Here is a 115,343-nt window from a genome sequence, read left to right as displayed (position 1 = left end):
CCCATCCCCACCGCTCGCCGCCCGTCAACGCCGTGACCAGACGCTGCCCCATCTTGACGAGCGTGCCCGTCATGTAGGTGAGACTGATGCTCACCTCCCCCTCACGCTCGAACGTGGAATTCTCCGCGCCCATCGCGAGCACCATGAGCGCGATCGCCACCGCGGTGACACCCACGAGGTGGGCCACCGCAGCGAGAGCGAGGAGGATCGTGACGAGCACGAGCACCGCCGGACGGTGTCTGCGCGCGGCCGTCCGTCCGGTGAAGGACCCGGCCATCACGCCGATCACGAACAACACGACGATGCCCGCGCCGGTGAGCGCAGTGCCGACCAGGCCATCGCCGAGCGAGACGGCCAGCTTGGTGGAGTTCCCGCTCATGAAGGACACGAAGTATCCACCGAGCGTGATGAACCCCATCGCGTCCACGAATCCCGCGAGGCCGGAGAGGAACACCGCGACGACCGCGACGCCACGGGGATAGTGCAACACCATGGGTGGAACATAGCCCCGTGCGCCCCGCCCGCCGGCACACGCCGGCCGCCGGGCGGGGCATCAGGTCAGGCCGCGGCGTCCTCGTCCAGGCCGCACGCGCCGCGCAGTTCCCGCGAGATCTCGCCCCACACCGTGGCGTACGACGCGATCTCCGGTGCGGCGATCCACGCCGGCTCGCCGGCCTTCACCTTCCGCAGCGCCTCCGCGAACAGATCCTGGTAACGCGAGAGCCGCGGCACGAAGGCAGAGACGTCGTCGAGGACGTCCTGCGCCTTTCGGTCCAGCGCGGCGAGCTCCTCGACGTCCGTGTCGCCCTCGACGAGTTCGCGCAGCGGACCGTCGAGTTCGAGGAAGCGCTCGTGGATCTCGGCGATCGAATCCTCGTCGATCGACACGCGCTCGGCGTCGAGCTGGTCGCCGAGCTCGGCCACACCCGCATCGGTCAGCGCGAACGAACCGTCACCGGCCTCCTCCGCCTTGCCCTGCGCGAGGAGGGCGTCCCGGGCCGCCTCCGCGGATGCCGGTGCGACGCCGAGTTGTGCGGCGAGGACGGCGGCCGTCACCTGCCCCTTCAGCCGGATCGTCTGCAACAGTGCCAGTTCGTCGACGTTGCCCGCGAAGGCCATCGTGTTCTCCTCGTGTGTGCGGAAGTTCCGACAGGAAACCTACCGCCCGAGGGTCGGCGCCGGGTCATCCACGGTGGCCCGGCACCGGGCAGGCATCGGCCGCCTCCGCCACCACGAGCGGGCTCGACGCCGGCCCGGGACGCGCGCCGCGTTCCCAGTCGGCACCGAGCAGCGGCACCTCGCTCTCGAGAGCGGCGAGTTCGGCGGCGTCGAACACCCGCCCCCGGCTGAGCAGCCGCACCCCCTCCGGCGCCTCGAGGCTGAACCCCGCCCCGCGGCCGGGGACGACGTCGAGCACCAGCTGCGTGTGTTTCCAGGCGTCGAACTGCGGGCCCGAGATCCACAGCGGCACGGCATCGTCGTCCTGCGGGGCGATCGTGCCGCGCTCGCCGACCCCCAGACTCAGATCGAACACCCCGAGCAGGACGTCGCGATCGCCGACGGCGAACTCTCCCAACGGGAAACACATCGGAGCCGAGCCGTCGCAGCAACCTCCGGACTGGTGCAGCATGAGCGGGCCGTGGACGTCCGCGAGGTGGCGCAGCAACGACGCCGCCGCGCCCGTGACGACCGCGCGGGCCGGGGCCGCGCTCATGCGAAGTCCAGGACGATGCGGCCGTCGATCATGCCGCGGTCGAGTTCGTCGAAGACGGCGTCGATGTCCTCGAGTCTGCGCGTGTGGACGGTGGGGCGGATCGAGCCGCGCGCGTAGTAGTCGAGCGCCTCGACCATGTCCTGGCGGGTGCCGACGATCGAGCCGCGCAGCGTCAGTCCCTTCAGGACGGTGTCGAAGATCGGAGTCGGGAAGTCGCCGGGCGGCAGTCCCATGAACGTGACGGTCCCGCCCCGCCGGGCCATGCCGATCGCCTGCCCGAACGCGGCGGGGTTGACCGCGGTCACCAGTACCGCGTCGGTGCCCCCGGTAGCCCGCTGGATCTTCTCGACGGGGTTCTCCTCGTGCGCGTTGACGAGCAGTTCGGCGCCGTAGCGGGCCGCGAGCGCAAGCTTGGAGTCGGCGACGTCGACCGCGGCGACGCGCAGTCCCATCGCGGTGGCGTACTGCACCGCGACGTGACCGAGTCCGCCGATCCCGGAGATCGTCACCCACTGGCCCGGGATGACGTCACTGACCTTGAGCCCCTTGTAGACCGTGATGCCCGCGCAGAGGACCGGTGCCACCTCTATCGGATCGGCTCCCGCCGGTACCCGGGCGGCGAACCGGGAGTCGACGAGCATGTACTCGGCGAACGAGCCGTCGACGGTGTAGCCGCCGTTGATCTGCCGCTCGCACAGCGTCTCCCAGCCGGTGCGGCAGTACCGGCACTCGAGACACGTCGACCACAGCCACGCGTTGCCCACGTGATCGCCCACCGCGAGTTCGGTGACACCCTCCCCCACCTCGACGACCTCGCCGTAGCCCTCGTGCCCCGGAACGAACGGCAGCGTCGGCCTGACGGGCCAATCGCCCTTGGCGGCATGCAGATCGGTGTGGCAGACGCCGCTCGAGCGCACCTTCACGAGCGCCTGATCGCGCCCCGGCCTCGGAACGGGGACCTCCTCGATCGACAGCGGCTTGCCGAACTCGCGAACCACCGCGGCCTTCATCGTCTCGGTCATACGGAACCTCCGGACTCGGGGATGGGGGAGCGCGGTGCCCGCCGAGGGGCACGTGCGGGCACCGCGCAGTTCCGGCCGGCTCGCGCCGGGGTCGGTCGGTCGGTCGATCAGAAGAAGCCCTGCGCCTCGGGTGCGTAGCTGACGAGCAGGTTCTTCGTCTGCTGGTAGTGGTCCAGCATCATGTGGTGGTTCTCGCGGCCGATGCCGGACTGCTTGTAGCCACCGAACGCCGCGTGTGCGGGGTACTGGTGGTACGTGTTGGTCCACACCCGGCCGGCCTGGATGTCGCGTCCGGCCCGGTACGCGACGCTGCCGTCCCGCGACCACACCCCGGCGCCCAGTCCGTAGAGGGTGTCGTTCGCGATCGCGATGGCCTCGTCGTAGTCGGCGAACGACGTCACGGACACGACCGGGCCGAAGATCTCCTCCTGGAAGATCCGCATGTCGTTGGTGCCGGTGAAGATCGTCGGCTGGACGAAGTACCCCTCCGACAGGTCGCCACCGAGTTCGGCACGCTCGCCTCCCGTGATGACCCGCGCGCCCTCGTTCTTCCCGATCTCGATGTACGACAGGATCTTCTCGAGCTGGTCGTTCGACGCCTGTGCACCGATCATCGTGTCGGTGTCGAGCGGGTCGCCCTGCCGAACGGCCTTGGTGCGCACCGCGGCCAACGCGAGGAAGTCGTCGAAGATGTCCCGCTGGATCAGCGCACGAGACGGGCACGTGCACACCTCACCCTGGTTGAGCGCGAACATCGTGAAGCCCTCGAGCGCCTTGTCCTGGAAACCGTCGTCGGCGGCGAGGACGTCGGAGAAGAACACGTTGGGGCTCTTGCCGCCGAGCTCGAGCGTGACCGGGATGAGGTTCTGCGACGCGTACTGCATGATCAGCCGGCCGGTCGTGGTCTCACCGGTGAACGCGATCTTCTTGATCCGCGGGCTCGACGCGAGCGGCTTGCCCGCCTCGGTGCCGAACCCGTTGACGATGTTGACCACCCCCGGTGGCAGCAGGTCACCGATGATCGAGAACAGGTACAGCACCGACGCCGGCGTCTGCTCGGCCGGCTTGAGCACGACGGCGTTGCCGGCCGCGAGCGCGGGCGCGAGCTTCCACGTCGCCATGAGGATCGGGAAGTTCCACGGAATGATCTGTCCGACCACGCCGAGCGGCTCGTGGAAGTGGTAGGCGACGGTGTCGGCGTTGATCTCGGACAACGCGCCCTCCTGCGCCCGGATCGCCCCCGCGAAGTAGCGGAAGTGGTCGACCGCGAGCGGGATGTCCGCGTTCAGGGTCTCCCGGATCGGCTTGCCGTTGTCCCACGACTCGGCGAGCGCGATCTTCTCGAGATTCGCCTCGATCCGGTCGGCGATCTTGTTGAGGACGATCGCCCGTTCGGCGACCGGCGTCTTCCCCCACGCGGGTGCCGCGGCGTGCGCGGCGTCGAGCGCCAGTTCGATGTCCGCTGCCGTCGATCGCGCGACCTCGCAGAACGGCTGTCCGGTGATGGGCGTCGGGTTCTCGAAGTACCGCCCCTCGACCGGCGCCACCCACTCGCCGCCGATCCAGTTGTCGTAGCGAGATTCGAAGGACATCAGGGCATCGGGCGAACCGGGACGGGCGTACACGCTCATGAAGACTCCTACTCCGTCGGGACGAACACCCCGTTCGGGGTGTGACACAGGACACTAAGCAGGTGAACATCGCGATTACGTTGCAGAAGTGGTCACAACTGGGCGACGGCGGCGCGCGGGGCCGACAGCACACTACGCACGGTGCGGTTCGCGGATGTGCGAAATCGTCACGAAACCGGCATGCGACTGGCTAGTGTGCGACTCGGAGGTGGAACACGTTCCACCGTATGAGTCGTTGCTCTGGAAGGAATGCCGATGCAGTTCAACCTGGCCGATATCTTCGAGACCGTCGCGGGGGCCGTGCCCGACCGCATCGCGCTGACGTACGAGGGACAGCACCTGTCGTATGCGAGCCTGAACGCGGAGGCGAACAAGGTTGCACACTTCCTGTCCGAGGCCGGGGTGGCGCCGGGCGAGCACGTGGCACTCTTCCTGAAGAACAGCATCGAGCACGTGACGTCGCTCCTGGGCATTCTCAAGATCCGCGCGGTCCCGATCAACGTGAACTACCGGTACACCCCGTCCGAACTCGAGTACATCTTCACCAACTCGGACTCGACCGCGGTGATCGTCGAACTCCCCGAGCACCAGCGCACCCTGGCCGGTCTTCTCGGCAACTGTCCGCTGGTCCGCACGGTGATCGTCGTCGGAGAACCGGAACAGGAACTGCTCGACGCCGCCGAGGCACGATCGGTGACCGTACTGCCGTTCGCCGATTCCCGGAGTCACTCGGACGCCACCGATTTCCCCGCCCGATCCGGCGACGACCTGTACGTGCTGTACACGGGCGGTACCACCGGCTACCCGAAGGGCGTCATGTGGCGCCACGACGACTTCTTCCACAAGCCGCTGTCGGGCGGCAACCCCTACGGCGCGGATGCCCGCAAGGATCTCGCGGAGATCGCGGCCGCGGCCAAGGAATTCCCCGACATGACGTTCCTGATCGCGGCACCGCTCATGCACGGCGCCGCGTCGTACTCGCTGTTCACCTTCTTCACGCTCGGTGCCCGCCTGGTGGTGATGCGCGACTTCGATCCTGTGAAGGTGGTCGAGGGCATCGAGAAGGACAAGCTCCAGGTGATCCTGATCGTCGGTGACGGTATGGGACTGCCGCTGGTCGACGAGATGGAACGCCGCAAGGGCGAGGTCGATCTCAGTTCGCTGTTCTCGATCACCTCCGGCGGCGCGATCTGGTCGCTGAGCGTGCGCGAGCGGATGCTGGCCGTCAAGCCGGAGCTGTTGCTGCGCGACAACTTCGGTGCGTCGGAGTCCGGTAACGACGGCGCCTTCACGATCGACGACAACGGCAACCTGCGCATGCCCCCGTCGCCGAACCTCATCCTGGTGAACGAACGGCTCGAGCAGATCCCGGCGGGCTCCGACGAGATCGGCTACATCGCGCGCATCGGCAACGTCCCGCTCGGTTACTACAAGGACGAGGAGAAGACCGCCCGCACCTTCCCCACCCGCGCCGACGGCACCCGCATCTCCGTGCTCGGCGACATGGGCACGATCGAGGAGGACGGCACCATCGTCTTCCTCGGCCGCGGCTCTCAGTGCATCAACACCGGCGGCGAGAAGGTCTTCGCGGAAGAGGTCGAGGCGGCACTGCACGCACACCCGTCGATCTCGGACGCGCTCGTCGTACCGGTGCCCGACGAGCGGATGGGACAGCGCGTCGCGGCCGTCGTCGCGGTGTACCCGGGGTCCGACGAACTGACCCTCGACGTCGTCCAGGATCACTGCCGCAAGACACTCGCCGGCTACAAGGTGCCGCGCGCGTTCGTGGTCGTCGACGAGGTCCGGCGCACGCCGGCCGGTAAGGCGGACTACCGCTGGGCCACCGACATCGCCGCATCGGACGCCGTCACGAGCTGAGCTGCAGGAGGGTGCTCGCACGCTCCGCCACCATCACGGCGGTGGCGTGCGGGCCCCGGCTGGGGATCGCCGGGAATATCGACGTGTCGACGATGAACAGTCCGTCGACGCCGTGGACGCGGCAACGGTCGTCCACCACCGACGTCGCGGTATCGGACCCCATCCGGCAACTGCCGGACAGGTGCAACGACGTGCCCAGGTGTTCCGACAGCCACTCGTCCGACGTGTCTACGCCGTCGGGGTCCACCAGATCGCTCATCGCACCGGTGCGCATCAGGTCGGCCGCATGCGTCACCGCGGACCGCAGCACGTCGCGGTCGTCGGCGGACTCGAGGTAGCGGTACGACACCGACGGCGGATCCCCCGGATCGGCAGAGACGAGCCGGATCTCACCGCGGCTGTGCGGCTTCATGAGCACCACTCCCAGACACGGCCGGCCGATCCCGGATCCCGGGACGAGATCACCGAACGACGCCGTGTACGGACGCATCTCGATGTCGTCGGTGTTGAGGGTCACCTGCAGCGCCGGCATCCTCGACGTCCGGGAGACCGGGCGGCGGTAGCGGTACGGCAGCACCACCTCCGGATGGTCGCTGAAGTCCGATCCCACCGCGGGCAGGTCCGCGACCACCTCGATGCCCAGACCGCGCAGGTGCCGCGCGTCACCGACCCCGGACAGCATGAGCAGGTGCGGGGTCGCCACCGCGCCCGCGGTGAGGACCACCGTCGACGCCCTGATGGTGTGCCGCCCCGAATCCGTCACGATGTCGAGCCCGGTGACCCGGGTGCCGTCGAACAGCACCCGCGTGACCGTCGCGCCGGAGCGCACCGTGAGGTTGGGGCGCCCCAGATTCGGCAGCAGGTACGCCGATGCCGGACCCACCCGCACACCGTTGCGAATGTTGAGAGGGACCGGCCCGACGCCGTGCGATCCGGGTGCGTTCTTGTCCCGGTCCTCGGGATGTCCGGCGGCGAGCGCGACCTCTGCGAATGCCGTGGTCACCGGATGCCAGCGGTCGCGGGGCTCGCGGTGGACCGGGATCGGGCCGTCCGTCCCGTGCCACGGGCCGGAGAAGTCCGCGTCGGATTCGATGCTCCGGTACGACGGCAGCACGTCGTCGAACGACCACGACGCCGGCCAGTGCTCGAAGTCGTCCACCTGCGCCCGCACGAAGTAGCCGCCGTTGACCGCCCCGGAGCCTCCGAGCACCCTGCCGCGCGCAATCCACCCCGACCGTTCACTGGTCAGGTTCACCGGGTACGGCCACACCCAGCGGCTGTCCGGCCCCACCGGAAGCACGCCGGCATCGACGAGCTCGGGTGGGTACTCCGACGGAATCCGATGTCCCGGACCGGATTCGACGAGCAGCACCCGCCGGTTCGGATCCTCGCTGAGCCGGCCGGCGAGGACGCTCCCGCACGAGCCCGCGCCGACGACGACGACGTCGGCGGACTCGTCCGAGTGCGGGCCGTCCGGTTCCACCGTCAGCTGCCGATACGGGGGGCGAGCGCCCGCAGATCACGGGCGCGGACGGCGCCCTGCCACAGGCCCGCGCCGTACGCGATATCGTCCAGGCGCTTGAATGCCGTGTGCCGCACCGGATCCAGACCACCGGGCTGCCGGTGCTTCACCCAGTCCACGACGCCCTCGGTGACGGCCACCGCCAGCGCCAGCCGCCGGATGCGTCGCGAGCACAGAACCGCCAGGAGCGTCACCGGCCAGTAGTGGCGGCACATCGCGGACGCGAGTTGCCACGCACCGCCCGCGAAACCGCGGGCCGCGAGGATCGCCGCGATCCGTGTCGGCTGGTCGAGCTCACGGAAGGTGCGCCGCAAGCGCGTCATCGTCACGACCGTCGTCACAAGGCTGCCGAGCAGACCGATGCGGGTACAGGTCGCCGCCGCGAGCACGGCGAACAACGTCCACTTCGACATCGCGACGGGGGGAACCATGCCGTCGTGCCGCGCCGCGAGCGGGGCGGCGCCGGTGCCGTAGAAGCGTTTGCGGGTGAACCACTTCCCGAACGTGACGCGGTGGTCGTGCGCGACCTGCGACACCGGTTCGTAGCGCAACCGCCACCCGGATTCCTGCAGGCGCCAGCACAGGTCGACGTCCTCCGCGACGTGCATGTTCTCGTCGAATCCACCGGCGTCCACCAGGACGTCGCGGCGCACGAGCATCGCGGCGCTCGGCACGTACGCCACCGGACTGCCCGAACGTACCGCCGCCTCCTTGCGGCCCAGGTCGAGCGACGAGCGCGTGTGTTCGTACCGCGCCAGCATCGACCCCTCGGGTTCGAGCGCCACGATCCGCGGCGCCACCAGAGCCACCGCGGGATCACTGAAGTGGCCCAGCATGAGCTCGAGCCAGCCCGTCGTGGGCACCACGTCCGAGTCGAGGAACGCCACGAAAGGTGTTCGTGCCGACCGTAGTCCCGTGTTCCGGGCGGCGGCCGGCCCCCGCGAGGAGTCGTGCCGCAGCAGCGTCACCTGTGCGGTGCACTCGGACAGGTCGGGTAGCTCGAGTGGGGTCGCGGAGCCGTCGTCGACGACGATGACGTTCAGCCCCCGCAGCGCCGGGACGAGACGGGCGAGGCCGTCGACGTTGTCGCGGATCGGCACGACGATCGTCACGTCGCTCGGCGACGGCGTGCTCATGGGGCGCGGATTTCCGACACCGGAGTCCAGGAGGCGTCTCGCGACGACCGCGGTCTGCGAGTCGACGACCTCGAGGTAGCCGTCACCGATCATCTCGGCCGCCGCGGGCGCCAACTTGAGCATCCGCATCGGCGACCCGCCGATCAGGACCCGACCTCCCGAGTAGGCGCGCACCTGGGGGTCGAGGCGGACCCCGAATCCGTCGGGCAGACGAGCATTGCGCATCAGACGATGTTAAGGGTCCGTGCGGTCACAGGCAGAACTAGTGGCCAAAAACCGGGACAAAACGCCACACCAGTCACACCAGTCTCCCGTCGGCCCGTGGCGCCCAGCGCTCGACCGCCTCGACGGCCCTGCGGACGAGGTCCGCGAACAGCCGCTCCCCCTCCTCCGCCGACGCGCCGACGGGATCGCCGAGGATGCCGTTGGGGGTCGCCGCGAGCATGCCGCCCGACCGCAGTTGCGGCATCAGATCCGCGATGGACGCGGTGTTGCCGGGCTCGGCGCGGTCCATCGCGACGTCACCTGGCGAAAGATGCAGCAGCAGGGATGTTTCGGTGCGTCCGGCGTGCGCGTCGGCACCCGGTACGGCGCACGGCAGCCAGGTGGCGTCGCGTCCCTCGTATCGAAGGAGTTCGACGGCCTTCACCAGCGCGGGCCCGTTCCCGCCGTGGCCGTTGACGAACACGACACGCCGAGCCCACCGACACGCCGATCGTCCGTATTCGATGAGCAGCATCGCGAGTGCGTCGGTTCCGATCGAGATCGTTCCGGCGAAGCCCTCGTGCTCGCCGCTCGCCCCGTACGTGATGGCGGGCGCCTGCGCGACGCCGGTGAGTGCGCCGGTCAGAGCGGTCGCGATGCGGGTGTCCGTGTCCAGCGGCAGGTGCGGACCGTGCTGCTCGAACGAGCCGACCGGGACCGCGACGGTGAGTTCGTCGCGCGGCACATCAGGCCACGGGGTGCGGGCGAGGTCCATCGGTCGATGGTAGAGCGGGCACGCCGCTCACGGCTTCTGCACCTCGACGACTTCGCCGGCGAAGGTCGCCGTTACGTTCCCCTTGGCGACATCGGCGTCCACGACGTAGACCGTGACCCGCGACTCGGCGACCCCCGACGGCGGGCGCAAAGCGCGAATCGCGACCCGATCGACGTGGCCACTCGGCAGACCCACGAGGCCGGTGGCGCGACCGATCAGATCGGCAATGGACTCGCTGTCGAGTCGGGCGAGGTCGACCGTGTCTTGATCCTCGCCCCGCGACGTGGGCGGCGTCCACGGCTCGAATCCGGCAGCGCCCGTGAACATCCACCGCTGCATCTGGGTCGGCTGCCGGGGGATCATCTTCGCAACCACCGCGTCATCGCTGTACAGATCGACATCGTCGGCGACCAGATCGCCGAACTTCGACTCGAAGCGGCGCACGAACTCGCGCATGCCGTCTGCGGTGAACAGGGCGATCGGCTCGGCCGACTGTTCGTCGGCGCTCGATTCGGAGGAGGCGGCACGACCGTTGGAGCCCCCGACAGACATCATCTGGGCCAGACCGACCACGATCAACGCCACGACGCCCACCGCGGCGAGAACGAGAACGAGATGACGCGACCGCGGCGACCCGGACCCGGATCCCGCCCCGGATTCGCGGTCGGTCCCATCACCGACGAGATGATCGGGTATCTGCAAGTCCTTGGTCAACGCCCGCAGAGCGCCCAGCGTCGTCGCGCGCATCGCTGTCGCAGTGCGGGACTCGTGCTCTTCGACGCCCAACTGACCGTCCGCATATGCGGCGTCGAGCAAGCTGCACGTCTGCGCGCGGTCGATGTCGCGCGCTCGGGTCTTGTCAGATCTCGCATCCGGCACGCCCAGACCCTACTGGGTGCCGGACTCGATACCCATTGACTCGAACATCAGTTCGAACTAAACTAGCTTCATGAATCCGGGGGGACTCAACAATTCGAGCATCGCAGTAACCGCACCGCGGCCCGAGGACATAGGCGCGCTGCCCGAAATCGCACTGCTGCAGACCGCGCTCGATATCTTCCACGCAATGGAACAACTCGACACCCTGAGGGTGGTTGCCGTCGCTGAAATCGACGCGCGCGCAGTCTCGTTCGACACCCTCGGTTTCCGCAGCGTCAAGCAGTGGCTGGCTGCGAACACGTTGTTGGAAGTACCGGCCGCGGCACGGATCCTCGCGTTGGGCAAAATGCTGAGCCGGCAACCCGAGATTGCCGACGCCTTCAACGAGGGCGCCGTCTCGGCGGAGCATGCCGCGTTGATCGGTAGATTCTGCGAAACCCCGCCGCGCGGCATGCCTGTAGAGGCGTTGGGTGCGTGCCGGAAAGTGTTGCTGGACGCCGCTTCCGGACCCGCCGCGACCACCATGACCGTGCGCACCTGCATCGCGAGGCTCGAGCGAATCTTCGAGTCCGACGAACTCCCGCCCAGTGAAGACGTCGAACGGAACGAATTCCACGCTTCGAAAACCCTGAACGGACGCGTCGCCGTGAAGGGCGATCTCGATGCCGTCACCGGCGAGACGCTGTTGACCGCACTGTCTGCGTTGACCAAGCCGGGGAATCCGGTCGACGACCCCGCCGGCTCGCGCAACCCCGCGCAGAAGCGGGCCGACGCGTTCGCCGAGATCCTGCGCCGCTACCTCGACAGCGGCGAGGCGCCGGTCGAGGGCGGCGAACGACCCCACCTGTCACTGCATGTGAACGCCGCCGACCTTGCGTGCAGCGAAGCGGATCACGAGTCGACTCATCCGGATGGTGAGCCGGACCTGTTCGGCGAGAGGGATGTTGCGCGCATGCCGCACTTGGGGCCGCTCACCATCGCCACCGCCCGCAGACTCGCGTGCGACTGCCACCTCACCCCGATCGTGATGCACGACGGCGTCCCCATCGACCTCGGCCGCACCAGCCGAACCGTCTCCAAGAAGCAGCGCAGGGCGTTGGTCGCGCGCGACCACGGCTGCGCATTCCCCGGCTGTGGAGCACCGCCCGCCCACTGCGAAGGCCACCACGTCAAGCACTGGGCCGACGGCGGACCCACCGACCTCGACAACCTTGTCCTACTCTGCCGCTACCACCACCGACTCCTCCACCACAGCCACTGGCAAGTGAAAATCGGCGCCGACCGAAAGCCGTGGTTCACCCCACCCAGTTCGGTCGATCCGTACAAGAAGCCGATCCCCGCCCACGGCCGAGCAGGACCCCGCGCGGCGTAGGTGGCTGTGTCGGAGACCGAGAGACGGGTTTACAACGACACCGCTACCCGATGCCCTTCGAGCACGGCAGCGTGCGAGCGGCGCGGCGTCACGGCATCCCCGACCCGATACACCTCGAACGGAGTAGAGCCGCTGTGCGTCAACGCCTTCCACAGCTCGTCGCAGGGTTCCTGGTGGATGGCACACACTACCCAGTCGAACTCCTCGGTCCGAGTGACGCCTTCGAGGTGGTTGTCCAGTGCGACCCGGAGCCTCCCCGAGAATTCTGCGACACCGCTCACCGCCACATCGGTCCACTGCTCGATGCCGGCGCGATGCGCACGCTGCTGCCACCGCTCCAGGTCGAGCGTGACCCCCAGGTCCTGCCCCACGATCATCCCGGGGGTACAGATCGCGACGGTGCATCCACGCGCCGCCAACGTCTCGGCCACGGACGGCCCCTGCTGGAATCCCAGTTCGTCCACCACGAGAACACGGCCGCCCGGGGCGACACTTCCGTCGAGGACGCTCCGGGCATGAACGACACGCGCGCACTCCCCCGCCCACCACGGGCGCACCGGACGCGCCCCCGTCGCCACCACCACGACGTCCGGCGACTTCTCCCGCAACAGTTCCGCGCCCACCTCGACGCCCGTCTCGATCCGAACACCGCGACGGACGCACTCGCGCTCCAGATTCCGCACCAGATCACCGAGTTCGCCGCGACCGGGAGCAGACGCCGCCACCCGGATCTGGCCACCCACGGCGGACGAGCGTTCGAACAGTGTCACCCGATGCCCCCGCTCCGCCGCGGTCGCCGCAGCCGACAGCCCTGCCGGACCGCCACCGACCACCACCACACGTCTGCCCGGCAGGCGCGGATCGGGCAACGGCACCGACTCCCGGCCGGCACGCGGATTCTCGACGCAACCCAGCCACCGGCCGAGGCCCATGCGTCCCACGCACTCCTGATTGCACGACAGACAGGTGCGGATCTCGTCGACGGCGCCGCGCAGCGCCTTCGCTGCGAAATCCGGGTCGGCGATCTGCCCGCGCGCGATGCCGACGAGATCACACCGGCCGTCGGCGAGGGCGCGTTCCGCCTCCGCGGGCTCCTTCAGCCGGCCGACCCCGATCACCGGCACCGCCACCGCTCCGCGAATCGCCTCCGAGATGTGCAGCGCGTAACCGCGGGGAGTCGCCATCGACGGTTCGACCAGATACAGCGTCTCGGTCGCCACACCCATCGTGGTGTTGATGTAGTCGACGGCGCCCGATGCCGCGACGATCCGGGCAACGGCCACGGCCTCGTCGAGCACGATCCCGCCGGTCACCTGCTCGTCACCCGAAAGACGCACACCCAGAATCAGGTCCGGGCCGAGCACAGCGCGCACCGCGCGGATCACCTGGACGAGAAACCGGGCCCGGTTCTCGAGCGAACCGCCGTAGCGATCGCTTCGCCGATTCGTGGCCGACGACAGGAACCCGCGAATGAGCGACGACTGCGAAGCCTGCAGTTCGACGCCGTCGAATCCCCCGTCACGGCAGTGCCCGGCGACGGCGGCGTACGCGTCGACCAGTTCCTCGATCTCCGCCGCGTCGAGCGGCTTCGGCACCTCGCGGAACAGCGGATCCGGGACGGGGCTCGGCGCCCACAGCGGTCGGCGCGAATACAGCCCCGACCCCTGGCCGCCGTTGTGGTTGAGCTGCGCGAGGATCACCGCGCCGTGGTCGTGCACGGCGTCGGTGATCCTGCGGTAGCCGTCGACCACCGCCGGGCGATAGCCGTGAATCACCTTCTCGTACGGCCAGTCCGACGGGTGGACGCACTGCTCCTCGGTGATGATCATCCCCGCCCCGCCCGCCGCACGGGCCGCGTAGTACGCGGCGTGCTGCTCGGTGGGCAGACCCTCCTGCGCGTAGTTGGTCAGGTGCGCGGTGAACACGACCCGATTGCGCAGGGTCCACCCGCCGACGCGGAGCGGGGACGACAACCGTGGATACAACATGGATCGGTCGCGTCAGACCTTCGTGTTGCCCTGATCCAGCGCGACCTGACTGGCCGTGACCGTCTTGGCGCCGTCACCGGCGAGCCACAGCACGGCATCCGAGATGTCGTCGGGATCGGCGATGGGCTTCTCGGTGAGGATCGGTGCGAAGTTCGGCCCGTAGTGCGGGTACTGCTGCAGGATCACGAGGCTGCCCTGATCGGTGCCCATGTGGGTGTTGACGCCGTACGGGTGGATGGAGTTGACGCGGATCTTGTACTCGCCCAGTTCCTTCGCCGCGGCCTGCGTCAGACCCACCAGACCGAACTTCGACGCGGCGTAGTGCGCCTGGCCGGGCAGCGCCTTGATACCGGCCACCGAGCTGACCACGATGATGGAGCCCCCGTTGCCCGCCTCGATCATGGCCGGCACCGCGGCCTTGAGGGTCTTGAACGCACCGGTGAGATTGATGTCGATGAGCGTCTCCCACTGGTCGTCCGACATCTCCCAGAAGCGGTTCCAGTTGCAGATGCCGGCGTTCGCGATCACGACGTCGAGTCGGCCGAACTGCTCCACGCCCGCATCGACGACCGCCTTCAGCGCAGCACTGTCCCGGACATCCGCCTCGCGGGCGTAGATCTTCGCGCCCTCGGCCTCGACGAGGCGCACGGTCTCCGCGAAGTCGTCGGCCGTCGCGGCGTCGTACGTGTTGTGATCGGTGACGCTCTTGCAGACGTCCACCGCGATGATCGCGGCGCCCTCACGCGCCAACCGCACCGCGTGCGTGCGGCCCTGACCGCGCGCCGCGCCCGTGATGAAGGCGACCTTGCCGTCGAACTGTCCCACCGTGATCTCCTAACCCGTGACTACCTCGTACTGCGACATGGACATGGCCGCGAATCTTCCCTCGCGGACGGCTTCGAGGACGGTTCGGGGTGCGACACAGTCACCGGCCCTCACCGTGCCCTCTCCTACGGCCAACTGTTCGTTCGGAAGCGGAAGCGAACAGTCCACCAGTACCGAGCACGGTACGCCGAAGCGGACACCCGTGAAGCGGTTCTGCAGCAACACTTCTCCCGATGTCCCGGCCACCGGGAGAACTGCGAGATGCGACGCGACACCGGCCTCCCGCAGACGCCGGCTCGCTCCCACCAGATCCCCCGTCGGCCCGAGCCGCGAACCGATCAACTGGTCCGGTGTCGCGAGCGCGACATCGTCGCCCCGATCGGCCAGCAGCAGCGCGACCGACACGGCGACCGGCCCGCCGACCGGGTCGAACACGACGACCGGCCCCGCATCCGACCGCGCTCCGGACAGCACGTCGGCCGCGGTGAGCACCTGCACACCGGACTCCACCGGACACGGCGGCGGACGCGACATGCTCCCGATCGCGACGACCACAGCGGTGCCGGCTCGGCGCGCGGACGCCACATCGTCCGGTCCGATGTCGGTACCGGTGCGAATCTCGACGCCCAGTCGGCGGCACTCCGCCTCGAGCCAGTCGGCCAGCCCCGACAAACGCTCGCGTCCCGATCCGTCGGCGGCGGTACGGAGCATGCCGCCGAGCCGAGTGGTGCGCTCCGCCAACGTCACCCGGAACCCCCGCAGCGCGAGCACCCGGGAGGCCTCGAGTCCGGCAGGCCCTCCGCCCACCACCAGCGCGGAGGACCGGCCGGACACCGCGGCGGGCTCCGGATCGATCGTCTCGAATCCTGCCGTCGGGTTGCCGATGCACGTCACCACCGGGTTTCGAGGATCACGAACCAGGCAGGTCTGGTTGCACAGCACACACGGTCGTGGGGCCGCACCGCCGCGCACCCGCGACACGAGGTCCGGCTCGGCGATCTGGGCGCGGGTCATCTCCACGAGATCCGCGACGCCGTCGTCGAGTGCCAGCTGAGCCTGCGCCGCGTCGACGACGCTGCCCTGCAGCACGACCGGGACTCGTCTGCCGGCGGCGTCGCGCATCGAGCGACACAGGTCGAGGTTGAACCCGGGCGCGGTGTGGCCGTCCGGCCGATAGGCGGCGGTGGAGTACGGCCCGCCCCGCACCACGACGAGCAGATCCAGCGCATCCGCCAGCGCACCGACCTGATCCGCCGCGTCCTCCGGTGTGACACCCGCCCACGGTGCCTGCTCGTCGCAACTCAGTCGCAACGACAGGATGCGCTCTCCCAGTTCGGCGCGCACCGCGGCGATCACCTCGCGGGTGAGTCGAAGCCGATCGGCCCCGTACGTGTCCGTGCGACGGTTCGTCAGGCCGGAATGGAACTGGCGCAGAAGAGAGGACGGGCCGGCGTCGAGCTCGACACCGTCTACGCCCGCGGCCACCGCGAGCCGGGCAGCCCGACCGAAACCCTCGACGAGCGCGGCGATCTCGCCGGGCTCCATCTCCATCGGCAGCTCGCGCGAGACCGGGTCCGGGAACCGGGACGGCGCCCACAGCGCCGATTGCGACCACGCGCTCGACCCCTGCAGCCCGGTGTGGCCGAGGCCCGCGAGCACCAGGGACCCGTGTGGACGGCACGCGTCCACCACCGCACGCCAACCCGGCTCGCAGTCCGCGGCGAGCGGGGCCCGTTCGTACGGCCAGTCACTCGGATGCACCGACGCGGTCTCGGTGACGATCAGCCCGGCGCCGCCGCGGGCACGGCGTTCGTAGTACGCGATGTGCCGAGCGGACAGCGCGCGGCAGTCACCCAGGTTGGTCTCGTGCGGACCGAAGAGCACCCTGGCCGGGGCGGTGCGCCCGGCGAGGGTGAACTGCTCGGTGAGACTGCCGCGCACGTGCGCGGTTTTCTAGCCGACGCCCAGGTCGCGGCGGAAGCCCTCCGGGACCACCAGGTCGCTTGCACTGAGATCGTGAATCGACTTGTGTCCCAGACCCAGGACGGCCGAGTCGATGCCACCGCGGAGGATGTCGAGGACGTTCTCGACACCGGCCTGGCCGTTGGCCGACAGGCCCCACAGGTACGCGCGGCCGATCATGACGGCGCGGGCGCCGAGCGCGAGCGCCTTGACGACGTCGCTGCCGCGGCGGATGCCGCCGTCGAGCACGACCTCGAGCTGATCTCCCACGGCCCCGGCGATCGCGGGCAGGGCCCGGATCGGTGCCGGGGTGCCGTCGAGGTTGTTGCCACCGTGATTCGACACCGAGATCGCGGAGCAACCGGCGTCGAGCGCCCGCTTGGCGTCGTCGACACGCATGACGCCCTTGAGCATGAACGGTCCGCCCCACTGCTCACGCAGCCAGGCGACGTCCTCCCACGTGGGCAGCGGCGTGCCCATCCACTGGCCGTACGCACCGAAGAAGGTGGGTGGCTGCTGGCCCGGCGCCGCCAGGTTCGGCGTCGTGAGATCCGGAACCTTGCCGGTCTTGGCGAACTCCCACAGCCACTTCGGCCGGGTGATGCCCTCCGGGGCGAACTGGAACATCGCCTTGAGGTCCATCTTCTCGGGGATCGACGGGCTGCCCCAGTCACGGCCGTTGGAGAACGACCAGTCGAGCGTAATGATCAGACCGGTGGCCCCGGCTGCGCGGGCCCGCTCCATGCGCTGGAGGAGGGTGTCACGATCGCCCACCCAGTACATCTGGAAGAACGTCTGCGGGTTGGCCGCCGCCACCTCCTCGATCGACTTGCTCGCGAACGAGCTGAGCCCGATCGCGGTGCCCCGGGCCGCCGCGGCGCGGGCGACCGCGACCTCGCCGTCCGGGTGCACGGCCTGCACGCCGGTCGGCGAGATCATCACGGGCATCGAAATGGGCTGGCCCATCACGGTGGTCGACAGATCGCGCTCTCCGGACAGGCCGGCCACGTGCGGGGCGAAGCCGAGCTCGGAGAAGGCCGCGATGTTGTCGTCGACGGTCAGCCCCTTCTCGGAGCCCGCGACCAGTGCCGCATACACCGACTTGGGCAGGCGCTTCTTCGCGCGACGCTGCGCCTCGGCAACCGTCTCGAACCACGTGTTCTTGGCCATCACAAAACCTCTCGTACTGCTTGTGAACTACTTCTATTCCATTCCGGCAAGCGGATTTTCGTCGCAGATCTTCGCCGGCGGTCGGGTCAGCAGGGTCAGCGGAACCGGCGCCTGCGGTGTACGCCGCTCGGCACGCTTCCCGGTCCGCGAATGGTCCTGGCTCGACTTCGGAACGGTGCGGTCCGCCTCGAGTGCGGACGTGCCGTAGCCCTGGACGCACTCGGGGTCCGGGCCGTCCATCGGCAGGCCGGTGAAGAACTTGGCAGCCATGCACCCGCCGCGGCACGAGTCGTAGTGGTCGCACTTGCTGCACGCGCCTCCGGTCTGCGGCGAGCGCAGGTCCTGGAACAGCTCCGAGTGCTGCCACACCTGCTGGAAACCGCCGTCCGAGACGATGTTTCCGGCCAGGAACTGGTCGTGGATCGCGAACGGGCAGGCATACACGTCGCCGATCGGGTCGATCAGGCACACCACGCGGCCGGCGCCGCACAGGTTCAGGCCCGGCAGCGCATCGCCGTAGGCGGACAGGTGGAAGAACGAGTCGCCCGTCAGCACACCCTCGCCGTTGGCGACCAGCCAGTCGTACAGCTCACGCTGCTGCTCCTGCGTGGGGTGCAGTTCGTCCCACACGTCGGCGCCGCGACCCGACGGACGCAGGCGCGTGATGCGCAGCGTCGCACCGAACTTGTCGGCGAGCGCCTTGAACTCGTCGAGCTGGCTCACGTTCTCGCGGGTGACGACGACGGAGATCTTGGCATCCTTGAACCCCGCCTCGGCGAGATTCTCGAGCGCACGCACGGCCATCGCGAACGAACCCGGCCCGCGCACAGCGTCGTTCACCTCGGCGGTCGCGCCGTCGAGCGAAATCTGGACGTCGACGTAGTCGCTGGCCGCGAGGCGCTCGGCGACCTTCTTGTCGATCTTGACGCCGTTGGTGGAGAACTTGACGCCGACCTGGTGCTCGGTCGCGTAGTCGACCAGTTCCCAGAAATCGGAGCGGACGGTGGGCTCACCGCCGCCGATGTTGACGTAGAAGACCTGCATGCGCTGCAGCTCGTCGATGATCGACTTGCACTGCTCGGTGCTGAGTTCGCGCGGATCCCGGCGTCCCGAGGACGACAGGCAGTGCACGCAGGACAGGTTGCACGCGTAGGTGAGTTCCCACGTGAGGCAGATCGGGGCGTCGAGACCGAGTTCGAACTGGTCTACGAGACGTCCGACCTTCGGGACGAGCGGAGCGGCGGGAGACGACATGGTCGCGGGCGGCTCGAGAACTGAGGTCATGGGCTGAGTCCTCAAATCTGGAAAGTCTGGTTGGGTACAGAACGTGAAGAAGAGGCTGGGTTCAGGACGGCACGATCATGTGCGAGTCGGCCAGGGTGTCGAGGGCACGCAGATACGGCCGCGCCGCATCCTCCTCGATGCCGTGTGCTCGCAGAGCTGCCCGGACGTCCGGGTGCTCGGGCAGCGATTCGACGATCTCGACGATGGTGCGGTTCTTCAGGAACGACAGCTTGCGCGTCCCGAAGTGGTAGAGCAGCGCCCCGAAAGGTTCGGGGCGCAGCGCCACCTGCGGATGAAGCTTCCACGCCGCGTCGAGATCGATCGTGCCGGCCGACGAGCCGGAGCCGAGGGCCTGTTCGGACACGATCAGTACACGCCGCACATGCCGTCGATGGAAACCTCTTCCACGAGGGACTCCTCGACGAGGGAGCTCTCGTTGGCAGAGATGACACTGTCGCGATCGGACATCGATTCCTCCTCCAAATCGGACCCCAGCAGCGGGATCTGCGGTCATAGTGACTTCTTCACTGTGACTCGGTTCACCACTGTAATGGCATCGGGTGCACAATGACTAGTGAAGGAGGTCACAGGAGTGCGCAGTCGTAGAAACCCGTCGTCGCGGATCGGCCGGAGGCCGACCACCACACGCGACCGCATCGCGGCGGTGGGCATCGACCTGTTCGCCACGCGCGGGTTCGACGACACCAGCGTCGACGACATCGCGGAGGCCGCGGGAATCGCGCGCCGCACGTTCTTCCGCTACTTCCCGTCGAAGAACGCGGTGCCGTGGGGAGACTTCGACGCACATCTGGCCGAGATGCGCACACTGCTCGCCGAGATGCCCGACGACGAGCCGATCCTGGACAACCTCGTCGCGGCGGTCCTCGAGTTCAACACCTTCCCACCCGAGGTCACGGACGGCCATCGCCGGCGCATGGAACTGATCTTCGTGGTTCCCGCACTCCAGGCGTACTCCGTCGTGATGTACGAGGGGTGGCGCAAGGTGATCGCCGAGTACGTAGCCCGTCGACTTCACCTCCAGCCCACCGATCAGCTGCCCCGCACCGTCGGCTATCTGATGCTCGGCGTCGCGATGGGCGCGTACGAGACATGGCTGGCCGACGACTCGGCCGACCTGATCGAGCTGCTCACGAAAGGCAGCCGGATGCTCTACACCGGACTCTCCGAACTGCACGAGCCACTACTGAACGGAACCGCTCCATGACGCTCGACTCGCTCGCCCCCTGCGCCCCGGGCCTGTGGTCGCACGACCACGTCACCGTCGAACGCGTCCCGGGCGGGCCGATCACTCTCACCCGGAGCGGGCAGTCCCTGCACGTCCGGCACGCACTGGGCCCCGAGGCGCTGAGCGAGCGACTGGTCGCCGAGGTGACCGCGTCCATCGGCGACGCCGACTTCGGACAGACGGAGTTCGAGCTCACGATGGTCGGGCTGGTCCGCTCCACCGTGCCGGACGCCCTCGAGTCGTGGACCGTCTACTACCGCAACTCGCTCGAGGAACTCCTCGACGGCACCGCGGACTTCGCACCCATCCACGACAAGGCCGCCGAACTGGTGCGCGGATCGGTGCTCGACCTGGGTTCGTGCTTCGGATTCCTGCCGCTGCGCCTGGCCCGCGCCGGCGTCCCGGTCACCGCCACCGACATCCTGCCGGGCACCATGACACTGCTCGACGCCGTCGCGCCCCGCCTCGACATCCCCGTCTCCACCCTGGTGTGCGACGCCGCGAACGTCCCGGTGCCCGACGACAGCGCCGACACCGTGACCGCGGTCCACCTTCTCGAGCACGTCGACCCCGACACCGGCGCCGCAGTCGTCGCCGAGGCCCTGCGCATCGCCCGCGAACGCGTCGTCGTCGCGGTGCCGTACGAGGACGAGGCCACCGCCTGCCACGGACACGTCCGCACCTTCGACGCCGACGCGCTGCGGGAGCTCGGGGAATCGACCGGACGACCCTTCGACGTCTTCGACCACCACGGCGGATGGCTCGTCCTCGAGGCGTGACGACTCGAGGATTCACGCGCACCCTCGAGAATGCTCCCGATCAGCGGGAGCCGGAAGCGGCGAATTACCATCGCCCCGGTAGCGTCGCTACGCTGCTACGCTGAAACTAGAACACGTTCTAAACGTTCTACACTGATCCACGAGAGGACCAGAGTTCGCATGACCACTATCGACGTGCCGCACAGCTCTCGATCCGCGGTGCTCACCGTGTCCGGGGTAATCGAGGAAACCCCCGACTCGCGGTCGCTGGTCTTCGACGTCCCCGCGGACATGAAGAGCAAGTTCCAGTACAAGCCCGGCCAGTTCCTCACGCTGCGCATTCCGAGCGATCAGACCGGCTCCGTCGCCCGCTGCTACTCGCTGGCGAGCTCGCCGTTCACCGACGACGCCCCCAAGGTCACCGTCAAGCGCACCGCGGCGGGCTACGGCTCGAACTGGCTGTGCGACAACCTGAAGGTGGGCGACCAGCTCGAGGTCCTGCCCCCGGCCGGCGTCTTCACCCCCAAGTCGCTCGACCACGACTTCCTGCTCTTCGGCGGCGGCAGCGGCATCACGCCCGTCATGTCGATCCTGAAGTCGGCGCTCACGCAGGGCGGCGGCAAGGTCGTCCTGCTGTACGGCAACCGCGACGTCGAGTCGGTGATCTTCGCAGCCGAGCTGCGCGAGCTGGCCGCCAAGTATCCCGACCGCCTGACGATCATCCACTGGATCGAGACGGTTCAGGGTCTGCCCAGCGTCACCCAGCTCGCGACGCTGCTGTCTCCGTACACCTCGTACGAGGCGTTCATGTGTGGCCCCGGCCCGTTCATGGACACCATCCACGAGGCCCTGGCCCAGTCCGGGATGCCGCGCTCGCAGGTCCACGCCGAGGTTTTCAACTCCCTGAGTGGTGACCCGTTCCAGGACGTCGAGCTCGAGGAGGTCACCGCGGAGGAGGCCGCCGACGCCGCCACCGTCGAGATCGAACTGGACGGCGAGACCCACAAGCTCAGCTGGCCGCGGAAGCAGACGCTCGTCGACATCATGCTGTCGAAGGGCCTGGACGTGCCCTACTCCTGCCAGGAAGGCGAGTGCGGCTCGTGCGCCTGCACCGTCCTCGAGGGCGAGGTCTCCATGGAGCACGCCGGCGTCCTCGACGAGGAGGACATCGCCAACGGCTACATCCTCGGCTGCCAGGCCAAGCCGGTGACCGATCATCTCAAGATCGAGTTCTGACACTCGGTACCCGTTCGCAGAAGGGCCCGATTCCACCGTTCGGTGGGGTCGGGCCCTTCTCGCATCCGCGCCGGGTCGCCCGCATCCGGGTGCCGGCGCGACGACCGAACGTGACATCGGTTCGGTCCATCGGGACGCGTGTGACATTCGGCCACGAGAAAGAGGCCCGAACTGCACGAATCCGTGATGCGAGTGCAATCCGGACAACATTGATCGGCCGGTCAGTCAGCGTGACACTGAGGGTGTGAGGACACGATCCTTTCCCCGAGGAGGCTGGTCATGAAGGCATCAACTCGTTGGCAGGACTACGCGGCCGTCATCATCGGCGCCTACGCGGCCCTCTCACCCCTGTGGCTCGACACCAACACCGGTGCCCGCTGGTCGCTGATCGTGCTCGGCGTGCTGGTCGCGCTGGCCGGACTGGTCCACATGGCCCGGCCCGAGATGGTCGCGGCCGACTACGCGATGGGCGTGCTCGGCGTGCTGATGTTCATCTCCCCGTGGGTGATGAACTTCCACGGCATGGCCGGGGCATCCTGGACCGCGTGGGTCGTCGGCGCGCTCGCAGTCGTGGTGTCCGTCGTCGGTATGCCGGCGATGAGCGCCCGGATGCACGGGCACGGAGGGGTGGCTGCCCACTGATCAATCCGAACGATCCGATCCGACCGGAGGCACCCCATGCCCCCGCGCTCACGTCGGCGACGGAGCGCGAAGATCGACGGCGACGCGCGCGAGATGATCCTCGACGCGGCCGAGTCGCTCTTCGCCGCCCACGGCTTCGACGCCACGTCCACCGCCGCCGTCGCGGGGGCCGCGGGGGTGCCGAAGGGCCTGATCTTCTACTACTTCCCCACCAAGGCCGACATTCTGACGGCGCTGCTCGCGGAACGGCTGCCCGCCGAACCGCTCGACGACCTCGCGCCGCTCGTCGCGCCCGGCGACCCCGCGACGAGCCTGGTGAACCTCGACAACGCGCTCAACCTGCGCGATCACCACTCCTCGGTGATGCGGGTGATCATCTGGCGCGAGGCAGAGTCACACCCCGACGTCCGCGAGTACCTGCGCCGCTTCCGCTCGTATCTGCACGACGCGACGGTGCGGGTCCTCGAGGCCAGCGCCGCGGCACCGGTCCGGCCGGGGACGCTGCGCGCGTGCGCCAACGCGTGGGTCGCGGCCATGTTCTCCGCCGCCAGCAACGACCGGATGCGCGACCTCGACGACATCCCCCGGCGGCACCGCGACGAGCTCGACCCCGTGGCCCAGGTCGTGGCCGCGGGCATGGCCCGACTCGGCTGACCCGTACCCCGTTTCCTCCGTCAGCGAGACGGTGCGGCGAGCAGCAGCCGTCCGGCGTCGAAACTCGCAGCACTGATCGGCAGCTCGCCGCGAGTCCCACTGAGTAGGACCTCGACGGTCCCCTGCCCGGTCGTGTCCCGGCCGAGCGCGTCGATGCGGCGCAGCGTCTGCGCGGCCACGGCCTCGGCGCTGTCGAACAACGTCACGCCCTCCGGCAGGTGGGCCGCGATCTCGTCGGCGACGAGCGGGTAGTGCGTGCACCCCAGCACGACGCCGGTGACGTCGCCCGGGGTGTGGGCGGCGGCCGCCGCGATCGCCGCACGCGCGGCCTCGACGTCACCGAGGTCGATCGCGTCCGCCAGGCCGTGGCATGCGACGCCCACCACCGAGCTGCCGTTCGCGAACTGCTTCACGAGGTTCGCCTGATAGTCGCTCGCCGTGGTCGCGGCCGTGGCCCAGATGGCCACCGAATCGCACACCGCCGCGGCGGGCTTGATCGCGGGGACGGTGCCGATCACGGGAATCGCGTCCCCGAGATCTGCGCGGACGTGGTCGAGCGCCGTGACGCTCGCGGTGTTGCACGGCAGCACCACGACCTCGGCGCCGCGGTCCACCGCCCGGCGCGCGGTGCCGACCACCCGGTCGATCACCCACTGCTCGTCGCGCGGACCCCACGGCGCACCCTCGGGATCGAGCGAGAGCATCAGATCGAGATCCGGCCGCAACCGACGCAGCCAGGCAGACGTCGGCAGCAGTCCCAGACCCGAGTCGATGAGCGCAACGATCACCCGACAAATCTAGCCCGGTCAGGCAGGGGCGGACTCGAGCAGTTCCCCGATCGGCGCCCCGGCCGCGATCTTCGCCCGCATCTTCATGACGGCGCCGGCCGATCCCGCACCGACGACGGCGGTGAGCGTGCCGCCGCGGGAGTAGTACACGACGAACTTGCGTCCGTCGTCCTTGATCACGTGGACGTCGTCGGTGGCCGATACGGTGCCGAGCGCCTGGATCTTGAGGTCGTACTGGTCGCTCCAGAAGTACGGGACCTGCGTGGGCGCGTCCGGGTCACCCGTGCCGGTGAGGGCGCCGGCGAGAATCTTCGCCTGGTCGCCGGCATTGCTCCAGTGCTCGACGCGCCGGCGCTCGCCCGTACCCAGGCTCCACGCCGCGACGTCGCCGATCGCCCACACGTGGGGGTCACCGGTGCGGCCCACCGCGTCACACACCACACCGTTGTCCAGTTCGATCCCGGACTCCTCGAGCCAGCCGGTGACGGGCGTCGAGCCGATACCGATGGCGACGACGTCCACCTCGAGTTCGGTGCCGTCGGACAGGACCGCGCCGCTCACGTGCCCGTCACCGGTGAGCGCTGCCAGACCGACACCGGCGCGGACATCGACTCCGGCCTCGACGTGCAACCGTCCCACGAGCGCACCGACCTGCGCACCGAGCACCGACGCGAGGGGCGCGGGCTGCGGCTCGACGAGGACGACCTCCATGCCGAGGCGCCGCATGCTCGCCGCCAGCTCGCAGCCGATGAACCCGGCGCCGACGACCAGCGCGCGCTTGCCCTCGCCGAGATCGGCTCGCAGCGCACGGCTTTCGTCGATCGAACGCAGCACGTGCACACCCGCGAGATCGGGGAGACCGGAGATCCTGCGCGGGGCCAGCCCGGTCGCGACGATCAGTTCGCCGTACGCGACCTCGCTGCCGTCGGCGAGGGTCAACCGCCGCGCCTCACGATCGAGACCGGTCGCGGCGGAACCCAGACGCAGCTCGATCCGCTGCTCGTCGAAGAACTCCCGTGGGCGCAGGGTCGTGTCGTCGTTCTCGCCGCGGACGACGTCCTTCGACAGCGGCGGCCGGTCGTACGGCAGGTGCGGCTCGTCGCCGACGAGGACCAGCTCGCCGTCGTACCCGGACTGGCGCAGCTCCTCCGCCGCGCGGACGGCGGCCAGGCCGGCCCCGACGATCACGACCGGACCGTCGACCTTCTCGGTGCTGCTCATCCCTGCCATCCCCTCGGACTGCTCCGACCACTCGAACACAACTGGAACATGTTCTACCAAATCGGCGGGGTGCGCGACACCCCGCCGCCAGGCGCGCCCTCATCTCCGGCGGCGCCCCACCCCAGTCACTACAGTTGATTTCGACCGGCACCGCATCGGGAGGGCGCCGGAAGAGGAGCGACGATGACCACTGATCCGGGTTCGTACAGTTCGGGAGCGGGCCACGCTCCGGTGCACTTCGGGGCCGGACCCTCGTCCGACCTCGTCAGCTCGCAGGGACGGACGATCATCGCGGACGCCGTCGTCGCGAAGATCGCCGGCATCGCGACCCGCGAGATCGACGGCGTCTACGACGTCGGCGGCGGCACCGCGCGCGTCGTCGGCGCACTCCGCGACCGAATCCCCGGCGCGCGGGTCAACCACGGCCAGGGGGTCGCCGTCGAGGTCGGCGAGAAGCAGGCGGCGATCGACATCGGCATCGTCGCCGAGTACGGCGTCGCGCTGCACGAACTCGCCGCCGGGATCCGCCGCAACGTCATCGCCGCCGTCGAGAACATGACGGGACTCGAGGTCACCGAGGTGAACATCACCGTCTTCGACGTGATGCTGTTCGACGAGAACGATCCCGCCGCCGAGTTGGACGCCAAGCCGAGGGTCCAGTGACCGAGGCCGGTGTCCGAGCACCCGAGACCGCGGACCTCGCCGCCGCGGCCGCGCTCGCGGTGCCCGGGGTGTCGGGCCTGCACGGCGGCGAATTCGGCACGGTCGCGACCTATCTCCCGGGGCGGCGGATCACCGGGATCAGCATCCGCGACGACGCGTGCGCGGTCCACGTGACGCTGCGCTACCCGGCAGACCTGATCGCGACCGCCGATCGCGTGCGCGACGCCGTCCGCGCGGTCGTCGGCGTCCCCGTGGACGTGACCATCGAGGACCTGACGGACGCACTCCCCCACGACGAGACAGGACCACGGACATGAGCAGCACGGGCATGGGGCTGATCGCAGGCCTACTCCTCGCCCTCGCCGGAATCCTCGGCGGCTTCAGCGGATTCGTCTTCGCGGTGCTGCTCGGCGCCGTCGGGATGGCGATCGGCGCACACCGCGACGGGCACCTCGATCTCGGCGCTCTGCTCCGGTCCCGTGGCCGTGGCTGAGAGCCCCGACACCGATCCCGGGACGCGTGGGCGACTCGTCATCAAGGACCGGGCCTACGAGAAGATTGCGACCACCGCGGCGCTGCAGGTACCCGGCGTCGTCACGCAGGGCGGCGGGCTCACACGCTTCACCGGACGCGACCTCCCGCGCGCCGACGTCACGCCCGGATCCACGTCCGTGGCCCTGAACCTGTACCTCGGGGTCCGCTGGCCGTGCGACGTCGCGGAACTGACCCGTCGGGTGCACCGCGAGGTCGGCAAGCAGATCGAGGACCTGACCGGCCGCCCACTGCACCGGCTCGAGGTGCTCGTCGCGGGCACCGAGGCCACACCCGCCGACGACTCCGACGTCGGGTCCTGCCCGACACCGGCGCCCGCCGACACCGTGACGCCGCCGCGTCCACCGACCGCCGCCCCCGCCGCCGTCCCCGCCGCCGTCGTGATCGCGATCGGTCTCCTCGGGCTGGCTGCCGTCGCGGCCCGGGAACTGCTGATCGCCCGCGACGTGATCGGCGGCGCCCCCTGGCTGCGGAACACGTTCGAGTGGATCGGACGCCTGCACTGGCAGCAGTGGCTCGTCCCCGCCGCGATCGTGGCACTCGCTGTCGGGATCCTGTGCGTCCTGTTGGCACTGGCTCCGCGGACCCGCACCCATGTCGCGCTCCGCACGACCACCGGCGCCCCGACGACCTGGATGCGGCCGGTCGACATCGCCCGCATGTGCAGTGCGCGGGCCGGCACCGTCCCCGGCGTGGCCGTCGCGCACACGACGGTCGACCGGCGCCGGTCGACCGTCCACGTGCGACCGGACGATGCCGTCACCGGGCCGGCGGTGCCGGCGCTCGAGCAGGCCGTCGCCGACGCCGTGCGTTCGAGTCTCGACATCCTCGACCGCCCGCTGAAGCTCCGGGTGAAAGTGCGCACGCGGGACCGGCGGCGGGCATGAAGCGCGGACCCGCGGCACTCAACCGCCTCCTCGTGCTCCTGATCGGCCTCGTCCTCGCGGCCGTCGGCGCGACGGCCCTCGCGTGGGATCGCGGCGTCCCGACCGCACGCGACGCCGTCGCCCGTATCGACCGCGATCGTGTGGTAGCCGTCCCCGACGAGCCGTGGTGGCACTGGGCGCTCGGCGCGACGGTCGGCGTCTGCCTCGTGCTCGGGATCGTTGTCCTGGTCGTCGATCTGAGCCGTCGCCGGGCCGCGCCCACCGGGATGCTCGAGACCGTCACCGACACCCCCGTCTCGATCGATCTCGCTCCTATCGCGACCGGCGTCGCGGCGGAACTGGCCCGCCACACCGGGGTGCGACGGGCCCGCGGGCGAGCGCTGTCCGACCGTGGGCTGGCGACGATCCAGGTCACCGTCGAGGCCGACCCGCGCACCGACATCGCGGCCCTGACCGACGCGGCGGATCGGGTCGCCGCGACCACGACGGCCGCCCTCGGCGGATCCGCAATCGCGGACGTAGCGGTGCGAGTGCTGCTGCACCTCGATCGGACGGACCAACCTCCCGCACCGGCCACGCGAACGCAGCCCGACCTCGACCCTGGTGGAGACTGACACCATGCGCGACACGGAATCCGAACTCCCGACCGACGATGTCTCCTTCGAGGGGGACGACTTCTCCGACGCGGATTTCGCGGGCGAGAGCTGGCAGCACCGCTCCTACGTGAACTGTCTGTTCCGCGACACCGACCTGTCGGGTCTGGTGACCGAATCGGTGACCTTCACCGACTGCGATTTCACCGGCGCCGATCTCACCGGCTCGCAGCACAGCGGCTCCGCGTTCCGGAACTGCCACTTCGAGTACACCCGGATGTGGGACAGCACGTTCCGCCACTCGAGCTTCCTCGGATCGGTCATCCGAGACTCCCGGATCCGTCCGCTGACCCTCGAAGAAGTCGATTTCACGCTCGCCTCGCTCGGGGAGATCGACCTGCGTGGTGTCGACCTGTCGGGGTGCCGCCTGCGGGAGGCGAACCTCGTCAAGGCCGATCTCCGCAAGGCCGTGCTGCGCGGCGCGGACCTGACCGGCGCCCGTACGGGCGACCTCCGACTCGACGACGCCGATCTCGAAGGCGCCCGCGTCGACCCCGCGCTGTGGACGTCGGCGCGGCTCACCGGTGCCCGCATCGAGATGAACCAGGCCGTGAGCTACGCGGCGGCGCAGGGATTGCGCGTGGCCGGCTACTGACCCGGTCGGACGAACTCCGGCTGATCGAGGACCCGCAACCAACTCCCGTCGGGCTGACGTCGGACGACCTGCGCGCGAGCGCCGGCCCCGTCCCGTGGCGGCGTGGACGTCAGTGCGAGGTCGCCACTGACGAGCGTCGGCAGGGGCGGCTCCGGCTCGAAGCGCGGCGCATGCTCGAGCACCTGCGCCCACAGGTCCCGGATCGCCGCGCGACCCACCGTGAACGACCCCGGCGGATAGGCCATGACGGCGTTCTCCTCGTACAGTGCCGCGACGCCGTCCGCGTCCCCGGCGTTGGAGCGCTCGACGAACAACCGGGTGAGGTCCTCGGGGGTCATCGCCTGCTCGACATGTGCCTTCGTCATCGTGGTGTCCTCTCGTGTGCGTCCGATCCGTCACTACGAGCTTCGGCCATACCGAACAAGAAATCCAACAGATAGTTCTGCTCGAAACTAGAATCTCCAGTTATGGAACTTCGTCAGCTGGAGTACTTCGTGACGGTCGCCGAGGAAGCCAACTTCACCCGGGCCGCCGCGCGTGTACACGTCAGCCAGTCGGGCATCAGTGCGCAGATCCGCCAGCTCGAGAGCGAACTGGGCGCTCCCCTGTTCGACCGCTCGACCCGCATCGCCACACTCACGGTGGCCGGCGAGGCCGCCCTGACGCACGCCCGCGCCACGCTGGCCGCGGCCCGCGCCGTTCGAGACGCGGTGGACGACGTCAACCAACTGGTGCGGGGGCGAATCGAGGTCGGCATGGTCACGGCCTGCACCGTGACGCCACTGTTCGACGCCCTGTCCTCTTTTCATCGAGCGCACCCGGGGATCGATGTGACCCTGAAGGAGGACAACTCCGATCGACTCGTCGACGGGGTCCGCGGCGGCACCGTCGACCTGGCGCTCGTCGGCGTCGCCGGCGACGCGCCCGCCGATCTCGGCTCGTTCACGGTGGTGCGCGAGCGTCTCGTCGCCGCGGCTCCTGCCGGGCATCCGCTGACCCGACTGCCATCGGCGATGCTGGCCGACGTGTGCGGGCATCCCCTGATTGCGCTGCCGCCGGGGACCGGTATCCGCACGGTCCTCGAACGGGGTTGCGCGGAACTGGGCCGGCGGCCCGACATCGCGCTGCAGGCCAGCGCCCCCGATGCGGTAGCCGACCTCGCGGCCCGCGGACTGGGTGTCGCGATCCTGAGCGAGTCCATGGCCGCGGCGTACCCGGATCTGGAATCGCGGGTGATCATCGACATCGACGTCGAGGCCGTGCTGGCGCTCGTGTGGAAGGAAGACCCCTCGCCCGCACTGCGCGAGCTCCTGGCGCACACGCGCAGTGCCTTCGGGGTACACCCACGATCCCCGGAGACGCCGAAGGGCGCCCACTCCCGAAGGAGTGAGCGCCCCAGGCGTCAGTGAGAACTAGCTCACTTGATGATCTTCGTGACGCGACCGGCGCCCACGGTGCGGCCACCCTCGCGGATCGCGAAGCGCAGGCCCTCGTCCATGGCGACCGGCTGGATCAGCACGACGGACATCTCGGTGTTGTCACCGGGCATGACCATCTCGGTGCCCTCGGGGAGGGTCACAACGCCCGTCACGTCAGTCGTACGGAAGTAGAACTGCGGACGGTAGTTGTTGAAGAACGGGGTGTGGCGGCCACCCTCGTCCTTCGACAGGATGTACGCCTGGCCCTCGAACTCCGTGTGGGGAGTCGTGGTGCCCGGCTTGACGACGACCTGGCCGCGCTCGACATCCTCGCGCTTGATGCCACGAACCAGCAGACCGACGTTGTCGCCCGCCTGGCCCTGGTCGAGCAGCTTGCGGAACATCTCGATGCCGGTGACCGTGGTCTTGGTCGAGGTCGGGCGGATGCCGACGATCTCGACCTCTTCGTTGACGTTGACAACGCCACGCTCGATACGACCGGTGACGACGGTGCCACGACCGGTGATCGTGAAGACGTCCTCGACGGGCATCAGGAACGGCTTGTCGGTCTCACGGACCGGGTCCGGGATCGACTCGTCGACCGCGTCCATCAGATCCTCGATGGACTTGACCCACTTGGCGTCGCCCTCGAGAGCCTTCAGCGCCGAGATCGGGATGACCGGTGCGTCCTCGTCGAACTCCTGGCCGGCCAGCAGTTCGCGGACCTCCATCTCGACGAGCTCGAGGATTTCCTCGTCGTCGACCATGTCGGCCTTGTTCAGCGCGACGAGGATGTAGGGAACGCCGACCTGGCGAGCGAGCAGCACGTGCTCACGCGTCTGCGGCATCGGGCCGTCGGTGGCGGCCACGACCAGGATCGCGCCGTCCATCTGGGCTGCGCCGGTGATCATGTTCTTGATGTAGTCGGCGTGACCCGGGGCATCGACGTGAGCGTAGTGACGCTTCTCCGTCTGGTACTCAACATGCGAGATGTTGATCGTGATGCCGCGAGCCTTCTCCTCGGGAGCCTTGTCGATCTGGTCGAACGCGAAGCTCTCGTTGAGGTCCGGGTACTTGTCAGCGAGCACCTTGGTGATGGCCGCGGTCGTCGTGGTCTTGCCGTGGTCGACGTGACCGATGGTGCCGATGTTCACGTGCGGCTTGGTCCGCTCGAACTTCGCCTTCGCCACTGGATGTCCTCCTGGACTGATTGTGCTTGCGGTATGCAGCAGTGCGGTTGGTTATTACTTTGGTCGTGCTTCGGCCGACGAAACCGAGGTTACTCGCCGGTCGCCTTGGCGATGATTTCCTTCGAGACGTTCGAGGGAACCTCTGCGTAGGAATCGAACACCATGGAGAAGTTCGCGCGACCCTGGGTCTTCGACCGCAGATCACCGATGTAACCGAACATCTCCGAGAGCGGAACCAGCGCCTTCACGACACGGGCACCACTGCGTTCCTCCATGGCCTGGATCTGGCCACGGCGGGAGTTGAGGTCGCCGATCACTTCACCCATGTAATCCTCGGGCGTAGTGACCTCGACAGCCATGAGGGGCTCGAGAATGACCGGGCCGGCCTTGCGGGCGGCTTCCTTCAGCGCCTGCGAACCGGCGACCTTGAAGGCCATTTCCGAGGAGTCGACGTCGTGGTAAGCGCCGTCGAGCAGGGTCAGCTTGAGGTTCACGAGCGGGTAGCCGGCGAGAACACCGTACTGCATCGCGTCCTGCGCACCGGCGTCGACCGAAGGGATGTACTCGCGCGGAACGCGGCCACCGGAGACCTTGTTCTCGAACTCGTAGCTCGCGCCGTCCTCGCCGACGAAGGGCTCGAGGGCGATGATGACCTTTGCGAACTGGCCCGAGCCACCCGTCTGCTTCTTGTGGGTGAACTCGTGCTTCTCGACCGGACGGGTGATCGTCTCGCGGTACGCGACCTGCGGCTTGCCGACGTTGGCCTCGACCTTGAACTCGCGACGCATGCGGTCGACGAGGATGTCGAGGTGGAGCTCGCCCATGCCGCCGATGACGGTCTGGCCGGTCTCCTCGTCGAGCTCGACCGAGAAGGTCGGATCCTCTTCGGCGAGCTTCTGGATCGCGGTGCCCAGCTTCTCCTGGTCGGACTTGGTCTTGGGCTCGATGGAGACCTGGATGACCGGGTCCGGGAACGTCATCGACTCGAGGACGATCGGGTTGTCCTGCGCGCACAGGGTGTCACCGGTCGTGGTGTCCTTCAGGCCGATCATCGCGTAGATGTGGCCCGCGACCGCCTCGTCGACCGGGTTCTCCTTGTTGGCGTGCATCTGGAAGAGCTTGCCGATGCGCTCCTTCTTGCCCTTGGTCGCGTTGAGGACCTGGGCACCCGGCTCGATACGACCCGAGTAGACGCGCACGAAGGTGAGCTTGCCGAAGAACGGGTGCGCAGCGATCTTGAAGGCCAGAGCCGAGAACGGCTCTTCCTTGCTGGGCTTACGCGTGAGGATGGTCTCCTCGTCGTTCAGCTTGTGGCCCTCGACCTCACCGATGTCCAGCGGGTTCGGGAGGTAGTCGATGACCGCGTCGAGCATGGGCTGAACGCCCTTGTTCTTGAACGCGGAGCCACACAGAACCGGGTACAGCTCGGAGGCGACCGTCATCTTGCGGATGGCGCCCTTGATCTCCTCGACCGTGAGCTCCTCGCCGCCGAAGTACTTCTCCATGAGAGCTTCGTCGGACTCGGCAACGGTCTCGAGCAGCTTCTCGCGGTACTCGGCAGCCTTGTCGACCAGATCCGCGGGGATCTCCTCGATGGTCGGCTCGGTGCCGGTCGGCACGACGCCGCGCCACGTGATGGCCTTCATCTCGACGAGGTCGACGACGCCGTCGAAGTCGTCCTCGGCGCCGATCGGCAGCTGCAGGACGAGCGGCTTCGCGCCCAGGCGATCGATGATGGTCTGCACGGTGAAGTAGAAGTCCGCGCCCATCTTGTCCATCTTGTTGACGAAGCAGATGCGCGGAACGTCGTACTTGGCAGCCTGGCGCCAGACCTGCTCGGACTGGGGCTCGACGCCCTCCTTGCCGTCGAACACGGCAACGGCGCCGTCGAGCACGCGCAGCGAACGCTCGACCTCGACCGTGAAGTCGACGTGGCCGGGGGTATCGATGATATTGATCTGGTTCTTGTTCCAGAAACAGGTGACAGCAGCGGAGGTGATGGTGATACCACGCTCCTTCTCCTGCTCCATCCAGTCGGTCGTCGACGCACCGTCGTGGGTCTCACCGATCTTGTAGTTCACACCGGTGTAGAAGAGGATGCGCTCGGTCGTGGTGGTCTTGCCGGCATCGATGTGCGCCATGATGCCGATGTTGCGGACCTTGTTCAGGTCGGTCAGCACTTCCTGTGCCACAGGATTCTTCCCCGCTCGTTGATCGTGTCGGCCCTTCTGGGGCCACGTCTCTTTTTCTTGTCAGCCGGCCCGGTGACGGAACCGACACAGTAGTGACAACGCCAGGCCGAGGGATTTCGTGCCGGTGAGGCTCCCTCGGCCTGGCGTGGTATCACCAGCGGTAGTGCGCGAACGCCTTGTTGGCTTCAGCCATCTTGTGGGTGTCCTCGCGACGCTTCACGGAAGCGCCCAGGCCGTTGCTCGCATCCAGGAGCTCGTTGGCGAGACGCTCGACCATGGTCTTCTCACGACGGGCGCGCGAGAAGGTCACCAGCCAGCGCAGGGCCAGCGTGGTGGAACGGCCCGGACGAACCTCGACCGGAACCTGGTAGGTGGCGCCACCGACACGACGGCTGCGGACCTCGAGGGCGGGCTTGACGTTGTCGAGCGCGCGCTTGAGGGTGACGACCGGATCGGTGCCGGTCTTCTCGCGAGCCTGCTCGAGGGCGCCGTAGACGATGCGCTCCGCAGTGGACTTCTTGCCGTCCAGCAGGATCTTGTTGACGAGCTGGGTGACCAGCGGCGAACCGTAGACCGGATCCGCGACGAGCGGCCGCTTGGGAGCGGGACCCTTACGAGGCATCAGCCCTTCTCCTTCTTCGCGCCGTAGCGGCTACGCGCCTGCTTGCGGTTCTTGACACCCTGGGTGTCCAGCGAGCCACGGATGATCTTGTAGCGCACACCCGGAAGGTCCTTCACACGACCGCCGCGGACGAGCACCATCGAGTGCTCCTGCAGGTTGTGGCCCTCACCCGGGATGTAAGCGGTGACCTCGACAGAGCTGGTCAGGCGCACACGGGCGACCTTCCGCAGCGCGGAGTTCGGCTTCTTCGGGGTGGTGGTGTACACGCGAGTGCACACGCCACGACGCTGCGGGCTGCCCTTCAGGGCCGCGGTCTTGACCTTGGCGGCCTTGTCGCGGCGGCCCTTGCGGACCAGCTGGTTGATGGTTGGCATGTACCGGCTTTCTTTCTTCGGTTCCAGACTGCTCAGTCGAGCAACACTGGCTGTTCTGAAATTAGGGATCCATCGGTTGGGGCAAGGAAGCAACTGCCCCGCACCCATCCTCGTGCACACGAGGTCGGGCGTGTCGCGTACCCCCACACAGGCAGCCGGATGCTCGCACCCTGCAGAAACCGCAGAATTGCGTGCACGGCAATGCCCCGCATAGGCACACAGATCGGCCCGATCACGCCGGAGAGGAGCCTGCGGAGCGACCCCAGCGGTCGGACACGACCCCCAACGATACCCGGCGGCGACGTTGGAGGTCAAAGCGGGTCGGGCATGCTATGCCGCGAGGTCGAGTGTGGACTCGACCAGCACCGATGCCGCCTCGCACGGATCGGCCCCGCCCCCGGCGCGGTACTGCACCCACCATCCGACCACGCCACCCGCAGGGAATCCCGCCGTGATGCCGCAGCTGCCCGGATCGGCGGGGGGCTGCGCGAGCACGGCACGCCGGCCGCCGACGGTTACGTCCTCGACCTCGTACCCGAGCCGTTCGGACGTTCGCTTCTCGACCGCGAGGGTCCCCGTCTCGAACCAGTCGAACGTCACGCGGACCGGGCCGCCGGCGCCGTGCACGGTCCAGCGGCAGATCGCGCCCAGGAACCCCCGCTCGATCGTGCCCCCTCCGACGATCTCGGCGATCCGCTCGGGAGCGACGACGTCACACTCGGTGAGCAGGGACGCGTAGTCCGACGAGTGGGCGGCGCCGAACCCCTGCGGCACAGGCGTGCCCGTCACGGACTCGCCGCAGCCACCCAGGAGGAGCGCGAGCGCCACCGCCGCGACGCCCACTGTCCGCACGAGGAGCCCGGATCGCGACATCTCACTGCCCCCTTGCCACGGTCAGTTCGGCGAGATGACGGGCCGCGACACACGGATCGGCGGTGGGGTCGGTCTTGCCGTACGAGATCGACCAGTGCACGAAGTCGTCGCCGAACTCCACTCCCAGCTCGCACAGCCGACTCGAGAGCGAGGATTCGAATCCGGGATGCCCGCCGATCTCGATGTCGGCGGCGGGGCGTCCGATCATTTCGCTACCGGCCCGCTCGCGCCCGATCGGGCTGCCCCGGTACCACGAGAACGAGAAGTGAGGAGCGTTCCGGTCCTGGTCCGGCGACGTCTGCCACTCGCAACCGACGGAGTTTCGGACCACACCCGCGAAGTTCGGGACGCCGACCGCCTCGGCGACTTCCTCGTCCGTGATCGACCCGCACTCGCCGAAGAAGGGGCCGGCACCGGGCGCGCCGGACTCCACCGCGCCGGGTTCCTCGCTCGAACCTCCCCGGCCACACCCCGCGACCAGCAACGCGGCGGTCACGAGAACTGCAACCGGACACCCCAGCCTTCTCGCCGCCATGACGCGGAACTGTACCGCCCGCACCCCGCCCGGGGCAGGCGTCACACCACGGTGTTCGCCGCCCCCACCGGGGCGAGCGCGGCGTCGAGCTGCGCGGCCCAGCTCTTGACGATGTCGGCGCGGCGGCGCGAGTCGTCCGTGAGCACGTCGGCCAGCCCGAGCCCGCGGGCGAGGTCGAGTGTCGCCTGCACGAGTCGCCGCACCGCGGGATCCGAGTCGTCCACGCCGAGGCTCTCGACGGCGGTCCGGTGCGCGATGCGCCCGAACCGTTCCTCGAGGGGGAGCACGCGGGCCCGCAGCTCCGGATCCGCGGCCGCCGCGGTCCACACCTGGAGCGCTGCCTTGAACAGCGTGCCGGTGTAGTAGTCGACGAGACGCGCCACCACCGCCTCCGTGCGGCCCTCCCCCGCCGGCAACTCGGTGACCTCGCGGCGCGCCTGCTCCATCCGGCTGTCGAACATGAACTCGAGCGCCGCCGTGATGAGGTCCTCACGCGTCGGGAAGTGATGCTGCGCGGCGCCGCGCGACACCCCCGCGCGCTGCGCGACGACCGCGACCGTGGTGGCAGACCAGCCGAACTCGGCCAGACAGTCGACCGTGGCGTCCAACAGCCGATGTCGTGTCAGCCGGCTTCGATCCTGTTGTGGTGCGCGCATCGGCGTAGTCCTCTCCGGTGTCTTCCGGTGCCGTTCGGGTGCGAACTCCGCCTTGTGGGTGGTGGTTCGCGGATATTCCAGTAAACACTGCGCTAGTAAGGGTAACCTTCGTCACATTCGCATTGCGGAAGGGTCTCGGGCACGTTACTAATTCTCCTTAGGGAAGGTTTACCTACCTTCCGAATCGCATCGATCACAAGGAGACCTCATGTCCTCTGCCGAGCTCATTCCCGTTGCCGACTTCCTCGTCGATTTCGTCGGTGCCGCCGGTGACTTCTTCTCCGGCCTCAGCTTCTTCCTGGGCTCGCTCGACGCGGTCTCGGCGCTCTTCCCGGCTGCCTGATCCGACCTGCCGGACGGCGCCCGCTCCCGCCAGGGAACGGGCGCCGTCCGCGTCTCAGCCTCCGGCCGCCCACGACGGTTGCCGCTTCTGCAGGAAGGCCGTCACACCCTCGACGGCCTCGGGACTGCCGAAGAGCCGAGCAGACTGCGCCGCAAGGGATTCCCCGAAGGTGTCGAAGTCGGCGAGCATCTTCGCCGTGGTGAGTTTCTTGGACTCCGCCAGCCCCTGCGGCGAGCATTTCCGCAACGTCTCGATCAGGTCCTGCACCGCCTCCCCCGAATCCTGAACCGCCTCGCTGATCAACCCGATCGCCTCGGCCTCGTGGGGGCCGAACTTCTCCCCGGTCAGGAAGTACCGACCGGCGGCGCGCGAGGTCAGCCTGGGGAGCACCGTCAGCGAGATGATCGACGCGGCGAGACCCAGCCGCGCCTCGGTCAGGGCGAAGGTGCTGTCCGGCCCCGCGACGACGATGTCGCACGCCCCCACCAGCCCCATACCGCCGGCACGCACGTGCCCGTCCACCCGCGCGATCACCGGCTTCGGTAGCCGGACGATCGCCCGCAGCAGCTCCGTCATCTGCTGCGTCCGTTCCGCGGCGAGATCCGCGGGACTCGCGTCGGCCCCCGCGGCGCTCGCCTCCGACAGGTCCGCGCCCGCGCAGAACGTGCCGCCGGTGTGCGTCAGCACCACGGTGCGCACCCGGTCGTCGGCGGCAGCGTCGTCCAGCCCGCGTCGCAACTGCTCGACCAGGCCGCTCGAGATCGCATTGCGGTTGTGCGGCGAATCGAGTGTCAGCGTGGCGATTCCGTCAGCGGCTTCGAAGCGCACTCGACGATCCGTCATCTTCACAGCTCCTAGTAGGACTTGGGTAGGCCCAGCGAGTGCTGGGCGACGAAGTTGAGGATCATCTCGCGACTCACCGGAGCCACCCGCCCGATACGCGCGGCGCCCAGCATCGCCGACAGTCCGTACTCCTTGGTGAGCCCGCCACCACCGTGAGTCTGGATGGCCTGGTCGAGCGTCTTGATGGCAGCCTCGGCGGCCGCGTACTTGGCCATGTTGGCGGCCTCGGCCGCACCGAAGTCGTCACCGCTGTCGTACAGCGTCGCGGCCTTCTGCATCATGAGCTTCGCCAGTTCGAGTTCGATCTTGCACTGCGCGAGCGGATGGGCCAGCCCCTGGTGAGCGCCGATCGGCGTCTTCCAGACCGTACGTTCCTTCGCGAACTTCACGCCCGCCTCGAGCGCCCAGCGCCCCATCCCGATCGCCATCGCAGCACCCAGGATGCGTTCCGGATTGAGGCCCGCGAACAACTGCATCAGCGCCGCGTCCTCCGAGCCGACCAGCGCGTCCGCCGGCAGCCGGACGTCGTCGAGGAACAGCGTGAACTGGTGATCGGGTTCGATGATGTCCATCTCCATCGGCTGCGCGACGAAGTTCTCGGCGTCCGTGGGCACGATGAACAGCGCCGGCTTCAGCTTGCCGGTCCTGTGGTCCTCGGTCCGCGCGACGATCAGCACCGCGTCGGCCTGATCGACCCCGGAGATGTAGATCTTGCTGCCCCGCAGAACCCACTCCTCCCCGTCCCGGCGCGCGGTGGTGGTGATCTGGTGGGAATTGGAGCCGGCGTCGGGCTCGGTGATGCCGAACGCCATGATCTTGGAGCCGTCGGCGAGCGCGGTGAGCCACTGCTGTTTCTGCGCGTCGGTGCCGTACTTGCCGATGATGGTGCCGCAGATGGCGGGTGAGACGACCACCAGCAGCAGTCCGGCGCCCTGCGCGGCGAGCTCCTCCTGCACCAGCGCCAGTTCGTAGATGCCCGCTCCCCCGCCGCCGTACTCCTCGGGCAGGTTGACACCCAGGAAGCCGAGCTTGCCGGCCTCGGTCCACAGTTCGGTGAGCGGTTCGCCCTTGCGCGCCTTCGGCAGCACGTAGTCGACGTAGTTGAAGCGCTGCGCGAGCTTCGACACCGCCGCTCGCAGCTCCCTCTGCTCGTCCGTCTCGATGAAGCTGCTCATGCGCTCTCTCCTTCTGCCCCGGCCTCGTTCGACGCCGGTGCTTCCACGATTGCCAGAACGGATCCGACGTCGACCTGCTGGCCGACGACGACGGGGAGTTCGGTGAGCACACCGGAGGTGGGCGCCTTGACGGTGTGCTCCATCTTCATGGCCTCGAGCCACAGGATCGGCTGTCCGGCCTCCACGTGATCGCCCTCCGCCGCCCCGAGGCGGATCACCGCACCCGGCATCGGTGCGAGCAGAGAGCCCTCGGCGACGACAGAGGACGGATCGACGAACCGCGGGACGGCCGTGAGAGCCACCGGTCCGAGCGGCGAGTCGACGCAGACCGTGTCGCCGTAGCGCGCGACGTCGAAACGGCGCTGCAGGCCCGCCACGTCGAGGACGACGTGATCGGGCGTCGACGACACCAGCGACACGTCGTCGAATCCCTCGGCGCGCAGACCCGAGCGGGTGAGCAGGTAGCGGACGTCGTGGTCGCCGTGGATTCCGCTGTACCGCTTGACCTGCGGCTGCGACGGAAGATTTCGCCAGCCGCTCGGCAGGGCGCCGACCACGGGTGCCGCAGCCCGGTTCACCGCGGCGTCGGCCAGGGCGGCGGCGAGCGCGGACAGCTTCTCCGCGTCCGCGTCGGCCAGCGGTCGGGCGAGGACGTCCAGTCCGTGCGTGTCGAAGAAGGCGGTGTCGGTGTCGCCCGCCAGGAACGCCGGATGCCGCAGGACGTTCACGAGCAGATCGCGGTTGGTCCGCAGTCCGTGCAGACGGGTACGGGCCAGTGCCGACGCGAGTACCTGTGCCGCCTGCGCGCGGGTGGGCGCGAACGAGATCACCTTGGCGAGCATCGGATCGTAGAAGACGCTCACCACCGAGCCGTTCTCGACGCCCGAGTCCAGGCGCACGCCGGTCCGATCGAGGAGATCGAACTCGACCGTGTCGCCGGGAAGTTCGATTCGTTCGACCGTGCCACTCTGCGGCCGCCAATTGTGTGCGGGGTCCTCGGCGTACAGCCGGACCTCGATCGAGTGGCCCCGGATCGCCGGTGGCTCGGCCGGCAGTTCGGCACCGGACGCCACCTGCAGCTGCAACTCGACGAGGTCGAGTCCCGTGGTGCACTCGGTTACCGGATGCTCCACCTGCAGACGCGTGTTCATCTCCAGGAAGAAGAAGTCGCCGCGTTCGTCCGCCAAGAACTCGACGGTGCCCGCGCCCTCGTAGCCGATCGCGTTCGCGGCGAGCCTGGCCGCGTCGAACAGCCTGTTGCGCATGGACGGAAGGCGTTCGACGAGCGGGGACGGCGCCTCCTCGACCACCTTCTGGTGACGACGCTGGATGGAGCACTCCCGCTCCCCGATCGCCCAGACGGTGCCGTGCCGGTCGGCCATCACCTGGACCTCGATGTGGCGGCCGGTCTCGAGGTAGCGCTCGCAGAACACCGTCGGATCACCGAACGCGGACTGTGCCTCGCGCTGCGCCGCCTCGATCTCGCGGGGCAGCGCCGACAACTCGCGTACGACGCGCATGCCGCGACCGCCGCCACCGGCGGAGGCCTTGACCAGCACCGGTAGGTCCGCTTCGGTAACCGCAGCCGGATCGAGTTCGGCGAGGACCGGTACCCCGGCCTCGGCCATGATGCGCTTGGACTCGACCTTCGAACCCATGAGCTCGATCGACTTGACGGGTGGACCGATCCAGGTGAGGCCGGACGCCTCGACGGCCTGCGCGAAATCGGCATTCTCCGAGAGGAATCCGTATCCGGGGTGGACCGCGTCGGCTCCGGCCGCATGTGCCGCAGCGATCAACGCGTCGGTGCGCAGGTACGTCTCGGCCGGGGTGGCGCCCGGCAGTCGCACCGCGGCGTCGGCCTCGGCGACATGCGGACTCGCGGCGTCCGGGTCGGAGAAGACGGCAACCGTGCCGACGCCGGTGCGCCGACACGTCGCGAACACCCGACGGGCGATCTCGCCCCGGTTCGCGACCAGCACGGAAGTGATGTCGGAAGTAGTCACAGTCGGCCTCACATCCGGAAGACGCCGAAGTTCTCGGTGCCCTCGATCGGGGCGGTGGCGATGGCCGACAGGCACATCCCCACCACCGTGCGGGTGTCACGGGGGTCGATGACGCCGTCGTCGTACAGGCGCCCGGACAGGAACATCGGCAGCGACTCGGCCTCGATCTGGTTCTCGATCATCGCCCGCATCCCGGCGTCGGCCTCGGCGTCGAACGCCTGCCCACGCGCCTCGGCGGCCGCCCGGCCGACGATCGAGATGACACCCGCGAGCTGGGCGCCGCCCATCACCGCGGACTTGGAACTGGGCCACGCGAACAGGAATCGGGGATCGAACGCGCGCCCGCACATGCCGTAGTGACCGGCGCCGTACGACGCCCCGAGCAGGATCGAGATGTGCGGCACGGTCGAGTTGGCGACCGCGTTGATCATCATCGAGCCGTGCTTGATCATCCCGCCCTCCTCGTACTCCCGCCCCACCATGTACCCGGTGGTGTTGTGCAGGAACAGGAGTGGCGTGTTCGACCGGTTCGCGAGCTGGATGAACTGGGTGGCCTTCTGCGACTCCTCGCTGAACAGGACACCGCGCGCGTTGGCGAGGATGCCGATCGGATAGCCGTGCAGTTCGGCCCAGCCCGTCACGAGCGACGATCCGTACATCGGTTTGAACTCGTCGAAATCGGAGCCGTCGACGATCCGGGCGATCACCTCGCGCGGATCGAACGGAATCTTCAGATCCGACGGGACGATGCCGATCAGTTCCTCGGGATCTTCGAGCGGTTCGATCACCTCCGCTCGCGGCGCCGGGCCCTCCTTGCGCCAGTTGAGCCGGCGGACGATGCTGCGGCCGATACGGATCGCGTCCTGCTCGTCGAGGGCGAAATAGTCGGCCAGACCCGATGTGCGGGCGTGCATCTCGGCGCCGCCGAGGGACTCGTCGTCGGACTCCTCACCGGTCGCCATCTTCACCAGCGGTGGTCCGGCCAGGAACACCTTGGACCGTTCCTTGATCATCACGACGTGATCGGACATGCCCGGGATGTAGGCGCCGCCGGCGGTGGAGTTGCCGAACACGAGCGCGATGGTGGGGATCCCGGCCGCCGACAGCTTCGTCAGGTCGCGGAACATCCGCCCGCCCGGGATGAACACCTCCTTCTGCGTCGGCAGGTCGGCGCCGCCGGACTCGACGAGCGAGATGACGGGCAGCCGGTTCTGGACGGCGATGTCGTTGGCGCGGAAGCCCTTCTTGAGTGTCCACGGATTGGACGTGCCACCGCGGACGGTGGGGTCGTTCGCGACGATGAGGCATTCGACACCGCTGACGACGCCGATACCGACGATCGTCGACGCACCCACCGGGAACTCGGTGCCCCACGCGGCGAGCGGGGACAGTTCGAGGAACGGCGAGTCCGGGTCGATCAGCAACTCGATGCGCTCGCGCGCCAGCAGCTTGCCCCGCTTGTGATGTCGCTCGACGTACTTCTCGCCGCCCCCGGCCAGGGCCTTCGCGTGCTCGACCTCGAGTTCGGCGAGCTTGGCGGTCATCGACTCGGCCGCCGCCGCATACTCGGCCGACTTCGTATCCAGAACCGACTTCAGAATCGTCACGACTGATACCCCAATCGCTTGGCCGCCAACGAGGTCAGGATCTCCGTCGTCCCGCCCCCGATACCCAGAATGCGCATGTCCCGGTACTGCCTCTCCACTTCGCTCTCCGCCATGTAGCCCATGCCGCCGAACAACTGCACGGCCTGGTTCGCCACCCATTCACCGGCCTCGACGGCGGTGTTCTTCGCGAAACACACCTCGGCGACGAAGTCCTCGTTCGAGACGAGCGAACGTTCGACGAGGGTGCGCGTGTAGACGCGGGCGACGTCGATGCGCCGCGTCATCTCGGTGACCGTGTTCTGTACCGCCTGCCGGGAGATCAGCGGACGTCCGAACGTCTCCCGGTCGCGGCACCATTGCAGCGTCAGATCCAGGCAGCGCTGCGCGCTCGCATACGCCTGCGCGGCGAGCGCGATGCGCTCCGTGAGGAACGCCTGCGCGATCTGCGCGAACCCCGAATTCTCCTTGCCCACCAGGTTGTCCACCGGGACCCGGGCGTCGACGAACGACAGCTCGGCGGTGTCCGACGCCCGCCAGCCCATCTTGTCGAGCTTGCGGGCCACCTCGAATCCCGGTGTGCCCTTCTCGATCACGAGCAGCGACACCCCGCCGGCGCCGGGGCCGCCGGTCCGCACCGCGGTGACGACGAAGTCGGCGCGAACGGCCGACGTGATGAACGTCTTGGCGCCGTTGACGACGTAGTGGTCGCCGTCGCGCACCGCGGTGGTCCGCAGGTGGCCGACGTCGGAGCCGCCGCCCGGTTCGGTGATCGCGAGGGATCCGATCTTCTCGCCCGCGAGGGTGGGGCGCACCCACCGGTCGATCTGTCGAGAGTCACCGGCCGCGACCAGATGCGGGAGGGCGATGCCGCACGTGAACAGCGACGCGAACAGTCCGCCGGACGCACCGGCCTGGTGCATCTCCTCGCAGATCACGACCGCGTCGACCAGGTCGCCGCCCTCGCCCCCGACCGCCTCGGGGAAGCCGGCGCCGAGCAGCCCCAGCGCCGCGGCCTCACGGTGCAGCTCGCGGGGGATCTCGCCGTCGCGCTCCCAGTCGCCCAGGTGCGGGAGGATCTCCTGTTCCACGAATCCGCGGACCGTCTTGCGGAGCTGTTGCCGCTCCGGTGTGTCCCACACGGTCATGCGTGTCCTTCCTCGAGCTGGTCTCCATAGCTCGGTACGAGCCCTACCGGGATCTCGATGTGCCGCGAGCGCAGCCACTCACCGAGTCCCTTGGCCTGTGGATCGAAACGGGCCTGCGACGCGACACCGCGGCCGAGGATGCCCTCGATCACGAAGTTCACGGCCCGCAGGTGCGGCAGGACGTGGCGAGTCACGTCGAGGCTCTTCGCTTCCGGCAGCATTCGCTTCACCTCGTCGACGGTGAGCGCGTGCACGAGCCAGCGCCATTGCTCGTCCGTGCGCACCCACACACCGACGTTGGCATTGCCGCCCTTGTCGCCGCTACGAGCCGCCGCGACCGCGCCGAGGGGAACGGTGACCGTGTCGTCCCGGTCCCACGGATCGGGCAGCGTCGGTTCCGGCACGTCCTCGAGTGCTCGGGTATGCGTGCTCGGCGCGATGTCGACGCGTGTGCCGTCGGGCAGCACGGCGACATGCGGGACCTCGGCGGCATCGACGTAGCCGGGTGTGAACACCGCGTACGGCTGACCGTGTGAGGGCGGTGCGGTCAGTGTGAACCCCGGGTAGCTGGCGAGCGCCAGTTCGACGGCCACCGACGAAAACGCGCGGCCCACGACGTCCGGGTCGGTGTCGCGCACCGTGCAGCGCAGCAGCGCGCTCGCCGCCTCCTCGGTGTCGGCGTCGGGATGATCGGTACGCGCGAGTGTCCAGTCGAGCTCCTGCGGCCTCACCTGCAGCCACGAATCCATCTGGCGCCGAACCAGTTCGGCCTTGGCCTCGATGTCGAGCCCGGTGAGCACGAACGTCGCCTCGTTCCGGAATCCGGCGAGCGCGTTGAGCGACACCTTGTACTGCGGCGGCGGGGCCTCACCGGTCACGCCGGAGAGGCGAACGCGATCGGGGCCGTCGCCGGTGAGGAGCACCGAATCCATGCGGGCGGTGACGTCGGGATTCGCGTAGCGGGCGCCGGTGATCTCGTACAGCAACTGCGCAGTGACGGTGTCGACGGTCACCGCTCCCCCGGTCCCCGCGTGCTTGGTGACGACCGACGAGCCGTCGTCGTGGATCTCGGCGATCGGGAAGCCGGGACGGGTGAGGTCGGGAATCTCGGTGAACCACGAGAAGTTTCCACCCGTGGCCTGGGTCCCGCACTCGATCACGTGACCGGCGACGACGGCGCCCGCGAGCTTGTCGAAATCGTCTCGTGCCCAGCCGAAGTGCGCTGCCGCCGGCCCGACGATCACCGACGCGTCGGTGACCCGCCCGGTGACGACGACGTCGGCGCCTGCATCCAGGCACTCCACGATCCCCCAGGCCCCGAGATAGGCGTTCGCGGTGAGCGGCGCGGTCTCCCGATCGAGCCCCAGCTCGGCGACCCGGGCGATGAGGTCGTCGCCCTCCACGTGCGCGATTCTCGCGTTCAGTCCCAGCCTGTCGTTCACCTCGCGTAGCGCGCCGGCGAGACCGGCGGGGTTCAGCCCTCCGGCGTTGGCGACGATCTTCACGCCGCGATCGAGCGCGAGCCCGAGACAGTCCTCGGCCTGACGCAGGAAGGTCTTGGCGTAGCCGCGCGACGGATCCTTCATCCGGTCCCGCCCGAGGATCAGCATCGTGAGTTCGGCGAGGTAATCACCGGTCAGATAGTCGAGCTCACCGCCCTCGAGCATCTCGCGCATCGCCGAGATGCGGTCGCCGTAGAAGCCGGAGCAGTTGCCGATGCGCACCGCGGTCCCGGTCATCGGGTCGCCTCCGTCCGGCCCCGGTCCCTGCCCGCGCCCGGCGGACCCGCGAACGCCTGCGCGATCCCGAGCCAGCGCTCGGCGTCGTCGCCCGTCGTCCGCAGGGCGGTGTCGCGGCGGTGCACCCGCTGGGTGACGAGTAGGCAGAAGTCCTCGGCCGGCCCCGTCACCCGCTGGGCCGCATCCTCCGGACCCCACGCCCAGACTCCGCCGTCCGGCGCGGTGAGTTCCACCCGGAACTCCTCTGCGGGCGGCGTGATCTCGTTGACGCTGTACGCGAAGTCGCGGGTTCGCACCCCCAGGCGGGCAATGTGCTCGAGGCGTTCGGACACCTCCGGCGCCGCACCCAGTGCCTCGGCGACGTCGCGGCCGTGCGCCCACGTCTCCATCAGCCGGGCCGTCGCCATCGAGGCTGCACTCATCGGCGGTCCGTACCACGGAAGTTTGGTCCCGACGGGAACGTCGCGCAGTGCCTGTGCGAGCCGGGCGCGACACTCCCGCCAGTCGGCCAGAAGTTCCCGGGGCGGACGCTGCGCCTCGATCTCGGCGCCCTCGTCGACGAAGCCGTACGGGTTCTTCCACGCCTCGGCGAGTTGGGCGGTGAAGCCATCCTCATCGGTCGCGGCCAGCAGCGCCGCGCGGTCGGTCCACGCGAGGTGACCGATCTGGTGCGCGACGGTCCAGCCCTCCGCCGGAGTCGGCATCGCCCACTTCTCTTCGGGCAGGTCGGCGACCAGCACATCGAGTGCCGCACCTTCCGCACACAGGTCGTCGACGATCTTGTTCAGGTCAGCCACATACCCTCCTCGGATGCCGAGATCAGCATCACACCGGAGGGATTAAAAATCAAGCATGACTGATTGTTTAGCAACGAACAGCCACCACACGACCCCGCCCCGGACCGGTCACGCGGTCAGATGAGCCGCCGCGCCCCACACCCGCCGGCCACCACTGAGGGACCACTCCGCGTCGGGTGCGCGCGTGACGGGATGCTGCCGTTCGACCGTGAAGTTGGTGATGGGCAGGCGCTCCACCATCGCCGGCTCGGCCAGAGTGTTCCCGACGATCCCCTGCTCGAACATCGAGTACGCCGTGTGATTGACCGAGTGGACGGCGACCTGCAGCGCCGAGAGTGCGGTGTGGTGTGGGCCGAACTCGGCGAGCGTGTGACCGCCGCCGATCGTGGTGCCGACCACCGCGTAGTAGTGCCAATGCGAAGGATTGTCCGGGTTGTACGTGACGCCAGGCTCTTCAGCCATGATGCGCCCCTTCCCTGCTCGAGGCTCCTGTCGTGACGATAGAACCGACCCCCGACAGCCTCGGGGCGACGCGCCGACGCGAACTCGGACAACGCGAAGAGCCCCCGAGCGACGAATCGCTCGGGGGCTCTTTCGAATGCGGATGTCAGTGCATCATCACGGGCTGGACGTCCTCGGTCGTCGCGACCGTACGCTTGCGCGGCAGGAAGAACGCCGGGATGAGCGTGACCAGCACCAGGACGAACGCGACCATGAACGTCGCGCCGAACGAGTCGGCCGAATCGTTGAGCATCTGCGCGACGCTGCTCGGGTCGGTCGGCGGGGCCGCATCCTTGCTCAGGCCGTGCGAGGTCATCTGATTCGTCAGCACCACCGACATCGTGGCGGTACCGATCGAGCCCGCCGTCTGCTGGACGATGTTCATCAGCGTCGAGCCACGGGCGATCATGTCGTGCTTGAGCGTGACCATCGCGGCGGTCATCAGCGGCATCATCGTGCAGCCCATGCCGAGGCCCATCACGAACAACGAACCCATCAGCAGCGGGTACGACGACGTCGCGGTCAGCTGCGTGAACGTGAACATGCCCAGCGCGATCAGCGGCAGACCCGTCAGGACGATCTTGCCCGGGCCGATCTTGTCGACCAGTCGGCCGGCGATCGGCATCGTCACCATGGCGCCGATGCCCTGCGGCGCGAGCAACAGGCCGGCGGCCATCGCGGACTCACCACGCACCTGGATGAAGTAGCTCGGGAAGAGCAGGCCCGCACCCATGAACGCGATGATGAACATCGTGGTCGTGAGCACCGCGACCGTGAGCTGACGATTCTGGAACAGGTGCAGGTCGATCAGCGGGTGATCCTTGCGGAGCGCATGGAAGACGAAGCCGACGATCAGGACCAGGCCGACACCGATCGGGATCAGGACCTCCGGGGACAGCCCCTTGCCGTGCTCCGGGATCGACGAGACGCCGTACAGGAACAGCGCCAGGCCGGGCGAGAGCAGCAGCATGCCGACGAAGTCGAACGACTGCGACGGGCTCGGCTCGTCCTTCGGCAGCAGCTTGAACGCCGCGACGAGCGCGATGATGCCGATCGGCAGGTTGATCAGGAAGATCCAGTGCCAGCTGGCAGCGTCGATCAGCCATCCGCCGACGATGGGGCCGGCGATCGGGCCGAGCAGCATCGGGATGCCGAGGACGGCCATGACGCGACCGACACGCTCCGGTCCGGCCGCACGGGTCATGATCGTCATACCCAGCGGCATCAGCATGCCGCCACCGAGGCCCTGGATCACGCGGAACACGATCAGCGACGTGATGTCCCATGCGAAGGCACACAGGACCGAACCGATGACGAACAGCACCAGCGCGCCGATGTAGAGGCGTTTGGTGCCGAAACGGTCAGCGGCCCAACCCGTCACGGGGATGACGGTGGCGAGGGCGAGCGTGTAGGCGGTCATCGTCCAGGCGACGACCGCGTAGCTGGTCTCGAACGTCTCCGCGAACGTCGGCAGCGCGACACTGACGACGGTGACGTCGAGGATGGACATGATGGCGCCGAGCACCACCACGGAGGCGATCTTGAGAACCGCGCCGTCGATCTTGTCCGACTCCGGTGCCCCCGGTTGGGGTCCGGCCGTCGAGTTTGGCGTCGTCATGTACAGAATTCCTGACTTCGGGCCCGCAGGGCATCGCCCGCGAGTATGGGTTGAAGGGCCTCGAGCAACCGCCTGCGGTCCGGCTGGTCCAACCGGCCCGCGAACGCTCGGAGCTCGTCACGCTTGTCCTCGAGGTGACGGGAGACCAGGCTTCGCCCGGACTCCGTCAGCGAGACCCGTTTGATCCGACGATCCCCCGGGTCCTCACGGCGCAACACAAGTTCCTGACACACCAACTGGTCGATGTTGCGACCCGCGGCAGCCACCGACATCCGCAGACACTCCGCGACCTCGTTGATCGCGATCGGCTCGCCGTGCTGCGCCAGCACGAAGAGCGCACGGACCTGCGAGAACGACAGATCCATCGCGATGAGGGTGTCCATCGACTCGGACTCCCCCATACCCAGGAGACGCATGATGAACTCCTCGAGCACGGTGTACACGTCGTCCGGAGTCACATCAGCCACGGGCTCGAATAGTAGCGATCATGCAACTATTGCGGAAACGCAATTACCCCCACGGCCACGTGAATCCGCGGCCTCTCAACGACACCACGAGGCGACTACCTGCGGCAACAGATTTTCCGGGCAGGGAGGGGTCAGGTGACGAGGAACACAGTCAGTCCTGGACCAATACGGCCTTTCCGAGCACCCGGCCTGCCTCCAGATCCACGAGAGCCTCCGCGGCCGACGAGAGCGGGTACCGCGCCTTCACGAGGGGACGCAGCCCCGCCCGCACGTGCTCGACGAGCGCAGCATGCGTCTCTGCCAGCGCCGACGGCTCGTGTCGCAGGAACTCGCCCCACGCCGCGCCCACGATGCTGATGTTGCGGAACAGGACCCGATTGACCTTGACCGACGGGATACCGCCGCCGGCGAAGCCGATCACCACCAGACGCCCCTCGGGCGCGAGTGCGCGGACCGCGTCGTCGAACGCGTCGCCCCCGACCGGATCCACGACGACATCGGCGCCGCGCCCGTCGGTGAGCTCACGGACCCGAGCGGCCCACCCGTCGGCGAGCCGGACCACGTCGTCCGCGCCGATCTCGCGCAGGAAGTCATCCGCGCCGTCCCGTCGCACCACCGCGATCACCCGGGCCCCGTGCGCCTTCGCCAACTGGATCGCGGACGTCCCGACGCCGCCGGCCGCACCGAGGATCACGACGTTCTCCCCCGGCTGCAACCGTGCCCGCCGGGCGAAGGCGAACTCCATCGTCTGATAGTTGATGATCAGCGACGCCGCCTCCTCGAACGAGAGCTCGTCCGGGATCGGCAGCACCAGATTCGGGTGGACGGCGACGCGTTCCGCGTAGCCGCCGAGGCTCGACACCGCGAGCACCCGCTGTCCGGGCTCGAACCCGCTGCCCTCGGGTGCACCGATCACGACGCCCGCCACCTCGGTGCCGGGCACGAAGGGCGGCTCGGGCCGGATCTGGTACTTGCCGTAGCTGATCAGCAGATCGGGAAAGCACACGCCGCTGGCCTTGACGTCGATCAGCACCAGCCCCGCGGAGTCCGGTTCCGGGACCTCTCGAACCACGATCGCCGACGGCCCTGCCAGATCCGTGACCACCACTGCGCGCACTTTCCACCTCCGAAATCCGCAGGGCGGCATCTCCGGTGGACGCTGCACCCTGTGCGTGACGCTACCCCGGGTTCATCCGCCGAACAGCGCGCGACGCTTGCGTCCGACCGCCACCATCTCCGCGGTGTCCGTCATCTTGACCCGCGGCCGTCCGCTCGACAGTCCTCGGCTCCGCTCCGCCTGGTCGATCGCTTCCCAGCCTCGCCGTGAGATCCGCTCGGGCTGTCGATGCGCCAGCAGCTTGCCGAGGTCCTTCCGCCCACCGGTCGGCGTTGCCAGGCGCCGGGCTTCGAAATCCTCGACGAGCCGGGCGACGGTCTCCTTGGCGCACGTCTTGTTCGTCCCGATCACTCCGCTCGGGCCCCGCTTGATCCATCCGGTGACGTACACACCGCCGACCGGTTCCCCGGCTCCGACGACGACGCGGCCGCGGTCGTTCGGGATCACCCCGCGCCGATCGTCGAAAGGCACCCCCGCGACCGGACGCCCCCGGTAGCCGATCGAGCGCAGCACCAGCGAGGTGTCGATTCGCTCGGTGCGGCCGGTGGGATGCGCCGCTAGTCCACCGGCGGCGTCCTCGACCAACTCGTTCGCGACGACGCCGAGCCCCTCGACGTGCTCGGTGCCGACGATCTCCGTGGGCGACGTCAGGTATCGGAACACGATTCGCCGGTTGCCCGGAGCGGGAGTCCGCTCGGCGAACTCCTGCGCGAGGCGCACCTTCATCGCGACGGCCGGTTCGGTCGTGTCGGCGTCGACCAGCGCGCGGGAGTGCGGATCGAGCTCCACCTCTGCGGGGTCGATCACGACGTCCACCCCGGACAGGTCGCCGAGGGCGAGGAACTCGGGGTTGGAGTAGGCGGCCTGCGCGGGACCTCGCCGACCCAACAGCACGACCTCGCGGATGTTGCTGTCGCGGAGCGCCTTCAGTGCGTGATCGGCGATGTCGGTCTTCGCCAGTTCGTCGGGGTCCATCGTCAGGATGCGCGCGACGTCGAGCGCCACGTTGCCGTTGCCGACGATCACCGCCCGCTCCCCGGAGAGGTCGAACGTGCGGTCCGCGTAGTCCGGGTGCCCGTTGTACCAGGCGACGAACTCGGTGGCGGCATGGCTTCCCGGAAGCTCCTCGCCCGGCACGCCCAACGCCCGATCGCTCGATGCGCCCACCGCATAGATCACCGCGTGGTGATGGGCCAGCAGGTCGGCATGGCTGACGTGCTTGCCGACCTCGACGTTCAGGTGGAACTGGAACGCGTCGCGGCCGAGCGACCACTCGAACATCTCGGTCACCGACTTGGTGCCCGGATGGTCGGGCGCGACGCCGGCACGGACGAGGCCCCACGGCGTCGGCAGCTTCTCGAACATCTCGACCTCGACGTCGGAGCGTTTGAGCAGTTCCTCCGCCGCGTAGCAGGCCGCGGGCCCCGCCCCGACGATCGCGACCCGCAGGGTGCCGAGGTCCCGCACCGGCGGTGTCGCGGGGGTGAGCGGAATCCAGTCCGGCTGCAGCGGGTGCCGCGTGTAGTAGTCGGCGTTGATCTCGCGGTACCGCTGCAGCGACTCGGTCAGTTGGTCCTCGGGGAAGATCGCGTCCACCGGGCAGGCATCGACACACGCGCCGCAGTCGATGCAGGCCTCGGGTTCGATGTAGAGCATCTCCGTGGTCGCGAATTCCGCTTCCTCCGGCGTCGGATGGATGCAGTTCACCGGACACGCCGACACACAACTCGCATCGTTGCAGCACGCCTGGGTGATGACGTAGGCCATGTTCGATTTCCCGTCTCGAGCGCCACACGGGACGTGACGCACGCCCGACGCAGTCACCGATGTGACAGCCTTCATGTGACTATGAGTTACAGTTATGAGACTGTACTCGGCCCCGGGCGATCGAACAAGCACTCACGGCAGAGTCCGCGGCTCACCGAATCCGGTGACGACAGCGCCGCCAACTGTCACAATCGCTGGCGACAACCGCCGAACCGAGGGAACACCGTGGCTTCCGAGCAGATCGCCCCCGCAACGCAGAGCGTCACTCCGGCCGGATCGCCGGCGCCGGCGCCCCCGCCCGAGCAGTGTTTCGAGACCTCGCGCCCGATTCGCACCGGAGACGTCGACACCGAGAATCGACTGCGCCTCGACGGGATCGCCCGCTACCTCCAGGACATCGGCTCGGACAATCTGGCAGCGTTCGGCTTCGACAAGTCCGATCCCCTGTGGATCGTCCGGCGCACCGTCATCGAGGTCCACCGCCCGGCCGTGTGGCCCGACCGGATGCACCTGCGCCGCTGGTGCGCGGCGCATTCGACGCGATGGTCGGCGATGCGCGTCCGACTGACGAGCACCGCGGGCGCACTGATCGAGACCGAGGGCTTCTGGATCGACATCGGCGCCGACACCGGAATGCCCACCCGGATCAGCGACGGCCTGCTCGAGAGCCTGGGCCGGACCACCGACGAGCACCGTCTCCGCTGGAAGCCGTGGCTGACGGCGACACCGCCCGACATCGACGACTGGGAAGACCACGAGCGGACGTTCCACCTGCGGACCACCGACATCGACCCGTTCAACCACGTCAACAACGCAACGTACTGGCACGCGGTGGAGGACTGCCTCGCCGACCGGACGGACCTGCGAGAGACGCCCTACCGCGCGGTAGTCGAGCACCTGAGCCCGATCTTCGCGCGCGATCACGTGCGACTCCGCACCGACGGCGACGACACCTCGCTCTCGGTGTGGTTCCTCGTCGAGGGCGAGGTGCGCGCCGTCGCGCGCGTCGAGAAACTCCCCCGCGAAAAGGTCTGAGTCAGAACACCTTCTTCGCGACCACCGCGATACCCGCGATCAGCAGGGTCACCAGCAGCGCCGTGCCGAATCCGGTGAGCCACCACAGCACACCGAAGACGACCACGGCCGGAGCCGCGACGATCGCCACGATGGCCGGGCTCTCCTTGACGACCTCGAGCGCAGACTCCGCCTTCACCCGATCGATGTTCTTACCGGCCATGATGCCCTCCGCCTGTCCAATTAGTCCGATTACAGGAACATTCTTCCTGCTCCCCAGAATGCCCGAAGGCCCCGCCCCCTGGTGGGGACGGGACCTTCGAGTCGAACTTTCTACGGGTTAGCGGTAGTCGCTACCGAATCCGTAGTCGTCCAGCGGAACCGCAGCACCGGTGCCGGTGCCGAAGCCCTCCGGGCTGTAGTACTGGTCGTCGTAGGACGGAACCGCGTACGCAGCCGCGCGAGCCTCCTCGGTGGGCTGAACCTGGATGTTCCGGTACCGGTTGATGCCGGTGCCGGCCGGGATCAGCTTGCCGATGATCACGTTCTCCTTGAGACCGATCAGCTTGTCCGAACGGCAGTTGATCGCCGCGTCGGTCAGCACGCGAGTGGTCTCCTGGAACGACGCCGCCGACAGCCACGAGTCGGTCGCCAGCGACGCCTTCGTGATACCCATCAGCACCGGACGTCCGGCCGCAGGCTCGCCGCCCTCGGCGACGACGCGACGGTTGGACGCCTCGAACTCCGCACGCTCGACCAGCGAGCCGGGCAGGAACTCCGTCGAGCCCGAATCGATGATCGTGACGCGGCGCAGCATCTGGCGCACGATGACCTCGATGTGCTTGTCGTGGATCGACACACCCTGGCTCCGGTACACCTCCTGGACCTCGTTGACGAGGTGGATCTGCACCTGACGCGGGCCCATGACACGCAGCACGTCGTGCGGGTCGGCAGCGCCCTCGAGCAGCTGCTGACCGACGTCCACGTGGTCACCGTCCGACAGCAGTCGCTCCGAGCCGTCGTCGTGCTTGAACACGCGCAGACGCTGACGCTTCGACAGCTTGTCGTACACGACCTCTTCGCCACCGTCGTCCGGGACGACCGTGATCTTGTAGAAGCGGTCGTCGTCGTCGAGCTGCACCCGGCCGGAGACCTCGGTGATCGGGGCCTTGCCCTTGGGGACGCGGGCCTCGAACAGCTCCTGGACACGCGGCAGACCACCGGTGATGTCGGCCGCGCCGGCCGCACCACCCTGGTGGAAGGTACGCATCGTCAGCTGGGTACCGGGCTCACCGATCGACTGAGCGGCGACGATACCGACGGCCTCACCGATGTCGACGAGCTTGCCGGTCGCCATCGAGCGGCCGTAGCAGGTCGCACACACACCCGTGGCGGTGGTGCAGGTGAGGACCGAGCGGACCTTGACCTGCGTGACACCGGCCGCGAGCAGCGCGTCGATGGCCGGATCGCCCAGGTCGTGTCCACGCTCGACGATCACGTTGCCGTTCTCGTCGACCGCGTCCGCGGCCAGGGTGCGGGCGTACGTCGAGGTCTCGACGTGCGCGTCGCGGATCATCGTGCCGTCCGCTGCCTTCTCCGCGATCGTGGTGAGAATGCCACGCTCGGTGCCACAGTCGACCTCACGGACGATGACGTCCTGCGAGACGTCCACCAGACGACGGGTCAGGTAACCCGAGTCGGCGGTACGCAGAGCGGTATCGGCCAGACCCTTACGAGCACCGTGCGTGTTGATGAAGTACTCGAGAACCGTCAGGCCCTCCTTGAAGGAGGACTTGATGGGACGCGGGATGAACTCACCCTTCGGGTTCGTCACCAGGCCCTTCATACCGGCGAGCGAGCGAACCTGAGTCATGTTGCCGGCCGCGCCGGACTTCACGATCATCGGGATCGGGTTGTCATCGGGGAAGTGGGCCTCCATGGCCTTGCCGACCTCGTCGGTGGCCTCGGACCAGATCTTCACCAGGGCGCTGTTGCGCTCGGCATGGTTGAGAGCACCGCGCTGGTACTTCTTCTCGATCTGATCGGCCTGCGCCTCGAACTGCTCCATGATCTGAGCCTTCTCCGGCGGCACGAGGACGTCGGAGATCGAGACCGTCACGCCGGACCGGGTGGCCCAGTGGAAGCCGGTGTCCTTCATCTTGTCCACCGTCTGCGCGACCACGATCATCGGGTAACGCTCGGCCAGATCGTTGATGATCGTCGCCTGACGCTTCTTCGGCATCTGCTCGTTGATGAACGGGTAGTCCGCCGGGAGCAGATCGTTGAACATCACGCGGCCGAGAGTCGTCTCGACGATCCAGCCGTCACCGAAGTTCCAGCCCTCGGGGAACAGCTCCGCCTCGATCTCACGCGGCGGGCGCTGGTGCGTCAGACGCACCTTGATGTTCGCCTGCACCGACAGCACGCCACGGTCGACGGCCATCTGCGCCTCGGCCGGCGAGCTGTAGACACCCTGCTCCGGCTGGCCGTCGGTGGCCGGCTGGTAGGCACCGATCGCACCCTCGACCTCGCGGGTCAGGTGGAACAGACCCGTGACCATGTCCAGACGCGGCATGGCGAGCGGACGACCCGACGCCGGCGACAGGATGTTGTTCGACGACAGCATCAGGATGCGGGCCTCGGCCTGCGCCTCCGCCGACAGCGGCAGGTGCACGGCCATCTGGTCACCGTCGAAGTCGGCGTTGAACGCCTCACACACGAGCGGGTGCAGCTGGATGGCCTTGCCCTCGACGAGCTGCGGCTCGAAGGCCTGGATGCCGAGGCGGTGCAGCGTAGGTGCACGGTTCAGCAGCACCGGGTGCTCGTTGATGACCTCTTCGAGGACGTCCCACACCTGCGGACGCTGACGCTCGACCATGCGCTTCGCCGACTTGATGTTCTGCGCGTGGTTGAGGTCGACCAGACGCTTCATCACGAACGGCTTGAACAGTTCGAGCGCCATGAGCTTCGGCAGACCGCACTGGTGCAGCTTGAGCTGCGGGCCGACGACGATGACCGAACGGCCCGAGTAGTCGACGCGCTTGCCGAGCAGGTTCTGACGGAAGCGACCCTGCTTGCCCTTGAGCAGATCGGACAGCGACTTCAGCGGACGGTTGCCCGGACCCGTGACGGGCCGGCCACGACGACCGTTGTCGAACAGCGCATCCACGGACTCCTGCAGCATCCGCTTCTCGTTGTTGACGATGATCTCGGGCGCACCCAGATCGATCAGTCGCTTGAGGCGGTTGTTGCGGTTGATGACGCGGCGGTACAGGTCGTTCAGGTCGGACGTCGCGAAACGACCACCGTCGAGCTGGACCATCGGGCGCAGCTCCGGCGGGATCACCGGAACGGCGTCGAGAACCATGCCCATCGGCGAGTTGCCCGACTGCTGGAACGCAGCGACGACCTTGAGGCGCTTGAGAGCACGCAGCTTCTTCTGCCCCTTGCCGCTGCGGATGGTCTCGCGCAGCGACTCGGCCTCGGCCTCGATGTCGAAGTTCCGCATGAGGATCTGGATGGACTCCGCGCCCATCGCACCGGTGAAGTACTCGCCGTAGCGGTCGACGAGCTCGCGGTACAGGCCCTCGTCCACGATGAGCTGCTTGACGCTCAGCTTGGTGAACGTGGTCCAGATCTCGTCGAGGCGATCCAGCTCGCGCTGCGCACGGTCACGGAGCTGACGCATCTCGCGCTCGCCGCCGTCCTTGACCTTGCGGCGGACGTCGGACTTGGCGCCCTCGGCCTCGAGCTCGGCGATGTCGGCTTCGAGCTTCTGCGCGCGGGCCTCGAGATCGGCGTCACGCTGATCGGCGACGGTCTTCTTCTCGACCTCCATCTCGGCCTCGAGCGTGGAGAGCTCGTTGTGACGCAGCTCCTCGTCGACACCGACGATGACGTAGGCGGCGAAGTAGATGATCTTCTCGAGATCCTTCGGAGCCAGGTCCAGCAGGTAGCCGAGACGGCTCGGCACACCCTTGAAGTACCAGATGTGGGTGACCGGAGCGGCGAGCTCGATGTGGCCCATACGCTCACGACGCACCTTCGCGCGGGTCACCTCGACGCCGCAGCGCTCGCAGATGATGCCCTTGAAGCGGACGCGCTTGTACTTACCGCAGTAGCACTCCCAGTCCCGGGTGGGGCCGAAGATCTTCTCGCAGAAGAGGCCGTCCTTCTCGGGCTTGAGCGTGCGGTAGTTGATGGTCTCCGGCTTCTTGACCTCGCCGTAGGACCAGTTGCGGATGTCCTCCGCGGTCGCGAGACCGATGCGGAGTTCATCGAAGAAGTTGACGTCGAGCACGTAACTTCCTTTCCCCAGAGGGATTGTGGATCAGCGGGTGAGATCCGCTTTTCCTGACTGCCAATTCAAATGTGCTCTAGCGCCCCCGGGCCGTGTCACCACGGACTGCGTCACAGGCCGTATTCCACGGCCCGGGGACCGAAAACTAATTCGCGAGATCGTCCACGGTCGCGGCCTCGTTCCGGGACAGGTTGATGCCCAGGTTCGCGGCGGCACGCTCGAGGTCCTCGTCGTCGCCGTCGGCCATCGCGATGGCTGCGCCGTCCGAGGACAGCACCTCCACGTTGAGGCACAGCGACTGGAGCTCCTTGAGGAGCACCTTGAAGGACTCGGGGATGCCCGGCTCGGGGATGTTCTCGCCCTTGACGATGGCCTCGTACACCTTCACGCGACCGACCACGTCGTCCGACTTGATGGTCAGCAGCTCCTGCAGGGTGTAGGCGGCGCCGTACGCCTGCATCGCCCAGCACTCCATCTCACCGAAGCGCTGGCCACCGAACTGGGCCTTACCGCCGAGCGGCTGCTGGGTGATCATCGAGTACGGGCCGGTCGAACGCGCGTGGATCTTGTCGTCGACCAGGTGGTGCAGCTTGATGATGTACATGTAGCCGACCGACACCGGGTACGGGAACGGCTCGCCGGAGCGACCGTCGAACAACGTCGCCTTGCCGTCCGGGCCCACCATGCGCTCGCCGTCACGGTTCGGCAGGGTCGACCCCAGCAGACCCGTGAGCTCGTCCTCCTTGGCACCGTCGAACACCGGGGTGGCGATGTTCGAGTCGGCCGGTGCGGACAGCATCTCCTCGGGCAGCGTCGCCGCCCAGTCGGGACGCGAACCGTCACCCGCGATCTGCACGTTCCAGCCGGTCTTGCCGATCCAGCCGAGGTGCGTCTCGAGAACCTGACCGATGTTCATACGACGCGGAACACCGTGGGTGTTCAGGATGATGTCGACCGGAGTGCCGTCGGGCAGGAACGGCATGTCCTCCTGCGGGAGGATCTTGCCGATGACGCCCTTGTTGCCGTGGCGGCCGGCGAGCTTGTCGCCGTCCTGGATCTTGCGCTTCTGGGCAACGTAGACGCGGACCAGCTCGTTGACGCCCGGAGGCAGATCGTCGTCGTCCTCGCGCGAGAACACGCGGATACCGATGACCTTGCCGGACTCACCGTGGGGCACCTTGAGCGACGTGTCGCGGACCTCGCGGGCCTTCTCGCCGAAGATCGCGCGCAGCAGGCGCTCCTCCGGGGTCAGCTCGGTCTCGCCCTTCGGGGTGACCTTGCCGACCAGGACGTCGCCGTCGCGGACCTCGGCACCGATACGGATGATGCCGCGCTCGTCGAGATCGGCGAGGACCTCGTCCGAGACGTTCGGGATGTCCCGGGTGATCTCCTCGGCACCGAGCTTGGTGTCGCGGGCGTCGATCTCGTGCTCCTCGATGTGGATCGAGGTGAGAACGTCCTCCTCCACGAGGCGCTGCGACAGGATGATCGCGTCCTCGTAGTTGTGGCCCTCCCACGGCATGATCGCCACGAGCAGGTTCTTTCCGAGCGCCATCTCACCGTTCTCGGTGCAGGGGCCGTCGGCCAGGACCTGGCCCGACTCGACCCGCTGGCCCTCGTCCACGATCGGACGCTGGTTGGCGCACGTGCCCTGGTTGGAGCGCGCGAACTTGCGCAGGCGGTACGTGGTGCGGCTGCCGTCGTCGGCCATGACCGTGACGTAGTCCGAGGAGACCTCTTCGACCACGCCGGTCTTCTCGGTGACGATGACGTCGCCGGCGTCGACCGCGGCGCGCAGCTCCATACCGGTACCGACCAGCGGCGACTCACTGCGCACCAGCGGAACCGCCTGACGCTGCATGTTCGCGCCCATGAGGGCACGGTTGGCGTCGTCGTGCTCGAGGAACGGAATCATCGCGGTCGCGACCGAGACCATCTGGCGCGGCGAGACGTCCATGTAGTCGACGTCCGAGGACGAGACGAACTCGACCTCGCCACCCTTACGACGGACCAGAACGCGGTCCTCGGCGAAGCGGCCCGACGTGTCGACCGGCGAGTTGGCCTGCGCCACGACGTGGCGGTCCTCCTCGTCCGCGGTCAGGTAGTCGACCTGGTCGGTGACCTGGCCGTTCTCGACCTTGCGGTACGGGGTCTCGATGAAACCGAACGGGTTGACCCGTGCGTACACCGAGAGCGAACCGATCAGACCGATGTTCGGGCCCTCGGGGGTCTCGATCGGGCACATACGGCCGTAGTGCGACGGGTGGACGTCGCGGACCTCGAGGCCCGCGCGCTCACGGGACAGACCGCCGGGGCCCAGCGCCGACAGGCGACGCTTGTGGGTCAGACCCGACAGCGGGTTGTTCTGGTCCATGAACTGCGACAGCTGGGAGGTTCCGAAGAACTCCTTGATCGCGGCGACGACCGGGCGGATGTTGATCAGGGTCTGCGGCGTGATCGCCTCGACGTCCTGAGTCGTCATGCGCTCACGGACGACACGCTCCATGCGGGACAGGCCCACGCGGATCTGGTTCTGGATGAGCTCGCCCACCGTGCGCAGACGACGGTTGCCGAAGTGGTCGATGTCGTCGACCTCGACGGGCACCTCGACGCCGCCGGGAGCGGTCATCACGGTGTCACCGGCGTGCAGGTGCACGAGGTACTCGATCGTCGCGACGATGTCTTCCTCGGTGAGGGTCGACGCCTCGATCGGCAGGCCCGTGTTCAGACCCAGCTTCTTGTTGATCTTGTAGCGGCCCACGCGAGCGAGGTCGTAGCGCTTGTCCTTGAAGAACAGGTTCTCCAGGAGCGTCTGCGCGCTCTCCTTGGTCGGCGGCTCGCCCGGACGCAGCTTGCGGTAGATGTCGAGCAGGGCCTCGTCGGTGTTCTTGGCCGGATCCTTCTCCAGGGTGGCCATCATGATCTCCGAGAAACCGAACCGCTCGCGGATCTCCTCGTCGGTCATGCCGAGCGCCTTGAGCAGCGTCGTGACCGGCTGGCGGCGCTTGCGGTCGATGCGGACACCGACGGTGTCGCGCTTGTCGACGTCGAACTCGAGCCACGCGCCACGGCCCGGGATGACCTTGACGCTGTGCAGGGTCTTCTCGGTGCTCTTGTCGATGGACTCGTCGAAGTACACGCCCGGCGAACGGACCAGCTGCGACACGACGACACGCTCGGTGCCGTTGATGATGAATGTGCCCTTGTCGGTCATCATCGGGAAATCACCCATGAAGACCGTCTGGCTCTTGATCTCACCGGTGTTGTTGTTGATGAACTCCGCGGTGACGAACAACGGCGCCGCGTAGGTCATGTCCTTGTCTTTGCACTCGTCGACCGAGGCCTTCACCTCGTCGAAGCGCGGGTCCGAGAAGGACAGCGACATCGACCCGGAGAAGTCCTCGATGGGCGAGAGCTCGGCCAGGATCTCTTCGAGACCACCCGTTACCGCTCCGTCGCGGCGTGCGGCCGCACGCTCGCGCCAACTCGGCGAGCCGACCAACCACTCGAACGAATCAGTCTGTAGATCGAGGAGCCCTGGGACCTCGAGGGGTTCGCGAATCTTCGCGAACGAAACCCTTCGGGGGGCTCCGGGGATTCCGGCAACTGCCTTGGTCTGGCTAGAGACTGCCAAGATGCGTCCTTCCAGCACCTCACGCGGGCCGCTCTTGCTGGTGCGACCGCCGCTGTATCTGCTTCTTCATGTGGGGCGAATTCGCTGGTCACAACCCGAACGAAGCCTCGCCACAGGAGCAGGAAGCGAATCACTTCGCCGCAGTGAGGTCGAGAGGTGGACAGGAGGCAGCCAGCGCAACGTCCAAAAGTACACCCAAACCCAATAGATGTCGAGTCGGGCAGCAGAAAGGACACCCGTCGGGGTGCTGCGCGCGTGTGAGACGCGTGAATGTTCACGGATAGAGTGACGCGAGATCATCGCCGCGTCAAGCCTGAGTCCCGGCGATTCGATCACGGACCGTCCGCGCGGGTGGTGCGTGCGAATCGCCGGCCACAGCAGGCGCTGACCGAGGCTGTGGAGGCCGGACTACTGATCCGCGATATCAGACAATAGCCACACGCCGCCCACTTTTTCCATCCGAACGATCAACGGGCCCGACGCACTGTCCTGTGCGACCCCGTTGGACTCCGCACTGACCGTCACGTTCGTGATCAGTTCGGCCCGGTCACCGTCCAGAACCTTCACACCGACGTCGGTCACCTGAACGGTCGTGGCCGTCCCGCCCTGCTTCACCGCCGCCACGGTGGGATCGATCGTCTTGTCGAACTCGCCGCGCATGGTGTCGGTGAGCACGCCGCGGGCCCGGTCCGGATACTCGTCGATCGTGTCGGGGCTGTAGGTGTACAGCGTGTTCAGGGCGGACCGCGCCGCCTCCGTCACCTCAGCGGTGCCACCGCCGTCGACGTACGCGGTGTTCGCGACATCCGCACCGGGCCTGAACGCGGCGATCACGGCGAACACGGCCAGCACGACCGCCACCGCCCCGAGAACCGCCACGAGCCGCGCACGTGGGCCGCCGAATCGCGACGCACCGGCGCTGGTGCCGGGCTCCTCGGCCCCCGGAGCCGAGATCGGCGCGGTAGGGCGCGCCTCGTCGACGAGCGCCACCCCGACCGCCGTCGGACCGTCGGCGTCCGAGACGGCGTCGACGGTGGCCGGTCGAACGTCGCTACCCGGCCGCCCGCTGCCCGTACCGGCGACCTTGGGGCGCCGAGCGGACGACGCGGGCTTGGTGGTGCGGCGAATGGGAGGCATGACGGGGAACTCCTTCCGCCGGGCGGTGCGATCGATACCGCCCGGGATGTGCATGAGACTGGGGGCGGCTACCGGCCGCCGGCGTCCGACTCGGGAGCGGGCGCCGCGGGATCCGGCGCGGGTGCCGCGGGGTCCTGGGCGGGGGCCGCGGGGTCCTGGGCGGGGGCCGCGGGCGACTCCTCGAGCACGGCCGCATTGCCGAGATTGACGGACTTGGACGCCCGCCAGATGCCGTCGTCGCCCTCCTCCATCGTCAGCCGCATCGTGACACGCACCTTGCGCGACGTCTCGTTGGGCCACGACGTCGTGGTGGCGAGCACGACGATCGCGTCGGCGATGCCGTCGTCGGTGTTGAGCGAGGTCAGCGACGCTCCCAGCACCTCGGACTCACTGCGCGCGCCCGTCTGCCGAGTCTGCTGCGCCAGCTGGTCGCGCGTCGTGTTCAGGTCGTCGACCAGACCACCGGTGATGGACGACTCGATGTCGGCGAACGACTTGTCCAGGTTCGCGGCGTCGAACGAGTTGAGACTGATCGCGGCCTGCCGGGCGTCGGCGAGTGCCGACTCGCGGGCATCGGCGGCCGGTTTCTCCGACAGCGCGGCATGCGCCCATCCGTAGCCGAACCACACCGCAGCCGCGAGCGCACCGACGAGGAGCACACACACCGCGACCGTGGCCGCGACGAGCGTGTTGTTGTTCTTGGTGGTGTCCGTCACACGGCAACCTTACTCTCGGGTAACGAATGCTTGCCGAAGGCTACCGGACCGGCACGACGCCCATCAGGGTGGCGATCTGGGTGGCGATCGGGTTGAGGTTCAGCTTGTCCGGGTCGGTCTTGGGCGTGCTGTCCCACGGCTGCGGCGTCTCCGGGTCGGCGTAGACGATCCGCTCGGCGCTGCGCACACCCGTCGGGTTGCCCTGCTCGACGGTGCACCGGGCGTTCGCGTTGAACGGGAAGTTGTCCACGGTGTCGTCGAAGTTCGGATTCTCGGCCTTCATCTGCGCGAGGATCTCCTGCGTGCCCTCGTAGCCCTGCGTGCACGGCACCGGGTTGTTGGTCTCGAGCACCAGGCCGAAGTGGATGGTGCCGTCGCCCGGTGCGACCGCCGACGCGCCCGCGGACAGCGCCGGCAGGAACTGGAAGAACGGTTGCAGCGCGATGAACGTCGGCGAGATCCGCGTCAGGGTCGTCGTGAGGTTGGTGAGATTCGCCGTGAGGGCGTCACCGCTGTTGGCGACGAGCTTGCCGACCGTGTCCGTGGTGTCCTTGCCGGTGCCGATCAGCCGGCGAACGTCCGGATCGCTGGACTTCAACTGGGCGGTGATCTGGTCGAGCCCGTCACTGAACGTGCGGATCGCATCCGCCTGATCGGCCTGGGTGTCGAACACCGTCCGGCCGTCGCTGATCAACGCCAGCGTCTCGGGAAGCGCCTCGTTCGCCGTTTCGGTGAACCGGCCCAGCGAATCGACGAGGACCTGCAGGTCCCCGCCCTTACCGGTGAACGCCTTGCCGAGTTCCACGACGGCTGTGTGCAGCGAGTCCGTCGGCACCGACCGGGCCAGCCGGTCGACGCTGCCGATCAGGTCCTCGACCGGAATCGGCGTCGCCGTGTTCTTTTCGAGGATCACCGAGCCGTCGGTGAGGAACGGGCCCTGGTCGGTGTCGGGCTGCAGATCGACGTACTGCTCACCGATCGCCGAACGATTCGCCACGACGGCCTTCGCCGACGCCGGAATCTGCGGAGCTCCGTCGTCGATCATGAGCGCCACGGATACGCCGTCCTCGGTCAACGTGAGGTCGCCGACCCGCCCCACCGGAACGCCGCGGTAGGTGACCTCGGCGTTGGTGAAGATGCCACCGGAGTGCGCGAACTTGGCATCGACCTGGTATTCGCCGAATCCCAGCAGTGTGTCGAGCCGGACGTACTTGGCGCCGACGTACCCGATACCGAGCACCGCCACGACGATGAACGCCACCAACTGCCACTTGGCCAGACGCGAGACCATTACTCACCCACCCCCAGCTGCTTCAGGACCGCATCGAACGGGTTGACCGGAGCATTCGACGGCGCCGACACCGGCGCGGTTCCCGGCTCCGGGACCGGATTGGGCACGATCGGAGGGATCGGCAGGATCGACACCGTCGGCCAGCCCGGCCGCGGACCGTTGCCGTTGTAGTACGGGTTGTCGGGATTCACCGGAACCGGCGGACCGTACTTCGGCGGGTAGTACACCGGGTCCGGTTTGCCCACGCCCAGGTTCGACAGGGTGTCGCCGATCTGGAGGTCGATCGACAAGAACACGTTCGCCTGGCCACCGTGGATCGACGGGATGATCGAGTCCGGGAACGGGAACGTCGGCACCAACGGCAGAGACGTGATGATGTCGGGTGTCGCCACACCGAGTTCCTGCAGCGTCGGGCGCAGCGCACGCAGGTCCGCGATCAGATCGTCCTTGGAGCGGTTGATGACGTCCGACCCGACCTGACCGAGCCGATCGACCTGGCCGAGCATCTGCACCAACTGCGGACGCTGCTCGGACAGGATCGCCACGCCCTCGGGCAATTCGTCGAGGATCTTCTCGAGCTTGCCCGTCTGGTCCGCCACCCGACCGCTCAGCGTGTCGAGGCCGTCGAGGGCCCGGGTGATCGAGTCACGCTGCTCCTCGAGACCGGCGATCAGGGTGTTCGCCTGTTCGAGCAGACCACGAACCTTCGTCTCGCGGCCGTCGAGTGCCATCTCCAGCTCGGACACGATCGGCTGCAACTGAGCCACGCCGCCACCGTTGAGCAGCAGCGACAACGCGCCCAGCACCTGCTCGATGTCGGTGGCGTGCCGGGTGCGGTCCACCGGAATGGTGGCGCCGCTCGCCAACCGGGCCGTCGACGCGTTCTGCGGCGGGGCCGAGATCGCGATGAACTTCTCACCGAGCAGGTTCGACTGCTGGACCTCGGCGACCGCGTTGGCCGGCAGATCCACCGACCGGTTGACCAGTGTCTCCACCTGCGCGGTCCAACCGTCGTCGGCCACCGAGATGTTCTCGACGCGGCCGACCGGCACACCGTCGACTTTGACCGTCGACTGCGGCACCAGGTCCAGGACGTCGTCGAACTCGATCTTGACGTGCATCGGATCGCTGCCGATGTCCGCGCCGCCGGGCAGTGGAATCGAGTAGATGCCGTCCGAACCGCACGCGCTGACGGTCAACGCGACGACGCACGCGCCTGCCGCGGCTGCGGCCGTTTTCCGAAGATGCTTCACGGCGTGCCCCCCTGCAGTTGCGTGTCGCCACCGAGCCGCGGCGACGGGGTTCCGGGGACCGTCCCGGGCACGGCACCGCGCTGCAGGTTGTCGCCGCTGAGGATCCCGAGCGGCAGATTGAGCGTCGGAGTCTTCACACCGGCCGTCAACTGGTCGGTGACGACCTTGCAGTTGTCGATCAGCGGCTTCATCTGCCGCCCCAGGGCCTCGAACTCCGGATCGCCCGGCTTGAGCTTGGCGATGTCGATGAGCTTGCAACCCAACCCGAAGGGATCCTGGAGATCGGGCAGATCGACGCGCATCTGGAGCGTGCCCGATTCGGCGTCGTGGGTGTTGACGAGATTGCTGATCGCGAGCGGGATCGTCACGAGCGCCTCGGCGAGCGAGTCCCGCTGATCGGAGACGGTCTGGGTGACCGTGGTGAGGCTCTCGATGTTGCCCTGGAGCAGTTCCCTGTTGTTCTCGACGAACCGGGCCACGTCGCCGAGGGCGAGCGAGAGCTGATTGAGCGCGAGTCCCAGGTTCTCCTTCTCCCCCGCCAGGTACCCGCTGAAGTCCGCGAGCTGCGTGTTGAACTCGCGCACCTGGGTGTCGTTCGCCGCGAGGGCGCTGACGAACACCTGCAGGTTCTTGACGGTGTCGAAGATGTCGGCCCGGGAGTCGGAGAGCGTCCGCGCCGCCGCCGACAGTTGCGTGAACGTGTTGCCCAGCGCATCGCCGTTGCCGTCCAGGTTGGCGGCCGCGGTGTCGACGAGATTCGACAGCGCACCGTCCTTGTTGGCGCCGTTGGGGCCGAGCGCTTCGGACAGCTCCGTCACGCTCGCGTAGAGCTGGTCGACCTCGACGGGCGTCGCGGTGCGCTCCCTCGGGATGGTCGCGTCACTCGCCATCTTCTCGCCGCCCGAGTAGACGGGGGTGAGCTGGATGTACCGGTCGGAGACCACCGAAGGCGTGACCTGCGCCGCCTTCGCGTCCGCCGGGATGTCGACGCCACGGTCCACGGTCATCGTGACCTGCACCTGGTCGCCCTGCGGCACCACCGAGTTCACGGTGCCGACCTTGACGCCGAGCACCCTGACGTCGGAGCCCTCGTAGATGCCGACCGACTTGTCGAAGTAGGCGGTGATCTTGGTCGTTCCGGCGTTCTGGAACAGCCACCACAGCACTCCGACAGCCACGACTGCGACGGCAGCGATCAGGGCCACCGGAATCCACTTGCGGGTACCTGCCTGTGCCTCGCTCATGTCAGTTCCCCTCCAAGGTGCGCAGCGGCTCGCGATATCCGGGGATATCCGGCAGCCCGGGCGGGGTCAGGTTGGTCACGACCGAGTCGAACCAGCGGCCGTTGCCGAGCACGTTGGCGTAGATCCGATAGAACGGCGCGGCGAGCTCGAGAGCCTTGCTGACGTTCTGCTGATTGGCGTTGAGGATGTCTACGACGCCCTGCAACTGCGTCAGCGCCGGCGTGATCTGCGCTTCGTTGTCCGCGACTAGTCCCGTGAGCTCACGGGACAGGGTCTGCGTGCTGGTGAGCAGTTGCCCGATCGCCTGCTGCCTCGTGTTGAGCTCGGCCAGCAGGGTGCCACCGTTCGCGAGGATCTTCTGGAACTGATCGTTGCGGTCGGCGAGGATCTGGGACGTCTGCTTCGTCGCCTCGAACAGCTTCTTCAGCTCCTGGTCGCGCTTGGCCACCGTCTCCGACAGTCGCGCGACACCGTCGAGCGAGCCGCGGATCTCGTCCGGCGTGCCGGCGAAGGACTGCGACAGCACCTCGAAGCTCGACGCCAGCTGTGTGGTGTCGATGTCCTCGAGGGTCGTGGCCGCATCGCTGAAGGCGTCGATGACGTCGTACGGCGACGTCGTCCGTTCGAGCGGAATCCGGGTGCCCGGGTCGAGGACCTCGGTACCGCGCGGATCGAGGGCGAGATACTTCTGGCCGAGGATCGTCTTGATCTGGATCGACGCCGTCGTCTGGTCGCCGATCCACGCGTCCTTGGTCTGGAACGTGACCAGCACGCGGTCGCCGTCCAGATCGACGCCCGACACCTTGCCGACCTTGACGCCTGCGACGCGTACCTCGTTGCCGGGCTTGAGACCGGCGGCCTCCGTGAACTCCGCGGAGTAGCGGTTGCCCGCACCGATGATCGGGAGGCTGTCGAGGAAGAACGCCGACATGGTCGCGAGCAGGATGACGACGATGCCCAGGGCACCGGTCACCGCGGGATTGCGCCTCTTGGTCATGGCTGCTCACCGTCCGCGTAGCAGCGGGGCGCCGCGTTGGTGTAGATCGGCTGGTTGATCGTGGGCAGGTTGGTGGGCAGGTTGAGCTGCGGCGCGGTACCCGGACCGGCGACGACGTCGATGCCGCACAGGTAGAACTGGAACCACGAGCCGTAGCTGCCGGCGCGGCCCAGCTTCTCCATCTTCACCGGCAGATTCGCCAGAACCTGGTTGACGTCGGCGGACCGCTCGTTGATGTGCCCGGCGACGGTGTTGAGGCCGGCGATCGAGCCCTGGATCGAGGGCCTCGTCGGCACCAGCAGATCCGCGGTGGCGCTGGTCAGGTCGGACAGCGACTGCACCGACTGACCGATCACGCCGCGATCTGCCGACAGCCCGCTGACGAGCCGTTCGGTGTTCACGATCAACTGATCGACCTGCTCGTCCCGCTTGTTGACCGTCTCGAGGACACGGTTGAGATTGGTGATCAGATCGCCGATCACCCTGTCCTTGTCGGCGATCGTGTTGGTCAGTGAGGCAGTGTTCGCCACAAGTTCCTCGATGGTGCCGCCCTCCCCCTGGAACACCTGGATGATCTGGTACGACAGCTTGTTCACGTCGTCGGCGCTGAGGGTCTGGAACAGCGGCCGGAACCCGTTGAACAGGGTCGTGAGGTTGACCGCGGGCTTGGTGCGGTCCAGCGGGATGGTCTCCCCCGCGTTCATCTTGTAGCCCTGCTGCCCGGTCCCCTGTTCGAGCGCGATGTACCGCTGGCCCACCAGATTGCGGAAGCGGATGGTCGCGGTCGTGCTCGCCGGCAGCCAGTCGCGATCGCTGATCGCGAACTCCACCTGGGCTTCACGGTCGTCGACGATCTCGATCTTCGTCACCTGGCCGACGCGCACACCCCCGATGCGGATCTCGTCGCCCTTGTTGAGCGACGTCACGTCGGTGAACCGGGCGCTGAACTTGGTGCCGCCCGTGGCTCCCGAATTCGCGATCGTGAGCGCGAGCGCTCCCGTGGCGAGGATCGTCACGAGCGCGAAGATCACCAGTTTGGTGAGCGGCGCAGCCACCCCTCGCAACTGTCGCCTCACTTGACGCTCACCTCTTTTCCACGGAGCGCGGGCGCGCCGATCATGGTCGTCCAACCGGGCACGTCATCAGGCGCGATCCCGGTCGCCTCGCCGTACACCACGGCGAGGGTCTCGCGTTCGAGCGGCGAACCCACGAACGTCGCCGTGGACGCCGGCGTCACCGAGTACTGCGGGGCGGGAAGATCGGGAATGTCCTGGTCACCCGCGTTGCGCGTCGGCACCTGGTAGGAGCCGTCGTGGATCGATCCGCCCGGGTACTGGCCGATGTCGGTGCCCAGCGGCGGCGGTTCGTAGCAGCGGGGCCCGCGGGTGTCGATCAGTCGCGGCTCGTCCTGGTTGGGGAGGTACCGCCCGCGCGGATTGACCAGTTCGATCGTGGCGCGCGCACCCGGATTCGGTGAGTTCTCACCCGTGATCGCACCGGAGCGCGCCATCACGTCGGCGAAGTTGGCGAACGTGCACCCGAACGTCCCGGAGAAGCGTGCGAGGATTTCGAGCGCCTCCCGCGAATCGGCGGCGATGGAGATCAGCGACTCCCGGTTGGTCGTCAGCAGGTCGGCAGTGCTCGAGCTCGTCGACGTGACCGACGTGATGAGAGCGTCGATGGACGGGCGCTCCTGCACGATCGTCGCGTTCGTGGTCCGCAGGCTGTCGAGCGCGTTCACCAGCTCCGGCGCCGCGTCCGAGTAGGTCTGGGTGAAGGTCGCGAAGCTCTGGAGCCCCGCCTGCAGGTCGGGCATCCGTGTGTTGACGCCGGCGAAGATCGTGTCGAGCTGGTCGAGCGTCACACCGAGCTGCTCGCCGCGACCGTCGAGGGCCTGCGACAGCGCACCGAGCGTCGACGCGAGACTCTCCGGCGGGATCGCCTGCAGCAGCGGCAGCAGGCCGTCGAGCATCTTCCCGAGCTCGATCGCATTGCCGCTCTCGTCCTGGTAGATCGTCCCGCCGGCCTCGATCGGGTTGGGGCTCGGGTTCTCCGGGATCACCAGGTCGACGTATCGCTCGCCGAACAGCGTCTTCGGCAGTAGCCGAGCGGTGGTGTTGGACGGGATCAGATCGGCCTTGTCGGGTTCGATCGCCATGACGGAGGTGACCTTGCCGTTCGAGGTCGACGCCTCGCGCACCTCACCGACGATCAGACCGCGCACCTTGACGTCGGCGTTGCGCGGCAGCGCATTGCCGACCGTGTCGGTGACCAGGTCGACCTTGACCACATGCTTGAACGTCTTGTTGTAGCTCGCGATGGTTCCGCCCAGGAACAAGGCGAGGACCAGGAAGAACGCGACCCCCAGCACCCTGCGACGAAGCTTCGACGTCGACTCGATCATCCGGCCACCCGCACCGTGGTCGTGGTACCCCAGATCGCGAGGCTCAGGAAGAAGTCGAGCACGGCGATGGTGACGATGGCGGTGCGCACCGCGTGGCCGACCGCGACACCGACTCCGGCCGGGCCGCCGCGCGCGTGGAAACCGTAGTAGCAGTGGATGAGGATCAGCACGAACGCGAAGACCAGCACCTTGCCGAAGGACCACAAGACGTCCTCGGGCGGCAGGAACAGGTTGAAGTAGTGGTCGTACGAGCCCGACGACTGACCGTTGAACACCGTCGACACGACGCGGGAGGCGAGGTACGCGGCGAGCAGACCCACGATGTAGAGCGGAATCACCGCCACGAACCCGGCAATCATGCGGGTCGTGACGAGGAACGGCACGCTGGGCACAGCCATGACCTCGAGCGCGTCGATCTCCTCGGAGATCCGCATCGCGCCGAGCTGGGCCGTGAAGCCACAACCGACCGTGGCCGAAAGCGCCAGCGCGGCGACGATCGGTGCGATCTCGCGGGTGTTGACGTACGCCGACAGGAAGCCGGTGAGGACCGAGCTGCCCAGCTGATCGAGCGCCGCGAAGCCCTGGAGGCCGACCACGACACCGGTGAAGCCGGACATCATCACGATGACGCCGATGGTGCCGCCGATGACTGCGAGGGCGCCGCTACCGAAGGTGACCTCCGCGAGCAGCCGCAGCATCTCCTTGCGGTAGCGGCGGAGCGTGCGCGGCGTCCACGCGATGGCGCGCGAGTAGAACGACATCTGCTCGCCGGCATTGTCGAGCACGTCGAGCGGTTTGCGGGCCCATCGGCGCGCACGCATCAGGGCATAGTCGCCCCGCCCCCTGGCGATCGTCATCGGGTTACGCCCCCTTCGCCGGAACGATCTGGAGATACACCATGGTCAGGATCAGGTTTGCGAAGAAGAGGACCAGGAACGTGATGACCACGGCCTGGTTCACGGCCTCGCCGACACCCTTCGGCCCGCCCTTGGGAGTCAGCCCCTTGTACGCGGCGATCACACCGGCGATGACGCCGAAGATCGCGGCCTTGACCTCGGCGATGTAGAGATCCGGCAGCTGGGCCAGCGCGGAGAACGACGCGAGGTAGGCACCGGGAGTGCCGCCTTGGAGGATGACGTTGAAGAAGTAGCCGCCGGCGATACCGACGACGGACACGAGTCCGTTGAGGAGCACCGCGACCAGCACCATGGCGAGCACGCGGGGGACGACGAGCCGCTGCACCGGATTGATCCCGAGAACTTCCATCGCGTCGATCTCCTCGCGGATGGTCCGCGAACCGAGATCGGCGGTGACCGCTGAACCGGCGGCGCCCGCGATCAGCAGGGCTGTCACGATGGGACTGCCCTGCTGGATCACGGCGAGCACACTCGCGGCACCCGTGAACGACTCCGCGCCCAACTGTTTGATCAGCGAACCGGTCTGCAGTGACACGACCGCACCGAACGGAATCGCGACGAGCGCGGTCGGCAGGATCGTCACACTCGCGATGAACCACGCCTGTTCGATGAACTCCTTGAACTGGAACGGCCGCTTGAACGTGTTGCGAACCACGTCGACGAACAATTGAACGATGTTGCCGGCCTGCGTCAGCGCTCCGTTGACCGGCTTCATCAGCGACGCTCTCGTGCCCCCCATACGCAGGTCCCCTACCCGCGCTCGAACGAGGACTGCTCGAAGCCGCCGTCGTCGTAAACCGGGATAACCTGCGTCGCAGCATCGTCGTTCATGCTTGCAAGGATGCCCTGCTGTGCCTCGACCGGCAGGGTATGGAGGATCTCACGCACGCGGGCCTGCCGCCGCGCCACCGCCTGGCGGACGGGCAGACCGGGGGTGGCCTGCATCTGCGGAACCACGCCGTACACATCGTCGGTGCCACCGTGATGGTGACCGGCGTCGACGAGGGCCTGCTCCTGCGCCATCTGCACCTCGTCCTTCTCCTCCGACATGCCGATCGGACCGATCTTGCTGCCGTTCAGGAACTGGTGCACGACCGGCTCGTCACTGGTGAGCAGCACCTCGCGGGGCCCGAACATCACGAGCTGCTTCCGGAACAGCATCCCGAGGTTGTCGGGCACGGTGCGCGCGAGGTTGATGTTGTGCGTCACGATCAGGATCGTCGCATCGATCTGCGCGTTGATGTCGATCAGCAGCTGGCTGAGGTACGTGGTGCGGACCGGGTCGAGACCCGAGTCGGGCTCGTCGACGAGGATGATCTGCGGGTCGAGGACGAGCGCGCGGGCGAGCCCGGCACGCTTGCGCATTCCGCCCGAGATCTCGCCGGGCAGCTTGCCCTCGGCCCCGACGAGGCCGTTGAGCTCGAGCTTCTCCATGACGATCCTGCGGATCTCGGACTCGGACTTCTTGGTGTGCTCGCGCAGCGGGAAGGCCACGTTGTCGTACAGGTTCATGGACCCGAACAGCGCGCCGTCCTGGAACAGCACGCCGAAGAGCTTGCGGATCTCGTACAGCTCACGCGAGGAGCACTGGAGGATGTCGGTGCCGTCGATGACGATCGAGCCCTCTTCCGGGCGCAACAGACCGATCAGCGACTTCAGGAAGACGGACTTACCCGTGCCCGACGGCCCGAGCAGTGCGCTCACCTCTCCGGCAGGCAACGTGAGAGACACGTCCTGCCAGATCTTCTGAGAGCCGAAAGACTTTGTGAGCCCTTCGACTGCTACCTCGACTCCCACCATTACCTCCTGCGTAAGGAACGTCCCCCCACCGCGCGATCCACTGTGGGTTGCGTCACTCTATCGCATCGAAGTGTTATCCGTGACACCAAATCCTACTCACGAGTAAGTAAGGATTACAACCCTGTGATGACGATTCCTCGAAACGGCCCGGGACCGCGAAAGAGGACCGCCCCCAACGGGAACGGTCCTCTTTCTCGATGCTTCGTCAGGAAGCAGCGCGAATACTCGTCTTACTTGACGGTGATCTTCGCGCCGGCAGCCTCGAGCTTCTCCTTGGCGGCGTCGGCCGCGTCCTTGGCAACCTTCTCCAGGATCGGCTTCGGAGCACCCTCGACGAGGTCCTTGGCTTCCTTCAGGCCCAGGCCGGAGACGACCTCACGGACGACCTTGATGACCTGGATCTTCTTGTCGCCGGCCGACTCGAGGATGACGTCGAACTCGTCCTGCTCCTCGGCAGCGTCGGCAGCGGCAGCCGGGGCGCCCGCAGCAGCGACGGCGACCGGAGCAGCAGCGGTGACCTCGAAGGTCTCCTCGAACGCCTTCACGAACTCCGAGAGCTCGAGCAGGGTGAGCTCCTTGAACTGGTCCAGCAACTCTTCGGTGGTGAGCTTCGCCATGGTGGCGTCCTTCCTCTTAAGTCCTGTGTCGCCGATCCGCGACCGGACAGGTGGTGATGGTTGTGATGCGCAGGTGCGGATCAGCTATTCGGCAGCGGCGTCGGCGGGAGCCTCGGCGGCCCCACCCTCCGCAGCCTTCTTCTCCTGCAGCGCGGCGGCCAGACGGGCCACCTGCGAAGCGGGAGCATTGAACAGGCCGGCGGCCTTTGCCAAGTTGCCCTTCATCGCGCCGGCGAGCTTGGCCAACAGGATCTCGCGGGACTCGAGGTCCGCGATCTGGTTGACCTGATCCACGGACAGCGCAGCGCCGTCCATGTACCCGCCCTTGATGACGAGTGCCTTGTTGTCCTTAGCGAAGGCCTTGATGGCCTTGGCAGCGTCGACCGGCTCGCCCTTGATGAATGCAATGGCGGTCGGTCCGACGAACAGGTCGTCAAGTCCCTCGACGCCCGCCTCAGCGGCGGCACGCTTGACCAGGGTGTTCTTGGCGACGGAGTAGGTGGCACCTTCTCCGAGAGCGCGTCGCAGCTGCGTCAGACTCGTGACCGACAGACCACGGTATTCCGTGATCACGGCGGCGGACGAGTCCTTGAACTGCTCGGTGATCTCTGCAACTGCAGAAACCTTCTCAGGCTTTGCCATACTTCGCCTCCTCTCGTGACAGTCGTTGTTCCACTTCGGGCCGTGACATGCAAAACGCCCCGGTGCAGGGCACACGGGGCGTACACGAGGAGATCCATCCATCCGGCCGGGGCCGGGCGCAGACAAACATCCCCCACCTCGTCCTCCTGCGTGGGCCGCCGGGCAATCCCGGACCTTCAACCGATCTCATTGCTGATTTCGGTGACCAACGGTCTTTGGCAGAACATGTTTCGGGGCGGAATTCGCATCTAGCACCGAACTCCATGGAAGACAGTAACCAAGCGCGGCGCAGGACGCAAACAGATCGTCCACACGACTGCCGTTTGTGCGGCAGATCACTTTCCTCTGAAAACGTGTCCGACGGCGCAGGTTTGAACGTAACCGACAGTTACATGTAGTGGGCTAGGTTTCGGCCATGACACTCACGACCCCCGTCACCGGCGCCGCGCTCGGCCGCCGGCGCAGATTCCTGGCTCTGGCGGTGATCTGCCTGGCAGAGCTCCTCGTCGTCCTGGACAACACGATCGTCAACGTGGCCCTGCCGTCGATCGGGGTGCAGTTGCGCACCGACGTCAGCGGGCTGCAGTGGGTCGTCGACGCCTACACGCTGACCTTTGCCGGCCTGCTGCTCGCGTGTGGCAACCTCGGCGATCGGTACGGTCGTCGCCGCGTCATGACGATCGGTCTCGTCGGAGTCGCGGTGATGTCCGTCCTCGGAGCCTGCGCCGGTTCCCTGGGGCAGGTGATCGCTGCCCGTGCCGCGATGGGCGTGTTCGCCGCGGCCGTGTTCCCCGCGACACTGGCTCTGATCATCAACATCTTCACCGACGTCAGGGAGAGGGCGCTGGCCATCGCGGCGTGGACGGCGATGGCGGGATTCGCCATCGCGATCGGCCCCGTCTCGGGTGGCTGGCTCCTCGAACACTTCTCGTGGCACGCGGTGTTCTGGATCAACGTCCCGGTGGCGCTGGTCGCGCTCGTCGCGACCCTGCTGCTCGTTCCCGAGTCCAGGTCGGGATCGACCGGCCGGCTCGACAAGGCCGGCATCGTGGCGTCGGTCGTCGGTATCACCGGGCTGGTCTGGGCGATCATCGAGGCTCCCCGGCACGGCTGGCTGTCCCCCGTCACCCTGGGAACCGCCGCCCTGTCGCTCGTCGCCCTCGCAGGATTCGTGCTCTGGGAATTCCGTGTCGACTCGCCCATCCTCGACATGCGGTTGTTCCGAGTGCGGAGATTCTCACTTCCCGCCCTCGCGATCGCCGTCGCCTACTTCTCGATGTTCGGTTTCCTCTTCCTCATCACCCAGTACTTCCAAGGGGTACGCGAGTACACGCCGCTCGAGTTCGGCATCGCGTCGCTGCCGTTCGCGATCTCCGTCGCGGTGGGCGCCCCCATCGCAACGCTGCTCGCGCAACGCGTCGGGACGACGGCTGTGCTCGTCTTCGGACTCCTGCTGACGGGCGTGGGCCTGTACCTCGGCGGCCAGGTCGACGTCGACAGCAATTATCTTCTCGACGTGCTGCCGTCGATGGTGTCGATGGCCCTCGGACTGGCGATCGTGCAGGGCCCGGCGACCGAGTCGATCATGTCGTCGCTACCGCTCGACGAGGCCGGCGCCGGCTCCGCCGTCAACGACACGACGCGGGAAGTGGGCGGCACGCTGGGCGTCGCCGTTCTCGGATCGATCGTCGCGTCGTACTACGTCGGCAAGATCTCCCCGGTGGTCGACAGCATTCCCGCCTCGCTCATGAACGAGGACGAGAAGAGCTTCGCGCGCGCCACGATCCTCAGCGTGCTCGAGATCCGGAACCGTGACATCCCCACGATGATCGAACCCCAGCGCGAGCAACTGATCACCACGATGAAGACCGCGGTCCTGGAGGGAGCGCACGCGGCCTCGCTCGTCGCGACGGGCGCGGTACTGCTGTGCGCCGTCGTCGTCGCGCTCTTCCTTCCGTGGGCCCCCGCCGATGGGCGTGCGACCATGCTCGCGTGGCGTGACCGGGACGCCTGAGCCCTCCCGAGAACGCCGAAGGCCGGCACAGAGAAAACTCTGTGCCGGCCTTCGATGTCGATCAGGTCGCGAGGTGTCGCGACTTACTCGCCGTCCTCGAGGAGGTTGCGGGTACGGTTCGGATCCACCGGGATGCCCGGTCCGGTGGTGGTCGAAACCGTGACCTTCTTGACGTAGCGGCCCTTCGCCGACGACGGCTTCGCACGCAGGATCTCGTCCAACGCCGCACCGTAGTTCTCGACCAGCTTGGCCTCGTCGAACGACGCCTTGCCGATCACGAAGTGCAGGTTGGCCTGCTTATCGACGCGGAAGTTGATCTTGCCGCCCTTGATGTCGGCGACAGCCTTCGCGACGTCCGGCGTAACGGTGCCGGTCTTCGGGTTCGGCATCAGGCCACGCGGTCCGAGGACGCGGGCGATGCGGCCGACCTTGGCCATCTGATCCGGGGTGGCGATCGCGGCGTCGAAGTCGGTCCAACCGCCCTGGATGCGCTCGATCAGGTCCTCGGAGCCCACGGCGTCCGCACCGGCGGCCTCGGCCTCGGCGGCCTTCTCACCGACGGCGAAGACGACGACGCGGGCGGTCTTACCGGTGCCGTGCGGCAGGTTGACCGTGCCGCGAACCATCTGGTCCGCCTTGCGGGGGTCGACGCCCAGACGGACGGCAACCTCGACGGTCGCGTCCATCTTGCTCGACGAGGTCTCCTTGGCCAGCTTCGCAGCCTGCAGGGGGCTGTAGAGCGAGTCCGCGTCGATCTTCTCAGCGGCGGCGAGGTACGCCTTGCTGCGCTTTGCCATTTCTTCTGTCCTTACTTCTCACCCTGGGCGTTCGACCCGGGTGAATGGTTCAGTTGTGGTTGCGGGCCTGGCAGGCCCTCCCACAGTGGAGGATCAGCCCTGCAGTGTGACTGCGGGGCTTCGCTGCACTCAGCCCTCGACGGTGATACCCATCGAACGCGCGGTGCCGGCGATGATCTTCGCCGCGGCCTCGATGTCGTTCGCGTTGAGGTCTTCCTGCTTGGTCTTCGCGATCTCGCGCACCTGATCCATGGTCACGGTCGCGACCTTGGTCTTGTGCGGCTCGCCGGAGCCCTTCTGGACACCAGCAGCCTTGAGCAGCAGCTTGGCGGCCGGCGGGGTCTTCAGCTTGAAGTCGAAGGTCCGGTCTTCGTAGACGGAGATCTCGACAGGGATCACGTTGCCGCGCTGGGACTCAGTCGCCGCGTTGTAAGCCTTGCAGAACTCCATGATGTTGACGCCGTGCTGACCGAGCGCCGGACCCACGGGCGGGGCAGGGTTGGCCTGACCAGCCTGGATCTGAAGCTTGATGAGCCCTGCGAGCTTCTTCTTCTTGGGGGGCATCTTCGTTCCTTGTTCTTACTGGGTGTGTTTCTTGCGTACTGCGTGCAAGTTTGTGTGGGTACCCGGTTCGGGACCGCTAGATCTTCTGGACCTGGTTGAACGACAGCTCGACCGGGGTCTCACGACCGAAGATCGAGACCAGCACCTTGAGCTTCTGCTGCTCGGCGTTGACCTCACTGATGCTCGCCGGCAGGGTCGCGAACGGACCGTCCATCACCGTCACCGACTCGCCGACCTCGAAGTCGACCTCGATGACCGGCTTGGCGACGGCCGAGGCGGCCGAGTCGCCGGCAGCGGCAGCAGCGGTGGCCGGCTTCTTCTGGCCCTGCTGCGGCATCAGGAACTTCACGACCTCGTTGAGCGTCAGCGGCGACGGGCGCGAGGTGGCGCCGACGAAACCGGTGACACCGGGGGTGTTCCGGACCGCGCCCCACGACTCGTCGTTGAGCTCCATGCGGACCAGGATGTAGCCGGGCAGAACCTTGCGGTTGACCTGCTTGCGCTGGCCGTTCTTGATCTCGGTGACCTCTTCGGTAGGAACCTCCACCTGGAAGATGTAGTCGCCGACGTCCAGGTTCTGGACACGGGTCTCGAGATTGGTCTTGACCTTGTTCTCGTAACCGGCGTAGGAGTGGATGACGTACCAGTCGCCCGGGGCCCGGCGCAGCGCAGCCTTGAGCTCCGCTACGGGATCGACCTCTTCCTCGGCGACCTCCGGAGCCTGCTCCGCCACAGCACCGTCCTCGGCCTGCTCGACGGCAGCGTCGTCCTCGACAGCCGCGTCGTCGGCAGCCACACCGTCTTCGGTTACCGCCTCGGCCGAAACACGCTCCTCGGCCAGGGCCTCGTCAGAGTCGTTCTCGGGGGTGCTCACTGGAGGCACTCTTCCTCTCGTCAATCACATCGTTCGGGAAACGCCGTCGGACGTTCCCGGCTAGCCGAACAACCAGGAAACGCCCTTGCCGAACCCAATGTCGAGAAGGCTGATGAAGGTCACCATGAAGGCGACGAACACGAGCACGACACTGGTGTACGTGATCATCTGCTTGCGATTGGGCCAGATGACCTTGCGCAGTTCGGCGACAACTTCCCGCAGGAAGCGACGAATCCGCTTGAAGATGTTTTCCCCGCGGGGCTTGTCGGCCTTGGACGTCTTCGCGACGGGCTTCGACTCCGGAGACTTCACGGAGGAGGCGGCGACAGCCTTCTTTGCGGGCTGTTCTTCGGTGGAGCTGCGACGCGCGGCGCGCTTGCCGCTCGGCTTACCCGAGGGAGTAGCACTCGTGGATCCGGAGTCCGAAGACTCGGGAACGGAGGATCCGTCCCGATCGGGTCCGGCCTCGGATCGAGAGGTCTCGCCGGCTTCGGAATCGCCGACGGTGCCTGGGTCCGTGGACCCGGGAGTGCCGTCGTTGCGCTCGTCGCTCACCGTCGTTCCTCTCAGTAGCCAGTCCGGGTGCAGGGGCGACAGGACTTGAACCTGCAACCTGCGGTTTTGGAGACCGCTGCTCTGCCAATTGAGCTACGCCCCTTTGGACGACCGATCGAACTGGTCGACCCATCCAGGTTTACATGACATGCGCGCCACCCCGTGCGGGCTGTTGCAACAGCACCGTAGGGCAGCGCGCAGCGCCTGAGTAACCCCAGAAACTCTAGTGTACTTCAAAGCCCCGGAACAAACCCAATCCGTCCGACACTCAGGCCAAACGGACCGTTGCGGTAGCCCGTCCGAAGATCTTACGTCCCTCGGATCGCGCCACGATCGCGACTACTGCGGTCTTGCTTTCGGCGTCCACCGACTTGATCTTGCCGGTGAACTCCACTTCGGCGGCCTTGTCGGCCGCCACGTACACCGGGCTGGTGAACCGAACGTTGTATTCGGTCACAGCACCCGGATCGCCGAGCCAGGACGAGACGAACCCGCCACCGAGACCCATCGTGAGCATGCCGTGCGCCACGACGTCCGGCAAGCCGGCCAGTCGGGCCACGTGGTCGCTCCAGTGGATCGGGTTGGGATCGCCCGACACGCCGGCGTAGTTGACGAGATTTCCACGGGTCAGAGTGACGACGCGCTCGGGCAGTTCGTCGCCGACGGCGACGTCCTCGAACCTACGGAGCGACATGCATCATCACATCCTTGACCGCGTGCGCGATATTCTCGTCGACCTCACCACCGGAACGCGCGACGAGCGTGGTCCAGGTGGTCTGGACCAGTTCGCCGTTGATGTCCGTGATGACGTTCTTGGTGACGATGATGTCACTGCCCGCGACCTGGCGAAACGACTCCAGGTACACGTCGCAGATCAACCGGTCGCCCGCCTTCAGCGGCCGGTGGAACACGAGCCGCTGATCAGTCTGCATGATCTGGCTGAGGTCGTAACCGGTCACGACCTCTTCGAACAGCTTGCGCTGAGCGAGCATGCCGACGATCGAGACGAAGGTCGGAGGAGCGATGAGGCCGTCGTAACCGAGACCCTTCGCCCCCTCCTCGTCGTGATGAGCGGGGTGATCGTCGAGTACCGCGCGAGCATACTCGCGGATCTTCTCCCGGCCGATCTCGTAGAAATCGGTCACTCGGTAGTGATGTCCGACCATCGAGGCCGCGTGCGCGGCGGGGTCGGAGATCACCTCGGTCTCTCTCACGACTGTCTCTGTCACAGCGAATACCTGCCTGCCCTGTGGACGCAATCCTCGTTAGGGCAGTCTGACAGTGAACCTAACGCGCGAGCGCCGACTCCGAGAAACTACTTGGACTCGCGGTGCGCCTGGTGGGTTCCGCAGTTCGGGCAGAACTTCTTCAGCTCGAGGCGATCGGGATCGTTGCGGCGGTTCTTCTTGGTGATGTAGTTACGGTGCTTGCACACCTCACAGGCCAAGGTGATCTTCGGCCGAACGTCAGTCGAGGAGGCCACGGGGACGCCTTCTTTCGCGTGAATCTGATCAAGGAGAGATCAGGGTGGATCATTCGTCTTGTGTAGCGATGGCCGGACTTGAACCGGCGACACAACGATTATGAGTCGTTTGCTCTACCAACTGAGCTACACCGCCTCGGTGTCGAGTGTCGCGCGAAGCCGGCGACACCACAATCCAGCGAGCCCCCTGACGGAATCGAACCGTCGACCTTTTCCTTACCATGGAAACGCTCTGCCGACTGAGCTAAGGGGGCGTGGCTGTCCCGCACATCTCTGCGCGCTGAAGCCTCCAGAAGATTACACAGACCTTCGCTCGAGACACAAATTGACTGGTCAGCGCGCGTAATGCAGGCCCGTCGGGCGGCCCTGCGGGACAGCGTCCGCGCGTTGACACGCCGGTGGTGGCGCGGAACCGCGTCGCGCGCCACCCCTCGCGTGTCAGGACAAGCGCGGCGGCATCGCGTCGAGCAGGACGGTCTTCGCCTCGAGGTACGGCTGGAGGCCCTCCAGACCACCCTCCCGCCCCATCCCGGACTGCTTGAAGCCGCCGAAGGCGATCCCGAAGTCGGTCTTGAAGCTGTTGTGACCGACCGTGCCGGACCGCAACTGCCGCGAGACCGCCCACGCTCGTTCGAGGTCGTTCGTGAAGACCGACGCGTTGAGTCCGTAGACGGTGTCGTTCGCGATGTCGACGGCGTGGTTCTCGTCGTCGGCGGCGATGACACTGACGACGGGACCGAAGATCTCCTCGCGGGCGATGGTCGAGTCGTTGTCGACGTTGCCGAAGACGGTGGGCTCGATGAAGAAGCCTCGCTCGAGGTGCGCGGGCCGACGTCCGCCGGTCACCAGTGTGGCCCCCTCCTCGCAGCCCTTGGCGATGAGGCCCTCGACCTTGTCGAGCTGGCGGGCCATCGCGAGGGGGCCCATCTCGGTCTCCGCATCGAACGGGTCGCCGACCCGGATCGCGGACATCGCGGCGCCGAGCGCGTCGACGAACTCGTCGTGGCGGTGGCGGCTGACGACGATGCGGGTCAGCGACGCACACACCTGACCGGTCATGATCCGCGCGGACGTCGCGATGGACTGCGCCGCGGTCGCGAGGTCGTAGTCGTCGAGGATGACGCCCGCGGACTTGCCGCCGAGTTCGAGCGTGCAGCGGGCGATGCGCTCGCCGCACAGGGACGCGATCCGGCGACCGGCCGCGGTGGAACCGGTGAACGCGACCTTGTCGATGCCGGGGTTGCGCACCAGCAGTTCCGACACCTCGCGGTCGGCGGTGACGACGTTGACGACGCCGGCGGGCAGCCCGGCGGCCTCGGCGATCTCCGCGAACGCGTAGACGGCGCCAGGCGCTTCGGGGGATGCCTTGACGACGACGGTGCAGCCCGCGAGCAGCGCCGGCGCGACCTTGTTGGCGAGCAGGCCGAGGGGGCTGTTCCACGGGATGATCGCGGCGACGACGCCGACCGGTTCACGAACGAGCAGGCCGACGCCCTGACCCGAGCTCGTCTGGTGTTCCTCGACCCAGCGGTAGCTGTCGGCGAGGCCCGCGTAGTAGTCGAAGACGTCGCCGGAACCGGCGGAGGCGTAGGACGAGACGGCCGCGAGGATGCCCATCTCGCTGGTCCAGATGGCGCCGAGTTCGGCGCTGCGCTCACGGATGCCGGCGCCGATCGCCCGCAGGTAGGTCGCGCGCTCGGCGTGGGTCATCCGCGGCCAGGGCCCCCGGTCGAAGGCGTCACGGGCGGCGTCGACGGCGTGCGCCATGTCCTGCGCGTCGGCCTCGGCGACGGTGAGGAAGACCTCCTCGGTCGCGGGGTTGACGACGTCGAACCGGCCCGAGGTGGACGGCTCCACCCAGCGCCCGCCGATGAACAGCTTGCCGGGGTGCTGCAACTTCGGTGACGTCTCGTTCGCGTTGATCAGACCTGTCATCGCCGAATCGGCTCCTTCGCATGTCTTGCGCACCCGCCCTGTGACGGACGCCACTCGGATCGGACGCTAGACAGGCTCGGCGTCGAAGAGACCCCACGGTCTCGATGAGTGGGATGGGTCACATTCGCGAGCCGGGCCGAGGAAGGAGGGATACGACCCCCGAAAGCAGTTCAGCCCCGACCCTTTTCAGGGCCGGGGCTGAGCTGGTGGCAGATGTAGGATTCGAACCTACGTAGGCATAAGCCGACGGATTTACAGTCCGCTCCCATTGGCCGCTCGGGCAATCTGCCAGGCTGCGCCCAGAGTGTCTTGCTCGCTCTGACGCGTATCGAAGAATACATCGAAGTCCCCCCGGATACGCAAACCGGGTGGATACGGGGGGTAGAGACCGGATAGCGTCGAGGCAACCCACCCTGGTCCGGGTGGGGGTCGACCGCTATGAGTTCAGGAGTGTGCAGTGGCTGATTCGTCCTTCGATGTGGTGAGCAAGGTTGATCGTCAAGAGGTGGACAACGCTCTGCATCAGGCCGCGAAGGAGCTGGGCACCCGGTTCGACTTCCGCAACACCGGGGCGAGCATCGAATGGTCCGGCGAGGAGACCATCACACTGACCGCCGACACCGAGGAGCGCCTCACGGCCGCCCTCGACGTGTTCAAGGAGAAGCTGATCCGTCGCGACATCTCACTCAAGGCGTTCGACGCGGGCGAGCCGGCGCAGTCCGGCAAGATCTACAAGCTGAGCGGCTCGCTGGTCCAGGGCATCAGCAGCGAGAACGCCAAGAAGATCTCGAAGAAGATCCGCGACGAGGGCCCCAAGGGCGTCAAGGCCCAGATCCAGGGCGAGGAACTGCGCGTCAGCAGCAAGAAGCGCGACGACCTGCAGGCCGTTATCTCCCTGCTCAAGGGCGAGGACTTCGGCATCGCCCTGCAGTTCGTCAACTACCGCTGACGCCGTACCCGCGCATCACCGCACGTAGGCCGCACGGCTTCCCGTAGACACGGGAAGCCGTGCGGCCTTCGTCGTGGAGCCGGCCGGGGAGTCGGTCGTCCCGCCCTGCTCAGTGCTCGCGGTAGGTCGGCGGGAGACCACCGCCGGACGGTCCACCGCCGGCCATCTTCTCCAGCCGAGCGATACGGTCCGCCATCGGAGGGTGGGTCGAGAACATCTTGCTGACCCGGTCGCCGGGACGGAACGGGTTGGCGATCATCATGTGCGACTGCGCCGCGATCTTCGGTTCCGGCGGCAGCGGCGCGGCCTGTGTGCCGCGCTCGAGCTTGCGCAGCGCCGACGCGAGCGCCAGCGGGTCACCTGTCAGCTCGGCGCCCGACTGATCGGCCTGGTACTCCCGCGATCGGGACACGGCGAGCTTGACGACGGTCGCCGCGATCGGGCCGAGCAACGAGACCAGCAGCAGCGCAATGGGATTGGCCCCCTGGCCGTCGCGACCACCACCGAACATGTTCGCGAAGATCGCCATGTTCGCCAGGCCCGAGATGACGGCCGCCATCGCGCCGGCAACCGACGAGATCAGGATGTCGCGGTTGTAGACGTGCGACAGTTCGTGGCCGAGCACGGCGCGCAGTTCGCGCTCGTCGAGGATGTCGAGAATGCCGCTGGTGCAGCACACCGCGGCGTGACGCGGGTTGCGCCCGGTCGCGAACGCGTTGGGGGCGGCGGTGGGGCTGATGTAGAGGCGCGGCATGGGCTGGTGCGCGGCCGTCGCGAGTTCGCGGACGATCTTGTAGATGACCGGGGCCTGCACCTCGGTGATGGGCTGCGCGTGCATTGCGCGCAGCGCGAGCTTGTCACTGTTGAAGTAGGCCCAGGCGTTGGTGCCGACGGCCAGCAGGATCGAGAAGATCAGGATGGTCTGGTTCCGGAACAACGAACCGATGAAGATGATCAGCGCCGACATCCCGACCAGCAGGCCGAACGTCTTGGCACCGTTTGCGTAACCGTGCACCACTCGCCTCTTCCCTGTTCACCGCCGCGGGCATCCGCGTGGCTTCCTGACCTGACAACGAACCAGCCCGGGAACAAGGTTCCCGGGCTGGTTCGCAGGCTACTTCAGAAGTTGATCAACCGACGCGTTCGACGGTGTAGTCGACGAGTCGCACGAGTGCGTCGTTCGCCGGTCCCTGGGGCAGTTGCGCCAGCTCGGCGCGGGCCCGGTCGGCGTACTGGCCGAGCGTCGCCTTGGCGGCGGCCATGCCCGGCGAACGCTCGAGCAGTGCGAGAGCCTCGGTGACGGCGTCGTCGTCGGTGACGGGGCCGTCGAGCAGGACGCGCAGCCGGTCGGCGTCGGAGCCCTCCTCGCGCAGCGCGTACAGCACGGGCAGCGTGTGGACGCCCTCGCGCAGGTCGGTGCCGGGGGTCTTGCCGGACTGCTCGGACGCCGACGAGATGTCGATGATGTCGTCGGCGATCTGGAATGCGGTACCGACGACGTCGCCGAGACGCTCGAGGCGGGCAATCTGGTCGGCGTCGGCGCCGGAGAAGGTGCCGCCGAAGCGGCCGCTGGCCGCGATGAGCGAACCGGTCTTCTCCCACACGACCTTGAGGTAGTGCTCGACCGGGTCCTGCTTCTCGCGCGCGCCGATCGTCTCGCGCATCTGGCCGGTGACCAACTCGGCGAACGTCTCGGCGATGATCCGGACAGCCTCCGGGCCGAGCGTCGACACCAGGCGCGACGCGTGCGCGAACAGGTAGTCGCCCGCGAGGATCGCGATGCTGTTGCCCCAGCGCGCGTTCGCGCTGGGCGCCCCGCGGCGCATCGTGGCCTCGTCCATGACGTCGTCGTGGTACAGCGTCGCCAGATGCACGAGTTCGACGACGGTGGCCGCGGTGACCACGGCCGGGTCCGAGCCCTCCGGCCCGAGCTGGGCCGTCAGGACGGTGAACAGCGGACGGAACCGCTTGCCACCGGCCTTCGCGAGATGCAGCGCAGCCTCGGTGAGGAAGTCCTCACCGTCGGACAGTTCGCTGACGAGAAGCTCCTCGACGCGGGCGAGCCCGTCGCGCACGACGTCCGCGAGCTGCTGGTCGCCGAGATCGACTCCCGCGACGACAGTGCTCGACCCCTCAGTGCTCACGATGTCAGTACTCATTCCTGTAGTCGGTAACGCCTCGGCAGGCCCGGAAAACGCAGAAACCACGGTAGTGAACCTAGCGGCAGCAACGCTCGTCACCACACCTGCCCTGGCCGCGTCGCGCTACCTCGGCCTGAGAAGATGGTGGGGTGGTGGCCGAACATTTCCCGACCGCTGGGTCCAGCGATGCCCCGAATCACTCGCCGCATCTGCCCTCGAGCACGGAAGTCCTGGTCGTCGGCGCAGGTCCGGCCGGTTCCGCGGCGGCGACGTGGGCCGCTCGCGACGGACGCGACGTCCTGCTCCTGGATGCGGCGACCTTCCCGCGCGACAAGACCTGCGGCGACGGGCTGACGCCGCGCGCCGTCGCGGAACTCGACCATCTCGGTCTGGGCGAGTGGGTGCGCGCCCGGACCGTCAACCGTGGACTGCGGCTCACCGGCTGGGGTCGCGAACTGCAGTTGCCGTGGCCGGGCGGGGCACTGCCCGCGCTCGGTAGCGCGGTTCCCCGGACCGAACTCGACGACCGCCTGCGGCTGACGGCCGTGAAGTCCGGCGCCGCCATGGTGGAGGGCGCCAAGGCCGTCGGTGTCGAACGGGACGGTGACCGGGTGCGAGCCGTGACGGTGAAGACCGCGACCGGGACGCACACCGTCGCCTGCGAGAAGCTGATCGTCGCCGACGGCGTCCGCTCGACGCTCGGCAAGCAACTGGGACGACAGTGGCACCGGGACACCGCGTACGGCGTCGCGGCCCGCGCGTACGTGTCGTCGGGACGCAGCGACGACCCGTGGATCACGTCGCACCTGGAACTGCGCGACGACGCCGGCGCCCTGCAGCCGGGCTACGGGTGGGTGTTCCCGCTCGCGACCGGGGAGGTGAACATCGGCGTCGGCACGCTCGCCACCGCGAAGCGGCCGGCACCCGGTGCGCTGCGCCCCCTGCTCGATCTGTACGTCGCGCAGCGCCGGGACGAATGGCAGCTCGACGGCGCCGTGCACTCGGTGGCGTCGGCGCTGCTGCCCATGGGCGGCGCCGTCTCGAACGTCGCGGGACGCAACTGGGCGTTGATCGGCGACGCCGCCGCGTGCGTGAACCCGCTCAACGGCGAGGGCATCGACTACGGGCTCGAGGGCGGCCGCCTGGTGGCGCGGATCCTGGGCGACGCCGACCTGACCGACGTGTGGCCCGCGATCCTGCGGGACCGGTACGGCCGCGCGTTCTCGATCGCGCGCCGTCTCGCGGGTCTGCTGACGCTGGCTCGATTCCTGCCGGCGGCCGGGCCGGTCGCGATGCGCTCGCGCTCGCTGATGACCGTCGCGGTGCGGGTGATGGGCAACCTCGTCACCGACGAGGACGCCGACGCCGTGGCCCGCGCGTGGCGGACGTCGGGCGCCGGGTCGCTGCGTCTGGACTCGCGGGCGCCGTTCAGCTGACCCGTGCTAGCGGGTCGCGCGGTGCAGCGCGACGATGCCGCCGGTGAGGTTGCGCCACTGCACGTTCTTCCAGCCGGCGGCCTCGATGCGCTCGGCGAGCTGCTCCTGCGTCGGCCAGGCCCGGATCGACTCGGCGAGGTAGACGTACGCGTCCGGGTTGCTGCTGACGGCACGGGCCACCTGCGGGAGCGCCTTCATGAGGTACTCCATGTAGATCGTGCGGAACGGCCCGAACACGGGCGTGGAGAACTCGCTCACGACGAGGCGTCCACCGGGCTTGGTGACGCGGGCGATCTCGCGCAGACCGGCGTCGAAGTCGGACACGTTGCGCAGGCCGAACGAGATGGTGGCGGCGTCGAAGACGGCGTCGCCGTACGGCAGGTGCATCGCGTCGCCCGCGACCATCGGCACCCGGCGGTCGATACCGGCCTGCAGCATGCCCTTCGAGAAGTCGGTGGCCACCACCCAGGCGCCGGAGCGGCCGAGTTCGACGGTGGAGACACCCGTGCCGGCAGCGAGGTCGAGGACCCGCTCCCCCGGCTTCAGGTCGAGCGCTGCGCGGGTGGCCTTGCGCCAACTGCGGTCCTGACCGAACGAGAGCACCGTGTTCGTCAGGTCGTATCGCTTCGCGACCCCGTCGAACATCGACGCGACCTCGTGCGGCTTCTTGTCGAGCGAGGCCCGCGAGCCGTGTGTATCTGCCACGGCGTCAGACGCTACCAACCGCTCACGCGTCGACGTCGGCCGCCGGGCTGTCCTCGCTCGTTCGCGCCGGTCGACGGCCGAGCGAGCGCGCCCGGGTCTGCGCCCACGGCAGCAGCATCGCGACGACGGCGATCGTGACGGCGGATCCGACGACGGCGCCCGCGAGCACGTCGTGCGGGTAGTGGACGCCCTGCAGGATGCGGGCGAGGCCGATCAGCGCGGCCAGCGCGAGCACCAGGCCGCGCTGCAGCGACGACAGGATCCGCTCGGTGGCGAGCACGATGGCGGTGGCGAGACCGACCGCGATGACGGTGTGGTTGCTCGGGAACGACCAGTCACCGGGGGCCGGACAGTCCGCGAGGGACAGTTCGACGCGGCACGGCCGGTCCTCGCTGACGAAGACCTTGACCACCTCGCTGAGGGCGTACGCGACGACCACGCCGAAGCCGCCCATCAACAGTTCCCCCAGGTGCGGCGAGCGGGTGCGCCACATCTGCGCGGCGAGCACCGCGAACAGCGCGACGAGCGCGAGCAGCCCGACCTCGGCGATGAGGCCGACACCGGGCAGGTCCGACGTGTGCGGGACGATCGCGCGATAGATCGCCCCGCTGACGCCGCGCAGCAGGTACAGGGCCACCACGACGACCGCCGCGGCCACGAGCATCATCCCGGCCCGCTCCGAAGTTCTCCGCATTCGGTCGAGGATAGAAACCCTTCCTGAGTGAACTTCTCAGGAACCCTCGGTGCGGACCCGTCGGCGCAGCACCAGCAGCGCGGGCAGCGACACGAACCATGTCACGACGATCACCGATCCGGCCGGCACGATCGCGACGCTCGCGTCCCTGCCGGCGACGCGCACGAGATCGGGTTCGTGGCGCGCGTACTCGACGTCGATGCGCTGGCCCGCCGTGAGATTCGTCGGGTACAGCACCCCCAGCTTCGGGTTGTGAGTGACGCCGTCGGGCGTGACGAAGCTGACGGCCGACCGCAGCGAGCCCGCGGAGAGGACCTCGGCGGTGGCGGTGCCCATGTCCGACTCGATGGTGCGGTCGTTGCGCCATGCCGCCAGGACCAGCAGGACCGCGAGCACCGAGATCCCGGTCGCGACGACGATCACCGACACCGCCGCACGGCGTGCGACGCGGGGACTCACAGCTGTGCCCGCACCGCGGCGTGCAGCTCCCGCAGGCCCGAACGCTCGGTGGTGACCTCGAGCACACGGATCCCCTCCGCGGGCGCCGCGAGCACCGCGGTCAGCTCGGCGAGGTCGACGCGGCGGTGCGGCACCCGGTAGGCGGCGCACAGCGCCGCCAGGTCCATGCCGTGCGGGGTACCGAAGACACGCTCGAACACGCCCGCGTACTGCGGGTCACCCTGCTCGAGCAGTTCGAAGATGCCACCGCCGTCGTCGTTGGCGACGACGATCGTCAGATCCGTGGGCCGCGGCTCGCCCGTACCGATGAGCAGCCCGGACGCGTCGTGCAGGAACGTCAGGTCGCCGAGCAGCGCCACGGTGCGGCCCTCGGCTTCGTACGCGAGCGCGGCGCCGACCGCGGTCGACACGGTGCCGTCGATGCCGGCGACACCGCGGTTGGAGAGCACCTTCACACCCCGACGCGGGTAGCTCACGAGCGCGGCGTCGCGCACCGGGTTGGACGCGCCGAGCAGCAGCTGGTCGCCGTCGGACAGCGCGCCCAGGACCGCCGCCGCGACGTGCAGTCCGGTGGCCTTCGGGTGCGCGTCGAGCTGCGAGCGGACGGCCTTGTCGGCGTGCTCGGACAGGTGCCGGCACCGCGCGATCCAGGCCGGGTCCGGCTCGCCCGTCACGACGGCGCGGGTGCCCGTCGCGAGGACGTTGCCCGAGACGTCGGGCCACCGCGGGCCCGTCGTGAGGGCGTACACCGCGACGGACGGATCCGCGAGCAGCTTCGACACCGGGCGGTGCAGCGTGGGCCGGCCGGTGATGATCGCCTGGCGCGGCTTGAGTTGCGGCAGCGCGAGCGGGTGCAGCGGGATGCCGTGCAGCGGCGCGGTCGGCTCGGCGACCGTCGGCAGACCCGCCAGCTCCGGGCGGTAGGCGGAGCCGTGCCCCGAGACGACGATCGTGTCGGCGGTGATGTCGAGATCCATCGGGACGTCGAGAGTCGCGTGGACGGTGGTGGTCCAGGCCGCGCCGCCCGGGCGCCCCTCGGGGACGAGTCCCTGCGCGTGGACGTCGGGGACGAGCGGCTCGCGCAGCGGGATGTCGAAGTGGACGGGACCGGCGTTGCCGGAGCGGGTGCCTCGGGCGGCGGCCAGCACCCGGCACACCGCGCTGCGCCACTGGCTGTTCTGTTCGTCGAACCGGATGCCGCGCTGCGACTCGTCGCCGGCCTCCTCGGCGAGACCGAGGCTGATCGCGGCCCGCACCTGGCTGCCGAACAGGCCGAACTGCTCGACGGTCTGGTTGGCGCCGGTGCCGAGCATCTCGTAGGGCCGGTTGGCGCTGAGCACAATCAGCGGGACGCGCGCGTAGTTGGCCTCGAGCACCGCGGGGCCGAGGTTGGCGACCGCAGTGCCCGACGTCATGACGACCGGGACCGGTTGTCCGCTCGCGACGGCGAGACCGATCGCGAGGAATCCGGCGGCGCGCTCGTCGATCCGCAGGTGCAGCCGGAGCCGTCCGGCAGCGTCTGCGGCCTGCAGTGCGAACGCGAGCGGCGCGTTGCGCGAACCCGGACAGAGCACGACCTCACGTACCCCGCCGCGGATCAGTTCGTCGACGACGGCGGTGGCTTGTGCAGTGGACGGATTCACGCTTCCAGATTGGCAGACGCGGGTCGGGCGCTGCGCACCCGTGCGCCTTTTCGGTAGCCGGGCACACCGGAAGGGCGCACGGGCGGCTCCGCTGCCACGATGGTCGGATGGTGCGCACAGTCTTCGATCCCGCCGAGATGGGTCCGGGCCGCTTCTACCCGGTGCTGACCGCGTCGGTGGTGCCGCGCCCGATCGCGTGGGTGTCGACGGTGTCGGCCGACGGGGTGCCGAACCTGGCGCCGTACAGCTTCTTCACGGTGTCGAGCGCCGAGCCGCCGGTCGTGCAGTTCACGTCGGTCACCCGCAAGGACAGCCTCCGCAATGTGGAGGCGACCGGCGAGTTCGTCGTCAACCTGGCGACCGAGGCGATGCTCGACGCCGTCAACGCCAGGTCGGCGCCGTACGAACCGGGCACCGACGAGTTCGCCGCGCTGGGGATCACGGCCGAGCCGAGCGAGCGGGTCCGCCCGCCCCGGGTGGCCGACTCCCCCGTCTCGATCGAGTGCCGGCTGCGAGAGGTGATCGAGGTGGGGACGTCGTTCGTCGTGATGGGCGACGTGCTCGCGGTAACGGTGCGCCCGGAGGTGCTCGCCGACGACGGTCTGCCCACGTTCGCCGCGATCGCTCCGCTGAGCAGGCTGGGCCGCGACGAGTGGGGCATGACGCCCGCGGTCCGTCGCGTCACTCGCCCCGCCGCGCCCTGACTTTCCCACCCCGGATGCTGCCACGTTAGGGTTGGCTAAATTATCCTCGGATCGCGGGACGGAATGTCATGGCCAAACGCTCCAAGTTCGTCAAACCCGAACAGCGTGAGATCGTCTCCGCTCATGTACTGGGCAGCAAGCAGATCAGTCCGAACTTCGTCCGGGTCACGATCGGCGGAGACGACCTGCGCGGGTTCACGCCGATGGGTTTCGACCACTGGTTCCGGATGTTCATCCCGGACCGGGAGCAGACCGGCTTCCGGTTGCCCACGTCCGCCGGCAATCTCTGGTACGCACAGTTCAAGCTGATCCCCAAGGACGTCCGTCCGGTGCTGCGCAACTACACCGTCCGCGAGTTCCGGCCCGCGGGAGGGCTTTTCGGGGACGGGCCCGAGCTCGACATCGACTTCGCGTCGCACGGGGACCTCGGTCCGGCGTCGGCGTGGGCCAACTCGTGCGCGCCCGGAGACCCGCTCGGCCTGCTCGACGAGGGCCTGATCTACAACCCCACCCCGGACGCCCGCTGGCACCTGCTCGTCGGTGACGAGAGCGCGCTGCCCGCGATCGTCGGCATCCTCGGCTCGGTCGATCCCGCCCTGCGGGTGCGCGCGTACATCGAGATCCCGCACGCCGACGACGAGCAGGACGTCGCGGTGGGCGACAACGCCGAACTGCACTGGCTGGTGCGCGACGATCCGGCGGCCAAGCCCGGGGAACTCGCGCTCGCCGCGGTGAAGTCCGCGGACCTACCGGACGGCCCGTCGTACACGTTCGTCGCGGGCGAGAGCGACCTCGCAACCGGAGTGCGCCGGCATCTCGTGAACGACCGGCACGTGCCGAAGGGCGACATCGCCTTCACCGGCTACTGGCGCCACGGTCACGCCGCGTACTGAGCCCGAAACGACGGCGAGCCCGCCCGGACGACCGGGCGGGCTCGCTGCTGTACGACTAGGCGGCGTGCTTCTGCACCAGGTCGCCGAGACGCGGCAGCGCCTCGATCACGTGCTTCTTCGCCGACGGACGCAGTGTCGAGTAGACCTTCTTGATCGCGCCCTTGTCGGTGCCCTCGATGCGCTCGTCGGTGACGCCCAGGAGCGCGTCGGCAGCGGCGTCGCTACGCGCGGTCAGGAACGCCGAGAAGCTGCCCTCACCGCTGGCCCCGAATTCCTGCCAGAACGGCTCGAGCCGCGCGACGAACGCCGGCAGCAGGCCCTCGATGGCGTCCGGCACGATCGACGGTCCGACCTTCTTGACGGCGCCGTAGCCGCCCTTGAGCGCCAGTCCGGACGCACCCTTCTTGTCCGAGACCTCCGCGTCGACGAGCGCCTGGACGTCCGCGAGGACCGCGGGCATCCGTGCATTGTCCAGCAGGGTGTCGTTCAGTGCTGCAACCACTTCTTGCCTCCGTATCGACTGGTCCGTATCTGACCGGGCACGAGACTATACGAGGTCGGTGTCCCCGCTGGTGGCGAGGATTTTGTGACAACGACGCAGCCGTTCGAGCCACCAGTTCTCGCGTTCTGGCGATGCCGCGAGGTCGGTCAGCCGGGCCGGATCGGGGACGACGGGGCTCGCGTCCAGCGTGCCGTCCGACATCTCCCGCGGGTCGGCGACGTCGGCGGCGAACAGTCCGCCGGTGCCGAGTCCGCACGCGTGGTGCAGGTTCGGCAGTGCCGCGGCCGCGGCGAGCCCCGCGCCCATCCCGACCGCGGTATCGAGTGCGCTCGACACCACCACGGGCACGCCGTGCCCGGCGAGTTCGTCGGCGAGCGCGAGCAGTCGGCGCATCCCGCCGAGCGGCGGCACCTTCACGACGGCGACGTCGGCTCCGCCGGCGCGCACCACCCGCAGCGGATCCTCGGCACGGCGGATGCTCTCGTCGGCCGCGATCGGCACACCCGGCAGACGACGGCGCACCTCGACGAGTTCGGGGACGGTGGCGCACGGCTGCTCGGCGTACTCGAGCGGGCCGTCCGCGGTCAACGCGACCAGCGCGGTGACGGCGTCGTCGACGCTCCAGCCGCCGTTGGCGTCGACGCGCACGTCGGGGATCGACTCGCGCACCGCGTTCACCCGGGCGACGTCGTCGGCGAGACTCTGTCCCTTCTCGGCGACCTTCACCTTCGCGGTGCGGGCGCCGGGGAAGCGGGCGAGGATCTGCGGCACCTGCTCGGGCCCGATCGCCGGGACGGTCGCATTGATCGGCACCCGCTCGCGCAGGGGTGTCGGCGGACCGGCCCACGCGGCCTCGATGCCGGCGCGCAGCCAGTGTGCGGCCTCCCCGTCGTCGTACTCGGGGAACGGCGCGAACTCGCCCCACCCGGCGGGCCCCTCGAGCAGGAGCGCCTCGCGAGTGGTGATGCCACGGAAGCGAACCCGCATCGGCAGGCTCACCACGCGGGCCCCGGACAGGACGTCGGCGAGCGGGGGCAGGCTCACGGCTGGCCCGGGAGGAGTTCGATCATGAGCGCCTCGCAGTCGGCCAGCACGGTGCCGTCCAGATCGCGCAGTTCCGCGGTGCAGAAGAGCTTGCGGCCCTCGACCCGGTCGACGCGGCCCTCGAGCACGAGTTCGGTCTCGAGTGGCGTCACCTGGCGGTAGTTGACGTGCAGGTAGGCGGTGCGGGCGATGGGGTGCCCGGACGCGTACACGATCATCCCGAGCATGTCGTCGAACAGCAGGCCGATGGTGCCGCCGTGCGCGGCGCTGTTGCCGCCCCGGTGGAACAGGCGGAAGACGCCGCGGGAACGGATCCCGTCGACCTCGACCTTCTCGAACAGCCACGGCAGGAGCAGCAGGCTGCCGCGGCCCGGCAGCTGCCGGTTGAAGCCGGCCGGGGACTTGCCCTCCGACACCCGGTGGGGCTCGAGCATGTCGCTCAGCGCGTTCACCCGAGCGATCGCGTCGTCGACGACGTCGTCGGGGAGGTGTGTCGAGACCGCGAGGTCCTGCAACCGTCGCAGCGACTCGACGAATTCCCCGTAGTTCGGTCCGGCCTGCACCGGGGTGAACACCGGGAAACCGCCGTGGTGTTCGTGGACGTCGTCTCCGGATCGGACGCCGTTCCCGGGGCGGACACCGGACTGCACTGACTCACTCATGCCCTGCACGTTAACGCCGGAAAGGGGCGGTTCGGGCGCGAGGCGCTGCCCGACACTCCGACGGCCGGGGCATATCCTTCGGTCCGTGACCTTCAACCCGCAGCTCTGGCGTCCCGTCCCCGGTTTCGAGGATCTCACCGACATCACGTACCACCGTCATGTCACCGAGGGCATCGTCCGCATCGCGTTCGACCGCCCCGAGGTCCGAAATGCCTTCCGCCCGCACACCGTCGACGAGCTGTACCGCACGCTCGACCACGCGCGCATGACGTCCGACGTGGGCTGCGTGTTGCTCACCGGCAACGGCCCCAGCGAGAAGGACGGCGGCTGGGCGTTCTGCTCGGGCGGCGACCAGCGCATCCGCGGCCGCAGCGGCTACCAGTACGCCTCCGGTGAGACCGCGGAGACCGTCGATCCGGCCCGCGCCGGGCGGCTGCACATCCTCGAGGTGCAGCGCCTGATCCGCTTCATGCCGAAGGTCGTCATCGCCCTCGTCAACGGCTGGGCCGCGGGCGGCGGGCACAGCCTGCACGTCGTGTGCGACCTCACGCTCGCCTCCCGCGAGCACGCCCGCTTCAAGCAGACCGACGCCGACGTGGGCAGCTTCGACGGCGGTTACGGCAGCGCGTACCTCGCGAAGATGGTGGGCCAGAAGTTCGCTCGCGAGATCTTCTTCCTCGGCGACACCTACACCGCCGAGGACATGCACCACATGGGCGCGGTCAACAAGGTCGTCGACCACGACGAGCTCGAGAACGTCGCGATCGAGTGGGGCACCAAGATCAACGGCAAGTCGCCGCAGGCGCAGCGCATGCTCAAGTACGCGTTCAACCTGCAGGACGACGGCCTGGTGGGCCAGCAGCTGTTCGCCGGCGAGGCCACCCGCCTGGCCTACATGACCGACGAGGCCGTCGAGGGCCGCGACTCGTTCCTGCAGAAGCGCGACCCGGATTGGTCGCCGTACCCGTGGTACTACTAGCCGTCGCTCCGAAAACGGACGTGCCGCGCCCCCGATCGGGGGCGCGGCACGTCCGTTTTCGGAGCGGCGTGGCGTGCATGTGACGTGAGTCACCGCGGGCATCATGGCGCGCATGTCGTCGTCGATCCACCTCGCCGATCCGACCGACCCGTCCCCCGCACCGGTGTCGACCAGCACCGTTCCGGCCCGGACGACCGCGTTCCGCCCCGACATCGAGGGCCTGCGCGCGGTCGCGGTGCTGGCCGTCGTGCTGTTCCACGCGGGCGTACCCGGCATCGGCGGCGGGTTCGTCGGTGTCGACGTGTTCTTCGTCGTCTCCGGGTTCCTCATCACCGGGTTGCTGTGGCGGGACGTGACGGCCACCGGCACCGTCCGGGTGGCCCGGTTCTACGGCGCCCGCGCCCGACGACTACTGCCCGCCGGGACGCTCGTACTGGTCGTCACCGCGATCGGTTCGGCGCTGATCCTGCCGCCGCTGCAGGCGCGCGACGCCCTCCGCGACGGGATCGCCAGCGCGCTGTACGTCGGCAACTACCGGTTCGCGGCGACCGGCACCGACTACCTCGCGGCGGACGCTCCGCCGTCCCCGTTCCAGCACTACTGGTCGCTGGGTGTCGAGGAACAGTTCTATCTGCTGTGGCCGGCGCTGATCATCGGGACGGCGTGGCTCGTCCGACGGCGCGGCGGCGACCGCTCGCCGTCCGTGCTGCCGCACCTGCTGGTGCTCGCGGCGGTCGCGGTCGCATCGTTCGCGGTGTCGCTGGGCTGGACGGACACCCGGCCGCCGTGGGCGTTCTTCGCGCTGCCCTCGCGCGCATGGGAACTGGCGGTCGGCGGGCTCGTCGCGCTCTCGGTGCCGTTGTGGCGGCTGCTGCCGAGGCGCGCCGCGGCCGTCGCGGGGTGGTCGGGTCTGGCCCTGATCGTGTTCGCTGCCGTGCGCGTGGGCGAGACGACGCCCTACCCCGGAACCGCCGCACTGCTACCGGTCCTGGGGACCGCGCTCGTCATCGGCGCGGGTTGCGCCGCAGCGACGTCCGGTGTCGGACGCTGGTTGTCGCTGCCCCCGATGCGTGCGATCGGACGACTCTCGTATTCGTGGTACCTGTGGCACTGGCCGCTGCTGATCCTCGTGCCCGTCATAGTCGGCCACGACTTGGACCTGGCGGGACGGCTGACGACGGTCGCGGTCTCCGTCGCGCTCGCCGCTCTGACGCTGAGGGTGGTCGAGAACCCCGTCCGCTTCGCCGCCGTGCTCCACGGATCGGCCGCGCGCAGCCTCGTTCTCGGCGCTGCGGTGACGGCGGTGGGCGTGTCCGCGTGCCTGGTGCCGGCGATGCTGCGTCCGGTGCCGGTCGGTCACGGCGCGGCGGCCGCCGCGCTGGCCGTCTCCGCGCCGGTGGTGGAGTCCGTCGCCGCGGCGGATCCGGACGACGTCGCCGTGGACCGATTGACCGCGCAGGTGCAGGCAGCGGTGGCGGCGTCGGACGGTGTGGACGCGGTCCCGTCGAACCTGTCCCCGGCGCTCGCCGACGCACCGGCCAGCAAGCCGACCGCGTTCCTCGACGGCTGTGTGCGCTCGTGGCTCGAGGTGGGGCAGGACGAGTGCGCGTCGGGCGACATCGCCTCACCCACGACGGTGGCGCTGGTGGGTGACTCGCACGCCGCGATGTGGGAACCGGCGTTCGAGACCGTCGCCGAGCAGCGGCATTGGCGACTCGAAACCCTCGGCAAGGTCACCTGTCCCCTGCTGGATCTGCCGCTGACCAGCCCGTACCTGGGCCGCGACTACACCGAGTGCGAGCAGTGGCGCGGCGAGGTCGTCGCGCGACTGCAGGACGAACGTCCGCAGCTGATCGTGCTGGGCATGTCCCGCCGGTACGGGGGCGACTTCGGGTTCACGACGTACGGCCGCGAATGGCTCGACAGCCTCACCCGGACGGTCGCTTTACTGCGGGCCACCGGCGCCGACGTGCTCGTTCTCGGCCCGGTGCCCGATCCGCATTCGACGGTCCCGACGTGTCTGTCCGCCCATCTCGACGACGCGACGGCCTGCACTCCCACGCGACCGACCGCGATGAACCCCTCCGGGATCGCCGCCGAGGCCGCGGCGACCGCATCCGGAGGCGGCCGGTACGCCGACCTCACCGAGCTGTTCTGCACCGCCGAGCGATGCCCCGTCATCGTCGGCAGAGACCTGGTGTTCCGCGACGACAACCACCTCACCGTCGAGCACGCCGAGGCGCTCTCCCCGGTGATCGGCGCGCTCACCGATCGCGTGCTCGCCGGCGGCTGATCGGCCCGGTTCCGCTTGGGTGCCGCCACGATCGGGTGTGCAATGGACAGGTGAGCACCGAGGTCGCGTTCGACGTCGACGGAGTGCACCTGTCGGGCGCACTCACCGAACCGGTCGGGCCGCTGCCGGTGGTCGTGTTCGCGCACGGCAGCGGTAGCGGGCGGTTCAGTCCCCGCAACCGACTGGTCGCCGAGCTGCTGCAGGACGCCGGCCTGGGCACGCTGTTGTTCGACCTGCTCGCCGCCGCCGAGGAGGGGGACCGGAGTCTGGTGTTCGACATCCCGCTGCTCGCGTGCCGGCTGCTCGAGGTGACCGCGCAGCTGCGCGAGCGGGCGTCGTCGATCGCCTACTTCGGGGCGAGCACCGGGGCGGCTGCTGCCCTGCACGCGGCCGCCGAGAAGGGCAACGACGTCTCCGCGGTCGTCTCGCGCGGCGGCCGACCCGACCTGGCCGGTTCGCGCCTGTCGATGGTGCGCGCGCCGACGTTGCTGCTGGTCGGCTCGCTCGACACCGCAGTCATCGAACTGAACCGGCAGGCCGCACGGCTGCTCGAGTGCGAGCACACGGTGGAGATCGTGCCGGGCGCGACGCATCTCTTCGAGGAACCCGGCACCCTCGCTGTCGTCGCCGAGCGTGCCCGCGAGTGGTTCGTCGCGCACTCGTCCGGATCGTGAACCTCCCGCGCGCAAGTCCGCGCCGGCGGGCACCGGACGGCACACTGGTACCCATGACTGTCGACCGCGAACAACCCGCACCGGAGCACCGTCGCCCCGAGGGCGTCACCGACGCCACCGTCGAAGCCGTCGGCAAGCTGTCCGAAGCCCTCGAAACGGTCGAGCAGGCCCGCGGCCACCTGTATGCGTTCCACCAGTTGATGGGCCGGGCCGATCTGCAACTCGGCGACGCGGTCGAGAAACTGGCCGCGTCCGGGCACGCGGCGGCCGCGGATCGGCTGCAGACGGCGATGGTGGGGCGCAACGTCATCGAGGGACGCTGGACCTTCCAGGTCGTCGAGGAATTCGACGACGGCTACTGGTCCGAGTTCCGCGAGCACGAGAAGGCCGTGCGCGCAGCACTGCTCGACGGACGCCGGCACCTGTTCGAGGCCGAGATGAAGGAGGCGCGGCGCACGAAGGACCGGGGCGGGCACGAGGCGCGACCCGCCCCCGAGCAGTAACGCCCGCCGCGATCGAAGTGGAGAGGAACGAACGTGGAAATTCTCAGCAGCAGAACGATTCTGCGCCCCCGGGACTACGAGGTGACGCTGGCGTTCTATCGGGATGTGCTGGGGTTGGCCATCGCCCGCGAGTACCCGGGCGGGACGGTGTTCTTCGCGGGTCAGGGTCTGATCGAGGTGAGTGCGCACGGCGGGACCGGCCTCGACAACCGCTTCTCGGGGGCGTTGTGGCTGCAGGTGCGCAACCTGGCGGACGTGCAGGCGGAGCTGGTCCGGGCGGAGGTGCCGATCGTGCGTGAGGCGCGGCAGGAGCCGTGGGGTCTGCACGAGATGTGGATCGCCGACCCGGACGACATCCCGATCGTGATGGTGCAGATCCCCGAGGACCATCCGATCCGCCGCGACCTGCGCTGAGACCGGACGGCCCGCACAGACGGAAGCCGGGTCCGACGCCCTCTCCCCCGATGAGGCGTCGGACCCGGCAGTTTCGGGTGTCGACTACTTCGACAGCGCCGCCGCGATCTGATCGGCCTGCGCCTGGCCCTCGTGCAGCTGACGCAGCAGCCACAGACGCAGGACGCGGGCGACCGCGCCCGCCAGGTAGAGGGCACCGCCGATCACGGTCAGCGCGAGGAACGCGGTGGCCAGGATCTGGTACGACGCGATGTCGCGCAGGTCGCTCTGTGTGAGCGACGAGATGTAGACGACGAATGCGGCGATGACACCGACGACCATGAGCGCGATGCCGGCGATGCGGGCGGCGCCGTCACCACGGGACTGGCCGGTCTTGAGCTTGAGATCGTCGACGTCGGACTTGAACTGGGCGCGACGCTCGTCTGCGAGAGTGGTCATCGTCATCCTCCTAGGTAGCTGTTGGAAAGTTCGTTCTCGATTTCGTCGGGTGCCCCGACGCGGACCACTCGTCCGTGGAGCATGAGCGCTGCGCGATCGGCGATCGGCAGCACGGCGCGGGCGAACTGCTCGGCCACCAGGATCGTCAGGCCCTCGTCGACCAGTTGGCCGACGATGTCGTACATCTGCGAGACGATCCGCGGGGCCAGACCCATCGACAGTTCGTCGAGCAGAAGCACGGTGGGATCGGTTCCCAGTGCCCGGGACAGCGCCAGCATCTGCTGCTCACCGCCGGACATCGATCCGGCCAACTGGTTCTTGCGCTTGCCGAGGATCGGGAACCGGTTGTAGGCGATCTCCTCGAGCTTCGCCAGACCCGCTCCGGTTCCCGTTGCGATCCAGAGGTTCTCGCGCACCGTGAGGTTCGCGAAGATGCCGCGACCTTCCGGGATCGAACACACGCCGAGCTTGGCGAGATCGGACGCCTCGGCGCCGTTGACGCACCGCCCGGCCATGCGCAGCTCGCCCTGGGCGATCGGCAGGATCCCGGAACAGATCTTGAGCGTCGAGGTCTTGCCGCCACCGTTGGGGCCGAGCAGCGCCATCACGGTGCCCGGCGCGACCGCGAGGTCCACGCCGTGCAGGACCTCGATCGGCCCGTAACCGGCTCGGACACCGGCCAATTCGAGCAGCGGCGTGGGAGCCTCGTGGCGGCCGCCCGGCGACTGCGCCGAGTTCGTGGTCACCGTCGCCATCACACCGCCTCCTCTGCCGTACCGATGTACGCGGCGATCACGGCCGGATCGTCGCGCACCTGCGCCGCGCTGCCCGACGCCAACACGGCGCCGTAGTCGAGCACGTGAATGTGCTTGCACAGCTTCATCACCAGCGGGATGTCGTGCTCGACGAGGCAGATCGCGAGGCCGTCCGCAGCCAGTTCCTGCAGCAGCTCCGCGAAGTCCTCGGTCTCCTGCTCGGTCTGACCGGAGGCCGGCTCGTCGAGCAGGAGCAGGCGCGGCGACGTCATCAGCGCACGTGCCGCCTCGACGACGCGGGCGCGGCCGGTCGGGATGTCGGAGACGTCCTTGTCCGCGACATCGGTGAGCTTGGTGAGCTCGAGGATGCGGTCGGTCTCCGCGTCGACGTCGATCCGGTTGCGGGTGTTCGACCGGTGGATGTCACCGGCCACGCGGATGTTGTCCCGCACCGACAGCGACAGGAACAGCTCGAGTCGCTGGAAGGTGCGCGCGAGTCCCTTGTTCGCACGCTTGGCGGGCGAGAGCCGGGTGACGTCGTGCCCGTCGAGCAGGATCTTGCCCGACGCCGGCTTCTGCAGTCCGGTGATCGTGTTGAACAGCGTCGTCTTGCCGGCGCCGTTCGGACCGATCAGGCCCGTGATGGCGCCGCTCTCGACCGTGATGCTGACGTCGTTGACGGCGACGTTGCCGCCGAACTTGACGGTGATTCCCCGCGTTTCGAGGATGGGGGTGTCAGGCATGGACGATCGCCTCCTTCGGCGTCGCGGCGGGCGCCGGTTCACCGAACTGCACCGACGTGGTGTGTTCGGTGACGCTCGCCGGCAGACCCAGTTCGCGGTCGAGTTCCGCCAGCCGCTCCTCGGAGTAGGGCTCGTCGACGCCGATCTCCTCGGGCGGCGTGCCGCGCTTCGCGGCAGCAGCCTCGGGACCGAGCACGGCCTCCGGCATGAACATCGGGCCGACGACCGGGAGCATGAACACCGTGACGATCGTGATCGTCGCGAACCACCAGTTGCCGAGAACACCGGCCAGGGAGAGCCCGTAGGCAATCGCCACGACGGCCGCGCCGCCGACGAGAACCGGCTTGGCGCCCCGCAGGTGGCGGTAGCCCTCGAGGACGTCGTGGACGACGCCGGACGGGTTCTTGCCGACACCGAGACCGATCAGCGCCGGGCTGACCGCGGCCAGGTGACCCATGAACGTCCACAGCCCCTCGAGTTCGGGCTGCGCCGCGCCGAGGTTGTTGAACGACACCATGATCACGGCGAAACCGACACCGGCCATGAGCCCGCCGAACAGTGCGCCGGTGACGTAGCCGATGCCGGCGACGACGGTGAGCATCAGGACGGTGAGGCTGATCATGATCGAGAAGTTCTCGTTCGAGACCGCGCCGATCGCGCTCGACATCAGGATGCCGCCGAGTCCGGCGATGCCGGCCGTGAGCATGAACACGCTGAGCTTGAGCTTGACGAGGTTCTGTCCGAGCATCGCGGCCGCGGCCGGGCTGTCCTTCATCGCGGCGAGACGGCGACCGTAGCCGCTGTTGCGGAGCGCGACGACACCGATCGCCAGGATCGTGAAGATGGCGGTGACCGTCATGAGGAACGCCGTCTGGTTGCTCAGGTCGAGCGGGCCGACCTTCAGGGGCGGGATCGACAGGCTGCCACCGGTGAACAGCGAGAACTTGACGCCGAACAGTTCGTGTTCGGTGGTGTCGCGCAGCACCATGTTGCTCAGGAACACGCCGAACGCCATGGTCGCGAGCGCCAGATAGAGCCCGCGCAGGCGTAGCGCCGGGAGCGCGACCAGGCCGCCGATGACGGCCGCGACGAGGGTGCCGATGATCAGCCCCCACAGCGTCAGTCGCGTCGCGAGACCACTGCCGGACGTGCCGAAGTGGTAGGCGACGATGGTCGAGATGGCGCCGAACGAGACGACCGCGAGGTTCATCTCGCCCGCGTAGCCCGTGAGCAGGGTCAGCGACAGCGCGATGATCGCGAACGACATGCCCAGCGTGAGCGTGGTGACGGCGGACTCGACCATGAGCAGTCGGATCATGTAGACGATCACCAGCAGCGCGGCGCCCCAGGCGACCGCCTTGCGCACCGTCGGGACGGTGTACCGCTCACGGGTGCGAACGGCGGCACCGCGCAGACGATCCTGCGGCAACACGATGAGGACGACGAACAGCGCGATCATCGGCAGCGAGACACGCAGATTGGACGTCCACGTCCACTCGGACGGGAAGTACCCGAGCACGTACGTCCCGGCCAGGCCGAGGACGATCGCGCCGACGAAGGTGCGCGGGATGCTGCGCAGCCGGCCGAACATGGCGGCGGCGAACGCGTCGATCACGAGCAGGGTCAGCAGGTTCGCCTCGAGCGTGCCGCCACTGATCGGTGTGATCAGGATGCCGGCGACGACTGCGAGCGTGGAGCCGAGCGCCCACGAGAAGGCCGCGATCCGCTCGGGATTGTGACCGTTGAGGCGCAGCAGGTCCGGGTCGTCGACGACACCACGCATCGAGACACCCAGGCGGGTGCGGGTGAACAGGAACCGCAGGCCGACGGCGATCAGCACGGCTGCGACGAGGCAGATGACCTCGTGCATGTGCACGGTGGCGCCGAAGAACGAGAATCGGCTCTCGTCGCCGAAGAACATCTTGACGGTCCGCGGGTCCTCGGGATGCCAGAACCAGTGGGACAGCGACACGCCACCGAGGAGGATCGACACCGTGACGACGATCTTGGTGACCTCGGCGGTGTCACGCAGGCCGCGCATGATCAGCGCGTACAGGAGCAGACCCATGAGCGGTCCGGCGACGCCGACCGTCAGCAGCAGGGCCAGAGGTGTCGGCAGATCCCAGCCGTAGCGGAACTGCCAGTAGAGGAATGCACCGAGCATCGCCTGCGCACCGTGCGCGAAGTTGAAGATGCCGGACGTGTTGTAGGTGAGTACCAGCCCGGAGGCGGCGATTGCGTACACCGAGCCCAGGACGAGACCCAGGATCGTGAACGTCACGAAAGTGTCCATCTGGAAACCCTCAGTAAGGATGGACGCGGCGCCCCGGGGCGGTGGCCCGGGGCGCCGCGTTCATCGGTGGGAGTTGATGCCGGCGGTCGATCACCTGTAGGCGTCGACCGGACGGCGAGCTGGATCAGGCCTTGGGCGTGATCACGTTCGGGTTCAGGTACTTGGTCGCGACGCGGTCCTCGTTGAGCTCGGTGCCCCACGTGGCCTTGTCGGTCTTGATCAAGTACTCCGGGTCGCACTTGAACTCGCCCTTGTCGGCGGGGAACGCCTGCGAGTAGTCGGCGCCCTTCAGCGAGACCATGAGTCCGCACTGCGCGGGGATGTTGGCGCCCGGGTCCATCGTGGCGTGCAGGCCGCCACCGTCCCACTCGTGGATCTGCGACAGCTCGTCGATCATGCACTGGCGGGTCAGATCGGAGCCGCACTCCTTGGCCGCGGTGGCCCACAGCAGGAACGACGACGTCGCCTGCATACCGAGCAGCGCGGTCTTGCCGCCGCCCGCGGTCACGAGATCCTTGTACTGCTTCACGGCCGGATCGTTGTCGTTCTCGAGCATCTGGAAGGCCATGCCGGCGTTCAGGTTGTCGAGCAGACCGCTGTCCTTGTTGAAGGCCTGGGCGGAGTTCGCGTACCAGGTGGCCTCACCGAAAATGATCGGGTCGAGACCTGCCTGGTCGACGGCCTTGAAGAAGTTGAACTCGTTCGGGACCGGCGAACGCGAGGTCCACATGCCCTTGGCGCCGCACTGCTTGATCTTCTCCGCGAACGGGACGTAGCTGGCCTCGCCCTCGTAGTTGAGGACGACGCCGCAGTCCTTGAGGTTGAAGCCGGCGGCCTTCGCCATCGACGACGTCTTCGCGAGCGAGGTGATGATCGACGGCATCGTCGAGCCGATGAGCGTGAAGTCGTTCTTCATGTCGGGGTGCATCTCGCCCATCTGGAACCACGCCGAGGCGTTGGCGATGTCGACGGGGAAGGGCACACCCTGGTAGGACATCGGACCGTTCGCGGCGTCCGGGGACACCGTGAAGCCCGGCACGGCGGCCATGTTGCAGGCCACGCGCGTCTGCTCGGCGGTCGCATCCATGGCGAATCCGTGGCCGACCATCATGAACTCGGAACGGCACGCGTCCTGCATGACTGCGTTCGCCTGCGTCATCGCGGCGTCGTAGTCGGTGCCCACGATCTTGCGGCCGTTGATGCCGCCCTGCTCGTTGCACCACTTGATCATCGCGGTGACGGCGTCGGACATCTCCTTGTTGAGACCCGGGCTCTTCGCGTAGCCGCGGTCGTCGCCGTAGCCGATCTTGATCTCGGTGTCGGAGACACCCTGCTCGGTCGCGCCCTTCGCGTCGCCCTCGCCGCAGGGCGATGCCAGCGTGCCGAACTCGGCGTCCGCGGACGAGGTGGACTTGCTGTTGCCCGAATCGCCGCTGCCCGGAACGACGGCGTCGCCGCCGCGGTCGCCGGCACAGGCCGAGACCAGGGCCGCGGTCGCGGCGAGCGCCACGACCAGCTTGGCTGTCTTGTTTCTCTTCACGGTCGGTGTTTCTCCTTCTCAGTGCCCGAGCGACCGGGCCGGGGTCGAACCAACAGAGCGAAAACCAGGGATGAGCTGCGGCGATGACACGCGTGCGGCCTCACCCGAGCGTTTCGCCAAAACTAGGTAAGGCAAATACTTTGCTTAGGTAAAGAAGGAAGGGAACGGCGCGCCCCGATCGCGCCGTGTTCCCGCCACCGACCTCTCCGAAAACTCCATCCACCGGGACAATTCGCTCCCGGTGGCGAGGACCGTAACGAGCGTCACACCCCCCACTGGAGGCCGGTCCCGGTGAGTGAGACCCCCGGGTGAGGCCCGACACACCGATTTCCGAAGGTGAGTGTCGACACACTCCGGCGACCGTCGTGCGAGGTGATAGCAGAATGTGGTGATGCGCACCGTCTGTTCGCCGGTTGCTCGCTGTACTTTTGCGCCTTCGATACGCACAATTCGCTTGTGACCGCAGAGCTCGTCGTTCTCTTGGTAGTGGTCGTCACTGCCCTCGCTTTCGATTTCACGAACGGCTTCCACGACACCGGAAATGCGATGGCCACGTCCATCGCCACCGGCGCACTACGACCGAAGGTCGCAGTGGCACTCTCTGCAACCCTCAACCTGGTCGGCGCGTTCCTCTCCGTCGAGGTCGCGGCCACGGTCGCGAAAGGTGTGGTCAACCTCGGATCCGTCAGCGGCGAGGCGCTGCTGCTGATCGTGTTCGCAGGCCTCGTCGGCGGCATTCTCTGGAACCTTGCGACATGGCTGTTCGGGATGCCGTCCAGCTCCTCGCACGCTCTCTTCGGCGGCCTCATCGGCGCCGCCATCGCCTCGATCGGTATGAACGGCGTCGAATGGGGCGGCGTGATGGGCAAGGTCATCCTGCCCGCGCTGCTGGCCCCCGTCGTCGCGGCGCTCGTCGCCGCCGTCGGCACCAAGCTGATCTACCGCATCACCCACGCCGTTCCCGAGGACACCAAGAGCAAGGGCTTCCGCATCGGGCAGGTCGGCACCGCGTCGCTCGTCTCGCTCGCCCACGGCACCAACGACGCCCAGAAGACGATGGGCGTGATCTTCCTGGCGCTCGTTGCGCACGGTTCCATCTCCGCGGACGCCGAGATGCCGTTCTGGGTCAAGCTCAGCTGCGCCGTCGCGATCGCGCTCGGCACCTACCTGGGCGGCTGGCGGATCATTCGCACCCTGGGCAAGGGCCTGGTCGAGATCGCCGCGCCGCAGGGCATGGCGGCCGAGTCGTCGTCGGCCGCGATCATTCTCACGTCGAGCCACCTGGGTCTGCCGCTGTCGACCACCCACGTCGCGACCGGGTCGATCCTCGGCACCGGCCTGGGACGTCGGGGCGCCGAGGTGCGCTGGGGCGTGGCCGGTCGGATGGCCGTCGCGTGGCTGATCACGCTCCCGTCCGCCGGCATCGTCGGCGCGATCTGCTGGGCGTTGGCCCATCTGATCGGCGGGCTCCCGGGCGTGCTCGTCGTGTTCGCGCTCCTCGTGGCCCTGTCGGTCTTCATGTACCTGCGCTCGCGTCGCCAGCCGATCGATCCCACCAACGTCAACGCCGAGTGGGAAGGCGGCCCGTCCGTCGGAACCGAGGGCACCGCGGCGGGATCCGAACTCCAGGCCGACGCCGACGCCACGACCCGCAGCAACCCCTGAGAGGAGACGACCGATGGATCTACTGACGCAGACCGCCAACTCGCTGTGGCAGGTCGTGCTCGTGGGGCTGCTCCTCGGCGCGGGCCTCCCGGCGATCTTCGCGCTGGGGCTCAAGTCACTGTCCGCGGGTGCGCGGACCAACCCGGACGGTACGTCGACGGCGACCACCGCCGGCAAGGTCGGCGCAGCCGCGTGCTTCGCCGTCGTGCTGATCGCGATCATCGCTGGGATACTGATGTTGATGCAGAACTTCCTGGCAAGCAGCTTCGGCATCCACGTCTTCTGAGCGGGGCCCCGACCGACCCCACCCCCGCTCCTTCGTGAAAGTGATCGCATCCGTGAACAGCAAGTATTCGCTCCGTTCGGTACTCGACTGGCTGCGCGCCGGCTATCCGGAGGGCATTCCGGCCAAGGATCACTTCGCCCTGCTCGCGGTGCTCGGTCGCCGCCTCACCGACGAGGAGATCGGACAGATCGTCGAACTGTCCATCGCGACGGCTCACGAACACCCCGATCGGTACGTCGACTACGACGCACTCAAGGGCATCATCGCCGGTGTCATCCACGAGGAGCCCACCGAGGAGGACGTCTGCCGAGTGACCGACCGCCTCGTCGCGGGCGGTTGGCCCGTCGTCGGCGACGACACCGACGGCACCGGGGCCGAGGCGGCCGCTGCCGACCACGGCCGGGAAACAGACAAGGAAGCACCGGACACCCGGAGCTGACGGACCGAGTTCAGGAGCACCATTGAGCCTGCCTCCGTTTCTCTCCTCGATCATCGACTGGCTGCGCGCCGGGTACCCCAACGGCGTGCCCGAGCAGGACTACGTGCCGCTGTTCGCCCTCCTCACCCGCCGACTGTCGGAGGAGGAGGTCGATCTGGTGACGGCAGCCCTCGTCGAGAACGGCGACCTTCCGATCTCGAAGACGGACATCCAGGTCCTGATCACCAAGATCACGAACGAGATGCCGCTCGAGTCCGACGTCGACCGTGTGCGCTCCCACCTCGCGGCCGGCGGCTGGCCGCTCGCCGGGCCCCCGCTCGGCTGACCTTCCGAGCCGCACTCGGCGCTCCGTGAAACGATCGACGGGTGAGTCCGCTGCTGCACCCGCTCCCCGTCCCGGCCGGCCCCGCGGTGGAGTCGATCCTGCCTCGGCTCGAGCGCGCGCTGCGCGGTGAGGGCCCGCCGCTACTGCCGGTACCGGAGAGCGACGCCCGCGAGAGTGCCCGGCTGGCGGACGCCCTGCGCCCCGGCGAACCGATCGACGACGTCCCCGATGCCGACGACGTCGCGCTCGTGATGGCGACGTCGGGCACCACCGGCGTCCCGAAGGGTGCACTCCTCACCTCTCGGGCACTGCGGGCGAGCGGCGACGCGACGCATCGCCGTCTCGGCGGTCCCGGCGCCTGGCTGCTGACGCTGCCCGCACACCACATCGCCGGCATGCAGGTGTTGCTGCGCGGCCTCCTCGCCGGCACCACCCCGGTGATCGTCGACGTGACGCAGGGTTTCGATCCGGCCGAACTGCCCGCGGCGGTCGCGGCGCTGACCGGGCCGCGCCGGTACACGTCTTTGGTTCCCACCCAGTTGGTCAAGGCGCTGGACGACCCGGCGGCCACCGCGGCGCTGGCCGATCTCGACGCCGTCATGCTCGGCGGCGCCGCCACCCCCCTCCCCCTGCTCCGCAGGGCCCAGGGTGCGGGGATCCGAGTCGTGCGGACGTACGGCATGAGCGAGACGTGCGGCGGGTGCGTGTACGACGGAATACCCCTCGACGGCGCGCAGGTCCGGATCGCCGACGACGGCCGGGTCCTGCTCGGCGGCCCGATGGTCGCGTCGGGTTACCGAGGACTGCCCGGCCACCCGGCGTTCGCGGAGCCGGGATGGTTCCGGACGGACGACGCCGGCGCCCTCGTCGACGGCGTCCTCACGATCCGCGGTCGGCTCGACGAGGCGATCTCGACCGGCGGGCTCACCGTCGTGCCGCAGGTGGTGGAGTCGGTACTCGCCGACCATCCGGCGGTGCGCGAGTGCGCCGTACTGGGTCTGCCCGACGATCGACTGGGGCAGCGCGTGGTGGCGGCGGTCGTGCCGGAGAACGGGCGCGTGCCGACCGCCGAGGAGTTGCGCGCTCACGTGAGCGAGGCACTCGACCCCACCGCGGCACCGCGCGAGATCCGGTTGGTCGATGCCCTGCCGCTGCGAGGGCCGGGGAAGATCGATCGCGAAGCCCTGCGGTCGGCCTGGAACCGTTAGGCCTCGAAGCGGTAACGACGACGAGTTTTCCCGGACCCCAGCGGGGCCGGATTCTCGCTCAGCGCACACCAATTGGCGTGGTCCGCACAGGTAGTTGAACAAGCAATTGAAAAGTCCAGACCCTCTCTGGACCGAGATGAAATCGTTATGAACACGCGAACACGCCCGCGTCGCACAGATATCCGCTGATCAATTGTCGTTACCGACCGGTAAGAACCGTTCTTAGGTTCCCTCGACCTGGGAGATTCCTTACCCGGGCACGGGCTATGTGTTGCGCAAAGTTGACGCAGGCCAGATGCTTTCGCAAGTGATCTTGGAAGTCGGGGACAAGGCGCCGCGGTCACTCTTCGCACGGATGTTTCCAACAAGGGGTAGTGAATGAACCTTCGAGCACGAAACCTGCTCGGCCGCAGCGCTATCGGTATTGCCGCCATTGCCGCCACCGGAATCGCCGCACCGGCCCTGGCCGGCGCGACGCCCGTCGTGAAGGCGCCGGTCGTCGACGCAACCGTGGCGGGCAACACCATCTCGGTCGCCGTGCAGAACACCAACACCGACTCCACGGTGACATGCGGTGCGGTGGTCGTGGTCGCGACGAAGATCTCCGAGCTCGAAGCCGATCCCGCCAAGCTCTTCCAGCCCGGTTTCGCGGCGTACCGCACGCCCACCGCGGAACGGGTCGCCGCGTCGAACACCAAGACCTTCACCACTGCGGATCTGACCAACGGCGCGTACGCCGCCTTCGGCGAGTGCGCCTCGAGCGCCGATCCGTCGCAGCCGAAGGTGAGCAAGGCGCCGATCGTGTCGGTTCCGGACAATGCCATGTTCGGCAGCCTGCAGAACGGTGCGTTCCAGGACATCCTCGATTTCGTCACCACGGGCGCGTTCGACAGCCTGATCGACGCGATCTCCGCCGGATCCTCGCAGCCGGTCCAGTAGGGGATCACCCAGTCGTGCGCGGCGGTTCGGACACCAGTCGGGGATGTCCGAGCCGCCGCGCATTGTTTCATCCGCAGAACGGTACGTCCGTACCGGATTCGATTGTTCGGATTCGCTTGCCAAAAACGGGTTCACCGTCGATGCTGTGCCGCAGGCGATCTTGATCGCGTCTCCGGTTCGAACGAACCGTTGATCGAGGAGCCGCTCCCCTACCACCCCGAAAGGCCACGATCATGCGTACCAACGCCACCGCTGTCCTCACCCGCGGCGCCGCCGGCCTGGCTGTTGCCGCGGCAGCTGCCCTGGCCGCCCCCGCGCTCGCGTCCGCCGAGCCCACGCCGCTCGTGCCGCCGACGGTGCAGACCGCGGTCGACGGCAACATCGTGACCGTCACGCTCACCAACCCGAACCTCGACCCCCTCAGCGGTTGCACCGCCGTCGCGGTCGACTCCGCCAAGGTACCGGCGCTGATGGACGATCCCACCAAGTTCCTCGAGCCCGGGTTCGTCTCCTGGACCAGTGGTGTCGAGGGCGTGATCGCCGGACAGACCAAGTCGTACACGACGCCCGAACTCAACGACGGCATCTACGCGTTCATCGGCGGCTGCGTCTCGGCCGGCGATCCCACCCGGCCCGCACTGGGCGATCCGTCGCTCGTGACGATCGGCAACCCGTTCGGCAGCCTCGGCGACCTCGGTGGCCTCACCGGCAGCCTCGGCGACCTCGACCTGGGCGGCCTGCTCGGTGGCCTGCTGAAGTAGCCTCGCGCTTCCCGGGAGCCGGGGCCTGGTGTCGTACACCGGGCCCCGGCTCCTTTCGTGTGCGCGGCCGTCCCGCGTGAGCACGTGCAAGCCGGGTGCAAGCGCGCTGCAAGCGGCTGCCGCCACTGTGAGGTCATGAACTTCGACACCTCACCCCCGGCCATCGAGGCCGTCGGGCTCGTCAAGACCTTCGGGCAGCAGCGCGCGGTCGACGGTGTGAGCCTCACCGTGCCGACCGGCGCGGTGTACGGCGTGCTCGGCCCCAACGGCGCCGGCAAGACCACGACCGTTCGCATGCTCGCGACCCTCCTGCGGCCCGACGGCGGCGAGGCCCGAATCTTCGGCCGCGACGTCGTCCGCGAATCGACCGCCGTCCGGTCCCTCGTCGGCGTCACCGGGCAGTACGCCTCGGTCGACGAAGACCTCACCGCGACAGAGAATCTCGTGATCTTCTCCCGGCTGCTGGGCCTCAGTCGCGGCGACGCCAGACGCAAGTCGACCGAACTGCTCGACGAGTTCGGGCTGACGGAGGCGGCGTCCAAGCCGTTGAAGAACTTCTCCGGCGGTATGCGGCGGCGTCTCGATCTCGCGGCCAGCCTCATCGCCCGTCCCCCACTGTTGTTCCTCGACGAACCGACCACCGGTCTCGATCCCCGGACCCGCGCCCAGATGTGGGACACGATCCGCCGGCTGGTCGCGGAGGGCTCGACGGTCCTGCTGACGACGCAGTATCTCGACGAGGCCGATCAGTTGGCCGACCGGATCGCGGTGATCGATCGCGGCAAGGTGATCGCCGACGGCACCGCCGACGAGTTGAAGGCGTCCGTGGGAACCTCGGCGTTGCAGCTCACACTCGCGGACCGCGACCGGATCGACGAGGCCCGCACCCTCATCTCCGCGACACTGGGCATCGAGGCGACCGTGACCCCCGAGTCGGGTCGCATCACGGCGCCGCTCGCGGACCCTTCGATCACCGCGGATCTTCTCGTGCGGTTGCGGGACCGTTCGATCGCCGTCGACGAGATCACCGTCTCCAAGCCCAGCCTCGACGAGGTCTTCCTCACCATCACCGGTCACGAGACCGCCGAAACCGAAGGGAGCGCCGCATGACGACGACCCTGACTTCGCCTGCACGGCAGGCGAACCCCCGCACGATCGAGGCCACCGAGCGTATCGGTCTACGCGAGGCGATCGCGCACAGCCTCACGCTGGCCTACCGCGGCCTGCTGAAGGTCAAGCACAACCCCGAGCAACTGTTCGACGTGGTGATCCAGCCGGTCATCTTCACGTTCATGTTCACCTACATCTTCGGCGGCGCGATCTCCGGTGACGTGAAGTCCTACCTGCCGATCATCATCCCGGGCATCCTGGTGCAGACCGTCATCACGGCGTCGATCGTGACGGGCACCCAACTGCGCGAAGACATGGACAAGGGCGTGTTCGACCGCTTCAAGTCGCTACCGATCGCACGGATCGCGCCCCTGTCGGGGGCACTCGTCGCCGACGTCGTGCGGTACCTCATCGCGACGACCATCACCCTCGTCGTCGGCATCGCGATGGGCTACCGGCCGGGTGGCGGATTCGTCGGCGTCGCGTGCGCCGCGCTGCTGGTCATGGTGTGCGCCTTCGCGATCAGCTGGATCTTCGCGCTCATGGGCGTGCTGATGAGCAAGGCCTCGTCCGTGCAGGGCACGTCGATGATGATCCTGTTCCCGCTCACCTTCATGTCCAACGCCTTCGTGCCTGCCGACACGATGCCGGGCTGGATGCAGGCGTTCGTGAACGTCAACCCGGTCTCGCATCTGGTGACGGCGGTGCGTGATCTCGCAAACGACGGCCACTTCGGCATCCACGCGGTGTGGGCACTGCTCGGTGCCGCGGTGATCGTCGCGATCATGGCACCCCTGACCGTGCGGATCTACATGCGCAAGGCCTGACCGGTCAGGAACTCCCCGCCACCAGGAGATCGAGGATCTCCAGGCGCGCGGCGGCGCGGGACGCCCCCTGGGCGGACTCCAGCGCCGCCGCGACGACGTCGTCGCCGAGGACGGTGCGTGCCGCATCGAGGTGGCGATCGAGACGCATCGACGGATAGTCCTGCCGTGCACGCACTCTCGTCGCCAGGGCGAGGAGCCGCAGGGCCCGGTCGGCGGCGCCGCGTCCGGTGGCGATGTGGAAGCTGCCGACGGCGCAGGCGACCGCCCCGGTCTGCGGCAGGTCCGGGTATCCCCTGGAACCCAGACGCGCCACGGCGCCCGCCTCGAGCCGCAGTGCCAGCTCGGCGATCGGTTCCGGGCGACCCGCGAGCACGTGTGCGTCCACGACGCCGGACACCACCATCAACTCGAACGGATCGGCCGGCAGGTCACCGTCGAGATCACCGGCGTACCCGGCTGCCCGGCGATACTCGGCGAGCCCGCGGTCGACCGCACCGACGGCGAGGTCGGCCTCCGCCGTGCTCGCCGACAGCGCGGCCTGGTTGTGCAGGTCGTGATCGCTGCTCGCGCCGCTGCTCGCCGCGCCGGAGTGCACGGGGGCGAGCGCCGCGAGTTCGGCGCGGGCGTCGGCGATACGGCCCGCACCGATCAGGGCCGCCACCAGGAAACCGCGCACCTGCAAGCTCTCGTCGTACAGGTGCATCGCCCACAGGATCTCGGCCGAACGCCGGTAGTACCCGATCGCCCGGCCGTAGCTCGCGGACTGCGCGTACAGACTGCCCAGGTGCTGGCACACCATCGCCAGGCCCCAGCTGTCGTTCGATTCCTCCGCGAGGACGAGTGCCCGTCGGGCGTCGGACTCGGAACCGAACAGATCCCCGTTGTTCTCGCGGAGATTGGCCCGCGCGACCAGCGCGGAACTGCGCGCCCCGGGATCGGCCGAGCGCACTGCCTTCGCGAGCATCCGCGCCAGCCCGCGCCCCGACCCGGGCACCAGCAGCAGCCGGGCGTACATGCGGGACGACTCGCTGATGTCGGTCCGAGTGGCGAGCAGGCGGCGCAGCCGGGTCCGGGCGATCGCGACCGCACGCGGCTTGCCGCCCATCGCCATGTGGGAGGCGGCCAGCACGTACGCGGACGCCAGGAGATCGCCCGGGACATCCTCGGGGTCGAAGCCGGAGGTGTCGAGTTCGAGAAGCCGCGGCACCCACGTGAAGACCTCGGAGTGCGCGCCCCGCATCGACCACATCCCGCCGATCACCGGGAAGATCGTGAAGACCGCGCGGGCCAGTTGCTTCGAGTGCGCGTACCGCAGCACGGCGAGCAGGTTGTCGTGCTCGGCCTCCACCCGGTGGGCCGCCACGATCTGCCGCCCGGACATGAAGTCGTCGAACGCTTCTCGGGAAAAGCGCTCCGCCCAGTCGACGGTCCGGACGAGGACCTCGGCGGCCTCGTCGGCGTCCGACTGCTCCTCGCCGAACTCCCGCACGGTCTCGAGCATGTAGTAGCGCAGGCCCGGCATCTCGGGGTTCTCCGTGACCGACAGCATCGACTGGTTCACGAGCCCCTCGAGGGCGTCGGCGACCTCGCCGATCTCGCCCCACTGCGCGACCGCCTCCGCGGCGCCGGCGGTGAAACCACCGGGGAATCGGCACAATCGGCGCAGCGCGGCACGCTCCGGATCCTCGAGCAGGTTCCAGCTCCACTCGATCACCGCGTGCAGGGTGCGGTGCCGCTCGGGCGACGTGCGGTCCCCGGAGCGCAGCAGCGCGAATCTGTCGACGAGACGGGCGTTGATCTCCTCGACGCTCATCGTGCGGGCCCGGGCGGCGGCGAGTTCGATCGCCAGCGGCAGGCCGTCGAGCGTGCGGCACAGTCGCTCCACCTCGCCGCGGTCGAGGCGCACCGAGGGCCGCACCGCGAGCGCCCGTGCCCGGAACAGCTCGATTGCCGGGGATCCGTCGTCGCCGATCGCCAACGGCGGCAACGGATACACCGACTCGGCGGTGATCGCCATCGGCGCGCGGCTGGTTGCGAGGACCGTCAGATGCGGGCTCGCGAACACGAGGTCGGACACCACGTCGGCGACATCGTCGATCAGGTGCTCGCAGTTGTCGAGGATCAACAACATCGGTCTGGCCGACAGCGCGTCCCGCAACCGCTGACGCGCGTCGTGGATACGGGCGCGGGTGAGACCGCCCGGGGTGAGATCGTTCTCGCTCAGGCCGAGGGTGCTGCTGATGGCTGCGATCAGGTCCTCGCCGCTGCGCAGCGGCGCGAGTTCGACGAGTGCCACCGGCATCCGCGCCGACACCTCGTCGCCGAGCGCATGCGCCACCCGGGTCTTGCCGGTCCCGCCGGGGCCGAGCACCGTCACGACGCGCGACGACGCGAGCAGCAGCTCGAGGGCGGCCAGATCGGCTGTGCGCCCCAGCAGCGGGTTGGGGGCGGCCCGGAGGCCGATCCTGTTCGGCAGCAGACGCGTCGCGTCCTCGGCGCCGGCGGCCGACTCGGCCTCGGCCGCCGTCCCGGCGGCCTCGTGTCCACCACGCAGGATCGTCGCGTTGAGGTCGACCAGGCGGGCGGACGGGTCGACGCCCAGCCGGTCCGCGAGCCGGCCCCGCAACCCCGCGAACACCTCGAGCGCCTCGTTGGGCCGTCCCGCGCCGAGCAGGCACTCCATGAGCAGGGCGTGCGCGCCCTCGTCGAGCGGCGACGCCCCGGCCGCGGCCCGCGCGATCGGCAGCGCGTCGTGGAACCGTCCGGCAGCGACGAGCGCCGCGAGTTCGACGGCGTCGAGTGCGCTGCGGTGCGCCGCCGCCTCGTTCGCCAGATCGTCGGCGAGATCGCCGTCGGGCATGTCGGCGCCGGGTTCGCCGCGCCACAGCG

General features: G+C 68.2%; 112 protein-coding genes and 4 tRNA genes (1 of these 116 running past the window's edge). 35 read left to right on the top strand and 81 right to left on the bottom strand.

What is annotated here, in order from left to right; genetic code table 11:
• The 5 genes from ABEU20_RS15175 to exaC form a co-directional block, all read right to left on the bottom strand.
• A protein-coding gene (locus tag ABEU20_RS15175) for a YoaK family protein (protein ID WP_420165233.1) crosses the window boundary here: on the bottom strand, positions 1-493 show its 5' portion. 164 nt of this gene lie to the left of the window's left edge; 493 of the gene's 657 nt are visible here — the first part of the coding sequence; the start codon lies at positions 491-493; the stop codon falls past the left edge of the window.
• A gap of 65 nt (positions 494-558) precedes the next feature.
• A complete protein-coding gene (locus ABEU20_RS15170) occupies positions 559-1,119 on the bottom strand; it encodes a hypothetical protein (RefSeq protein WP_420165232.1) in 561 nt (186 codons plus the stop codon).
• Between the two features lie 64 nt (positions 1,120-1,183).
• Positions 1,184-1,714 (bottom strand): DUF779 domain-containing protein, encoded by a 531-nt coding sequence (locus ABEU20_RS15165; protein ID WP_420165231.1) that lies wholly within the window; start codon positions 1,712-1,714, stop codon positions 1,184-1,186.
• Positions 1,711-2,736 (bottom strand): alcohol dehydrogenase AdhP, encoded by a 1,026-nt coding sequence (gene adhP, locus ABEU20_RS15160; protein ID WP_420165230.1) that lies wholly within the window; start codon positions 2,734-2,736, stop codon positions 1,711-1,713. The genes ABEU20_RS15165 and adhP overlap by 4 nt, the downstream gene beginning before the upstream one ends.
• 107 nt (positions 2,737-2,843) lie before the next feature.
• Positions 2,844-4,367, bottom strand: a complete 1,524-nt coding sequence (gene exaC / locus ABEU20_RS15155; protein ID WP_420165229.1) for an acetaldehyde dehydrogenase ExaC — start codon at positions 4,365-4,367, stop codon at positions 2,844-2,846.
• Positions 4,368-4,622: 255 nt separating this feature from the next.
• Between exaC and ABEU20_RS15150 the strand changes: the two genes are divergently transcribed.
• The gene (locus tag ABEU20_RS15150) at positions 4,623-6,245 is read left to right on the top strand and encodes an AMP-binding protein (protein ID WP_420165228.1); all 1,623 of its coding nucleotides are present in this window, start codon (positions 4,623-4,625) and stop codon (positions 6,243-6,245) included.
• Here the strand turns inward: ABEU20_RS15150 and mftG are convergent.
• The 4 genes from mftG to ABEU20_RS15130 form a co-directional block, all read right to left on the bottom strand.
• Positions 6,235-7,728 (bottom strand): mycofactocin dehydrogenase MftG, encoded by a 1,494-nt coding sequence (mftG, locus tag ABEU20_RS15145; RefSeq protein ID WP_420165227.1) that lies wholly within the window; start codon positions 7,726-7,728, stop codon positions 6,235-6,237. The two genes, ABEU20_RS15150 and mftG, sit on opposite strands and share 11 nt — an antisense overlap.
• Positions 7,729-7,730: 2 nt before the next feature.
• Entirely contained in the window at positions 7,731-9,128 is a 1,398-nt protein-coding gene (gene mftF, locus ABEU20_RS15140) for a mycofactocin biosynthesis glycosyltransferase MftF (RefSeq protein WP_420165226.1), read from the bottom strand.
• Between the two features lie 73 nt (positions 9,129-9,201).
• Positions 9,202-9,882 (bottom strand): mycofactocin biosynthesis peptidyl-dipeptidase MftE, encoded by a 681-nt coding sequence (mftE, locus tag ABEU20_RS15135; RefSeq protein WP_420165225.1) that lies wholly within the window; start codon positions 9,880-9,882, stop codon positions 9,202-9,204.
• Positions 9,883-9,909: 27 nt separating this feature from the next.
• Positions 9,910-10,761, bottom strand: a complete 852-nt coding sequence (locus tag ABEU20_RS15130; protein ID WP_420165224.1) for a DUF1707 SHOCT-like domain-containing protein — start codon at positions 10,759-10,761, stop codon at positions 9,910-9,912.
• 70 nt (positions 10,762-10,831) lie between these two features.
• Between ABEU20_RS15130 and ABEU20_RS15125 the strand changes: the two genes are divergently transcribed.
• Positions 10,832-12,133, top strand: a complete 1,302-nt coding sequence (locus tag ABEU20_RS15125) for an HNH endonuclease signature motif containing protein (RefSeq protein ID WP_420165223.1) — start codon at positions 10,832-10,834, stop codon at positions 12,131-12,133.
• A gap of 29 nt (positions 12,134-12,162) precedes the next feature.
• Here ABEU20_RS15125 and ABEU20_RS15120 read toward each other — a convergent pair whose 3' ends face one another.
• The 7 genes from ABEU20_RS15120 to mftA all read right to left on the bottom strand — a co-directional run bounded on the left by ABEU20_RS15120 (position 12,163) and on the right by mftA (position 19,830).
• Positions 12,163-14,121 carry a mycofactocin system FadH/OYE family oxidoreductase 2 gene (locus ABEU20_RS15120; RefSeq protein WP_420165222.1) on the bottom strand — a complete coding sequence of 653 codons (1,959 nt, stop codon included), beginning with the start codon at positions 14,119-14,121 and terminating at the stop codon, positions 12,163-12,165.
• Positions 14,122-14,133: 12 nt separating this feature from the next.
• A complete protein-coding gene (locus ABEU20_RS15115; protein WP_420165221.1) occupies positions 14,134-14,946 on the bottom strand; it encodes a mycofactocin-coupled SDR family oxidoreductase in 813 nt (270 codons plus the stop codon).
• Between the two features lie 9 nt (positions 14,947-14,955).
• Entirely contained in the window at positions 14,956-16,887 is a 1,932-nt protein-coding gene (locus ABEU20_RS15110; RefSeq protein ID WP_420165220.1) for a mycofactocin system FadH/OYE family oxidoreductase 1, read from the bottom strand.
• Positions 16,888-16,899: 12 nt separating this feature from the next.
• Positions 16,900-18,078, bottom strand: coding sequence for a pre-mycofactocin synthase MftD (gene mftD / locus ABEU20_RS15105; protein WP_420165219.1), 1,179 nt, complete (start codon positions 18,076-18,078; stop codon positions 16,900-16,902).
• Positions 18,079-18,111: 33 nt separating this feature from the next.
• Positions 18,112-19,362, bottom strand: a complete 1,251-nt coding sequence (gene mftC / locus ABEU20_RS15100) for a mycofactocin radical SAM maturase (RefSeq protein WP_420165218.1) — start codon at positions 19,360-19,362, stop codon at positions 18,112-18,114.
• 61 nt (positions 19,363-19,423) lie between these two features.
• Entirely contained in the window at positions 19,424-19,744 is a 321-nt protein-coding gene (gene mftB / locus ABEU20_RS15095; protein WP_420165217.1) for a mycofactocin biosynthesis chaperone MftB, read from the bottom strand.
• Entirely contained in the window at positions 19,729-19,830 is a 102-nt protein-coding gene (gene mftA / locus ABEU20_RS15090; protein WP_103143061.1) for a mycofactocin precursor MftA, read from the bottom strand. Before mftA ends, mftB begins: the two co-directional genes overlap by 16 nt.
• 124 nt (positions 19,831-19,954) lie before the next feature.
• On the opposite strand from mftA, the gene mftR reads away from it, so the two are divergent.
• The 5 genes from mftR to ABEU20_RS15065 all read left to right on the top strand — a co-directional run bounded on the left by mftR (position 19,955) and on the right by ABEU20_RS15065 (position 23,898).
• On the top strand, positions 19,955-20,587 hold the full coding sequence (mftR, locus tag ABEU20_RS15085) for a mycofactocin system transcriptional regulator (RefSeq protein ID WP_420165216.1): 633 nt from the start codon (positions 19,955-19,957) through the stop codon (positions 20,585-20,587).
• Positions 20,584-21,387: a mycofactocin oligosaccharide methyltransferase MftM gene (gene mftM / locus ABEU20_RS15080; RefSeq protein ID WP_420165215.1), complete on the top strand. Its 804-nt coding sequence runs from the start codon at positions 20,584-20,586 to the stop codon at positions 21,385-21,387. Before mftR ends, mftM begins: the two co-directional genes overlap by 4 nt.
• 159 nt (positions 21,388-21,546) lie before the next feature.
• Positions 21,547-22,602, top strand: coding sequence for a 2Fe-2S iron-sulfur cluster-binding protein (locus tag ABEU20_RS15075; protein WP_420165214.1), 1,056 nt, complete (start codon positions 21,547-21,549; stop codon positions 22,600-22,602).
• A 279-nt stretch (positions 22,603-22,881) separates the two neighbouring features.
• On the top strand, positions 22,882-23,244 hold the full coding sequence (locus tag ABEU20_RS15070) for an SPW repeat protein (protein ID WP_420165213.1): 363 nt from the start codon (positions 22,882-22,884) through the stop codon (positions 23,242-23,244).
• Between the two features lie 36 nt (positions 23,245-23,280).
• Positions 23,281-23,898, top strand: coding sequence for a TetR/AcrR family transcriptional regulator (locus ABEU20_RS15065; RefSeq protein ID WP_420165212.1), 618 nt, complete (start codon positions 23,281-23,283; stop codon positions 23,896-23,898).
• Positions 23,899-23,918: 20 nt separating this feature from the next.
• Here ABEU20_RS15065 and ABEU20_RS15060 read toward each other — a convergent pair whose 3' ends face one another.
• Positions 23,919-24,686, bottom strand: a complete 768-nt coding sequence (locus ABEU20_RS15060) for a glutamate racemase (RefSeq protein ID WP_420165211.1) — start codon at positions 24,684-24,686, stop codon at positions 23,919-23,921.
• 18 nt (positions 24,687-24,704) lie between these two features.
• Positions 24,705-25,916: an NAD(P)/FAD-dependent oxidoreductase gene (locus ABEU20_RS15055; protein WP_420165556.1), complete on the bottom strand. Its 1,212-nt coding sequence runs from the start codon at positions 25,914-25,916 to the stop codon at positions 24,705-24,707.
• A 174-nt stretch (positions 25,917-26,090) separates the two neighbouring features.
• Here ABEU20_RS15055 and ABEU20_RS15050 point away from each other — a divergent pair, with 174 nt between their 5' ends.
• From ABEU20_RS15050 to ABEU20_RS15025, 6 genes are read left to right on the top strand one after another with little or no spacing between them, the layout of a single operon-like run.
• Positions 26,091-26,570, top strand: coding sequence for an Asp23/Gls24 family envelope stress response protein (locus tag ABEU20_RS15050; protein WP_420165210.1), 480 nt, complete (start codon positions 26,091-26,093; stop codon positions 26,568-26,570).
• Positions 26,567-26,887 carry an Asp23/Gls24 family envelope stress response protein gene (locus tag ABEU20_RS15045; RefSeq protein ID WP_420165209.1) on the top strand — a complete coding sequence of 107 codons (321 nt, stop codon included), beginning with the start codon at positions 26,567-26,569 and terminating at the stop codon, positions 26,885-26,887. Before ABEU20_RS15050 ends, ABEU20_RS15045 begins: the two co-directional genes overlap by 4 nt.
• Positions 26,884-27,063 (top strand): hypothetical protein, encoded by a 180-nt coding sequence (locus ABEU20_RS15040; RefSeq protein WP_005518282.1) that lies wholly within the window; start codon positions 26,884-26,886, stop codon positions 27,061-27,063. Before ABEU20_RS15045 ends, ABEU20_RS15040 begins: the two co-directional genes overlap by 4 nt.
• The gene (locus tag ABEU20_RS15035; protein WP_420165208.1) at positions 27,056-28,009 is read left to right on the top strand and encodes a DUF6286 domain-containing protein; all 954 of its coding nucleotides are present in this window, start codon (positions 27,056-27,058) and stop codon (positions 28,007-28,009) included. The genes ABEU20_RS15040 and ABEU20_RS15035 overlap by 8 nt, the downstream gene beginning before the upstream one ends.
• Positions 28,006-28,623, top strand: coding sequence for a hypothetical protein (locus ABEU20_RS15030; protein WP_420165207.1), 618 nt, complete (start codon positions 28,006-28,008; stop codon positions 28,621-28,623). The genes ABEU20_RS15035 and ABEU20_RS15030 overlap by 4 nt, the downstream gene beginning before the upstream one ends.
• Positions 28,624-28,627: 4 nt before the next feature.
• Complete coding sequence (locus ABEU20_RS15025; RefSeq protein ID WP_420165206.1) at positions 28,628-29,257, top strand: pentapeptide repeat-containing protein; 630 nt, start codon at positions 28,628-28,630, stop codon at positions 29,255-29,257.
• Here ABEU20_RS15025 and ABEU20_RS15020 read toward each other — a convergent pair.
• Positions 29,251-29,622: a YybH family protein gene (locus ABEU20_RS15020; RefSeq protein ID WP_420165205.1), complete on the bottom strand. Its 372-nt coding sequence runs from the start codon at positions 29,620-29,622 to the stop codon at positions 29,251-29,253. The two genes, ABEU20_RS15025 and ABEU20_RS15020, sit on opposite strands and share 7 nt — an antisense overlap.
• A 102-nt stretch (positions 29,623-29,724) precedes the next feature.
• Here ABEU20_RS15020 and ABEU20_RS15015 point away from each other — a divergent pair, with 102 nt between their 5' ends.
• Entirely contained in the window at positions 29,725-30,666 is a 942-nt protein-coding gene (locus tag ABEU20_RS15015) for a LysR family transcriptional regulator (protein WP_420165204.1), read from the top strand.
• An 8-nt stretch (positions 30,667-30,674) separates the two neighbouring features.
• Here the strand turns inward: ABEU20_RS15015 and tuf are convergent, their stop codons facing one another.
• The 7 genes from tuf to ABEU20_RS14980 form a co-directional block, all read right to left on the bottom strand.
• Positions 30,675-31,865 (bottom strand): elongation factor Tu, encoded by a 1,191-nt coding sequence (gene tuf, locus ABEU20_RS15010; protein ID WP_420165203.1) that lies wholly within the window; start codon positions 31,863-31,865, stop codon positions 30,675-30,677.
• 89 nt (positions 31,866-31,954) lie between these two features.
• Complete coding sequence (fusA, locus tag ABEU20_RS15005) at positions 31,955-34,057, bottom strand: elongation factor G (protein WP_420165202.1); 2,103 nt, start codon at positions 34,055-34,057, stop codon at positions 31,955-31,957.
• Between the two features lie 151 nt (positions 34,058-34,208).
• Positions 34,209-34,679, bottom strand: coding sequence for a 30S ribosomal protein S7 (rpsG, locus tag ABEU20_RS15000; RefSeq protein ID WP_005518273.1), 471 nt, complete (start codon positions 34,677-34,679; stop codon positions 34,209-34,211).
• The gene (rpsL, locus tag ABEU20_RS14995; RefSeq protein ID WP_003937662.1) at positions 34,679-35,053 is read right to left on the bottom strand and encodes a 30S ribosomal protein S12; all 375 of its coding nucleotides are present in this window, start codon (positions 35,051-35,053) and stop codon (positions 34,679-34,681) included. The genes rpsG and rpsL overlap by 1 nt, the downstream gene beginning before the upstream one ends.
• A gap of 330 nt (positions 35,054-35,383) precedes the next feature.
• Positions 35,384-35,926 (bottom strand): DUF3558 domain-containing protein, encoded by a 543-nt coding sequence (locus ABEU20_RS14990; protein WP_420165201.1) that lies wholly within the window; start codon positions 35,924-35,926, stop codon positions 35,384-35,386.
• A gap of 1 nt (position 35,927) precedes the next feature.
• The gene (locus ABEU20_RS14985) at positions 35,928-36,461 is read right to left on the bottom strand and encodes a DUF3558 domain-containing protein (RefSeq protein WP_420165200.1); all 534 of its coding nucleotides are present in this window, start codon (positions 36,459-36,461) and stop codon (positions 35,928-35,930) included.
• A 41-nt stretch (positions 36,462-36,502) separates the two neighbouring features.
• A complete protein-coding gene (locus tag ABEU20_RS14980) occupies positions 36,503-37,117 on the bottom strand; it encodes a TetR/AcrR family transcriptional regulator (protein ID WP_420165199.1) in 615 nt (204 codons plus the stop codon).
• Positions 37,118-37,325: 208 nt separating this feature from the next.
• Here ABEU20_RS14980 and ABEU20_RS14975 point away from each other — a divergent pair, with 208 nt between their 5' ends.
• A complete protein-coding gene (locus ABEU20_RS14975) occupies positions 37,326-37,460 on the top strand; it encodes a hypothetical protein (protein ID WP_005518268.1) in 135 nt (44 codons plus the stop codon).
• Positions 37,461-37,514: 54 nt separating this feature from the next.
• Here ABEU20_RS14975 and ABEU20_RS14970 read toward each other — a convergent pair whose 3' ends face one another.
• The 12 genes from ABEU20_RS14970 to ABEU20_RS14915 form a co-directional block, all read right to left on the bottom strand.
• A complete protein-coding gene (locus ABEU20_RS14970) occupies positions 37,515-38,303 on the bottom strand; it encodes an enoyl-CoA hydratase family protein (protein ID WP_420165198.1) in 789 nt (262 codons plus the stop codon).
• Positions 38,304-38,314: 11 nt separating this feature from the next.
• Complete coding sequence (locus ABEU20_RS14965) at positions 38,315-39,478, bottom strand: acyl-CoA dehydrogenase family protein (protein WP_420165197.1); 1,164 nt, start codon at positions 39,476-39,478, stop codon at positions 38,315-38,317.
• Positions 39,475-41,484 (bottom strand): acetyl/propionyl/methylcrotonyl-CoA carboxylase subunit alpha, encoded by a 2,010-nt coding sequence (locus tag ABEU20_RS14960; RefSeq protein ID WP_420165196.1) that lies wholly within the window; start codon positions 41,482-41,484, stop codon positions 39,475-39,477. Before ABEU20_RS14960 ends, ABEU20_RS14965 begins: the two co-directional genes overlap by 4 nt.
• 8 nt (positions 41,485-41,492) lie before the next feature.
• Positions 41,493-43,091 carry an acyl-CoA carboxylase subunit beta gene (locus ABEU20_RS14955; protein ID WP_420165195.1) on the bottom strand — a complete coding sequence of 533 codons (1,599 nt, stop codon included), beginning with the start codon at positions 43,089-43,091 and terminating at the stop codon, positions 41,493-41,495.
• Positions 43,088-44,236, bottom strand: a complete 1,149-nt coding sequence (locus tag ABEU20_RS14950) for an acyl-CoA dehydrogenase family protein (protein ID WP_420165194.1) — start codon at positions 44,234-44,236, stop codon at positions 43,088-43,090. Before ABEU20_RS14950 ends, ABEU20_RS14955 begins: the two co-directional genes overlap by 4 nt.
• Positions 44,233-45,975: an acyclic terpene utilization AtuA family protein gene (locus tag ABEU20_RS14945; RefSeq protein WP_420165193.1), complete on the bottom strand. Its 1,743-nt coding sequence runs from the start codon at positions 45,973-45,975 to the stop codon at positions 44,233-44,235. The genes ABEU20_RS14950 and ABEU20_RS14945 overlap by 4 nt, the downstream gene beginning before the upstream one ends.
• Complete coding sequence (locus tag ABEU20_RS14940) at positions 45,972-46,772, bottom strand: TIGR03084 family metal-binding protein (RefSeq protein ID WP_420165192.1); 801 nt, start codon at positions 46,770-46,772, stop codon at positions 45,972-45,974. Before ABEU20_RS14940 ends, ABEU20_RS14945 begins: the two co-directional genes overlap by 4 nt.
• Positions 46,773-46,880: 108 nt before the next feature.
• Positions 46,881-47,234: a hypothetical protein gene (locus tag ABEU20_RS14935; protein WP_420165191.1), complete on the bottom strand. Its 354-nt coding sequence runs from the start codon at positions 47,232-47,234 to the stop codon at positions 46,881-46,883.
• Positions 47,235-47,379: 145 nt separating this feature from the next.
• A complete protein-coding gene (locus ABEU20_RS14930; RefSeq protein WP_420165190.1) occupies positions 47,380-48,891 on the bottom strand; it encodes a DHA2 family efflux MFS transporter permease subunit in 1,512 nt (503 codons plus the stop codon).
• On the bottom strand, positions 48,888-49,358 hold the full coding sequence (locus ABEU20_RS14925) for a MarR family winged helix-turn-helix transcriptional regulator (protein WP_225019322.1): 471 nt from the start codon (positions 49,356-49,358) through the stop codon (positions 48,888-48,890). The genes ABEU20_RS14930 and ABEU20_RS14925 overlap by 4 nt, the downstream gene beginning before the upstream one ends.
• Before the next feature lie 151 nt (positions 49,359-49,509).
• Positions 49,510-50,475, bottom strand: a complete 966-nt coding sequence (locus ABEU20_RS14920; protein ID WP_420165189.1) for an NADPH:quinone oxidoreductase family protein — start codon at positions 50,473-50,475, stop codon at positions 49,510-49,512.
• A gap of 72 nt (positions 50,476-50,547) precedes the next feature.
• On the bottom strand, positions 50,548-52,242 hold the full coding sequence (locus ABEU20_RS14915) for an FAD-dependent oxidoreductase (RefSeq protein WP_420165188.1): 1,695 nt from the start codon (positions 52,240-52,242) through the stop codon (positions 50,548-50,550).
• Between the two features lie 225 nt (positions 52,243-52,467).
• On the opposite strand from ABEU20_RS14915, the gene ABEU20_RS14910 reads away from it, so the two are divergent.
• Complete coding sequence (locus ABEU20_RS14910; protein ID WP_420165187.1) at positions 52,468-53,277, top strand: acyl-[acyl-carrier-protein] thioesterase; 810 nt, start codon at positions 52,468-52,470, stop codon at positions 53,275-53,277.
• Between the two features lies 1 nt (position 53,278).
• Here ABEU20_RS14910 and ABEU20_RS14905 read toward each other — a convergent pair whose 3' ends face one another.
• The 16 genes from ABEU20_RS14905 to rplJ all read right to left on the bottom strand — a co-directional run bounded on the left by ABEU20_RS14905 (position 53,279) and on the right by rplJ (position 74,208).
• Positions 53,279-53,479 (bottom strand): hypothetical protein, encoded by a 201-nt coding sequence (locus ABEU20_RS14905; protein WP_420165186.1) that lies wholly within the window; start codon positions 53,477-53,479, stop codon positions 53,279-53,281.
• Positions 53,480-53,596: 117 nt separating this feature from the next.
• Positions 53,597-57,556 carry a DNA-directed RNA polymerase subunit beta' gene (locus ABEU20_RS14900; protein ID WP_420165185.1) on the bottom strand — a complete coding sequence of 1,320 codons (3,960 nt, stop codon included), beginning with the start codon at positions 57,554-57,556 and terminating at the stop codon, positions 53,597-53,599.
• A gap of 145 nt (positions 57,557-57,701) precedes the next feature.
• The gene (gene rpoB / locus ABEU20_RS14895; RefSeq protein WP_420165184.1) at positions 57,702-61,208 is read right to left on the bottom strand and encodes a DNA-directed RNA polymerase subunit beta; all 3,507 of its coding nucleotides are present in this window, start codon (positions 61,206-61,208) and stop codon (positions 57,702-57,704) included.
• A gap of 390 nt (positions 61,209-61,598) precedes the next feature.
• Positions 61,599-62,327, bottom strand: coding sequence for a mammalian cell entry protein (locus ABEU20_RS14890; RefSeq protein WP_420165183.1), 729 nt, complete (start codon positions 62,325-62,327; stop codon positions 61,599-61,601).
• 68 nt (positions 62,328-62,395) lie between these two features.
• Positions 62,396-63,043 (bottom strand): mammalian cell entry protein, encoded by a 648-nt coding sequence (locus ABEU20_RS14885; RefSeq protein ID WP_420165182.1) that lies wholly within the window; start codon positions 63,041-63,043, stop codon positions 62,396-62,398.
• 40 nt (positions 63,044-63,083) lie between these two features.
• Complete coding sequence (locus ABEU20_RS14880) at positions 63,084-64,334, bottom strand: MCE family protein (RefSeq protein WP_420165181.1); 1,251 nt, start codon at positions 64,332-64,334, stop codon at positions 63,084-63,086.
• Positions 64,334-65,587: an MCE family protein gene (locus tag ABEU20_RS14875; RefSeq protein ID WP_420165180.1), complete on the bottom strand. Its 1,254-nt coding sequence runs from the start codon at positions 65,585-65,587 to the stop codon at positions 64,334-64,336. The genes ABEU20_RS14880 and ABEU20_RS14875 overlap by 1 nt, the downstream gene beginning before the upstream one ends.
• Positions 65,584-66,831 (bottom strand): MCE family protein, encoded by a 1,248-nt coding sequence (locus ABEU20_RS14870; protein ID WP_420165179.1) that lies wholly within the window; start codon positions 66,829-66,831, stop codon positions 65,584-65,586. The genes ABEU20_RS14875 and ABEU20_RS14870 overlap by 4 nt, the downstream gene beginning before the upstream one ends.
• Position 66,832: 1 nt before the next feature.
• Positions 66,833-67,828 carry an MCE family protein gene (locus ABEU20_RS14865; RefSeq protein ID WP_420165178.1) on the bottom strand — a complete coding sequence of 332 codons (996 nt, stop codon included), beginning with the start codon at positions 67,826-67,828 and terminating at the stop codon, positions 66,833-66,835.
• On the bottom strand, positions 67,825-68,892 hold the full coding sequence (locus tag ABEU20_RS14860; RefSeq protein ID WP_420165555.1) for an MCE family protein: 1,068 nt from the start codon (positions 68,890-68,892) through the stop codon (positions 67,825-67,827). Before ABEU20_RS14860 ends, ABEU20_RS14865 begins: the two co-directional genes overlap by 4 nt.
• Positions 68,893-68,900: 8 nt before the next feature.
• A complete protein-coding gene (locus ABEU20_RS14855) occupies positions 68,901-70,232 on the bottom strand; it encodes an MCE family protein (RefSeq protein ID WP_420165177.1) in 1,332 nt (443 codons plus the stop codon).
• Positions 70,229-71,089, bottom strand: coding sequence for an MlaE family ABC transporter permease (locus tag ABEU20_RS14850; RefSeq protein WP_005518236.1), 861 nt, complete (start codon positions 71,087-71,089; stop codon positions 70,229-70,231). Before ABEU20_RS14850 ends, ABEU20_RS14855 begins: the two co-directional genes overlap by 4 nt.
• A 4-nt stretch (positions 71,090-71,093) precedes the next feature.
• A complete protein-coding gene (locus ABEU20_RS14845; protein WP_005518234.1) occupies positions 71,094-71,888 on the bottom strand; it encodes an MlaE family ABC transporter permease in 795 nt (264 codons plus the stop codon).
• An 11-nt stretch (positions 71,889-71,899) separates the two neighbouring features.
• Positions 71,900-72,949, bottom strand: coding sequence for an ABC transporter ATP-binding protein (locus ABEU20_RS14840; protein ID WP_420165176.1), 1,050 nt, complete (start codon positions 72,947-72,949; stop codon positions 71,900-71,902).
• A gap of 230 nt (positions 72,950-73,179) precedes the next feature.
• Positions 73,180-73,566, bottom strand: coding sequence for a 50S ribosomal protein L7/L12 (gene rplL / locus ABEU20_RS14835; RefSeq protein WP_005518232.1), 387 nt, complete (start codon positions 73,564-73,566; stop codon positions 73,180-73,182).
• Between the two features lie 84 nt (positions 73,567-73,650).
• Complete coding sequence (gene rplJ, locus ABEU20_RS14830; protein WP_348604149.1) at positions 73,651-74,208, bottom strand: 50S ribosomal protein L10; 558 nt, start codon at positions 74,206-74,208, stop codon at positions 73,651-73,653.
• A 415-nt stretch (positions 74,209-74,623) separates the two neighbouring features.
• Between rplJ and ABEU20_RS14825 the strand changes: the two genes are divergently transcribed.
• Positions 74,624-76,222: an MFS transporter gene (locus ABEU20_RS14825; RefSeq protein ID WP_420165175.1), complete on the top strand. Its 1,599-nt coding sequence runs from the start codon at positions 74,624-74,626 to the stop codon at positions 76,220-76,222.
• An 83-nt stretch (positions 76,223-76,305) separates the two neighbouring features.
• On the opposite strand, the gene rplA is transcribed toward ABEU20_RS14825, so the two are convergent.
• The 12 genes from rplA to ABEU20_RS14765 form a co-directional block, all read right to left on the bottom strand.
• Positions 76,306-77,019 (bottom strand): 50S ribosomal protein L1, encoded by a 714-nt coding sequence (gene rplA, locus ABEU20_RS14820; RefSeq protein ID WP_420165174.1) that lies wholly within the window; start codon positions 77,017-77,019, stop codon positions 76,306-76,308.
• Positions 77,020-77,148: 129 nt separating this feature from the next.
• The gene (gene rplK, locus ABEU20_RS14815; RefSeq protein WP_005518227.1) at positions 77,149-77,583 is read right to left on the bottom strand and encodes a 50S ribosomal protein L11; all 435 of its coding nucleotides are present in this window, start codon (positions 77,581-77,583) and stop codon (positions 77,149-77,151) included.
• A gap of 76 nt (positions 77,584-77,659) precedes the next feature.
• Positions 77,660-78,457, bottom strand: coding sequence for a transcription termination/antitermination protein NusG (nusG, locus tag ABEU20_RS14810; protein WP_420165173.1), 798 nt, complete (start codon positions 78,455-78,457; stop codon positions 77,660-77,662).
• A gap of 60 nt (positions 78,458-78,517) precedes the next feature.
• Entirely contained in the window at positions 78,518-79,012 is a 495-nt protein-coding gene (gene secE, locus ABEU20_RS14805) for a preprotein translocase subunit SecE (RefSeq protein WP_420165172.1), read from the bottom strand.
• A gap of 30 nt (positions 79,013-79,042) precedes the next feature.
• A tRNA-Trp gene (locus ABEU20_RS14800) sits at positions 79,043-79,115 on the bottom strand.
• 165 nt (positions 79,116-79,280) lie between these two features.
• On the bottom strand, positions 79,281-79,706 hold the full coding sequence (gene hadB, locus ABEU20_RS14795) for a (3R)-hydroxyacyl-ACP dehydratase subunit HadB (RefSeq protein WP_005518222.1): 426 nt from the start codon (positions 79,704-79,706) through the stop codon (positions 79,281-79,283).
• The gene (hadA, locus tag ABEU20_RS14790) at positions 79,693-80,178 is read right to left on the bottom strand and encodes a (3R)-hydroxyacyl-ACP dehydratase subunit HadA (protein WP_420165554.1); all 486 of its coding nucleotides are present in this window, start codon (positions 80,176-80,178) and stop codon (positions 79,693-79,695) included. The genes hadB and hadA overlap by 14 nt, the downstream gene beginning before the upstream one ends.
• A gap of 149 nt (positions 80,179-80,327) precedes the next feature.
• Positions 80,328-80,495 (bottom strand): 50S ribosomal protein L33, encoded by a 168-nt coding sequence (rpmG, locus tag ABEU20_RS14785; RefSeq protein WP_031937658.1) that lies wholly within the window; start codon positions 80,493-80,495, stop codon positions 80,328-80,330.
• Between the two features lie 63 nt (positions 80,496-80,558).
• Positions 80,559-80,631: transfer RNA gene (locus ABEU20_RS14780), tRNA-Met, on the bottom strand.
• A gap of 45 nt (positions 80,632-80,676) precedes the next feature.
• Positions 80,677-80,749: transfer RNA gene (locus tag ABEU20_RS14775), tRNA-Thr, on the bottom strand.
• A gap of 184 nt (positions 80,750-80,933) precedes the next feature.
• On the bottom strand, positions 80,934-82,430 hold the full coding sequence (locus tag ABEU20_RS14770) for an aldehyde dehydrogenase (RefSeq protein ID WP_420165171.1): 1,497 nt from the start codon (positions 82,428-82,430) through the stop codon (positions 80,934-80,936).
• A gap of 204 nt (positions 82,431-82,634) precedes the next feature.
• A tRNA-Tyr gene (locus ABEU20_RS14765) sits at positions 82,635-82,720 on the bottom strand.
• A gap of 167 nt (positions 82,721-82,887) precedes the next feature.
• Here ABEU20_RS14765 and ABEU20_RS14760 point away from each other — a divergent pair.
• Positions 82,888-83,379, top strand: a complete 492-nt coding sequence (locus ABEU20_RS14760) for a YajQ family cyclic di-GMP-binding protein (RefSeq protein ID WP_127915597.1) — start codon at positions 82,888-82,890, stop codon at positions 83,377-83,379.
• Positions 83,380-83,488: 109 nt separating this feature from the next.
• On the opposite strand, the gene htpX is transcribed toward ABEU20_RS14760, so the two are convergent.
• Entirely contained in the window at positions 83,489-84,394 is a 906-nt protein-coding gene (htpX, locus tag ABEU20_RS14755; RefSeq protein WP_420165170.1) for a zinc metalloprotease HtpX, read from the bottom strand.
• Positions 84,395-84,509: 115 nt separating this feature from the next.
• Complete coding sequence (locus tag ABEU20_RS14750; RefSeq protein WP_420165169.1) at positions 84,510-85,538, bottom strand: polyprenyl synthetase family protein; 1,029 nt, start codon at positions 85,536-85,538, stop codon at positions 84,510-84,512.
• A gap of 131 nt (positions 85,539-85,669) precedes the next feature.
• Here ABEU20_RS14750 and ABEU20_RS14745 point away from each other — a divergent pair, with 131 nt between their 5' ends.
• Entirely contained in the window at positions 85,670-86,956 is a 1,287-nt protein-coding gene (locus ABEU20_RS14745; protein WP_420165168.1) for a geranylgeranyl reductase family protein, read from the top strand.
• A 6-nt stretch (positions 86,957-86,962) separates the two neighbouring features.
• Here the strand turns inward: ABEU20_RS14745 and ABEU20_RS14740 are convergent, their stop codons facing one another.
• The 4 genes from ABEU20_RS14740 to menD are packed head-to-tail and all read right to left on the bottom strand — an operon-like array spanning position 86,963 to position 90,457.
• Positions 86,963-87,661: a demethylmenaquinone methyltransferase gene (locus ABEU20_RS14740; protein ID WP_420165167.1), complete on the bottom strand. Its 699-nt coding sequence runs from the start codon at positions 87,659-87,661 to the stop codon at positions 86,963-86,965.
• Between the two features lie 22 nt (positions 87,662-87,683).
• Positions 87,684-88,355 (bottom strand): phosphatase PAP2 family protein, encoded by a 672-nt coding sequence (locus ABEU20_RS14735; protein WP_420165166.1) that lies wholly within the window; start codon positions 88,353-88,355, stop codon positions 87,684-87,686.
• Between the two features lie 36 nt (positions 88,356-88,391).
• On the bottom strand, positions 88,392-88,814 hold the full coding sequence (locus ABEU20_RS14730; protein WP_420165165.1) for a DUF3592 domain-containing protein: 423 nt from the start codon (positions 88,812-88,814) through the stop codon (positions 88,392-88,394).
• Positions 88,811-90,457, bottom strand: a complete 1,647-nt coding sequence (gene menD, locus ABEU20_RS14725) for a 2-succinyl-5-enolpyruvyl-6-hydroxy-3-cyclohexene-1-carboxylic-acid synthase (protein WP_420165164.1) — start codon at positions 90,455-90,457, stop codon at positions 88,811-88,813. The genes ABEU20_RS14730 and menD overlap by 4 nt, the downstream gene beginning before the upstream one ends.
• Positions 90,458-90,567: 110 nt before the next feature.
• Here menD and ABEU20_RS14720 point away from each other — a divergent pair, with 110 nt between their 5' ends.
• A complete protein-coding gene (locus tag ABEU20_RS14720; RefSeq protein ID WP_420165553.1) occupies positions 90,568-91,161 on the top strand; it encodes a flavin reductase family protein in 594 nt (197 codons plus the stop codon).
• A gap of 68 nt (positions 91,162-91,229) precedes the next feature.
• Positions 91,230-92,054: a siderophore-interacting protein gene (locus ABEU20_RS14715; protein ID WP_420165163.1), complete on the top strand. Its 825-nt coding sequence runs from the start codon at positions 91,230-91,232 to the stop codon at positions 92,052-92,054.
• Positions 92,055-92,109: 55 nt separating this feature from the next.
• On the opposite strand, the gene ABEU20_RS14710 is transcribed toward ABEU20_RS14715, so the two are convergent.
• Genes ABEU20_RS14710 through ABEU20_RS14700 form a run of 3 tightly spaced genes read right to left on the bottom strand, consistent with a single transcriptional unit; the run spans position 92,110 to position 94,262 of the window.
• Positions 92,110-92,556 carry a DUF6918 family protein gene (locus ABEU20_RS14710; RefSeq protein WP_420165162.1) on the bottom strand — a complete coding sequence of 149 codons (447 nt, stop codon included), beginning with the start codon at positions 92,554-92,556 and terminating at the stop codon, positions 92,110-92,112.
• Between the two features lie 45 nt (positions 92,557-92,601).
• A complete protein-coding gene (locus tag ABEU20_RS14705; protein WP_420165161.1) occupies positions 92,602-93,600 on the bottom strand; it encodes an o-succinylbenzoate synthase in 999 nt (332 codons plus the stop codon).
• Positions 93,597-94,262 (bottom strand): PaaI family thioesterase, encoded by a 666-nt coding sequence (locus ABEU20_RS14700; RefSeq protein ID WP_420165160.1) that lies wholly within the window; start codon positions 94,260-94,262, stop codon positions 93,597-93,599. Before ABEU20_RS14700 ends, ABEU20_RS14705 begins: the two co-directional genes overlap by 4 nt.
• Before the next feature lie 85 nt (positions 94,263-94,347).
• On the opposite strand from ABEU20_RS14700, the gene ABEU20_RS14695 reads away from it, so the two are divergent.
• The 5 genes from ABEU20_RS14695 (at position 94,348) to ABEU20_RS14675 (ending at position 99,125) form a co-directional block, all read left to right on the top strand.
• Positions 94,348-95,241, top strand: a complete 894-nt coding sequence (locus ABEU20_RS14695; protein WP_420165159.1) for a 1,4-dihydroxy-2-naphthoyl-CoA synthase — start codon at positions 94,348-94,350, stop codon at positions 95,239-95,241.
• Positions 95,242-95,344: 103 nt separating this feature from the next.
• Complete coding sequence (locus ABEU20_RS14690) at positions 95,345-97,534, top strand: acyltransferase family protein (protein ID WP_420165158.1); 2,190 nt, start codon at positions 95,345-95,347, stop codon at positions 97,532-97,534.
• Between the two features lie 50 nt (positions 97,535-97,584).
• Positions 97,585-98,208 (top strand): dienelactone hydrolase family protein, encoded by a 624-nt coding sequence (locus tag ABEU20_RS14685; protein WP_420165157.1) that lies wholly within the window; start codon positions 97,585-97,587, stop codon positions 98,206-98,208.
• A 53-nt stretch (positions 98,209-98,261) separates the two neighbouring features.
• Complete coding sequence (locus ABEU20_RS14680; RefSeq protein WP_420165156.1) at positions 98,262-98,711, top strand: hypothetical protein; 450 nt, start codon at positions 98,262-98,264, stop codon at positions 98,709-98,711.
• A gap of 33 nt (positions 98,712-98,744) precedes the next feature.
• Positions 98,745-99,125, top strand: a complete 381-nt coding sequence (locus ABEU20_RS14675; RefSeq protein ID WP_420165155.1) for a VOC family protein — start codon at positions 98,745-98,747, stop codon at positions 99,123-99,125.
• Positions 99,126-99,209: 84 nt separating this feature from the next.
• On the opposite strand, the gene ABEU20_RS14670 is transcribed toward ABEU20_RS14675, so the two are convergent.
• From ABEU20_RS14670 to ABEU20_RS14650, 5 genes are all read right to left on the bottom strand, one after another.
• Positions 99,210-99,563, bottom strand: coding sequence for a hypothetical protein (locus tag ABEU20_RS14670; protein ID WP_420165154.1), 354 nt, complete (start codon positions 99,561-99,563; stop codon positions 99,210-99,212).
• Between the two features lie 2 nt (positions 99,564-99,565).
• A complete protein-coding gene (locus ABEU20_RS14665) occupies positions 99,566-100,318 on the bottom strand; it encodes an ABC transporter ATP-binding protein (RefSeq protein WP_420165153.1) in 753 nt (250 codons plus the stop codon).
• Entirely contained in the window at positions 100,318-101,061 is a 744-nt protein-coding gene (locus ABEU20_RS14660; protein ID WP_420165152.1) for an ABC transporter ATP-binding protein, read from the bottom strand. The genes ABEU20_RS14665 and ABEU20_RS14660 overlap by 1 nt, the downstream gene beginning before the upstream one ends.
• A complete protein-coding gene (locus tag ABEU20_RS14655; RefSeq protein WP_420165151.1) occupies positions 101,054-103,354 on the bottom strand; it encodes an ABC transporter permease in 2,301 nt (766 codons plus the stop codon). Before ABEU20_RS14655 ends, ABEU20_RS14660 begins: the two co-directional genes overlap by 8 nt.
• 124 nt (positions 103,355-103,478) lie before the next feature.
• Positions 103,479-104,894 carry an ABC transporter substrate-binding protein gene (locus ABEU20_RS14650; protein WP_420165150.1) on the bottom strand — a complete coding sequence of 472 codons (1,416 nt, stop codon included), beginning with the start codon at positions 104,892-104,894 and terminating at the stop codon, positions 103,479-103,481.
• A gap of 456 nt (positions 104,895-105,350) precedes the next feature.
• Between ABEU20_RS14650 and ABEU20_RS14645 the strand changes: the two genes are divergently transcribed.
• The 9 genes from ABEU20_RS14645 (at position 105,351) to ABEU20_RS14605 (ending at position 112,454) form a co-directional block, all read left to right on the top strand.
• Positions 105,351-106,559 (top strand): inorganic phosphate transporter, encoded by a 1,209-nt coding sequence (locus tag ABEU20_RS14645; RefSeq protein ID WP_420165149.1) that lies wholly within the window; start codon positions 105,351-105,353, stop codon positions 106,557-106,559.
• Positions 106,560-106,572: 13 nt separating this feature from the next.
• Positions 106,573-106,845 (top strand): hypothetical protein, encoded by a 273-nt coding sequence (locus tag ABEU20_RS14640; protein ID WP_420165148.1) that lies wholly within the window; start codon positions 106,573-106,575, stop codon positions 106,843-106,845.
• A 40-nt stretch (positions 106,846-106,885) separates the two neighbouring features.
• Entirely contained in the window at positions 106,886-107,284 is a 399-nt protein-coding gene (locus tag ABEU20_RS14635; RefSeq protein ID WP_420165147.1) for a DUF3349 domain-containing protein, read from the top strand.
• A 22-nt stretch (positions 107,285-107,306) separates the two neighbouring features.
• Positions 107,307-107,609 carry a DUF3349 domain-containing protein gene (locus tag ABEU20_RS14630; RefSeq protein WP_420165146.1) on the top strand — a complete coding sequence of 101 codons (303 nt, stop codon included), beginning with the start codon at positions 107,307-107,309 and terminating at the stop codon, positions 107,607-107,609.
• Positions 107,610-107,650: 41 nt separating this feature from the next.
• Positions 107,651-108,817, top strand: a complete 1,167-nt coding sequence (gene menE / locus ABEU20_RS14625; RefSeq protein ID WP_420165145.1) for an o-succinylbenzoate--CoA ligase — start codon at positions 107,651-107,653, stop codon at positions 108,815-108,817.
• Positions 108,818-109,195: 378 nt separating this feature from the next.
• Complete coding sequence (locus ABEU20_RS14620; RefSeq protein ID WP_420165144.1) at positions 109,196-109,756, top strand: hypothetical protein; 561 nt, start codon at positions 109,196-109,198, stop codon at positions 109,754-109,756.
• 233 nt (positions 109,757-109,989) lie between these two features.
• Positions 109,990-110,517 (top strand): hypothetical protein, encoded by a 528-nt coding sequence (locus ABEU20_RS14615; RefSeq protein ID WP_420165143.1) that lies wholly within the window; start codon positions 109,990-109,992, stop codon positions 110,515-110,517.
• A 135-nt stretch (positions 110,518-110,652) separates the two neighbouring features.
• Entirely contained in the window at positions 110,653-111,627 is a 975-nt protein-coding gene (locus tag ABEU20_RS14610) for an ATP-binding cassette domain-containing protein (protein WP_420165142.1), read from the top strand.
• Positions 111,624-112,454, top strand: a complete 831-nt coding sequence (locus ABEU20_RS14605; protein ID WP_420165141.1) for an ABC transporter permease — start codon at positions 111,624-111,626, stop codon at positions 112,452-112,454. Before ABEU20_RS14610 ends, ABEU20_RS14605 begins: the two co-directional genes overlap by 4 nt.
• A gap of 4 nt (positions 112,455-112,458) precedes the next feature.
• Here the strand turns inward: ABEU20_RS14605 and ABEU20_RS14600 are convergent, their stop codons facing one another.
• Positions 112,459-115,341, bottom strand: a complete 2,883-nt coding sequence (locus ABEU20_RS14600) for an ATP-binding protein (RefSeq protein WP_420165140.1) — start codon at positions 115,339-115,341, stop codon at positions 112,459-112,461.
• Positions 115,342-115,343: the final 2 nt, after the last annotated feature.

Source organism: Rhodococcus parequi (genome assembly GCF_046042785.1).
GTDB classification, from domain to species: domain Bacteria; phylum Actinomycetota; class Actinomycetes; order Mycobacteriales; family Mycobacteriaceae; genus Prescottella; species Prescottella parequi.
Note: the sequence above shows the minus strand (reverse complement) of the source record. Positions and strands in the feature narration are given on the sequence as shown.

Bases quoted from the DNA above. Each gene is read 5' to 3' on its own strand.
- ABEU20_RS14930 (WP_420165190.1), bottom strand. From the start codon at position 48,891: ATGACGACGCCAAACTCGACGGCCGGACCCCAACCGGGGGCACCGGAG.
- ABEU20_RS15050 (WP_420165210.1), top strand. From the start codon at position 26,091: ATGACCACTGATCCGGGTTCGTACAGTTCGGGAGCGGGCCACGCTCCG.
- ABEU20_RS14640 (WP_420165148.1), top strand. From the start codon at position 106,573: ATGGATCTACTGACGCAGACCGCCAACTCGCTGTGGCAGGTCGTGCTC.
- ABEU20_RS15020 (WP_420165205.1), bottom strand. From the start codon at position 29,622: ATGACGAAGGCACATGTCGAGCAGGCGATGACCCCCGAGGACCTCACC.
- ABEU20_RS14985 (WP_420165200.1), bottom strand. From the start codon at position 36,461: ATGGCGGCGAGAAGGCTGGGGTGTCCGGTTGCAGTTCTCGTGACCGCC.
- ABEU20_RS14700 (WP_420165160.1), bottom strand. From the start codon at position 94,262: ATGAGTGAGTCAGTGCAGTCCGGTGTCCGCCCCGGGAACGGCGTCCGA.
- ABEU20_RS15075 (WP_420165214.1), top strand. From the start codon at position 21,547: ATGACCACTATCGACGTGCCGCACAGCTCTCGATCCGCGGTGCTCACC.
- ABEU20_RS14840 (WP_420165176.1), bottom strand. From the start codon at position 72,949: ATGGTGGGAGTCGAGGTAGCAGTCGAAGGGCTCACAAAGTCTTTCGGC.
- mftA (WP_103143061.1), bottom strand. From the start codon at position 19,830: ATGTCCGATCGCGACAGTGTCATCTCTGCCAACGAGAGCTCCCTCGTC.
- ABEU20_RS14690 (WP_420165158.1), top strand. From the start codon at position 95,345: ATGGCGCGCATGTCGTCGTCGATCCACCTCGCCGATCCGACCGACCCG.
- ABEU20_RS14890 (WP_420165183.1), bottom strand. From the start codon at position 62,327: ATGCCTCCCATTCGCCGCACCACCAAGCCCGCGTCGTCCGCTCGGCGC.
- ABEU20_RS15015 (WP_420165204.1), top strand. From the start codon at position 29,725: ATGGAACTTCGTCAGCTGGAGTACTTCGTGACGGTCGCCGAGGAAGCC.
- exaC (WP_420165229.1), bottom strand. From the start codon at position 4,367: ATGAGCGTGTACGCCCGTCCCGGTTCGCCCGATGCCCTGATGTCCTTC.
- mftE (WP_420165225.1), bottom strand. From the start codon at position 9,882: ATGGACCTCGCCCGCACCCCGTGGCCTGATGTGCCGCGCGACGAACTC.
- ABEU20_RS14935 (WP_420165191.1), bottom strand. From the start codon at position 47,234: ATGGCTGAAGAGCCTGGCGTCACGTACAACCCGGACAATCCTTCGCAT.
- ABEU20_RS14770 (WP_420165171.1), bottom strand. From the start codon at position 82,430: ATGACAGGTCTGATCAACGCGAACGAGACGTCACCGAAGTTGCAGCAC.
- mftF (WP_420165226.1), bottom strand. From the start codon at position 9,128: ATGCGCAATGCTCGTCTGCCCGACGGATTCGGGGTCCGCCTCGACCCC.
- ABEU20_RS15150 (WP_420165228.1), top strand. From the start codon at position 4,623: ATGCAGTTCAACCTGGCCGATATCTTCGAGACCGTCGCGGGGGCCGTG.
- ABEU20_RS14680 (WP_420165156.1), top strand. From the start codon at position 98,262: ATGACTGTCGACCGCGAACAACCCGCACCGGAGCACCGTCGCCCCGAG.
- ABEU20_RS14980 (WP_420165199.1), bottom strand. From the start codon at position 37,117: ATGCGCGCACCACAACAGGATCGAAGCCGGCTGACACGACATCGGCTG.
- ABEU20_RS15025 (WP_420165206.1), top strand. From the start codon at position 28,628: ATGCGCGACACGGAATCCGAACTCCCGACCGACGATGTCTCCTTCGAG.
- mftC (WP_420165218.1), bottom strand. From the start codon at position 19,362: ATGACCTCAGTTCTCGAGCCGCCCGCGACCATGTCGTCTCCCGCCGCT.
- rplK (WP_005518227.1), bottom strand. From the start codon at position 77,583: ATGCCCCCCAAGAAGAAGAAGCTCGCAGGGCTCATCAAGCTTCAGATC.
- ABEU20_RS14715 (WP_420165163.1), top strand. From the start codon at position 91,230: ATGGCCAAACGCTCCAAGTTCGTCAAACCCGAACAGCGTGAGATCGTC.
- rpsG (WP_005518273.1), bottom strand. From the start codon at position 34,679: ATGCCTCGTAAGGGTCCCGCTCCCAAGCGGCCGCTCGTCGCGGATCCG.
- ABEU20_RS14945 (WP_420165193.1), bottom strand. From the start codon at position 45,975: ATGACCGGGACCGCGGTGCGCATCGGCAACTGCTCCGGCTTCTACGGC.
- ABEU20_RS14855 (WP_420165177.1), bottom strand. From the start codon at position 70,232: ATGATCGAGTCGACGTCGAAGCTTCGTCGCAGGGTGCTGGGGGTCGCG.
- ABEU20_RS14970 (WP_420165198.1), bottom strand. From the start codon at position 38,303: ATGACGGATCGTCGAGTGCGCTTCGAAGCCGCTGACGGAATCGCCACG.
- ABEU20_RS14850 (WP_005518236.1), bottom strand. From the start codon at position 71,089: ATGACGATCGCCAGGGGGCGGGGCGACTATGCCCTGATGCGTGCGCGC.
- ABEU20_RS15055 (WP_420165556.1), bottom strand. From the start codon at position 25,916: ATGGCAGGGATGAGCAGCACCGAGAAGGTCGACGGTCCGGTCGTGATC.
- ABEU20_RS14620 (WP_420165144.1), top strand. From the start codon at position 109,196: ATGAACCTTCGAGCACGAAACCTGCTCGGCCGCAGCGCTATCGGTATT.
- rplJ (WP_348604149.1), bottom strand. From the start codon at position 74,208: ATGGCAAAGCCTGAGAAGGTTTCTGCAGTTGCAGAGATCACCGAGCAG.
- ABEU20_RS14750 (WP_420165169.1), bottom strand. From the start codon at position 85,538: ATGAGTACTGACATCGTGAGCACTGAGGGGTCGAGCACTGTCGTCGCG.
- ABEU20_RS14845 (WP_005518234.1), bottom strand. From the start codon at position 71,888: ATGGGGGGCACGAGAGCGTCGCTGATGAAGCCGGTCAACGGAGCGCTG.
- ABEU20_RS14880 (WP_420165181.1), bottom strand. From the start codon at position 64,334: ATGGTCTCGCGTCTGGCCAAGTGGCAGTTGGTGGCGTTCATCGTCGTG.
- ABEU20_RS14615 (WP_420165143.1), top strand. From the start codon at position 109,990: ATGCGTACCAACGCCACCGCTGTCCTCACCCGCGGCGCCGCCGGCCTG.
- hadB (WP_005518222.1), bottom strand. From the start codon at position 79,706: ATGTCGCTCCGTAGGTTCGAGGACGTCGCCGTCGGCGACGAACTGCCC.
- ABEU20_RS14610 (WP_420165142.1), top strand. From the start codon at position 110,653: ATGAACTTCGACACCTCACCCCCGGCCATCGAGGCCGTCGGGCTCGTC.
- hadA (WP_420165554.1), bottom strand. From the start codon at position 80,178: ATGGTCGGACATCACTACCGAGTGACCGATTTCTACGAGATCGGCCGG.
- ABEU20_RS14870 (WP_420165179.1), bottom strand. From the start codon at position 66,831: ATGAGCGAGGCACAGGCAGGTACCCGCAAGTGGATTCCGGTGGCCCTG.
- ABEU20_RS15125 (WP_420165223.1), top strand. From the start codon at position 10,832: ATGAATCCGGGGGGACTCAACAATTCGAGCATCGCAGTAACCGCACCG.
- mftM (WP_420165215.1), top strand. From the start codon at position 20,584: ATGACGCTCGACTCGCTCGCCCCCTGCGCCCCGGGCCTGTGGTCGCAC.
- ABEU20_RS14865 (WP_420165178.1), bottom strand. From the start codon at position 67,828: ATGACCAAGAGGCGCAATCCCGCGGTGACCGGTGCCCTGGGCATCGTC.
- ABEU20_RS14965 (WP_420165197.1), bottom strand. From the start codon at position 39,478: ATGAGCAGCTTCATCGAGACGGACGAGCAGAGGGAGCTGCGAGCGGCG.
- ABEU20_RS14915 (WP_420165188.1), bottom strand. From the start codon at position 52,242: ATGGCCTACGTCATCACCCAGGCGTGCTGCAACGATGCGAGTTGTGTG.
- ABEU20_RS14665 (WP_420165153.1), bottom strand. From the start codon at position 100,318: ATGGCGACGGTGACCACGAACTCGGCGCAGTCGCCGGGCGGCCGCCAC.
- ABEU20_RS15070 (WP_420165213.1), top strand. From the start codon at position 22,882: ATGAAGGCATCAACTCGTTGGCAGGACTACGCGGCCGTCATCATCGGC.
- ABEU20_RS14950 (WP_420165194.1), bottom strand. From the start codon at position 44,236: ATGACCGTGTGGGACACACCGGAGCGGCAACAGCTCCGCAAGACGGTC.
- ABEU20_RS15065 (WP_420165212.1), top strand. From the start codon at position 23,281: ATGCCCCCGCGCTCACGTCGGCGACGGAGCGCGAAGATCGACGGCGAC.
- ABEU20_RS15030 (WP_420165207.1), top strand. From the start codon at position 28,006: ATGAAGCGCGGACCCGCGGCACTCAACCGCCTCCTCGTGCTCCTGATC.
- rpsL (WP_003937662.1), bottom strand. From the start codon at position 35,053: ATGCCAACCATCAACCAGCTGGTCCGCAAGGGCCGCCGCGACAAGGCC.
- adhP (WP_420165230.1), bottom strand. From the start codon at position 2,736: ATGACCGAGACGATGAAGGCCGCGGTGGTTCGCGAGTTCGGCAAGCCG.
- ABEU20_RS15165 (WP_420165231.1), bottom strand. From the start codon at position 1,714: ATGAGCGCGGCCCCGGCCCGCGCGGTCGTCACGGGCGCGGCGGCGTCG.
- ABEU20_RS15040 (WP_005518282.1), top strand. From the start codon at position 26,884: ATGAGCAGCACGGGCATGGGGCTGATCGCAGGCCTACTCCTCGCCCTC.
- ABEU20_RS14990 (WP_420165201.1), bottom strand. From the start codon at position 35,926: ATGTCGCGATCCGGGCTCCTCGTGCGGACAGTGGGCGTCGCGGCGGTG.
- ABEU20_RS14905 (WP_420165186.1), bottom strand. From the start codon at position 53,479: ATGGCCGGTAAGAACATCGATCGGGTGAAGGCGGAGTCTGCGCTCGAG.
- mftD (WP_420165219.1), bottom strand. From the start codon at position 18,078: ATGGCCAAGAACACGTGGTTCGAGACGGTTGCCGAGGCGCAGCGTCGC.
- ABEU20_RS14605 (WP_420165141.1), top strand. From the start codon at position 111,624: ATGACGACGACCCTGACTTCGCCTGCACGGCAGGCGAACCCCCGCACG.
- ABEU20_RS15120 (WP_420165222.1), bottom strand. From the start codon at position 14,121: ATGTTGTATCCACGGTTGTCGTCCCCGCTCCGCGTCGGCGGGTGGACC.
- rplL (WP_005518232.1), bottom strand. From the start codon at position 73,566: ATGGCGAAGCTCACCACCGAAGAGTTGCTGGACCAGTTCAAGGAGCTC.
- ABEU20_RS14655 (WP_420165151.1), bottom strand. From the start codon at position 103,354: ATGGACACTTTCGTGACGTTCACGATCCTGGGTCTCGTCCTGGGCTCG.
- ABEU20_RS14975 (WP_005518268.1), top strand. From the start codon at position 37,326: ATGTCCTCTGCCGAGCTCATTCCCGTTGCCGACTTCCTCGTCGATTTC.
- ABEU20_RS14660 (WP_420165152.1), bottom strand. From the start codon at position 101,061: ATGCCTGACACCCCCATCCTCGAAACGCGGGGAATCACCGTCAAGTTC.
- ABEU20_RS14735 (WP_420165166.1), bottom strand. From the start codon at position 88,355: ATGCGGAGAACTTCGGAGCGGGCCGGGATGATGCTCGTGGCCGCGGCG.
- ABEU20_RS14825 (WP_420165175.1), top strand. From the start codon at position 74,624: ATGACACTCACGACCCCCGTCACCGGCGCCGCGCTCGGCCGCCGGCGC.
- rplA (WP_420165174.1), bottom strand. From the start codon at position 77,019: ATGGCAAAGCGCAGCAAGGCGTACCTCGCCGCCGCTGAGAAGATCGAC.
- ABEU20_RS15170 (WP_420165232.1), bottom strand. From the start codon at position 1,119: ATGGCCTTCGCGGGCAACGTCGACGAACTGGCACTGTTGCAGACGATC.
- ABEU20_RS14670 (WP_420165154.1), bottom strand. From the start codon at position 99,563: ATGACCACTCTCGCAGACGAGCGTCGCGCCCAGTTCAAGTCCGACGTC.